The sequence below is a fragment of the Burkholderia sp. RF2-non_BP3 genome, assembly GCF_001522185.1.
Lineage (GTDB): Bacteria > Pseudomonadota > Gammaproteobacteria > Burkholderiales > Burkholderiaceae > Burkholderia > Burkholderia diffusa.
This window is the reverse complement of record NZ_LOSU01000017.1, coordinates 113,874-225,728: the sequence shown is the minus strand read 5'-3', so window position 1 is coordinate 225,728 and position 111,855 is coordinate 113,874. Positions and strand designations below refer to the sequence as shown.

Annotated in this window: 107 protein-coding genes and 1 pseudogene (2 of these 108 running past the window's edge); 47 read left to right on the top strand and 61 right to left on the bottom strand. The window is 67.7% G+C overall.

Annotated elements, in window-relative coordinates:
• The 6 genes from WS45_RS07820 to WS45_RS07795 form a co-directional block, all read right to left on the bottom strand.
• Positions 1-226, bottom strand: partial view of a copper chaperone PCu(A)C gene (locus WS45_RS07820; protein WP_059699199.1) — the 5' portion only. It extends 221 nt beyond the left edge of the window; the window shows 226 of its 447 coding nt (coding positions 1-226); it begins with the start codon at positions 224-226; its stop codon lies beyond the left edge, outside the window.
• A 52-nt stretch (positions 227-278) separates the two neighbouring features.
• Positions 279-644 (bottom strand): copper homeostasis periplasmic binding protein CopC, encoded by a 366-nt coding sequence (copC, locus tag WS45_RS07815; RefSeq protein WP_059699197.1) that lies wholly within the window; start codon positions 642-644, stop codon positions 279-281.
• A gap of 226 nt (positions 645-870) precedes the next feature.
• Positions 871-1,248 carry a DUF2946 domain-containing protein gene (locus WS45_RS07810; RefSeq protein ID WP_059692073.1) on the bottom strand — a complete coding sequence of 126 codons (378 nt, stop codon included), beginning with the start codon at positions 1,246-1,248 and terminating at the stop codon, positions 871-873.
• Between the two features lie 104 nt (positions 1,249-1,352).
• On the bottom strand, positions 1,353-1,847 hold the full coding sequence (locus WS45_RS07805; protein ID WP_059699195.1) for an SRPBCC family protein: 495 nt from the start codon (positions 1,845-1,847) through the stop codon (positions 1,353-1,355).
• Positions 1,848-1,903: 56 nt separating this feature from the next.
• Positions 1,904-2,206 (bottom strand): 2Fe-2S iron-sulfur cluster-binding protein, encoded by a 303-nt coding sequence (locus WS45_RS07800; RefSeq protein ID WP_059527056.1) that lies wholly within the window; start codon positions 2,204-2,206, stop codon positions 1,904-1,906.
• 99 nt (positions 2,207-2,305) lie between these two features.
• Positions 2,306-4,195 carry a sigma-54-dependent Fis family transcriptional regulator gene (locus WS45_RS07795; RefSeq protein ID WP_059699193.1) on the bottom strand — a complete coding sequence of 630 codons (1,890 nt, stop codon included), beginning with the start codon at positions 4,193-4,195 and terminating at the stop codon, positions 2,306-2,308.
• Positions 4,196-4,525: 330 nt separating this feature from the next.
• Between WS45_RS07795 and WS45_RS07790 the strand changes: the two genes are divergently transcribed.
• Positions 4,526-4,717 (top strand): DUF2964 family protein, encoded by a 192-nt coding sequence (locus WS45_RS07790; RefSeq protein WP_059527249.1) that lies wholly within the window; start codon positions 4,526-4,528, stop codon positions 4,715-4,717.
• Positions 4,718-4,960: 243 nt separating this feature from the next.
• Positions 4,961-5,248 carry a DUF1488 domain-containing protein gene (locus tag WS45_RS07785; protein ID WP_014898618.1) on the top strand — a complete coding sequence of 96 codons (288 nt, stop codon included), beginning with the start codon at positions 4,961-4,963 and terminating at the stop codon, positions 5,246-5,248.
• A gap of 161 nt (positions 5,249-5,409) precedes the next feature.
• Here WS45_RS07785 and WS45_RS07780 read toward each other — a convergent pair whose 3' ends face one another.
• From WS45_RS07780 to WS45_RS07770, 3 genes are read right to left on the bottom strand one after another with little or no spacing between them, the layout of a single operon-like run.
• Positions 5,410-6,276 carry an MBL fold metallo-hydrolase gene (locus WS45_RS07780; RefSeq protein WP_059699191.1) on the bottom strand — a complete coding sequence of 289 codons (867 nt, stop codon included), beginning with the start codon at positions 6,274-6,276 and terminating at the stop codon, positions 5,410-5,412.
• A 3-nt stretch (positions 6,277-6,279) separates the two neighbouring features.
• Complete coding sequence (locus WS45_RS07775; protein WP_059699189.1) at positions 6,280-6,606, bottom strand: hypothetical protein; 327 nt, start codon at positions 6,604-6,606, stop codon at positions 6,280-6,282.
• A gap of 13 nt (positions 6,607-6,619) precedes the next feature.
• Entirely contained in the window at positions 6,620-7,150 is a 531-nt protein-coding gene (locus tag WS45_RS07770; RefSeq protein ID WP_059699187.1) for a hypothetical protein, read from the bottom strand.
• Between the two features lie 202 nt (positions 7,151-7,352).
• On the opposite strand from WS45_RS07770, the gene WS45_RS07765 reads away from it, so the two are divergent.
• On the top strand, positions 7,353-8,204 hold the full coding sequence (locus WS45_RS07765; protein ID WP_059699185.1) for a LysR substrate-binding domain-containing protein: 852 nt from the start codon (positions 7,353-7,355) through the stop codon (positions 8,202-8,204).
• Between the two features lie 109 nt (positions 8,205-8,313).
• Here WS45_RS07765 and WS45_RS07760 read toward each other — a convergent pair whose 3' ends face one another.
• Positions 8,314-9,615, bottom strand: coding sequence for an NCS2 family permease (locus tag WS45_RS07760; protein WP_059527038.1), 1,302 nt, complete (start codon positions 9,613-9,615; stop codon positions 8,314-8,316).
• Between the two features lie 765 nt (positions 9,616-10,380).
• Here WS45_RS07760 and WS45_RS07755 point away from each other — a divergent pair.
• Positions 10,381-10,659, top strand: a complete 279-nt coding sequence (locus WS45_RS07755) for a hypothetical protein (protein ID WP_006480752.1) — start codon at positions 10,381-10,383, stop codon at positions 10,657-10,659.
• A gap of 172 nt (positions 10,660-10,831) precedes the next feature.
• On the opposite strand, the gene WS45_RS07750 is transcribed toward WS45_RS07755, so the two are convergent.
• The 5 genes from WS45_RS07750 to WS45_RS07730 all read right to left on the bottom strand — a co-directional run bounded on the left by WS45_RS07750 (position 10,832) and on the right by WS45_RS07730 (position 15,503).
• Positions 10,832-11,206 carry a DUF2917 domain-containing protein gene (locus WS45_RS07750; protein ID WP_059527245.1) on the bottom strand — a complete coding sequence of 125 codons (375 nt, stop codon included), beginning with the start codon at positions 11,204-11,206 and terminating at the stop codon, positions 10,832-10,834.
• Between the two features lie 251 nt (positions 11,207-11,457).
• Positions 11,458-11,745, bottom strand: a complete 288-nt coding sequence (locus WS45_RS07745; RefSeq protein ID WP_059692078.1) for a hypothetical protein — start codon at positions 11,743-11,745, stop codon at positions 11,458-11,460.
• A gap of 89 nt (positions 11,746-11,834) precedes the next feature.
• A complete protein-coding gene (locus WS45_RS07740) occupies positions 11,835-12,740 on the bottom strand; it encodes a metal-dependent hydrolase (protein WP_059692079.1) in 906 nt (301 codons plus the stop codon).
• Positions 12,741-12,774: 34 nt separating this feature from the next.
• Entirely contained in the window at positions 12,775-14,562 is a 1,788-nt protein-coding gene (locus WS45_RS07735; protein WP_059527031.1) for an SDR family oxidoreductase, read from the bottom strand.
• Positions 14,563-14,606: 44 nt separating this feature from the next.
• Positions 14,607-15,503 carry a M24 family metallopeptidase gene (locus WS45_RS07730; RefSeq protein WP_059699182.1) on the bottom strand — a complete coding sequence of 299 codons (897 nt, stop codon included), beginning with the start codon at positions 15,501-15,503 and terminating at the stop codon, positions 14,607-14,609.
• Positions 15,504-15,936: 433 nt separating this feature from the next.
• On the opposite strand from WS45_RS07730, the gene WS45_RS07725 reads away from it, so the two are divergent.
• Positions 15,937-17,214, top strand: a complete 1,278-nt coding sequence (locus tag WS45_RS07725; RefSeq protein ID WP_059527026.1) for a haloacid dehalogenase-like hydrolase — start codon at positions 15,937-15,939, stop codon at positions 17,212-17,214.
• 44 nt (positions 17,215-17,258) lie between these two features.
• Here WS45_RS07725 and WS45_RS07720 read toward each other — a convergent pair whose 3' ends face one another.
• The 3 genes from WS45_RS07720 to WS45_RS07710 form a co-directional block, all read right to left on the bottom strand.
• The gene (locus WS45_RS07720) at positions 17,259-18,032 is read right to left on the bottom strand and encodes a slipin family protein (protein WP_059527023.1); all 774 of its coding nucleotides are present in this window, start codon (positions 18,030-18,032) and stop codon (positions 17,259-17,261) included.
• On the bottom strand, positions 18,029-19,603 hold the full coding sequence (locus tag WS45_RS07715) for an NfeD family protein (RefSeq protein WP_059699180.1): 1,575 nt from the start codon (positions 19,601-19,603) through the stop codon (positions 18,029-18,031). Before WS45_RS07715 ends, WS45_RS07720 begins: the two co-directional genes overlap by 4 nt.
• Positions 19,604-19,724: 121 nt before the next feature.
• Positions 19,725-20,759, bottom strand: a complete 1,035-nt coding sequence (locus WS45_RS07710) for an AraC family transcriptional regulator (protein ID WP_059699178.1) — start codon at positions 20,757-20,759, stop codon at positions 19,725-19,727.
• A 137-nt stretch (positions 20,760-20,896) separates the two neighbouring features.
• Here WS45_RS07710 and WS45_RS07705 point away from each other — a divergent pair, with 137 nt between their 5' ends.
• The 6 genes from WS45_RS07705 (at position 20,897) to WS45_RS07680 (ending at position 28,418) form a co-directional block, all read left to right on the top strand.
• The gene (locus tag WS45_RS07705; protein WP_059699284.1) at positions 20,897-22,030 is read left to right on the top strand and encodes an acyl-CoA dehydrogenase family protein; all 1,134 of its coding nucleotides are present in this window, start codon (positions 20,897-20,899) and stop codon (positions 22,028-22,030) included.
• 197 nt (positions 22,031-22,227) lie between these two features.
• On the top strand, positions 22,228-23,934 hold the full coding sequence (locus tag WS45_RS07700) for an AMP-binding protein (RefSeq protein ID WP_059699176.1): 1,707 nt from the start codon (positions 22,228-22,230) through the stop codon (positions 23,932-23,934).
• Positions 23,935-24,043: 109 nt separating this feature from the next.
• Positions 24,044-25,573, top strand: a complete 1,530-nt coding sequence (locus WS45_RS07695; protein ID WP_059699282.1) for a CoA-acylating methylmalonate-semialdehyde dehydrogenase — start codon at positions 24,044-24,046, stop codon at positions 25,571-25,573.
• 18 nt (positions 25,574-25,591) lie between these two features.
• Positions 25,592-26,494: a 3-hydroxyisobutyrate dehydrogenase gene (gene mmsB / locus WS45_RS07690; protein WP_059527008.1), complete on the top strand. Its 903-nt coding sequence runs from the start codon at positions 25,592-25,594 to the stop codon at positions 26,492-26,494.
• A complete protein-coding gene (locus WS45_RS07685; RefSeq protein ID WP_059699174.1) occupies positions 26,491-27,282 on the top strand; it encodes an enoyl-CoA hydratase in 792 nt (263 codons plus the stop codon). The genes mmsB and WS45_RS07685 overlap by 4 nt, the downstream gene beginning before the upstream one ends.
• Positions 27,279-28,418, top strand: a complete 1,140-nt coding sequence (locus WS45_RS07680) for an enoyl-CoA hydratase/isomerase family protein (RefSeq protein ID WP_059699172.1) — start codon at positions 27,279-27,281, stop codon at positions 28,416-28,418. Before WS45_RS07685 ends, WS45_RS07680 begins: the two co-directional genes overlap by 4 nt.
• A gap of 72 nt (positions 28,419-28,490) precedes the next feature.
• Here WS45_RS07680 and WS45_RS07675 read toward each other — a convergent pair whose 3' ends face one another.
• Positions 28,491-29,396, bottom strand: a complete 906-nt coding sequence (locus tag WS45_RS07675; protein ID WP_059699170.1) for a LysR family transcriptional regulator — start codon at positions 29,394-29,396, stop codon at positions 28,491-28,493.
• 177 nt (positions 29,397-29,573) lie between these two features.
• Between WS45_RS07675 and WS45_RS07670 the strand changes: the two genes are divergently transcribed.
• Positions 29,574-31,112: an MFS transporter gene (locus tag WS45_RS07670; protein WP_059699168.1), complete on the top strand. Its 1,539-nt coding sequence runs from the start codon at positions 29,574-29,576 to the stop codon at positions 31,110-31,112.
• 35 nt (positions 31,113-31,147) lie between these two features.
• Here WS45_RS07670 and WS45_RS07665 read toward each other — a convergent pair whose 3' ends face one another.
• Together WS45_RS07665 and WS45_RS07660 are read right to left on the bottom strand one after the other, a co-directional pair.
• Positions 31,148-31,729 carry an HD domain-containing protein gene (locus WS45_RS07665; protein WP_059699161.1) on the bottom strand — a complete coding sequence of 194 codons (582 nt, stop codon included), beginning with the start codon at positions 31,727-31,729 and terminating at the stop codon, positions 31,148-31,150.
• Between the two features lie 85 nt (positions 31,730-31,814).
• Positions 31,815-32,372: a helix-turn-helix domain-containing protein gene (locus WS45_RS07660; RefSeq protein WP_059699159.1), complete on the bottom strand. Its 558-nt coding sequence runs from the start codon at positions 32,370-32,372 to the stop codon at positions 31,815-31,817.
• 282 nt (positions 32,373-32,654) lie between these two features.
• On the opposite strand from WS45_RS07660, the gene WS45_RS07655 reads away from it, so the two are divergent.
• Together WS45_RS07655 and WS45_RS07650 are read left to right on the top strand one after the other, a co-directional pair.
• Positions 32,655-34,058, top strand: a complete 1,404-nt coding sequence (locus tag WS45_RS07655) for an HdeD family acid-resistance protein (protein ID WP_059699157.1) — start codon at positions 32,655-32,657, stop codon at positions 34,056-34,058.
• A 302-nt stretch (positions 34,059-34,360) separates the two neighbouring features.
• Positions 34,361-35,092, top strand: coding sequence for a ribonuclease T2 (locus tag WS45_RS07650; RefSeq protein WP_059699156.1), 732 nt, complete (start codon positions 34,361-34,363; stop codon positions 35,090-35,092).
• A gap of 58 nt (positions 35,093-35,150) precedes the next feature.
• Here the strand turns inward: WS45_RS07650 and WS45_RS07645 are convergent, their stop codons facing one another.
• The 4 genes from WS45_RS07645 to WS45_RS07635 form a co-directional block, all read right to left on the bottom strand.
• Complete coding sequence (locus tag WS45_RS07645; RefSeq protein ID WP_059699155.1) at positions 35,151-35,786, bottom strand: isochorismatase family cysteine hydrolase; 636 nt, start codon at positions 35,784-35,786, stop codon at positions 35,151-35,153.
• Between the two features lie 320 nt (positions 35,787-36,106).
• Entirely contained in the window at positions 36,107-36,250 is a 144-nt protein-coding gene (locus tag WS45_RS34805; protein WP_156437068.1) for a hypothetical protein, read from the bottom strand.
• 256 nt (positions 36,251-36,506) lie between these two features.
• A complete protein-coding gene (locus WS45_RS07640; RefSeq protein WP_218921633.1) occupies positions 36,507-38,177 on the bottom strand; it encodes an AAA family ATPase in 1,671 nt (556 codons plus the stop codon).
• 605 nt (positions 38,178-38,782) lie between these two features.
• Positions 38,783-39,697: a glutaminase gene (locus tag WS45_RS07635; protein ID WP_059692100.1), complete on the bottom strand. Its 915-nt coding sequence runs from the start codon at positions 39,695-39,697 to the stop codon at positions 38,783-38,785.
• 224 nt (positions 39,698-39,921) lie between these two features.
• On the opposite strand from WS45_RS07635, the gene WS45_RS07630 reads away from it, so the two are divergent.
• Positions 39,922-40,632: a response regulator gene (locus tag WS45_RS07630; RefSeq protein ID WP_059526956.1), complete on the top strand. Its 711-nt coding sequence runs from the start codon at positions 39,922-39,924 to the stop codon at positions 40,630-40,632.
• Positions 40,633-40,696: 64 nt separating this feature from the next.
• Positions 40,697-41,827 (top strand): ATP-binding protein, encoded by a 1,131-nt coding sequence (locus tag WS45_RS07625; protein WP_059526953.1) that lies wholly within the window; start codon positions 40,697-40,699, stop codon positions 41,825-41,827.
• Between the two features lie 6 nt (positions 41,828-41,833).
• On the opposite strand, the gene WS45_RS07620 is transcribed toward WS45_RS07625, so the two are convergent.
• Positions 41,834-44,254: a patatin-like phospholipase family protein gene (locus WS45_RS07620; RefSeq protein ID WP_059692102.1), complete on the bottom strand. Its 2,421-nt coding sequence runs from the start codon at positions 44,252-44,254 to the stop codon at positions 41,834-41,836.
• Positions 44,255-44,526: 272 nt separating this feature from the next.
• Here WS45_RS07620 and WS45_RS07615 point away from each other — a divergent pair, with 272 nt between their 5' ends.
• From WS45_RS07615 to WS45_RS07600, 4 genes are all read left to right on the top strand, one after another.
• Entirely contained in the window at positions 44,527-45,561 is a 1,035-nt protein-coding gene (locus WS45_RS07615) for a rod shape-determining protein (protein ID WP_059526935.1), read from the top strand.
• Between the two features lie 701 nt (positions 45,562-46,262).
• Entirely contained in the window at positions 46,263-51,866 is a 5,604-nt protein-coding gene (locus tag WS45_RS07610) for an autotransporter domain-containing protein (protein ID WP_059699153.1), read from the top strand.
• A gap of 155 nt (positions 51,867-52,021) precedes the next feature.
• Complete coding sequence (locus WS45_RS07605; protein WP_059699152.1) at positions 52,022-54,247, top strand: amylo-alpha-1,6-glucosidase; 2,226 nt, start codon at positions 52,022-52,024, stop codon at positions 54,245-54,247.
• Positions 54,248-54,350: 103 nt separating this feature from the next.
• Positions 54,351-54,602, top strand: coding sequence for a hypothetical protein (locus WS45_RS07600; protein ID WP_059527240.1), 252 nt, complete (start codon positions 54,351-54,353; stop codon positions 54,600-54,602).
• Positions 54,603-55,100: 498 nt separating this feature from the next.
• Here WS45_RS07600 and penR read toward each other — a convergent pair whose 3' ends face one another.
• Complete coding sequence (gene penR / locus WS45_RS07595; protein ID WP_059699151.1) at positions 55,101-55,991, bottom strand: beta-lactamase transcriptional regulator PenR; 891 nt, start codon at positions 55,989-55,991, stop codon at positions 55,101-55,103.
• Positions 55,992-56,107: 116 nt separating this feature from the next.
• Between penR and blaPEN-bcc the strand changes: the two genes are divergently transcribed.
• Positions 56,108-57,001 (top strand): PEN family class A beta-lactamase, Bcc-type, encoded by an 894-nt coding sequence (gene blaPEN-bcc, locus WS45_RS07590; RefSeq protein WP_059699149.1) that lies wholly within the window; start codon positions 56,108-56,110, stop codon positions 56,999-57,001.
• A gap of 331 nt (positions 57,002-57,332) precedes the next feature.
• Here blaPEN-bcc and WS45_RS07585 read toward each other — a convergent pair whose 3' ends face one another.
• From WS45_RS07585 to WS45_RS07575, 3 genes are all read right to left on the bottom strand, one after another.
• Positions 57,333-57,533: a DUF805 domain-containing protein gene (locus WS45_RS07585; protein ID WP_059526917.1), complete on the bottom strand. Its 201-nt coding sequence runs from the start codon at positions 57,531-57,533 to the stop codon at positions 57,333-57,335.
• An 804-nt stretch (positions 57,534-58,337) separates the two neighbouring features.
• Positions 58,338-59,714: a sensor histidine kinase gene (locus tag WS45_RS07580; RefSeq protein WP_059692106.1), complete on the bottom strand. Its 1,377-nt coding sequence runs from the start codon at positions 59,712-59,714 to the stop codon at positions 58,338-58,340.
• Positions 59,711-60,373 carry a response regulator gene (locus WS45_RS07575; RefSeq protein ID WP_059699147.1) on the bottom strand — a complete coding sequence of 221 codons (663 nt, stop codon included), beginning with the start codon at positions 60,371-60,373 and terminating at the stop codon, positions 59,711-59,713. The genes WS45_RS07580 and WS45_RS07575 overlap by 4 nt, the downstream gene beginning before the upstream one ends.
• A gap of 227 nt (positions 60,374-60,600) precedes the next feature.
• On the opposite strand from WS45_RS07575, the gene WS45_RS07570 reads away from it, so the two are divergent.
• The 5 genes from WS45_RS07570 (at position 60,601) to WS45_RS07550 (ending at position 64,787) form a co-directional block, all read left to right on the top strand.
• Complete coding sequence (locus tag WS45_RS07570) at positions 60,601-60,954, top strand: YgiW/YdeI family stress tolerance OB fold protein (RefSeq protein ID WP_059526909.1); 354 nt, start codon at positions 60,601-60,603, stop codon at positions 60,952-60,954.
• Positions 60,955-61,017: 63 nt separating this feature from the next.
• Positions 61,018-61,878 carry a MurR/RpiR family transcriptional regulator gene (locus WS45_RS07565; RefSeq protein ID WP_059526906.1) on the top strand — a complete coding sequence of 287 codons (861 nt, stop codon included), beginning with the start codon at positions 61,018-61,020 and terminating at the stop codon, positions 61,876-61,878.
• A gap of 135 nt (positions 61,879-62,013) precedes the next feature.
• Positions 62,014-62,874, top strand: a complete 861-nt coding sequence (locus tag WS45_RS07560; RefSeq protein ID WP_059699145.1) for an isocitrate lyase/PEP mutase family protein — start codon at positions 62,014-62,016, stop codon at positions 62,872-62,874.
• A gap of 333 nt (positions 62,875-63,207) precedes the next feature.
• Positions 63,208-63,474 (top strand): YodC family protein, encoded by a 267-nt coding sequence (locus tag WS45_RS07555; protein WP_059526900.1) that lies wholly within the window; start codon positions 63,208-63,210, stop codon positions 63,472-63,474.
• A gap of 146 nt (positions 63,475-63,620) precedes the next feature.
• Positions 63,621-64,787: a cytochrome P450 gene (locus tag WS45_RS07550; protein WP_059699280.1), complete on the top strand. Its 1,167-nt coding sequence runs from the start codon at positions 63,621-63,623 to the stop codon at positions 64,785-64,787.
• Positions 64,788-64,805: 18 nt separating this feature from the next.
• On the opposite strand, the gene WS45_RS07545 is transcribed toward WS45_RS07550, so the two are convergent.
• Complete coding sequence (locus WS45_RS07545; RefSeq protein WP_059526895.1) at positions 64,806-65,132, bottom strand: superinfection immunity protein; 327 nt, start codon at positions 65,130-65,132, stop codon at positions 64,806-64,808.
• A 90-nt stretch (positions 65,133-65,222) separates the two neighbouring features.
• The gene (locus WS45_RS07540; RefSeq protein WP_059699143.1) at positions 65,223-65,642 is read right to left on the bottom strand and encodes a rhodanese-like domain-containing protein; all 420 of its coding nucleotides are present in this window, start codon (positions 65,640-65,642) and stop codon (positions 65,223-65,225) included.
• A gap of 111 nt (positions 65,643-65,753) precedes the next feature.
• On the opposite strand from WS45_RS07540, the gene ftrA reads away from it, so the two are divergent.
• Together ftrA and WS45_RS07530 are read left to right on the top strand one after the other, a co-directional pair.
• Positions 65,754-66,728: a transcriptional regulator FtrA gene (gene ftrA / locus WS45_RS07535; RefSeq protein ID WP_059526889.1), complete on the top strand. Its 975-nt coding sequence runs from the start codon at positions 65,754-65,756 to the stop codon at positions 66,726-66,728.
• Between the two features lie 172 nt (positions 66,729-66,900).
• Positions 66,901-67,626, top strand: coding sequence for a hypothetical protein (locus WS45_RS07530; RefSeq protein WP_059699141.1), 726 nt, complete (start codon positions 66,901-66,903; stop codon positions 67,624-67,626).
• Positions 67,627-67,692: 66 nt separating this feature from the next.
• Here WS45_RS07530 and WS45_RS07525 read toward each other — a convergent pair whose 3' ends face one another.
• Complete coding sequence (locus WS45_RS07525; protein ID WP_059699139.1) at positions 67,693-70,032, bottom strand: Orn/Lys/Arg decarboxylase N-terminal domain-containing protein; 2,340 nt, start codon at positions 70,030-70,032, stop codon at positions 67,693-67,695.
• Between the two features lie 3 nt (positions 70,033-70,035).
• Positions 70,036-71,562 carry an arginine/agmatine antiporter gene (adiC, locus tag WS45_RS07520; RefSeq protein WP_059699137.1) on the bottom strand — a complete coding sequence of 509 codons (1,527 nt, stop codon included), beginning with the start codon at positions 71,560-71,562 and terminating at the stop codon, positions 70,036-70,038.
• Between adiC and WS45_RS35605 the strand changes: the two genes are divergently transcribed.
• The 5 genes from WS45_RS35605 to WS45_RS07500 all read left to right on the top strand — a co-directional run bounded on the left by WS45_RS35605 (position 71,456) and on the right by WS45_RS07500 (position 76,039).
• The gene (locus tag WS45_RS35605) at positions 71,456-71,677 is read left to right on the top strand and encodes a hypothetical protein (RefSeq protein ID WP_179950359.1); all 222 of its coding nucleotides are present in this window, start codon (positions 71,456-71,458) and stop codon (positions 71,675-71,677) included. The genes adiC and WS45_RS35605 overlap by 107 nt on opposite strands.
• 493 nt (positions 71,678-72,170) lie before the next feature.
• Entirely contained in the window at positions 72,171-73,625 is a 1,455-nt protein-coding gene (locus WS45_RS07515) for a M20 family metallopeptidase (RefSeq protein ID WP_059699136.1), read from the top strand.
• 65 nt (positions 73,626-73,690) lie between these two features.
• Positions 73,691-74,800 carry a malate/lactate/ureidoglycolate dehydrogenase gene (locus WS45_RS07510; protein WP_059526873.1) on the top strand — a complete coding sequence of 370 codons (1,110 nt, stop codon included), beginning with the start codon at positions 73,691-73,693 and terminating at the stop codon, positions 74,798-74,800.
• Positions 74,797-75,204 (top strand): TfoX/Sxy family protein, encoded by a 408-nt coding sequence (locus tag WS45_RS07505; RefSeq protein WP_059527237.1) that lies wholly within the window; start codon positions 74,797-74,799, stop codon positions 75,202-75,204. The genes WS45_RS07510 and WS45_RS07505 overlap by 4 nt, the downstream gene beginning before the upstream one ends.
• Positions 75,205-75,460: 256 nt before the next feature.
• Positions 75,461-76,039 (top strand): NnrU family protein, encoded by a 579-nt coding sequence (locus WS45_RS07500; protein ID WP_059526870.1) that lies wholly within the window; start codon positions 75,461-75,463, stop codon positions 76,037-76,039.
• A gap of 157 nt (positions 76,040-76,196) precedes the next feature.
• Here WS45_RS07500 and WS45_RS07495 read toward each other — a convergent pair whose 3' ends face one another.
• Positions 76,197-76,934, bottom strand: coding sequence for a sulfite exporter TauE/SafE family protein (locus WS45_RS07495; RefSeq protein ID WP_059526866.1), 738 nt, complete (start codon positions 76,932-76,934; stop codon positions 76,197-76,199).
• A 211-nt stretch (positions 76,935-77,145) separates the two neighbouring features.
• Positions 77,146-77,412 (bottom strand): annotated as a pseudogene (locus WS45_RS07490) (DUF488 family protein); the annotation flags it as partial.
• Positions 77,413-77,596: 184 nt separating this feature from the next.
• Here WS45_RS07490 and WS45_RS07485 point away from each other — a divergent pair.
• From WS45_RS07485 to WS45_RS07475, 3 genes are all read left to right on the top strand, one after another.
• Positions 77,597-78,886, top strand: coding sequence for an NAD(P)/FAD-dependent oxidoreductase (locus tag WS45_RS07485; protein WP_059699133.1), 1,290 nt, complete (start codon positions 77,597-77,599; stop codon positions 78,884-78,886).
• Positions 78,887-78,902: 16 nt separating this feature from the next.
• A complete protein-coding gene (locus WS45_RS07480) occupies positions 78,903-79,460 on the top strand; it encodes a helix-turn-helix domain-containing protein (protein ID WP_059526860.1) in 558 nt (185 codons plus the stop codon).
• A 147-nt stretch (positions 79,461-79,607) separates the two neighbouring features.
• Positions 79,608-80,954 carry a glutamine synthetase family protein gene (locus WS45_RS07475; RefSeq protein ID WP_059699131.1) on the top strand — a complete coding sequence of 449 codons (1,347 nt, stop codon included), beginning with the start codon at positions 79,608-79,610 and terminating at the stop codon, positions 80,952-80,954.
• A gap of 66 nt (positions 80,955-81,020) precedes the next feature.
• Here WS45_RS07475 and WS45_RS07470 read toward each other — a convergent pair whose 3' ends face one another.
• The 3 genes from WS45_RS07470 to WS45_RS07460 form a co-directional block, all read right to left on the bottom strand.
• Entirely contained in the window at positions 81,021-81,536 is a 516-nt protein-coding gene (locus WS45_RS07470) for a GNAT family N-acetyltransferase (protein WP_082721866.1), read from the bottom strand.
• 103 nt (positions 81,537-81,639) lie between these two features.
• Positions 81,640-82,029: a lysozyme inhibitor LprI family protein gene (locus WS45_RS07465; RefSeq protein ID WP_059699127.1), complete on the bottom strand. Its 390-nt coding sequence runs from the start codon at positions 82,027-82,029 to the stop codon at positions 81,640-81,642.
• Positions 82,030-82,080: 51 nt separating this feature from the next.
• Positions 82,081-82,842 carry an N-acetylmuramoyl-L-alanine amidase family protein gene (locus WS45_RS07460; RefSeq protein WP_059699125.1) on the bottom strand — a complete coding sequence of 254 codons (762 nt, stop codon included), beginning with the start codon at positions 82,840-82,842 and terminating at the stop codon, positions 82,081-82,083.
• 245 nt (positions 82,843-83,087) lie between these two features.
• On the opposite strand from WS45_RS07460, the gene WS45_RS07455 reads away from it, so the two are divergent.
• Positions 83,088-83,684, top strand: coding sequence for a DJ-1/PfpI family protein (locus tag WS45_RS07455; RefSeq protein WP_059526849.1), 597 nt, complete (start codon positions 83,088-83,090; stop codon positions 83,682-83,684).
• An 18-nt stretch (positions 83,685-83,702) separates the two neighbouring features.
• Here WS45_RS07455 and WS45_RS07450 read toward each other — a convergent pair whose 3' ends face one another.
• Positions 83,703-84,155 carry a type II toxin-antitoxin system RatA family toxin gene (locus WS45_RS07450; protein ID WP_059526845.1) on the bottom strand — a complete coding sequence of 151 codons (453 nt, stop codon included), beginning with the start codon at positions 84,153-84,155 and terminating at the stop codon, positions 83,703-83,705.
• A gap of 185 nt (positions 84,156-84,340) precedes the next feature.
• Here WS45_RS07450 and WS45_RS07445 point away from each other — a divergent pair, with 185 nt between their 5' ends.
• Together WS45_RS07445 and WS45_RS07440 are read left to right on the top strand one after the other, a co-directional pair.
• Complete coding sequence (locus WS45_RS07445) at positions 84,341-85,381, top strand: bifunctional nicotinamide-nucleotide adenylyltransferase/Nudix hydroxylase (RefSeq protein ID WP_059526842.1); 1,041 nt, start codon at positions 84,341-84,343, stop codon at positions 85,379-85,381.
• Positions 85,382-85,455: 74 nt separating this feature from the next.
• Positions 85,456-86,889 carry a nicotinate phosphoribosyltransferase gene (locus tag WS45_RS07440; RefSeq protein ID WP_059526840.1) on the top strand — a complete coding sequence of 478 codons (1,434 nt, stop codon included), beginning with the start codon at positions 85,456-85,458 and terminating at the stop codon, positions 86,887-86,889.
• A gap of 42 nt (positions 86,890-86,931) precedes the next feature.
• Here the strand turns inward: WS45_RS07440 and WS45_RS07435 are convergent, their stop codons facing one another.
• The gene (locus tag WS45_RS07435) at positions 86,932-88,389 is read right to left on the bottom strand and encodes an aminotransferase-like domain-containing protein (RefSeq protein ID WP_059699115.1); all 1,458 of its coding nucleotides are present in this window, start codon (positions 88,387-88,389) and stop codon (positions 86,932-86,934) included.
• A 126-nt stretch (positions 88,390-88,515) separates the two neighbouring features.
• On the opposite strand from WS45_RS07435, the gene WS45_RS07430 reads away from it, so the two are divergent.
• Entirely contained in the window at positions 88,516-89,403 is an 888-nt protein-coding gene (locus WS45_RS07430) for a DMT family transporter (protein ID WP_059526834.1), read from the top strand.
• Between the two features lie 72 nt (positions 89,404-89,475).
• On the opposite strand, the gene WS45_RS07425 is transcribed toward WS45_RS07430, so the two are convergent.
• From WS45_RS07425 to WS45_RS07390, 8 genes are all read right to left on the bottom strand, one after another.
• A complete protein-coding gene (locus tag WS45_RS07425) occupies positions 89,476-90,093 on the bottom strand; it encodes a hypothetical protein (protein WP_059526832.1) in 618 nt (205 codons plus the stop codon).
• A 70-nt stretch (positions 90,094-90,163) separates the two neighbouring features.
• Positions 90,164-90,781, bottom strand: a complete 618-nt coding sequence (locus tag WS45_RS07420; protein WP_059526829.1) for a hypothetical protein — start codon at positions 90,779-90,781, stop codon at positions 90,164-90,166.
• Positions 90,782-90,892: 111 nt separating this feature from the next.
• Complete coding sequence (locus WS45_RS07415; RefSeq protein WP_059699112.1) at positions 90,893-91,513, bottom strand: hypothetical protein; 621 nt, start codon at positions 91,511-91,513, stop codon at positions 90,893-90,895.
• Positions 91,510-92,052 carry a hypothetical protein gene (locus WS45_RS07410; RefSeq protein WP_059699110.1) on the bottom strand — a complete coding sequence of 181 codons (543 nt, stop codon included), beginning with the start codon at positions 92,050-92,052 and terminating at the stop codon, positions 91,510-91,512. Before WS45_RS07410 ends, WS45_RS07415 begins: the two co-directional genes overlap by 4 nt.
• Positions 92,053-92,107: 55 nt before the next feature.
• On the bottom strand, positions 92,108-93,223 hold the full coding sequence (locus WS45_RS07405; RefSeq protein WP_059699108.1) for an extracellular catalytic domain type 2 short-chain-length polyhydroxyalkanoate depolymerase: 1,116 nt from the start codon (positions 93,221-93,223) through the stop codon (positions 92,108-92,110).
• A 175-nt stretch (positions 93,224-93,398) separates the two neighbouring features.
• Positions 93,399-93,845, bottom strand: coding sequence for a lysozyme (locus WS45_RS07400; RefSeq protein ID WP_059506658.1), 447 nt, complete (start codon positions 93,843-93,845; stop codon positions 93,399-93,401).
• A complete protein-coding gene (locus WS45_RS07395) occupies positions 93,829-94,590 on the bottom strand; it encodes a DUF2589 domain-containing protein (RefSeq protein ID WP_257140310.1) in 762 nt (253 codons plus the stop codon). The genes WS45_RS07400 and WS45_RS07395 overlap by 17 nt, the downstream gene beginning before the upstream one ends.
• Before the next feature lie 135 nt (positions 94,591-94,725).
• The gene (locus tag WS45_RS07390; protein ID WP_059526817.1) at positions 94,726-95,418 is read right to left on the bottom strand and encodes a DUF2589 domain-containing protein; all 693 of its coding nucleotides are present in this window, start codon (positions 95,416-95,418) and stop codon (positions 94,726-94,728) included.
• A gap of 283 nt (positions 95,419-95,701) precedes the next feature.
• Between WS45_RS07390 and WS45_RS07385 the strand changes: the two genes are divergently transcribed.
• Positions 95,702-96,385: a helix-turn-helix transcriptional regulator gene (locus tag WS45_RS07385; protein WP_059699106.1), complete on the top strand. Its 684-nt coding sequence runs from the start codon at positions 95,702-95,704 to the stop codon at positions 96,383-96,385.
• A 101-nt stretch (positions 96,386-96,486) separates the two neighbouring features.
• Here the strand turns inward: WS45_RS07385 and WS45_RS07380 are convergent, their stop codons facing one another.
• The 5 genes from WS45_RS07380 to lysA form a co-directional block, all read right to left on the bottom strand.
• Positions 96,487-97,539: a hypothetical protein gene (locus WS45_RS07380; RefSeq protein WP_156437066.1), complete on the bottom strand. Its 1,053-nt coding sequence runs from the start codon at positions 97,537-97,539 to the stop codon at positions 96,487-96,489.
• Position 97,540: 1 nt separating this feature from the next.
• On the bottom strand, positions 97,541-98,653 hold the full coding sequence (locus tag WS45_RS07375; RefSeq protein WP_059699104.1) for a hypothetical protein: 1,113 nt from the start codon (positions 98,651-98,653) through the stop codon (positions 97,541-97,543).
• A 59-nt stretch (positions 98,654-98,712) separates the two neighbouring features.
• Positions 98,713-99,354 carry a hypothetical protein gene (locus tag WS45_RS07370; protein ID WP_059699274.1) on the bottom strand — a complete coding sequence of 214 codons (642 nt, stop codon included), beginning with the start codon at positions 99,352-99,354 and terminating at the stop codon, positions 98,713-98,715.
• A 20-nt stretch (positions 99,355-99,374) separates the two neighbouring features.
• A complete protein-coding gene (locus WS45_RS07365; RefSeq protein WP_059699102.1) occupies positions 99,375-99,986 on the bottom strand; it encodes a ribosome-inactivating family protein in 612 nt (203 codons plus the stop codon).
• Positions 99,987-100,334: 348 nt separating this feature from the next.
• Entirely contained in the window at positions 100,335-101,630 is a 1,296-nt protein-coding gene (lysA, locus tag WS45_RS07360) for a diaminopimelate decarboxylase (RefSeq protein WP_257140317.1), read from the bottom strand.
• 52 nt (positions 101,631-101,682) lie between these two features.
• On the opposite strand from lysA, the gene WS45_RS07355 reads away from it, so the two are divergent.
• Positions 101,683-102,597, top strand: a complete 915-nt coding sequence (locus tag WS45_RS07355; RefSeq protein WP_059699098.1) for a LysR family transcriptional regulator — start codon at positions 101,683-101,685, stop codon at positions 102,595-102,597.
• A 61-nt stretch (positions 102,598-102,658) separates the two neighbouring features.
• Complete coding sequence (locus WS45_RS07350) at positions 102,659-103,264, top strand: GNAT family N-acetyltransferase (protein ID WP_059699272.1); 606 nt, start codon at positions 102,659-102,661, stop codon at positions 103,262-103,264.
• A gap of 98 nt (positions 103,265-103,362) precedes the next feature.
• Here the strand turns inward: WS45_RS07350 and WS45_RS07345 are convergent, their stop codons facing one another.
• Both WS45_RS07345 and WS45_RS07340 read right to left on the bottom strand, forming a co-directional pair.
• The gene (locus tag WS45_RS07345; protein ID WP_059526798.1) at positions 103,363-103,935 is read right to left on the bottom strand and encodes a DUF4142 domain-containing protein; all 573 of its coding nucleotides are present in this window, start codon (positions 103,933-103,935) and stop codon (positions 103,363-103,365) included.
• Between the two features lie 370 nt (positions 103,936-104,305).
• Positions 104,306-104,929, bottom strand: a complete 624-nt coding sequence (locus WS45_RS07340) for an HAD hydrolase-like protein (RefSeq protein ID WP_059692199.1) — start codon at positions 104,927-104,929, stop codon at positions 104,306-104,308.
• Positions 104,930-105,004: 75 nt separating this feature from the next.
• Here WS45_RS07340 and WS45_RS07335 point away from each other — a divergent pair, with 75 nt between their 5' ends.
• Positions 105,005-105,190 (top strand): DUF4087 domain-containing protein, encoded by a 186-nt coding sequence (locus tag WS45_RS07335; protein WP_059526795.1) that lies wholly within the window; start codon positions 105,005-105,007, stop codon positions 105,188-105,190.
• A gap of 30 nt (positions 105,191-105,220) precedes the next feature.
• Here the strand turns inward: WS45_RS07335 and WS45_RS07330 are convergent, their stop codons facing one another.
• Both WS45_RS07330 and WS45_RS07325 read right to left on the bottom strand, forming a co-directional pair.
• Positions 105,221-105,487: a Txe/YoeB family addiction module toxin gene (locus tag WS45_RS07330; protein WP_012366508.1), complete on the bottom strand. Its 267-nt coding sequence runs from the start codon at positions 105,485-105,487 to the stop codon at positions 105,221-105,223.
• On the bottom strand, positions 105,484-105,744 hold the full coding sequence (locus tag WS45_RS07325) for a type II toxin-antitoxin system Phd/YefM family antitoxin (RefSeq protein ID WP_059526792.1): 261 nt from the start codon (positions 105,742-105,744) through the stop codon (positions 105,484-105,486). The genes WS45_RS07330 and WS45_RS07325 overlap by 4 nt, the downstream gene beginning before the upstream one ends.
• A gap of 151 nt (positions 105,745-105,895) precedes the next feature.
• On the opposite strand from WS45_RS07325, the gene WS45_RS07320 reads away from it, so the two are divergent.
• Both WS45_RS07320 and WS45_RS07315 read left to right on the top strand, forming a co-directional pair.
• Positions 105,896-106,339 carry a GNAT family N-acetyltransferase gene (locus WS45_RS07320; RefSeq protein ID WP_059699096.1) on the top strand — a complete coding sequence of 148 codons (444 nt, stop codon included), beginning with the start codon at positions 105,896-105,898 and terminating at the stop codon, positions 106,337-106,339.
• Between the two features lie 55 nt (positions 106,340-106,394).
• On the top strand, positions 106,395-106,613 hold the full coding sequence (locus WS45_RS07315; RefSeq protein WP_006751720.1) for a DUF1653 domain-containing protein: 219 nt from the start codon (positions 106,395-106,397) through the stop codon (positions 106,611-106,613).
• 75 nt (positions 106,614-106,688) lie between these two features.
• On the opposite strand, the gene WS45_RS07310 is transcribed toward WS45_RS07315, so the two are convergent.
• Positions 106,689-107,900, bottom strand: coding sequence for a winged helix-turn-helix domain-containing protein (locus tag WS45_RS07310; RefSeq protein WP_059699094.1), 1,212 nt, complete (start codon positions 107,898-107,900; stop codon positions 106,689-106,691).
• A 348-nt stretch (positions 107,901-108,248) separates the two neighbouring features.
• Positions 108,249-109,637, bottom strand: coding sequence for an MFS transporter (locus tag WS45_RS07305; protein ID WP_059526783.1), 1,389 nt, complete (start codon positions 109,635-109,637; stop codon positions 108,249-108,251).
• Between the two features lie 331 nt (positions 109,638-109,968).
• On the opposite strand from WS45_RS07305, the gene treA reads away from it, so the two are divergent.
• Positions 109,969-111,684, top strand: a complete 1,716-nt coding sequence (treA, locus tag WS45_RS07300; protein WP_059699093.1) for an alpha,alpha-trehalase TreA — start codon at positions 109,969-109,971, stop codon at positions 111,682-111,684.
• 91 nt (positions 111,685-111,775) lie between these two features.
• On the opposite strand, the gene WS45_RS07295 is transcribed toward treA, so the two are convergent.
• A protein-coding gene (locus tag WS45_RS07295; protein ID WP_059699091.1) for a carbohydrate porin crosses the window boundary here: on the bottom strand, positions 111,776-111,855 show its end. The gene runs 1,405 nt beyond the window's last position; 80 of the gene's 1,485 nt are visible here — the last part of the coding sequence; its start codon lies off the right edge, out of view; its stop codon occupies positions 111,776-111,778.

Sequence of the window (111,855 nt, the reverse complement as noted above, 5' to 3'; positions counted from 1 at the left end):
GGGTTTCATGCATCATCGCCATCCCGAACGCGGGCGTATCGACGCCCGTGAGCGTGACGGGCTTGTCGCCGTCGTTCTTCAGCGTGAAATAACCGGACGACGGCACCGTCGCCGGCATCGTGCGGATCCAGCATGCATCGGCCTGGACGGCCGATGCGGCGAACGTGACGGGCGCCTGCAGCGCCAGCAGTGCAAACAGCAGGCTGGTCGGAATCGAGCGTTTCATCGAGTGTGTTCCTGGTCGGGTAGGGAAAGTCGCCGCGCGGGCATCTTGCGCGTTATTTCACCGTGAACGTGTAGCGGCCCTGCGTGCGGTGCCCGTCGCTCGCCACCGCAACCCATGCGACCGTGTACGTACCAGGCGTCAGGTTCGCCAGCGCCACATGCATCCGCTTCCGGTTGCCGGCGTCGATGGCGGATTTTCCGTCGGCGACCGATTGTCCGTGGCTGTCGGTGACGGCGATCGAACTGAATGCGGGTTCGAGCGTTTCGCTGAAGTCGATCGTGACCGCGTGCGGCGCGCTCGACAGCGCGGCGTCGGCGGCCGGTTCCAGGTTTTTCGGGTGTGCGTGCGCGTGAGCGGCCTGGGCGACGACGAAGCCGAGTGCGACGAGTGCGCCGCGGACGAAAGCAGTGGTTTTCATGACGGGATGATCCGGTTGGAAATGACAAGGAGAACGATGCATTCGACGAACGGCCGCGCGTTCGTGCACACGCAACCGCCGGAGGCGGGCGAGCGCACGCACGGCGCGACGCCGCGAGCGATACGGTCGAACATGAGATCGTCCTTCGAAACGTGACACGGCATGCACGCGCAGCGCGCGTGCGGACGGCGTGATGCGCGACGGCATCACGCGCGGTGACGACGAATCAGGACGCGAGCGGCGGGGCGCGCGGTTGCGCGGCCGTAAGCGGCTGCGAGCGGCGCAGGCTTTCGAAGCGGGTTGCTTCGCGATGCCGGAGCGGTTGGAAGTTGGCCGCGAACGTCAGTTCGGGCGCGGGCAGGGCGGGTGTATGGGCGAGCAGGCTGCAATAGCCGCAAGCCTGCAGATGGGCCTGCAGGCTTTTCGACGACGCATCGCCGGCATGGTTGCCGCCCGCCGGCCCGGCCGTGCAGTAGCCGGCAAGCAGCGAATCGACGCGGTCTTGCGTCGTCAGCGCTTGCGAGATCGTCGGCGCGAGCGCCGTCATCAGGATGGCGAGCATCCCGATCAGACTGACGATCTTCCGGAAACGACGACTCAGCATGCGATGCGCGGGGCGGCGTATGAACGACGATGGAGCGGATTATGCCACGCGCCCGCCGCGAGGGCATGCAGGCACGCGGATGCCGGAAATGATGCGCGGCACGCTTACGCGTGCTTCGCGAGATATTTTGTGATCAGCATCATCTGCGCGGCCCAGCCCTGATCGTTCATCTCGCGCGCCTTCGCGCGACGCCTTGCGATCAACTGGTCGAAACCCGTTTCGGTGATCGTCAGCAGCGTGCCGCCGTTCGCTTCGGCGAGTGCGAACGTGACGAGCGTCATCGGCTCGGACGCGTAATCGACGTTCGGATCGATCGCGAACGGGTGCCAGCGAAAGGAAAACCGTTGCTTCGGCTCGACGCGATCGACGACGATTTCGAACACGGTGCCGGCATACGGCTCCTGTGCCCTGGCGACGTCGTCGTCGACGCGCGTCGGCGTGATGCGGCCGAACAGCGGCCGGTCGGCAACGAACGGTCCGTCGAACGTCACGCCGAACCAGGTGCCGAATTCCCCGGCATTGCTGACGGCTTCCCAGACGCGCGCCAGCGGCGCGGCGAGCAAGGCTTGCTTCTCGATGCGATCGGTGGACTGGGTCATCGCGTTCTCCTGACGGGCATGCTTGAGGCGGGACGGCGCACGGCCGCGAGCCGCGTTCAGTCGATCATCACCGCGTCGGGCACGTCGAGCACGACATCCGAGGTCGCGACGGCCACGCACGGCAGCGTATAGCCGTCGGCCTTTTCCTCGCGGCTCAGGCCCGGCCATTCGATCGTATAGCGTACGCTGCCGCTGACGATCCTGCACAGGCAGCTTCGGCACGTGCCGTTGCGGCACGAGCGCGGCAGCCTGACGTGCGCGAACGCGGCAGCCTCGAGCAGCGTCAGCGAATCGGGGGCGTCGAACGTCGCGCCGAGCGGCTCGATGCGTACGAGAGGCGGGTGGTCGGGATCGGTCATGGGGCGAAGCGGGCGGCGGCGCGGCGGCAAGACAAGGCAAGCGCCAAGCATACCCGAAGGCGGTGCGGCCGGCGCCCGTCGGGCAGCCGGCCCGGGACGTCAGTGTCGGCGCAGGTAGCGGTACACGGTATTGCGCGCGAGCCCGAGTTCCCGCGCGGCGGCCGATACGTTGCCGCCGTGCCGCGCGAGCACCGCGTCGATCACCGCGGCCTGGTGGCTCTGCAGGGTCGTCGCTTCGCGCGTGTCGGACGGCGCGGCCTGCGCCACGGGCGCGTCGTCGCAGTCGAGCCAGAAATCGTCGGGCAGGTGCGCGAGCGTGATTTCGGCTTCGTCTTCGGCGAGCATGCCGGCCGTGCGCAGCACGTTGGTCATTTGCCGCAGGTTGCCGGGCCAGCGGTGCCGCATGAACGCGTCGAGCACGTCGGTCGCGAGGCGGTTCGGCATCGGTTCGCTGCGACCGAGCCGCGCGAGGATCCGCTCGACCAGTGCCGGCAGGTCGGTGCGCGCGGCGAGCGGCGGCAGCGTGACGGCAAGGCCGTTGATCCGGTAGAACAGATCTTCGCGGAACGTGCCTTCGGCGATCATCGCACGCAGGTCGCGGTGGGTTGCGCAGACCACGCGCACGTCGACCGGCACCGCGCGTGCGCCGCCAAGCGGCATCACCGCGCGCTCCTGCAGCACGCGCATCAGCCTGACCTGCTGCGCGAGCGGCATGTCGCCGATTTCGTCGAGAAACAGCGTGCCGCCGTCGGCCTGCGCGATCTTGCCGGGGCTGCCGCGCTTGCGCGCACCGGTGAAGGCGCCGTCCTCGTAGCCGAACAGTTCGGCTTCGATCAGCGAATCCGGCAGCGCCGCGCAATTGACCGCGACGAACGGGCCGTCCGCGCGCGGCGAGGCCTGGTGCAGCGCACGCGCGAGCCATTCCTTGCCGGTGCCGGTCTGGCCGAGGATCAGCAACGGCAGGTCGCGCCCACGAATCTTCGCGACGCGTTCGAGCACGGCGGCCATCCGCGCATCGCCGGTGTCGAGCGTCGCGAACGTGATCGCGTCGGGGTCCGGTGCACGCGTGCGCATAGCGGGCGCGGGTGGCGTGACGGCGACGGCCGTCTTGTGCGCTTCCGCGAATTCGCAGCGCGCGAGCACACGCACGCCGGTCGATAGCGTGAGGCGGAACGGTGCGCCGGGTGCGCGGGCCGCCTGCTGCGCGAGCTGTCTGAAGTGCATGCCGAACAGCGCATCGCAGCCTTGATGCTGCAACGCATCGAAGGTCGCGCCGAGCTGGAATTGCGCGCTGCGGTTCGCGGCGATCAGCCCGCCGTCGGGGCCGAACGCGACGAGCCCGGCGAACAGCGAGTCGACGCAATCCTCGTGGGCGTGGAAGCGCAGCCGCAGTGCTTCCGCGCACTGGTTCGCGAACAGATGGTTCTCGATCAACTGCGCGGACATCCGCACGAGCGCGAGCGTATGGGGGCTGAAGCCGCGCGGGTCGCCGCTCACGTCGAGCGTGCCGAGCGTGCGGCCGAACGGGTCGATGATCGGCGCGCACGAGCAGGTGAGGATATGGTTCGCGCGCAGGAAGTGTTCGGACCCGTGCACGGCGACCGCCTGGCCTGATGCGAGCGCGGTGCCGATCGCGTTGGTGCCGCGTGCGCCTTCGGCCCACGACACGCCGGTGCACAGCGCGACGCGGTTTGCTTTTTCGATGAAGTCCGCGTCGCCGATGCTGTGCAGGATCACGCCGTCGGCGTCGGTGAGCAGCACGAGGCTTTGCGTGTCGGCGATCTGCGCGTGGAGGTTCTCCATCACCGGGCGCGCGTGCGCGAATAATGCGTGGTTCGTGTCGAGCAGTTCGCGCAGCGCGAGCCGCGACAGCGGCGAGAAATCGGGGCGCTCGTTTGCGCGCAGGCCGACCGCAGTCGAACGGGCATGCGCCTGCGCGAGCAGGTCGTTGCGGCCCGCGGTGGCGGGCAGCACGAAAGGTTGAGGCATGTCTTGTCTCCTGTCGGTCCCAGTTAGCGCTTTAGCGCTTACTGGGGCCCCATGCTTCGCGGTCGACCAGAGTTAGCATTTCAGCGCTTGCCAGGGCCCCATGCTCCGCGGTCGCCCACAGCTCACGCTCTGCACCGCACCATCCGCCACCCGGGCCGCCGCCATCGATATCGCCTCATCATACAAGCGCCGCGCGCGTTGTGCGACTGCGTACAAAACCCCCTTGCTTTTAAGCGTCCGCCTGCAATGATGAAAGTGGAGCACGCACGCGCCGTGTTCCGCATCGCAACATGCATGCGACGTGACATGCATCCGTTCGGGAGACCCATCATGGTTCGGACGGAACTGAGAGTCGTGTTGGCGGCCATCGCCACTTTCATCATGCTGGGCGGCATCGCCGTCGCGATCCACGGTCTGCTGTTCGACCTGAGCGATGCGGTGCAATACGGGGCCGCCGCGATCGCGGTAGGTGCCACGACCGCCGCGATCGCACTGAACATCTGGCCCACCGATCCCCACTGACGCCGCTCGGCAAAACGGTGCCGGATGTCGCGCTGGTCTGATGAAAAAGCGCGTCGGAACGACGCACATCGTAAATTTTGCCTCCTGCGCGAAACCGTCTACAGTGGAATGCAACCGGCACGCATTGTCCGCGCCATACCCCCGTGGATGCTGCCTCTGCCGGCGAGCCCGCGTAAATTTTCGTCCGGCCGGTAGCGGACGACGGACGCGGTCATTTGCTTTCTACCGGACAAGGCGGCTCCCATGCAGATCCATTTCACGAATGAGAAGCCCGAATATTCGGGGCGCGACCTGATGCTTGGTTTCACGGCGCTGGTCAATGGCGAGCGCGTCCAATGTCAGATCACCGCCGAGGCGCTGGAGGATCATTTCGGTGCGGCATCGCCGCGCTTCGAGGACATGGTCGGTGCGTACGATCAGCACCGCGAGCGTATCGAGGCGGCCGCACGGCGGTTGCTGTCCGAGACGCGCGCGCAATGCGTGACGCTGCGCAGCGGCTACGTGCGCTTCTACGAGGCGAACTGGCGCTGAACCGGACGACCGGGCAGCGACGGAGCGGGCGTCGGATACCGGCGCCCGTGTCATATCGGCGCATGCTCGTCCGATAGCGCGCCCGCGCGGGGCGGTGCCCGGCACGATTCGAACGTCGTGCCAGCGCGCTGGCGTGCGTGCGTTCCCGCGTTCCGTTTCGCTCAATCCGCGCCGCTCAGCACGTACGCGTCGCCGGTTGCGCCGTTCGCGCGCGCGATGCGTGCGAAGCCCGTGTCGGCCAGGTGCATGCCCGCAATCAGCAAGTTATCCGAAGCGACTTCGGCAAGCGTGGCCGCGCGCGTCGACGATGCCTGCGACGGATCGTGATCGAACGCAATCGACACGTCGGGGCGAGCAACCTGAATCGGCGCGAAATGCACGAGATCGCCCCAGATCAGCAGGCGCTCTCCGCGCGATTCGACGCGATAGCCGGTGTGGCCGGGCGTGTGCCCCGGCAGCGGCACGGCGACGATGCCGGGCAGCACGTCGCCTGCCGCCTCGATGGTGCGTAGCTGCGCGCGATACGCGTCGAACGTGCGCCGCGCGATCCGGAAATTGCCGCGTGCGCGCTCACTTGCCCGCTCATACATGCCGTCGTCCAGCCAGAACGCACGTTCCCGTTCGTGAATGAACACCTCGGCTTGCGGAAAGGCCGGCCGTCCGTCCGTGTCGAGCAGGCCGCCGATGTGGTCCGGATGGGCGTGCGTCAGCAGGACCGTGTCGATGTCGCGTGCATCGATGCCGGCTCGCGACAGCGACGGACGCAGCAGGCCGCCCCAGTTCCGGATGCCGCCGGCGCCGGTATCGACGAGCACGGTGCGCCCGTGCCCGCGTATGACATAGCAGTTGATGTTGACGTCGGACGGCGCGTGTATGCCGGCCCGGTGCATGATGCCGGCCGCGTCGTCGACGTCGATGTTCGACAGCAGGTCGAGGCCGGCCGTCAGCGTGCCGTCGCTGATCGCGGTCACCGTGAAATCGCCGACCTGGCGAAGCGGGAAAGATGGGCGGGGAACCGAGGCGCTCATGGGTCAATGTCGGGCGTGAAGGTGGGGGGGGGCATAGCCGAAGCAGCGGATCCGTGCGACGAATCCGGTGTGGCGAAGAATCTCGCGATCCAGTTCCGTCATGAACCGGTCCATCAGTTCAGTGGTGCGAAATGATGTGATGCGGAAGCGGATATCCGCGCTGACCGGATGTCCGCAGCCGTGCCGGACCGGCACGTATACGACGTGGATCGTGCCGGGTGCGGCGCTCAACACGTCGGTGCAAAGCCTCTCGCAAGCCGACGACAACGCGTCGAGCGCCGCGCTGGTCGGCATGCTCGCTTCGGGGATCGAAATCATGACGCTCGGCATGGTCGGGCTCCGGTCAGCGTGCGGTTGCCGACGTCGTCGTGCTGACGAGTGGGTCACCCATCGGCGCATAGAGCCGGATCGCGGCATCGGACGCGAGCCGAGCCTGATCGTGCGCGAGGACGGCCAGCCAGCGCGCCGCCGGCCGGCGATCCAGCGCGACCGCATGCATGGCCGTGGCGGCGATACCTGCTCGCGCGAACGGGGCGAGGTCGTCGCAAACGGCCAGCCATTGATGGCCGGAGACGGCTGGCGCGGGTGCCGCGCAGTCATACACGTTGCGGCGCCACTCGACGATATGCGGCTGCCAGCGCGCGAAATTGCCGCCGCCCTTGTCGCGATACTCGGCCGACGTCAGCACGTCCGGGCCGTCGATCGTATGCAACGCGAGGTAGACGGGGCCGTCGCCGCCGAGCGCGCGAAAGCGTTGCGACGTGCGAAAGCCGGATACGGAGATCAGCGCCGGCAGTTTGATCCGGCTGTAGAAGTCGTTCCACTCGGCTTCGACGGCGGGCTCGGCGATGCTGCATTCAACGGCATAGATCATGACTTCTCCACGGGGCGCGAGCGGCCGTCGGAATCGAACGGCTGGCTCGACTGGTTGAGTTTTTGTCATGATAATGAGCGGCGCGACGGGCGAAAAACGAAGATTCGTCACCGTTCAATGACATTTGATCAAGCCATGACCGACGGCGGTCGGACCGGGAGCAATCGTGACGCGACGCAGGATTCCGAGCAATTCGGCATTGATGGCATTCGAGGCCGCGGCGCGGCATGGAAGCTTCGCGCGCGCCGCCGACGAACTGGCGTTGACGGAAGGCGCGATCAGCCGGCAGATCGGCCGGCTGGAAACGTTCCTGGGCGTCCCGTTGTTCGAGCGGGTCGGCAACCGCGTGCGGTTGGCGCCGAACGGCGTGCGCTACGCGGCGCAGGTTCGCGAAGTGCTGGACCGGCTCGAGCGCGACAGCCAGTACATGATGGGGCAGCCCGGCGACGGCGGCAGCGTCGATATCGCCGTGACGCCGACATTCGCGACGCGTTGGCTGATTCCGCGGCTCAAGGGATTCCAGACGCAGCATCCGAACATCACGGTGCACTTCGCCGATCGCGCGGAGCCGTTCGTGCTGGCTGGCAGCGGTTTCGATGCGGCGATTCACTTCGAGCACCCGGCCTGGGTCGGCATGCACACGTACCGGTTGTGCGAGGAGGTGCTGGTGCCGGTCTGCCATCCGTCGCTGCTCGCGGGCGGGCAGCCGGACATATTGCTGGGCACGCTGCCGCGCCTGCACAAGCGCCAGACGCCCGATGCGTGGCCGGCGTACGTGCAGGAGACGGGGTTGCCGGTGAGCAATCCGGCCGCCGGCGCACGCTACGACCTTTACTCGATGCTGATCGCGGCGGCGCTGGCCGGGCTCGGCGTCGCGCTGGTGCCGCGTCTCTATGTCGACGCCGAGATCGCGCAAGGGTTGCTCGCCGCGCCGTGGCCCGACGGGCGGGGCGTGGTCAAGCGCTTCTGTCTCGTGTTGCCCGATGCGCTGGAACTGGGCGATGGGCCGCTGCAGAGCTTCGCGCGCTGGGTGCTTCGGCAGGCGGAAGCTTGACCGGCGTTCACTCGCACCACGCGCGTAGCCGAATCGAGAACACAACAAAAAACGCCACCCGAAGGTGGCGTTTTCGTTTCATCGTGCAGCGCAAGGGGGCGCGCGTGCGTCACTCGCTGCCGAGATAGAAGAAGCGGAACAGGAACACGGCCGCGATGATCCACACGATCGGCTTGACCGTGCGGGCCTGGCCCGTCAGCAGCTTCAGGCCGCCGTACGCGATGAAGCCGAACGCGACGCCGTTCGCGATCGAGTAAGTGAACGGCATCAGCAGCGCGGTCAGCGCGGCCGGCACGGCTTCGGTCGCGTCGTCCCACGGCACGTCGACCATCTCGCGCAGCATCAGGCACGACACGTACAGCAGCGCCGGTGCCGTGGCGTAGGCCGGCACGACGCCGGCGAGCGGCGCGATGAACAGGCACGCGAGGAACAGCACGGCGACGGTGATCGCCGTCACGCCCGTGCGGCCGCCGGCCTGCACGCCCGACGCGCTTTCGATATACGCGGTGGTCGACGACGTGCCGAGCACCGAGCCCGCGACGATCGCGGTGCTGTCGGCGAGCAGCGCCTTGTTCAGGCGGTTCATCTTGCCTTCGACGAGCAGGCCCGCGCGGTTCGCGACGCCCATCAGCGTGCCGGTCGCGTCGAACAGTTCGACGAGGAAGAACACGAGGATCACGTTGATGATGCCGGTCGACAGCGCGGCGCCGATGTCGAGCTTGAACAGCGTCGCGTCGATCGACGGCGGCGCGGAGAACACGCCGTGGAACTGGTTGTCGCCGAAGAAGAACGACAGGATCGTGACGCCGATGATGCCGATCAGGATCGCGCCGCGCACGCGCAGGTGGTCGAGCGTGACGATGGTGAAGAAGCCGATGATCGCGAGGATCGTGTCGTGCTTGTGCAGGTCGCCGAGCGTGACGAGCGTCGCCGGGCTGCCGACGATCACGCCCGAGGTTTTCAGCGAGATGATGCCGAGGAACAGGCCGATGCCGGCGGTGATCGAGATGCGCAGCGATTTCGGAATGCCGTTGACGATCGCCTCGCGCACGCGGAACAGCGTGACGAGCAGGAACAGGCAGCCGGAGATGAACACGGCGCCGAGCGCGGCCTGCCACGTGAAGCCCATCCCCTTGACGACCGTGTACGCGAAATACGCGTTCAGGCCCATGCCGGGCGCGCAGGCGATCGGGTAGTTCGCGTACAGCCCCATGATGATCGACGCCAGCGCCGCGACGAGGCAGGTCGCGACGAACACGGATTCCTTGGGCATGCCGGCATCGCCGAGGATCGCGGGGTTGACGAAGATGATGTAGGCCATCGTCAGGAACGTGGTGACGCCCGCGAGTATTTCGGTGCGGAAGTCGGTGCCGGCTTCGTCGAAGCCGAAATACCGCTTGATGGATTCCATGAAGGCGTTTCTCCGGTCGGGTTGTCGTGTTGCTTGTTGTTTATGCCGAATTGTTGTAAGGCAGCGGCGAGGCCGGCCTACTGTAACCAGCCACTATTGCGACGCTATCGGCGGATTGTAATAGCGCGGATAGCTCGGACGATATAGTTGCGGGGCACGATCGGCAGCGTTCGCGCGAACGGTCGGACAGGCCGGCCGCGCGACGAAGGCGCGCATTTTACCGGTTCGGACCAGGCGGGCAGGTAGAAACGATGGAAACGATTCGATGGCGGGCGGGCCGTGTCGGCCGATGCGGGCGCAACGGCATGATCGACATGCGGTGCATGGCCGCCACGCGACGGTATGCGATGGTACGCGACTGCAACGGCACGCCCGCACGAGGGGCGAACACAGGACGGACGCAATGCGCGCGCGCATGACCGACGCGGGTGCGCGGCGGCGCGCAGCGGCCATTCGTCAGTCCAGGCGGTTGCAGATATCGGGCTATCCTGCGCCGAAGCCGTCGCGTCCGCAACTGTCATTTCGCGGCGCGGGCCGGACTGTGGTTTCTGTGTAAAAGATTGCAAGACGTCATCGCGTTAACCGGCAAGTCTTTCTAGGATAGATACACCGCGCACACACGTCGCGCCAGTTGTTGCCGACGCGGGGGAGTCGCAGTCCGTCCAGGCCAGGCGGTGAAGCGCGGTGACGGTCGTTGCGCATTCGGGCAGGCGCGACCGGTTGCGATTGCCCGATGCGGGTTCGTCCGTCATCACGGAGGTCAGCATGTTGAACTGGATCAGCCGTTGGGCGATGCGGCACGCCCCCACGCCGGAAAAAACCGCTGCGTCGATGCTCGTGACGGCGCGCATGGAACTGTTCGCAGCCGAACAGCGCGTCATCGATGCGAAATTACAGGCGGATTACTGGCGTACGCGGGTGTCATTTCTCGAGGAGGTGCAAAAGCAAGGCATCGACCCGTGGGTGACCTCGCAGGCGGCGCAACGCCCCGACCTCGATTCCACGCCTCGCAGCACGGGCCCGCGTCTCGCCGCCAGCACCTGATGCACGTGATGCATGTCAGGGTTGCGCACGGCGCGCGATCGCTCGCGGCACGCACGTGCGTGCCGCGTCATTCGATGCGCACCTGCGACGCGTCGCGTCGCGGGTGCGTCCGTTTCCGGATGCGCTGATTCAGTGCGTTCCGGCATCCCGTCGCGCGCGTGAGCGCGCATCGTCAATCCCGTATTCGCCATCGTCCGACGAGCAAACGTTGCATGCGCGCGAGCGTGCGTCTCAGCCGTTCGCCGCGCTTCACGTACGCCGTCGTGATCGATGCCTCGGCCGGCCGGTCGTCATCGGTGCCGAGCCAGATGCGATCGCCGCGCGCGATGCGCAGCACGTCGCCGGGTTGTACCCAGTAGTCGTCGACGCTCGGCGGCCGCGTGATCCACAGCGGCGCGCCGTGCGCGCGGATTTCCGCATCGCTCGGCGCGCGCCAGGTCAGCGTCGTGCGCGGCGCGACCGCGAAACGGATCACGACGGTCGGTAACGCGATCGCGCCGACGCGGCGCGAATCGGGACGGTCGAACAACGGGCTTGCCTGGTCCATCGTCTTCTCCATTCGTTGAGCCGGACGGATGACGCGCACCAGAACAAAAAGGCCTCATCCGTTTCCGGTGAGGCCTTGTGTGACATGCGGTACTGCTCGGATGCTAACGCACAAGCGCCTCCCGTGATCCATTCTTTCGAATGTTCAGCGGGCAATGATTCGCGATGGCGATGAGCTTGAACGTAGGCATGCGAACGAGTTTGTCGATGTCGTACGGCGTTGTCAACGACTATTTTCGAGATATGTGACGATCACGCGTCGCGCTGGGCGAGGCCGTTGACGAGCAGTTCGGACAGCAGGCCCGTCATCCCGTTCGGATGCGTGGCGGCGCGTGCCTTCAGCTGTTCGACGAGGTCGGCGTTGAGCTTGCACGCGAACGGCACGAGGCCTTGTTCCTGGTCGAGCTTGCGCTGCGCGCGGCGGTCGAGCTTCGCCGCGTCCTCGGCGCCCTTGCCGAAGCGGGCGGAGCTGGACTGCTTCATCGCCTGCGTCAGCTTGAGCGCCTTGTTCTTTTCTAGATCGGTTTTCTTCATGGCCATCGCGGCACCTCCGGGAAATGAAGCCGCGATTGTACGCATTTCGGCGGGCGCCCCTGCCGAAACCGTCGCGAACCCGCGTGCGGGCCCGGTCACGCGCCCTTCGTCGTGCCCCAGTTGCCGCCGTGCGCGGCCGCCTGCGCGGCCGGCGAGCGCGCCAGATACGCGAGCGCCTGCTCGGTCGAGCCTTCGTGGTGCGGCGTATAGCCCGGCCTGAAATAGCGCAGCGCCGCGCCGATCACCTTCCAGAACGACGGCAGGTGCCCGCGCCGCGAACCCTTCCACCACGACAGCACGAAACCCGGATAACGGCCGGCGGCGGGATCTCGCCGGTACATGAATTTCGCGCCGCTCGTGATGAAGTAGAGCAGCAGCACGATCACGAACGCCATGTGCACGCAGCGTTCCGGATAGTTGCCGCCCATGTGGTTGTAGATGTCGAACGCGACGGTCCGGTGTTCGACTTCCTCCGCGCCGTGCCAGCGCAGCAGGTCGACCATCGTCGGGTCGGCGCGACCTTCGTCGAGCCCGTGCGCGTTGAGCACCCAGTTGCCGAGATAGCCGAAGAAATGTTCGAGCGACGCGATCACCGCGAGCTGCTGACGCAGCCAGAAACGCGTGTGGCCGATCTTCAGCCCGAACGGCGCTTCGCCGAGCACGCGCGTGAACAGCCAGTTCAGTTTCTGCGTGAACGGCTTCGTGTCGATCCCGTGCCGGTCGTAGTAATGCTTGAGCACGCCGCCGTGCGAGCGCGAATGCACGGCTTCCTGGCGCAGGAAGCCTTCGGCTTCGTCGCGCAGGCGCGCATCGGTGATGTTCGGCAGCGCCTTGTTGTATACGCGGCAGAACCACAGTTCGCCTTCCGGGAACAGCAGGTTCAGCGTGTTGATGATGTGCGTGCTGCCCGGGTCGTTCGGCACCCACGTGATCGGCGTGTCGCTGAAGTCGAACTTCACGTGCCGGGCCTTGATCTTGTGATAGTCGGCGGTAGCGGTCATCTGTGTCTCCGTTCCTGTGCGGCGCGCCGCGCCGTCAATGCGATGCCATGCTGACGCGGGCGAGCATCCGGCCGAGCCACGGCATGAAGCGGCCGACGAAGCGCAGCGCGTGCGCCTCGGTGCCCACGGCCACGACCGGCCGGTTACGCAGCACGCCGTCGACCATCGCCTGCGCGACGGTTTCCGGCTTCAGGCCGCGCATCTGGTACAGCTTCGTCGCGCGTTTGCGCAGCCGCGCCTCGTCCTGTGCGTTGGCGCCCGCGTATTGCGTCGACGCCATGATTCCGGTTTCCGCGAAGCCGGGGCAGACGGCCGTCACGCCGATGCCTTTTTCCGCGAGTTCCGCGCGCATGCATTCGCTGAGCATCAGCACGGCGGCCTTCGTCGTCGCGTACGCGGGCAGGTCGCGCGACGGCCCGAACGCGGCGGCCGACGCGGTGTTGACGATGTGGCCGCCCGTGCCGCGTGCGGCCATCTGCTGCGCGAACAGCCGCGAGCCGTGGATCACGCCCCACAGGTTCACGTGCAGGATGCGCTCCCAGTGCCGTTCGCTCGTGTCGAGAATGCCGCCGGCCATGCCGATGCCCGCGTTGTTGATCACGACGTCGGCGCCGCCGAGTTCGCTGCCGACCCATGCCGCGAGCGCTTCCATCTCGTCGGCGGAGCCGACGTCCACGCGTTTCGCATGCGCCTGCGCGCCGGTCAGCCCGAGCAGCAGCGCGGTGCGCTCGGCGCTCGCGAGATCGATGTCGCACGCGACGACGGTCGCGCCTTCGCGGGCGAACGCGAGCGCCGCGCAGCGGCCGATGCCGCTGCCCGCGCCGGTGACGACCGCGACCTTGCCGCTGAAGCGGCCGCTGGTCGCGCGGCGGCGTGCGTTCGCGAGCGCGGGCGGCTCGTCGCCCGATTCGACGGCGTCGATCAACTGTTCGGCGAGGCCCGCGAAGCGCGCGGGATCGGCGAGCGGCAGCCAGTGGCCGGCCGCGACTTCGCGGCGGTAATACTGCGGCACCCAGCGCGACAGGTTCTCTGACAGCGCCGGGCTCACGTATTTGTCGCCGAGCGGCACGATCGTCTGCACCGGCGCATGCGCGTAGCGCTCGCGCGGCGCGAACAGGCAGCGGATGAAGTTCGCGCGATAGAGGCGCACGCCGCGCGCGCCGTCGTCGGCCTGCGTCGCGCGCGGCGTGGCTGGAGTCTTCTCGACCCGGCGCAGCAGGCCCGGCCATGCGCGGCCGAGCCACAGCCGCCAGCCGAGCTCGGGGATGAACGGCAGATGGAACAGATACACGTACCACGAGCGCACGAGCTGCCCGCCGAGCCTGGCCAACGACGCGGGCGTCGGATGCAGCACGCGTTCGCGCAGCCAGAAGCCGACGTGGTCGAGGCACGGCCCCGAGCACGACGTATACGACGCGATGCGGCCGGCGAGCCGCGGATCCGTGACGAACTCCCAGCCCTGGATCGAGCCCCAGTCGTGCGCGATCAGGTGCACCGCGCGGCCGGGGCAGAGCGCGTCGATCACTGCGATGAAGTCGTCGGTCAGCTTCGCGAGGTGGTAATCGGCCGTGCGCTTCGGCGCGCCGGACAGGCCCGCGCCGCGCACGTCGTAGGCGATCACGTAGTGCTTGCGCGCGAGCAGCGGCGCGACGTGCTGCCAGACGCTGCTGTCGTCGGGGTAGCCGTGCACGAGCACGACCGGCGAGCGGGCCGGGTCGCCCCAGGTCCTGACCGCGAGCGTCAGGTCGCCGGAGGCGACGGCCGTCTCGCTGTGAACCGATTCGAACAGGGCCAGCGGCGCTTCATCGGAAAGAGGCTGCATCGTGAGTCCGTCGTTCAGGGATTCGGTGGAAGGCCGCGTTCGTGTCAGGCGGCCGCCGGCACGCTCGCGACGGCCTGCGCGCGTTCGGCCTGGCGGCGCTGCCAGCGGCGCACGTGCGGCAGGTCGTCGTCGAGCCAGTACGCGTCGTCGTCGGTGATCACCAGCAGTTCCTCGAATTTCGCGCCGACGCCGGCGAAGCCGAGATGCGGCTCCACGGCCCACAGGCCGGGCACCGGCGCGTGTTCGGAGCGGCGGTCGATCGACCACAGCGGCGACCAGCCCTGCTGCTTCGCCGCGCGGCCCTGGTCGAGCAGCAGGTTGCGCGTCGCGTTCAGCCCGAAGCGCGCGACGAAGCGCGGTGTCGACAGCTTGTGGATCTTCGCGACGCGATGCGCGAGCACCTTGAACGGATAGGCCTTGTGGCGCGGCTCGACGCCCTGGCGGCGACACAGCGCGTCGACCGCCTGCGCGACCTCGGCCATCGGGCGGCGCTCTTTGACCAGCCGCACGATCATGTCGCGATGGTCCATCAGGTCGTCCTGCAACTGTTCGAGGATCGGGTTCTGGCCGAGACAGTGCGCGTAGCCGACGTCCGCGACGATTCCGTCGAGTACGGGCGCGACGTCGAGGATCACGGGCATGTCGGTCTCGAGCTGGCGGTTGCTCGGGAAGAACGCGAGGTTGAAGCCGCCCATGTGCTTCAGGCCGGAGAAGCCTTGGAACGCCGTGCGGTCGCCGAACCACGCGAACGGCTTGTGCAGCCAGTCGTGCACGCCGTTGTCCTGCAGCCATTCGGTCAGCAGGCGCGCGGCTTCCTTCTCGGTGATGCCGGGGTAGAGCGTCGCGCCGACGGTCTCGACGCAGCGATAGGCAAGCTGCTGGACCGCGCGGAATTGCGGCAGCTCGTCGAGATGGACTTCCGGCAGCGGATGATCGGGCATGTTGCGTCTCCATGTGTCGGCCTGCGTTCGGCGACGCGGGCGAATTATTCAGTCAGCATTTAATGTGTCATTGACTGATGTAAAGATCATAGCCGGTTCGACGTGGCGCGGAGGTGAGGGCTTCTCCTAATGAAGGCCGAAATGGAGGGGACGCTCTAGGTTTTCGGCGGTCGGGGCCGGATGGCCGTCGCCGTGCACGTGGCCGGTGCGGGAGAGCCGGCCGGAGCGCGTGTGCGGTGGCGGCGCCGGCCCGGTATGTCGCGCCGGATCAATTCCCCGTCGTGTCGTGGCGAGACGCTGTCAAATTGCCGAAATAATTTCGTCACATCATTCGCCCCCGATTCGAAGCCTTTCCGGCTTCGCGGAGCGGGTGTGCCGCGCGTTGCGCGGGGCAGCGATCCAAGCCGATTCGACCATTCCACGGAGAGAGACCATGCAACGCCGCAAGTTCATGAACACCCTTGCCGCTGCGACCGCTGCGACGCCGCTGATGCTCAAGGCCGGCATGGCCGGCGCGAAGAGCGCGACCGCGCCGGACGCGCTGGACCCGGGCCGCTGGTCGCCGTTCAACGCCGCGCGCCTGCAGGCGGTGCTCGACCGGCACGGCGTCGCGAGCGCGCGCTACGACGGAAAGCGCCGCCCGTATGCGGTGTTCGACTGGGACAACACGTGCATCATGAACGACTGCGAAGAGGCGTTGCTGATGTACCAGATCAACCATCTGCAGTACAAGCTGACGCCGGACGAATTCGTCGGCGTGATGTGGAAGGACGTGCCGAAGGGCGCGTTCATGAAGGACTACACGACCGTCGACGGCAAGCCGGTGACGATGGAGGATCTCGCCGCCGACGTCGAGTCCGACTACCGCTGGCTTCATGCGAACTACAAGGGCCTCGGCGGCGACAAGAGCCTCGACGAGATTCGCGAGACCGACCAGTTCAAGGATTTTCGCGCGAAGCTGTACTTCATGTACGACGCGATCTGCGACACGCATCCGCTCGAAGTCGGCTACAAGTGGATCATCTACTTCTACAAGAACATGACGACCGCCGAGCTGCAGGCGATGGCGGAAGCGTCGAACAACTACGGTATCGGCGACGCGCTGCGCAAGGTCCGCTACGAAAGCCCGAAGACGCTGCCGGGCAAGGCCGGCGTGGTGGCCGACACGCATTTCCACGGCATCCGCATTCACGAGGAAATCCGCGCGGTGATGCACACGCTGCGTGCGAACGGCATCGACGTGTACGTGAGCACCGCGTCGCTCGACGATGTCGTGCGCGTATTCGCCGGCAATCCGAACTATGGCTACGGCGTGCCGCCCGAGAACGTGATCGGCCTGCGGCTCGACATGCAGGACGGCAAGTACACGAGCACTTATCCGGCCGGCTGGCATTTCAACTGGGGGCCCGGCAAGACGGTGGGCATCCGCAACGTGCTCGCGTCGAAGAAGGGCTACGGCCCGCTGCTGGTGTTCGGCGACAGCGACGGCGACGCGTGGATGCTGCGCGACTTCAAGGACACCGCGGCCGGCGTGATCGTCAACCGGATGAAGAAGGGCGAGATCGGCGCGGACAGCAAGCTCGCGGCCGAACAGATCGGCAATCCGGATGCGCGTTTCCTGCTGCAGGGCCGCGACGAGCACACGGGCCTGATGATCCCGGACGAGAAGTCGATCAAGTACGGCAAGACGGATCGCAAGCTGCTGGCTTGACGCGTGGCGGGTGCCGGGCCGCCACGGCCCGGCGCCCGCACATCTCACCGCTCGCGCGGCGGCCCCAACCGATCCAGCAACGCGCTCAGCAGATCCACCGGCAGCGGAAACACGATCGTCGAATTCTTGTCCGCCGCGATCGTCGTCAGCGTCTGCAGGTAGCGCAGCTGCATCGCCTGCGGCTGCTGCGCAAGCCGCTGCGCCGCCTGCAGCAGCTTCTCCGACGCCTGCAATTCGCCTTCCGCGTGAATCACCTTCGCGCGCCGTTCGCGTTCGGCCTCGGCCTGCCGCGCGATCGCCCGGATCATCGTTTCGTTCAGGTCCACGTGCTTGATCTCGACCGTCGACACCTTGATTCCCCACGCATCGGTCTGCGCATCGAGCGTCTTCTGGATGTCGGCATTCAACTGCTCGCGCTCGGCGAGCAACGCGTCGAGTTCGTGCTTGCCGAGCACCGCGCGCAGCGTCGTCTGCGCGAGCTGGCTCGTCGCCTCGAAGAAGCGCGCGACCTGGATCACGGCCTTCTCCGGATCGACGACGCGGAAATACACGACTGCATTGACCTTCACCGACACGTTGTCGCGCGTGATCACGTCCTGCGCGGGCACGTCGAACACGACGGTGCGCAGGTCGATCCGCACGACCTGCTGGACGATCGGGATGATCAGCACGAGCCCCGGCCCCTTCACCTTCCAGAACCGGCCGAGCATGAACACGACGCCGCGTTCGTACTCGCGGAAGATGCGGATCGACGATGCGACCAGCACCACGACGAAGACGATCAGGACGCCGCTGAAGCCGAACGTGTAGCCCATCATGACGGTGCTCCCTGGTGTTGTTGTTCGTGTGCCGGCACGTCGTAGAGCGGCGCGACGGTGAGCGTCAGCCCGTGACGGCCGGTGACGCGCACGCGGCAGCCGGCGGCCAGCGGCGTGCTGCTCGCGACGCGCCAGCGCTCGCCGTGCACGCGCGCCCAGCCCGCCGCCGACGGGGCGGGGCCGGCCGCGTCCTGCGGCTGGTCGGCGCGCAGGCCGTCGTCGAGCACTTCGCCGATGCTGCCGACCATCGCCTCGGCGCCCGTCACGACCGGCCGCCGCCGCGCGCGCAGCGCGACGCTCGACACGCCGGCGACGAGCAGCCCGCCACCGACCGCGAGTCCCGCGATCACCTGCCACGGAATGCCGTAGCCGGGCACGTCGGTATCGATCAGCATCAATGCGCCGATCGTGAACGACACGATTCCGCCGAACCCGAGCACGCCGAAGGTCGGCAGGAACGCCTCGGCGACGAGGCAGCCGAGGCCGAGCAGCACGAGCCCGAGGCCCGCATAGCTGATCGGCAGCAATTGCATCGCGAACAGCCCGATCAGCAGGCAGATGGTGCCGGCGACGCCCGGCAGCACGAAGCCGGGATTCGCGAATTCGAAGAACAGACCGTAGATGCCGATCGTCAGCAGGATCAGCGCGACGTTCGGATCGGCGATGATCGACAGGAAGCGGCTGCGCCAGTCGGGCGCGAGCACGACGAGCGGCGCATGCGCGGTCGCGACGCGCACCGTGCCGGCGGTCGTCGTCACGGAGCGGCCGTCGAGCTGGCGCGCGAGGTCGGCCGGGTCCTGCGCGATCAGGTCGACGACATGCTGCGCGCGCGCCTCGGTCGCCGACAGGCTCAAGGCCTCGCGCACCGCGCGCTCGGCCCATCCGGCATTGCGTCCGCGCAACTGCGCGAGGCCGCGGATGTACGCGGCGGCGTCCTGGGTCGCCTTGCGGATCTCGGTCGACTGCGTATCGTTCGGCAACTCGGCCGGCGTCGCGGATGCGCCCGATGCCCCGGCCGCACCCGATGCCCCGGCCGGCGACGGTCGGGGCGCGCCCGGCGTCCCTGGCGCACCCGGCGCGCCACCGCCGATGCCGAACTGCACCGGCGACGCCGCGCCGAGATTGGTGCCGGGCGCCATCGCGGCGATGTGGCTCGCGTAGACGATATAGGTGCCCGCGCTCGCGGCCCGTGCGCCGCCCGGCGCGACGAACGCGGCGACCGGCACCGGCGAGCCGAGGATCGCCTTGATGATCTGCCGCATCGACGTGTCGAGGCCGCCCGGCGTATCGAGTTGCAGGATCGCGAGCGGCGCGTGCTCGCGCGCCGCGCGGTCGAGCGAGCGGACGATGAAGTCGGCGCTGGCCGGCCCGATCGCGCCGTTGACAGGAATCACGAACACCGGCGGCGCGGCCGCGGGTGCGGCGGCGGGAGGCGGGGCGGCAACGGCCGCGCACACGACGAGCAGCGCCGCGAACAGCGCGGCGCGCGCGACCCGCGCGGACAGCGGGTGACGGGGGCGGGCGCCGGGCGATGCAGGTGCCGGCGACGGCCCATGACGGTGAATGCGCATCGGGGCGTCCGGGCGGCGCGCGGCCGCACGCCGTCCGGCTCGCGGAAAGGGCGTTGGCCCGATATTTGAAGATTAGGCGGTTTCGGCGGAAAGCGCGAAGGCGACGCGGCAGGCCGCGGAATCAGCCGGCGCCGCCGCCGCGCGCGAGCGCTTCTTCCCGATATTCGGCCGGGCTGCGCCCGCTCCATTTGCGAAACGCACGGTAGAACGCGCTCGGTTCCGCGAAACCGGTGGCCGCCGCGACGTCGGCGATGGTCCGCGACGGATCGGCCAGCGCCTCGAACGCGAGGTCGCGCCGCAGCGTGTCCTTGATCGCCTGGTACGCATGGCCTTCCTGGTGCAGCTTGCGGCGCAGCGTCGCCTCGGCGACGTGCAGCCGCGCGGCCATCCCGTCGGCGCCGGGCCACGCGGCGGGCGGCATGCCGCGCAGCACGGTGCGCACGCGTTGCGCGAGCGCGTTCGGGTTGCGGTACTTGACGATGAAGCTGGCCGGCGCGTTGCGCAGAAACGTTTTCAGCGTCCTGGTGTTCTGCACGACGGGCAGCGTCGCGAATTCGGGATCGAAATCGACATACGAATCGGGCTGGTTGAACCGCATGTCGTCGCACAGCATCGACGGATATTCGTGGTCGGCCGGCGGCGTGTCGCAGCGGAAGCTCGCGTGCAGCAGCGGGATGCGCCGCCCGATCAGCCAGCAGGTCAGCCCGTACACGATGATGAAATAGGTCGCGTACGTGAACATCGCGGGCGTCGCGGTGCTGTTGCGGTGCACGAAACGCAGCCGCACGCGCTGCGGGTTGGCGTCGAGTTCCGCGTGCAGGTCGTCGAGCACGCAGTGCATGAAATTCACCGCGCGCGCCATCGCGTGCAGCCCATCCTGCGCGGACAGCGCCGCCTGGCTCATCGCGATGAAGCTGCCGCTGCGCATCGGATGGCGATCCTGCCCGAAAAACTCGTCGTCGAGCGCGCGCGCAATGGCGTTCCACAGCGCGCCGTATTGCTGCGCGGACACCCGCGCACGCGGCTGCGCGAGCAGCGCCGGCGCGATGCCGGCCTGCGCGAGCAGCGGCTCGGCCGCGACGCCGCGCCGGGTGGCGAGCGCCACGCTGTAGGCGACGAGGCTGATCGCGACGGTTCCCTTGTCTTCCTGCTTCATCGAAGCCGCCGGTATGGCAAAAACGCTCAGTGTAAATGAGCGGCGCGAGCATCGAACAGTCGCGCGCGCTTGCCTACACTTGTTGCATCGAAACGAAAGGTCGGTCGCGCCACGCGGCCGCGGGAGACAGCAGCGCCATGGACGAGCTTTACACCGAAGACCAGCGGATGATCCGCGACGCCGCGCGCGCTTTTGCCACCGAGGTGCTGGCACCGAACGCCACGCAGTGGGACCACGACGCGCACCTGCCCGACGCCGTCGTCGCGCAGCTCGGCGAACTCGGCCTGCTCGGGATGATCGTGCCGCAGGAGCTGGGCGGCGCGTATACGGATTACGTCGCCTACGCGCTGGCGATGGAGGAAATCGCCGCCGGCGACGCCGCATGCGCGACGATGATGAGCGTGCACAACTCCGTCGGCTGCGGGCCGATCCTCGGCTTCGGCACGCCCGCGCAGAAGGATCGCTGGCTGGCCGAGATGGCGGCGGGCCGCATCATCGGCGCGTTCTGCCTGACGGAGCCGCAGGCCGGCTCCGAGGCGCACAACCTGCGCACGCGGGCGGAACTGCGCGACGGCAAGTGGGTGCTGAACGGCGCGAAGCAGTTCGTCACCAACGGCCAGCGTGCCGGGGTCGCGATCGTTTTTGCCATGACCGACCCGGAAGCCGGCAAGCGCGGCATTTCCGCGTTTCTGGTGCCGACCGACACGCCGGGCTTCATCGTCGGCAAGCCGGAAAAGAAGATGGGCATCCGCGCGTCCGACACCTGCCCGATCACGTTCGAGAACTGCGCGATTCCGGAAGAAAACCTGCTCGGCAATCGCGGCGAAGGATTGAAGATCGCGCTGTCGAACCTGGAAGGCGGGCGCATCGGTATTGCCGCGCAGGCGCTCGGCATCGCGCGCGCCGCGTTCGACAAGGCGCGCCGCTATGCGGGCGAGCGCGTGCAGTTCGGCAAGCCGATCGCCGAGCATCAGGCGATCCAGCAAAAGCTCGCCGACATGGCCACGCAGATCAACGCGGCGCGCCTGCTCGTGCATCACGCGGCGAAGCTGCGCACGGCCGGGCTGCCGTGCCTGTCCGAAGCATCGCAGGCGAAGCTGTTCGCGTCCGAGATGGCCGAGCGCGTGTGTTCGGATGCGATCCAGATTCACGGCGGTTACGGCTATCTCGCCGATTACGAAGTCGAGCGTCACTATCGCGACGCGCGCATCACGCAGATCTACGAGGGCACCAGCGAAGTGCAGCGGATGGTGATCGCGCGACAGCTTTGAGTCCTGAATCGCGACGCGCGCGCCATCGGCAATCACACAAACCAATAAGGCAGGCAAACAGGCAGGGCACGAGGGCAGCGCGGCAAACGCGGCACGCAACGACGTGACCGTGCGCCGCGCGACACGGAACCGTGCATGCGCCGCGGCGCGTGCCCGGTTGACCGCTGGGCATGGAGACTCGAGACGGAGACGACACGATGACGGTACAGGCATTCCTGGACGCACGCGACTTTCTGCTGCGCCATCGCACCGACTACGAAACCGCGTACCGCGATTTCGAATGGCCGGTGCTCGATGCGTTCAACTGGGCGCTCGACTACTTCGACCCGATGGCGCGCGGCAACGACAAGCCCGCGCTGTGGATCGTCGACGCGGCAACCGGCACGGGCGACCCGTATTCGTTCGCGCAGATGTCCGAGCGCTCGTCGCGGATCGCGAACTGGCTGCGCGGCATCGGCGTCGTGCGCGGCGACCGGATCCTGCTGATGCTGCCGAACCGTGTCGAGCTGTGGGACGCGATGCTCGCCGCGATGAAGCTCGGCGCGATCGTGCTGCCCGCGACCACGCAGCTGTCGGCCGACGACGTGCGCGATCGCGTGCAGATCGGCGGCGCGAAATACGCGATCGTCGACGAGAGCGAAACCGCGAAATTCGAACAGGCCGATCTCGGCCTCAAGCAGAAGATCGTCGCCGGCGCGCCGCGCGCGGGCTGGCTCGCGATGAATGACGGCTACGCGGCGGGCGCCGCATTCGAGCCGGACGCCGTCACGCACGCGAACGATCCGATGCTGCTGTACTTCACGTCGGGCACGACGTCGAAACCGAAGCTCGTCGAGCATACGCACCGCACCTATCCCGTCGGGCACCTGTCGACGATGTACTGGGTCGGCCTGCAGCCGGGCGACATTCACTGGAACATCAGCTCGCCGGGCTGGGCGAAGCATGCGTGGAGCTGCTTCTTCGCGCCGTGGAACGCGCAGGCGTGCGTGTTCGCGTTCAACTACGCGCGCTTCGAGCCGAAGGTCGTGCTCGACGCGCTCGTCAAATACCAGGTGACCACGCTATGCGCACCGCCGACCGTATGGCGCATGCTCGTGCAGCAGCCGCTCGCGTCGTTCGACGTGAAGCTGCGCGAGATCGTCGGCGCGGGCGAGCCGCTGAATCCCGAGATCATCGAGCGCGTGAAGAAGGCGTGGGGCATCACGATTCGCGACGGCTACGGCCAGACCGAGACGACCTGCCTGATCGGCAACACGCCGGGCCAGCCGGTCGTCGCCGGTTCGATGGGCCGGCCGCTGCCCGGCTACCGGATCGCGCTGCTCGACCCGGACGGCGCGCCCGTCGGCGAAGGCGAGGTCGCGCTGCCGATCGGTGCGGGCGTGATGCGTCCGGTCGGGCTGATGACGGGCTATGCGAACAATCCCGACGCGACGGCCCACGCGATGCGCGACGGCCATTACCGCACGTCGGACATCGCGATGCGCGGCGACGACGGCTACTACGTCTACATCGGCCGCGCGGACGACGTGTTCAAGTCGTCCGACTACCGGCTGAGCCCGTTCGAACTGGAAAGCGTGCTGATCGAGCATCCGGCGATCGCGGAAGCGGCCGTCGTGCCGAGCCCCGACCCGGTACGGCTGTCGGTGCCGAAAACCTTCATCACGCTGCGCCAGGGCTACGAGGAAAGCCCCGCGCTCGCGCTGGAGATTTTCCGCTTCTCGCGCGAGAAGCTCGCGCCGTACAAGCGCATCCGCCGCCTGCAGTTCGCGGAGCTGCCGAAGACCATCTCCGGGAAGATCCGCCGCGTCGAGCTGCGCCGCCGCGAAATCGAGCGCGGCGACGATGCGGCCACGCGGATGCCCGGCGAATACTGGGAAGAAGATTTCGCCGCGGAACTGAAATGACCTGTCGCGGGCCATGCGCGCCGCATGTCGCGGCCGTCGCCCGCAACACCGATTGAACCGGCCGCGCGTGGCATGGCGCTACACGGCCCACTGCAAGGAGAGTGCATCGATGAACGCGAATCCGACGCCCCGCACGGGGCAAGACGTGCCGACGGTCAAGCTGCTGATCGACGGCGCCTTCGTCGAGTCCACCACGAGCGAGTGGCGCGACATCGTCAATCCGGCGACGCAGCAGGTCCTCGCGCGCGTGCCGTTCGCGACCGTCGCGGAAGTCGACGCGGCCGTGCAGGCCGCGCACGCCGCGTATGCGACGTGGAAGAACACGCCGATTTCCGCGCGCATGCGCATCATGCTGAAGTTCCAGGATCTCGTGCGCGCGAACCTGCAGCGCATCGCGAAGACGCTGACGGCCGAGCAGGGCAAGACGCTGCCCGACGCCGAAGGCGACATCTTCCGCGGCCTCGAAGTGGTCGAGCACGCGTGCTCGGTCGGCACGCTGCAGCTCGGCGAATTCGCGGAGAACGTCGCGGGCGGTGTGGACACCTACACGCTGCGCCAGCCGCTCGGCGTGTGCGCGGGCATCACGCCGTTCAACTTCCCCGCGATGATTCCGCTGTGGATGTTCCCGATGGCGATCGTGTGCGGCAACACGTTCGTGCTGAAGCCGTCGGAGCAGGATCCGATGTCGACGATGGAACTCGTCGAACTCGCGATCGAGGCCGGCGTGCCGAAGGGCGTGCTGAACGTCGTGCACGGCGGCAAGGAAGTGGTCGACGCGATCTGCACGCATCCGCTCGTGAAGGCGATCTCGTTCGTCGGCTCGACGGCCGTCGGCACGCACGTGTACAACCTCGGCAGCCAGCACGGCAAGCGCGTGCAGTCGATGATGGGCGCGAAGAACCACGCGATCCTGCTGCCCGACGCGAACCGCGAGCAGGCGATCAACGCACTGGTCGGCGCCGGCTTTGGCGCGGCCGGCCAGCGCTGCATGGCGACCTCCGTCGCCGTGCTCGTCGGCAACGCGCGCGACTGGCTGCCGGACATCGTCGCGAAGGCGAAGCTGCTGAAGGTCAATGCGGGCTCGGAAGCGGGCACCGACGTCGGGCCGGTGGTGTCGCGCGGCGCGAAGGCGCGCATTCTGTCGCTGATCGACACGGGCATCAAGGAAGGCGCGAAGCTCGAACTCGACGGCCGCGACGTGAAGGTCGCCGGCTTCGAGGAAGGCAACTTCATCGGGCCGACGATCTTCTCCGGCGTGAAGACCGACATGACGGTCTACACGCATGAAATCTTCGGGCCGGTGCTGGTCGTGATGGAAGTCGACACGCTCGACGACGCGATCGCGCTCGTCAACGCGAATCCGATGGGCAACGGCGTGGGCATCTTCACGCAGAGCGGCGCGGCCGCGCGCAAGTTCCAGAGCGAGATCGACGTGGGCCAGGTCGGCATCAACATTCCGATTCCGGTGCCCGTGCCGTTCTTCAGCTTCACCGGTTCGCGCGGCTCGAAGCTCGGCGATCTCGGCCCGTACGGCAAGCAGGTCGTGCAGTTCTACACGCAGACGAAGACGGTCACCGCGCGCTGGTTCGACGACGACACGACGGCCGGCCCCGTGAACACGACGATCCGGCTGCATTGAGCCGGGGAGGACACGAACATGAAGATCGGATTTATCGGACTGGGCCACATGGGTGCGCCGATGGCGCTGAACCTCCTGAAGGCCGGCCATGAAGTGCACGCGTTCGACCTGAGCGCCGACGCGTTGCGCGCGCTGCAGGACGCCGGCGCGCAGGTGGCCGCGTCGCCGCGCGATGCGGCATCGGGCGCGGCGTTCGTGATCACGATGCTGCCGGCCGCGCCGCACGTGCGCTCGGTGCTCGCCGGCGAGAACGGCGTGCTGGCCGGCCTCGGCGCCGGCGCGACCGTGATCGATTCGAGCACGATCGACCCGGCGAGCGCGCAGGCGTTCGGCGCGCTCGTGCGCGAGCACGGCGGCGCGTTCGTCGATGCGCCCGTGTCGGGCGGCACCGGCGGCGCGGCGGCCGGCACCCTGACCTTCATGGTCGGCGGCAGCGACGCCGATTTCGAGCGCGTGAAGCCCGTGCTCGCCGGCATGGGCAAGAACATCGTCCATTGCGGCGCGACGGGCATGGGGCAGGTCGCGAAGGTCTGCAACAACCTCGTGCTCGGCATCTCGATGGCGGCGGTGTCGGAGGCGATGTCGCTCGGCGTCGCGCTCGGCATCGATCCGAAGGTGCTGGCCGGCATCGTCAACACGTCGACGGGCCGCTGCTGGAGCTCGGACACCTACAACCCGTATCCGGGCGTGATCGACACCGCGCCGTCGTCGCGCGGCTACAGCGGCGGCTTCGGCACCGACCTGATGCTGAAGGATCTCGGCCTCGCGAACGACGCCGCGAAGCAGGCGCGCCAGCCCGTCTATCTCGGCGCGCTCGCGCAGCAGCTTTACCAGACGATGAGCAGCCGCGGCGACGGGCAACTCGATTTCTCGGCGGTGATCCGCCTGTACCAACCGGCCACGAAGAAGGACGCCTCATGATCGAACTGGACTACGTCGACGACGGCGTGATCGCGTGCGCGACGCTCAAGCGTCCGCCCGCGAACGCCTTTACCGCCGACGGGCTGCGGCAGTTGCAGGACACCGTCGCCGAATTGAACGCGAACCCGCGCGTGCGCGCGCTGGTGATCACCGGCGACGGCCCGAAGTTCTTCAGCGCGGGCGCCGATCTCAACACGTTCGCCGACGGCGACCGCGCGGTCGCGCGCGCGATGGCCGCGCGCTTCGGCGCGGCGTTCGAGGCGCTGCATGACGCGCGCGTCGTGACGATCGCGGCGATCAACGGCTACGCGATGGGCGGCGGCCTCGAATGCGCGCTCGCGTGCGACCTGCGGATCGCCGAGACGCACGCGCAGATGGCGCTGCCCGAACCGTCGGTCGGCCTGCTGCCGTGCGGGCTCGGCACGCAGACGCTGCCCTGGCTCGTCGGCGAAGGCTGGGCGAAGAAGATCATCCTGGCCGGCACGCGCGTCGACGCGGCGACGGCGCTCAGGATCGGCCTCGTCGAGGACGTGGTCGAAAGCGGCGCGGCGCGCGATGCGGCGCTGGCGCTCGCGCGCAACGTCGCGCGGCAGAGCCCGCACGCGGTTGCATACAGCAAGGAACTGATCGGCCTCGCGCGCCGCGGCGTGCCGCGCGGCGCGGCGCTCGCGGTCGAGCGCGAACGCTTCGTCGACCTGTTCGACACGAACGATCCGCGCGAAGGCGTGGCCGCGTTTCTCGGCAAGCGCGCGCCGCAATGGCATACCGATGGAGAGCCGCAACGATGAGCACGCCGGTCACGACTCATGGCAGTTTCGTGGAGCCCGCACCAGAGGTGCTGTTCCGTGTGGTGAACCGCGTGGCGCTCATCACGCTGAACCGGCCGGCCGCGCTCAATGCGTTGTCCTATCCGATGATCGGCGAGCTGGCAGCGCGTCTCGAACGCTGCCGCACCGACGACCAGATCGTCGCGGTCGTGCTGCGCGGCGCGGGCGAGAAGGGCTTCTGCGCGGGCGGCGACGTGCGCGCGCTGCACCGGATGGTCGCGCAGCGCGAGACCTGGCTGCCGTTCTTCGTCGACGAATACCGGCTCGACTACGCGATCCATACGTTCCCGAAGCCGATCGTCGCGCTGATGGACGGCGTGACGATGGGCGGCGGAATGGGCCTTGCGCAAGGCGCGGCGCTGCGCGTCGCGACCGAGCGCAGCAAGATCGCGATGCCGGAGACGCGCATCGGCCTCGTGCCCGACGTCGGCGCGACGCATTTCCTGTCGCGCATGCCGGTCGAACTCGAACTGTACGTGGGGTTGACGGGCGCGATGCTGTCGGGCGCCGATGCGCTGACCGCGAAGCTCGCGGACCTGTGCGTGCCGTCGTCGTGGCTCGATACGTTCGAGACGCGCATCGAGAGCGTCAAGTGGGACGGCGACGTGCTGCCGGCGCTGCGCAAGGTGTTCGAGCCGCCGTGCAACGTCGTGCCGCATTCGGCGCTCGACAGCCAGATGGCGTGGATCGTCCGTCATTTCGACAAGCGCTCGACCGTCGAACGGATCGTCGCGACGCTGAAGCAGGATCTTGAACGTGACGAGCTGGCGCGCGAGCACCGTCAATGGCTGCAGGCGACGCTCGACGCGCTCACCGGCCATTCGCCGACGATGCTGTGCGTGACGCGCGAAGCGCTGCTGCGCGGCCGTCAGATGACGCTGGCCGAGTCGTTCCGGATGGAACTCGGCATCGTGGCGCGCGCGATCGAGGAGGGCGACTTCTGCGAAGGCGTGCGTGCGCATCTCGTCGACAAGGATCGCAAGCCGCGCTGGGCGCCGGCGTCGCTCGTCGAGCTGCGCGCCGAGCGCGTGCGGCATTTCCTGACGTCGCCGTGGAAACTGTTCGCGCATCCGCTCGCCGATCTCGGCGCGGCGTGAGGTGACGCGATGCGCCGACGCGCCCGTGCGGCGCGTCGGCTTCAATTCATTTTTCTTTCCGTGCTTTCGCGCTCAGCGCTCGATCATCGGCGGCACCGCCTGCACGAGCGCGTCGATCACGCAGCGCGTCTTGCGCGGCAGGTAGCGCGTTTTCGGCCAGATCGCGTGGATGTCGCCTTCGCACACGAAGCAGCGATCGAGCACGACGACCATCTCGCCGCGCTTCACGTAATGATCGAGCAGCCAGCTCGGCAGCCACGCGATTCCGAACCCCGAGGCGCCTGCCGCCGCGATCGCCTGCACGTCGTCGAAACTGAGCTGGTGCGGCATGTCGATGCGCACCGTCGAGCCGTCCGGCGCGCGCAAGTCCCATGGCTGCACGACGCCCGAACGTGAATACGCGATCGTCCGGTGGTGCCTGAGGTCGTCGAGCGATTGCGGTATCCCGTAGCGCGCGAGATACGACGGCGCCGCGCCGAGACTGCCGTATTGCGTGCCGAGTCGCCGCACCGCGAGGCTCGTGCTGTCCGCGAGCGTGCCGATCCGCACCGCGAGGTCGATCCCTTCCTCGATCAGATCGACGAAACGGTCCGTGATCGACACGTCGATCCGCAGATGCGGATAGGTGCGCGCGAGGTCGAGCACGATCGGCGTCACGCAGTGATGCCCGAATGCGAGCGGCACGCTCAGCCGCAGCTTGCCGCGCGCTTCGTTGCGGCCGCAATCGAGATCGGCTTCGGCCGCTTCCAGCTCCGCCAGCGCGCGCACGCAGCGGTCGTAGTACGCCTGGCCGTCGTCCGTCAGGCTCTGGCTGCGGGTCGTGCGCTGCAGCAGCCGCGCGCCGAGCCGCTTCTCGAGCCGCGCGATCGCCTTGCCGACCGCCGAGCGCGTCATGTCGAGCCGTTCCGCGGCGAGCGCGAAGCTGCCGGATTCCACGACCTGGACGAAGGTCGTGACGCCGTCGAGTCTGTCCGTCATGGCAGGATGGGTTGATTGCGTCCTGTGATTCCCCAGTCTGGAGAAATTGTCGCGTCAATGGGGAGGGAAATTCTCACTATAGTACCGATTCCCGTTCAGCGTGCGTTGCCGGCCGCACGCGGCGCATCTTTCTTATCTGGAGGCGCGCGGCCTGTCGCGGGCCGTCGCGCAATACGCATGACGCTATCCGAATCCCGCAGGAATGCGGTCGCGCTCGCGGCCGTCTGTCTCACGTCGCTGATGTTCGGCCTCGAGATCTCGAGCGTGCCGGTGATCCTGCCGACGCTCGAACACGTGCTGCATGGCGACTTCAACGGCATGCAGTGGATCATGAACGCGTACACGATCGCGTGCACGACGGTGCTGATGGCGGCCGGCACGCTCGCCGACCGGTTCGGCCGCAAGCGCGTGTACGTGATCGGCACCGTGCTGTTCGGCGCGACGTCGTTGCTGTGCGGGCTCGCGCCGAACGTGCCGGTGCTCGTCGCGGGCCGGCTGCTGCAGGGCGCGAGCGGTGGCGCGATGCTGATCTGCCAGATCGCGGTGCTGTCGCACCAGTTCCGCGAAGGGCGCGAGCGCGGTCGCGCGTTCGGAATCTGGGGGATCGTGTTCGGGATCGGTCTCGGCTTCGGGCCGATCGTCGGCGGCGCGATCGTCGCGCTGGCGAGCTGGCCGTGGGTGTTCCTCGTGCATGCGCCGCTCGCGGCCGTCGCGCTCGTGCTGATCGGCGGCGCGGTGCAGGAGTCGCGCGATCCGCATGCGGGCACGCTCGACGTCGCGGGCATCGTCACGCTGTCGCTGGCCGTGCTCGGTCTCGCGTTCTATATCACGCAGAGCGCGGAGCTGGGGCTCACGAGTGCGGCCGGGCTTGGCGTGCTCGGCGCGACCGTGCTCGCGCTGGCCGGCTTCTTCATCGCGGAGCGCACGAGCGCGCGGCCGATGTTCGACTTTTCCGTGTTCCGGATTCGCGCGTTCACCGGCGCGATCTTCGGCTCGATGGGAATGAACTTCAGCTTCTGGCCGTTCATGATCTACCTGCCGATCTGGTTCCAGGTCGCGCTCGGCTACGACAGCGTGACGGCCGGCCTCGCGCTGCTCGCATACACGCTGCCGACGCTCGTCGCGCCGCCGGTCGGCGAGCGGCTCGCGCTGCGCTACGGGCCCGGTGTCGTGATTCCGGGCGGCCTGTTCACGATCGCGGCCGGATTCGCGCTGATGCGGATCGGCAGCGGCGTCGAGCCTGCCAGCTGGCTCACGATGCTGCCAGGCTGCGTGATCGCCGGCATCGGGCTCGGGCTCACCAATACGCCCGTCACGAACACGACGACGGGCGCGGTGCCGAGTTCGCGGGCCGGGATGGCGTCGGGCATCGACATGAGCGCGCGGATGATCTCGCTCGCGCTGAACATCGCGGCGATGGGCTTCGTGCTGGTCGCGGGGATCGTCGCGAGCCTGAAGGCCGGCGTCGCGGGGGCGGTCGATGCGGGGACGCTGCGCATGCTGGCGCAGCAGATCGCGTCGGGCCGCACCGACGGGCTGCAGGCGATCGCGCCGACGCTCGCAAAGGCCGACCCGACCGGCATGGTGTTGCACGCGGCGCTCGTGCACGGGTTCGGCTGGGTGATGGTGTACGGCGCGGCCGGCGTGGCCGTGCTCGCGACGGCGAGCGCGGTGGCGTTCGCGCCGGCAAGGCGCAGGGCGGCGGTGTGCGAATGATGCGCGCAGTGTCGCGCGCGGCCGGCTCCGCGCGCTTACGTGCGGTCGCCGCGAGCGTCGATCCGGCGTTGCGTGTCCGCGTCGACGATCGCGCGGATCGTGCCGAACAGCGGCGCCGCGTCGGTGTAGCGCCGGCCGTAGCCGAGATTGAACGCGTAGTCGAAATTCGGCGGATTACTGCCCTGGTTGTGCTGGAGGATCGTCTCGAGCTTGTCGAGTGCCTTCGCGGCGCGCGCTTCCGGTGATGCCGCCGCCTCGTATTCGTCCCACAACGCGACGATCTCGTCGCGCAGCGCGCGATCGAGCGCGGCCGTCAGCGTCAGCAGGTCGTCGCGTTCATGCGTGCTCTTGTCCGGATGCGCGGCCTGCTCGATCGCGGGGATGTCGCCGTGCAGCGCTTCGCCGAGATCGTGGACGACGCACAGCTTCAGCAGCTTCGTCGTGTCGACGTCGGGCAGCGCATCGGCGAACACGAGCGCCATCAGGCTCAGCCGCCAGCTGTGTTCGGCCGTGCTTTCGGCGCGCCCGGTCGACGTATGGCCGCTGCGCAGCACGTTTTTCAGGCGTTCGGCTTCGCGCAGGAAATCGAGCCGCGCGTGGATCGTGTCGAGGTTCATGGCAGTGAAGTGCTTGAATCGAGCCCTCAAGCGTACGTCGCGCGGACGCGATGCGTCCACGCATGAAATATGCGTGCTGCGCTTGCTACAGCGTTTCGACGAGCCGCGCGGCGGAGCCGTCCGACAGCGTCATCCGCGTCCATCGGCAGGTGCTGCCGCGGATCGGCACGATGCGCGACGCATTGGCGCCGGTCGCGAACTCGACGCTCGGCGGCCCCGCGCGATCGTGCCAGCCGAGCGGGTCGAGCGCGGCTTCCATGCGGACGATTTCCGGCGTCGCGTAGCGCCACAGCGATGTGCCGAGCAGTGTCGGCAGCGGCCGCGAAAACTCGGCCGCGCGTGACGGCGAACACGCGAGCAGACGATGCGTGAGATCGCACACGAGATGCATGCGAGCCGTGCTGCTCGCGATCAGCCGGGCGAGTGCGTGGTCGCCGGCCGAATCGAGACGCGCGGCAAGCAGCCGCTCGGCCACCGCGCGCTCGTCGGGCGACATCTGCTGGATGCCGGCTTCCCAACGCGAAATCGTCGATTGCGCGACGCCGAACAACTCGGCCGCGTGGCTCTGCTTCATGCGATGCAGCGTGCGCCAACGCTTGAGTTGCGGGCCGAGCGGCGGCGTGTGAAGCGGTGAGGCGGGCATGTTCGTGTTCCGTTCGGGATGCGGGCCGTGCTGGCGCCGCGTTGCGAAATGGATGAATCGGCCGTTATTCCGGGGGTGCCTGGATCACGAAGAGCGTGACGTCGGGCGTTCTGACTCGCCGGAATTGTTTTCGCCGGGCTTTCAACCGGCTCCTCCATATCTTATTATTCGGCGAAAGCGGAGCGCGCGGGCTGCCGTTGTGCATGTCGAGGCATGATGCGGCGGTCGGCATGACAGGAGATGCGTGCCAGCGCGTATCCCGAAAATACATACGAGGGCGCCATGGTACGACTGGTCTTGCTGCTGCTGGGCATCGAATATCTGCGAACGCGCTGGCGCGGGCTGACCGTGCTGGGCTGGCTGTGGGTCGTCGCGGGCGTCGGCATCTTCGTCGACGCGCTCGACGGTGCGCTGCATTTTCCGATCGAACTGTTCGCATGGCTGTTCCTGATCGAGGGGCTCGCGACGCTCGCGGTGGCAGGCAGCGGCGTCGGCGGGCAGCGCATCCTGCGCTACGTGAAGGGCATCGCGGTCGTGGTGGCCGCCGGGCTCGTGTTCGCGGGCCATCATCACGGCCACTTCCTGTTGTCGATGATCTTCGGCACGCTGTTCCTCGTCGACGGGCTGCTGCAGTGCACGTCCGCGTGGATGGTGCGTTATCGGCGCTGGAACGTCGCATTCGCGTGGGGCGTCGTCGAAATCCTGCTCGCGGTCTTCTTCTATCAGCCGTATCCGACCCATTATGTGGGCACCGTGCCGTACTGCCTCGGCCTGCTGCTGATGTTCGGCGGGATGCACATGCTGAGCCTTGCCGCGCGCGTGCGGCGGCTGACGCGCAACCCCGCGTTCGTCACGTCGCCGGCGCCGTCGATCGTGCCGGACATCGATGCGGCGCCCGACATCCCGCGCTTCACGCAATCCGAATGGGACGGCCCGCCGGCCGACCACGAGCACGCGCTGACCGTGCACGTGTGGACGCCGACCGGCACGTCGAAGGCCGAAGCCCAGCGCTATCCAGTGATCGACCGCTACATCGCGGCGGTGGACGTCAACGGCGTGATCTCCACCGGTCACGCGGCGCTGGAGTCGCCCGAGGGCATCTACATCAGCCTCTATCCGGCGGTCGAGATCGATCGTTCTCCGGATGAATTCACGCGGATCCTGCGTGCGACGCGCGAGAACGACGTGCCGGGCCTGTTTCAGCCCGACTATGCGACCGAGTCGAAAGCGTGGTGTCCGTCCACCGTGCGCGTGCGGATCCGCAATTACGATCCGGCTAAGCTGGCAGCATTCTGGTCGTCGTATCGGCAGACCGTCACATACAACCTCACGCACCGCAACTGCTCGAGCACCGTGTCGAATGCGCTCGAAGCGGCGCTCGACGGCGCGGTGTGGCGGCTCAGGGGCACGCGGGCCGGGTGGGGCGCATTCATCCGGCTGCTGCTCACGCCCGAGCTGTGGGTCGCCGCGCAGATCCGCAAGCGTGCGGTGACGATGGCCTGGACGCCAGGCCTCACGCTCGACTATGCGCGCGCGCTCAGCATGCTCGCCGATCCGCGGCCGTTCGCGTGGTGGAAGGTCGCGCGCTCGGCCGTGAAGGCGATCATGGCGTCGCGCCGCGCGTGGCGCGAGCAGGACAGTGCGGCGCTGTCGCCGGGTGGCTCGGAAGCCGCGTCGGTGAAATAATCGCGTGGCGCCGGTCTCGCGCGTGCGTGCACGCAGCTCGGCAGCGGGTCGTGAGCGCGGGGGTGTCGTCGGTGAGCACATGGCTTCGCCCGTTTCCGATCTCGACGCGGTATGGCTTGCCTGGCCGGGTGCCGTCATCGTGGGGAGGATCCGTTGAAGGAAACAAGAGGTTCGGCGTTGCACTACGAATTCCTTCGTCCACCTTCATATTGATGCAACGTTGCGCAGGCAACAATCGCGGGCAGACATTCGACAATCTTGCGGCGCATCCCGCGACTGCAAGCCTTTTCCGAGGAAACGCCATGCTCAAGACGCTCGCCCGCGCCGCGGCCGCACTCGCCGTCGCATCCGCCTCGCTGCACGCCGTCGCGCAGACCAGCTACGACTACCTGTTGCTCGCGGCTTCGTGGGAGCCCGGCTTCTGCGCGTCGCACGACACGCCGGAATGTACGAACCTTGCCGGCACGTACGCGGCGACGAGCCTGTCGCTGCATGGCCTGTGGCCGAACAGATATGACGGCAACCAGCCGTTCTACTGCGGCGTGCCGCAGAGCGACGTCGATCTCGACAACGCGCACCAGTGGTGCAGCATGGATGCGTATCCGGTCAGCATCGCGACCCGCAACACGCTGTCGACCTACATGCCGGGCGTGGCGTCGTGCCTCGACAAGCACGAATGGTTCAAGCACGGCACCTGCTCGAATTCGGCGTCGCCGGATGCGTACTGGAACGAGGCCGCCGGCATGATCAGCCGGCTCGGCAACACGTCGTTCAACGCGTTCCTGCAGGCGAACGCGGGTAAGACCGTGACGCGCAATCAGCTGTTGTCCGCGTTCGAAGGCGCGTTCGGCAGCAATACGCGCAGCGCGGTGTCGCTGAAGTGTACGAAGACGAACGGCGTCAGCTATTTCACGGAGGCGTGGATCGCGGTCAAGACGAATGCGACTACCCAGTTTCCGAGCGCGGCGTCGCTCGTGACGGACGGGAATACGCAGGGCACGTGCCCGACGTCCGGCGTGTATATCGCGAAGTAACGCGCGAAGTTGCGTGGGGAGCGCCGGTCGGGTGCGTTCCGGCCGGCGTGGTGCGCGTCTATGCGAGCAGTCGCAGTGCATCCGCGAGCGACAACACCGTCGTGCGCGTCTCGAACGCCGTCGCGAACAGGTGGTCGTGCACGACCTCATCCGGGTCGTAGCAGCAGTCCTTCACCGTATACAGCCGGAAATCCGCATCGCTTGCGTGCGCAACCGACGACAGCACGACGCCGGTCGACGCGATCCCGACGAGGATCAGCGTGTCGATACCCTGCGCGACGAGCCGTGCCTGCAAGTCGGTGCGAAAGAACACGCTCGCGCGATGTGCGATGGTCAGCGGCTCGTTGTCCAGCCGTCCGAGTTCCGGGCACGGGCCGTCGTCGACGAACAGGCCGAGTTGCTTGATTCCTTGGCCGTTCTTGTTGCGTGGACTGACCTCCGGATAGCCGGGGCTGAAGTGGAGATTCGCGAAACAGACGTGGACGCCGCCCGCCCGGGCTGCATCGCACAGCTTGCGCGTGTTGGCGAGCAGGGTGGGGGCGACCGATGGAAAGAGACCGAGGATGTCGGTCTGGTAGTGCATGACGATCAGTGCGGTTTGCGCGGGCACGATCGGGGGAATCGGTGTGTGCGTGCAGCCTTCCGCGTTTGCGTGATGAGTCGTTGCGAGATCTGAAGCGTGTTCCGGTTGCATGACTGATGCTCTCCCATGAGTCATTTCGGTGTCTCAGAAAATCGATCGCTCGTTATACGTCGTCAACCATTTCAGTGCAAGGGGGGCGGAACTCGGTCAATGTGGCCCGGCATGCAATCTCTGCGGGCGAGTGGAGAGGTTGTTGATGGCTGGTTTGGGCTGCAGCCAGAAGCGGCCGTTCGCACCCGTTCACAAGTGGTTGACAATTGGTGCTCGGAGACCGAACGATGCGGGAGAAATCGCCCATGCGCGATCAAAACTGTCCGGGCGCTTGTGAAAAAGCGCCCGCACCTCTGAGGTGATTCGCAGTCCGATTCCGATTAAGCAGACGGCCTCTCAGGTCCCAGCGCTTTTCTGACTTTCTCGATAAGATCGTCCGTCTTCTCGATGACGATTGGGAAGCCCGTCACATCGAGCACGTTACTCTTAACATCGATACCGAGCTTCCCATCGATGAGCTTCATGTCGAATACAGTGCAAGGGGGGCGGAACTCGGTCAATGTGGCCCGGCATGCAATCTCTGCGGGCGAGTGGAGAGGTTGTTGATGGCTGGTTTGGGCTGCAGCCAGAAGCGGCCGTTCGCACCCGTTCACAAGTGGTTGACAATTGGTGCTCGGAGACCGAACGATGCGGGAGAAATCGCCCATGCGCGATCAAAACTGTCCGGGCGCTTGTGAAAAAGCGCCCGCACCTCTGAGGTGATTCGCAGTCCGATTCCGATTAAGCAGACGGCCTCTCAGGTCCCAGCGCTTTTCTGACTTTCTCGATAAGATCGTCCGTCTTCTCGATGACGATTGGGAAGCCCGTCACATCGAGCACGTTACTCTTAACATCGATACCGAGCTTCCCATCGATGAGCTTCATGTCGAATAGCTTCGCCCGCTCCCCTAATATCTGGCGGGCAGTACTGGTGACATCCTGCTCTGAGCCTCCTTCTTGAAATTTGACGAATGCGGGCGCGACTGCCCCCAAAAGCATATCTCGCAACGCCTCAGCCTCCCGGATCGGGGCTGTATTCGCTGCGTACGTGATGCAACGCAAGATGTCATCGTAAGTATTGGCAGCATCCGACCATTGAGCCTGATCGATATGCTCAGCTTCATCGGCAGCTGCCGTGGGCTTTTCCTGACTTGTGAATTGGTCCGCCGTTACGTAGTAGGACTCGATCGAACCCTTGCGCAAAATGAAGCAGCCCGCGCACTCTAGCAACTCCATAAGTTTGGAGAGCCGGTTTTTAATTTTGACAATCGCTCCATCGCTGTCGAAGGAGGAGATCGTCGTGTCGTCGAGGGCAAATAGAGTCGCGAAGAAGGCGCGGCGTTTGGCGACAGTGACATCCTCGCCATCCTCCCGATTGACCCAGTATGGATGTTTTTCGGCGTGCGCAGCCGCAGCATCCCATTGCGTAGTCACAACTGCGCAAAAGTCGTTGTATATCGACTTAGCCAACGCCAGCGCAGAATCGGCGCCCATGTCAACTGCCTTTGAATTGGCGATGGTGTTGTTCATCAAAAAACTCGACGCGAGTTCAAGGCTATCCGCAAGCGCATCAGCATCAGCAAGCACCACTGGTTCTTTGCCCATCATGCGAAGCAGCTTGGCCACTACCGGTATCTGCCCCTTCCCGATGACCGGCAACAATTGCGAACCTGCGGCCTCTAGGTTAGCGTCCATTTTCCGCGCGAGCGCGCTGCAGACGATCACGTCGGATGGGCCCTCGACAAGAAGAGGACGTCGGGAAAACAACGATAGCTTATGCTCTTGCCCCAGACGAGAAACGAGACCTTGGATCTTTTTGCCTTTCAGCTCCCCGGCGTCTGCTGGAATCTGTACCGGTGCGAGTTCGCGGTCGTGGCAAAAGACGAGAGACAGCAGATCTTCTGCCTTTGCGATCTGCACCATCTCAGTCGAATGGGTTGCAATCACAATCAGTTTCTTGTTGTTCCCCTGCGTGGGGATGCCCGCGACTCGCAGGATTTCGGCCAGCAGAAATGCCTGCAATTGCGGATGCAGAGAGACTTCAGGCTCATCGATGCAAAGCGCGCCCACCTCATCGTCATATAGAGCGGCCAACATACCGACGAGGTGCAGAAGCCCCGACGCCTCACGGCTCGAGATATACGGTTCAGAATTGACGTCAAGTCGGGAAAAATGAGGCTTCAGCATTCCGCCGTCCCATTCCACTAGGATATTGCGCCGAAACAGCTTGCGAAGTCGTTCCTGTACCTTCACTAGAATGTCCACACGTTCGGCAAGCGCATAGAAGTCTCCGCTGAGGCCTTCCATTGCATGGCGCCTGTTCGATTCGCTCTTCGCCCCAAAATTCGCGTTGTCGTACTGGAAATTCGAATAGCCCGCAATGTCGGACCGGAACTGCTCGAATACACCCATTCGGCCGGCCGAGAGGTAACGTACTCGCTTGCCCCCAGCGAATGACTGTAGCGCTGTCTTCATATTTCGCAGCAATTGCGTCTTCCCGGCCCCGTTCGGCCCGAGAAGCACTGTCAATCCTCGATGCAGTACGATTTTTCTTTGTGCAGGACCTGAGAGGGTCTCAGCTGCAAACGACAACTCGATTGGAAATTCCATGTGCAATTAGCGGCAATAGCCGCCCCCCCGTGTATACATTCCCACGTTGCGATGATCAAATGCAGACGGGGAAAGGTTAAACTGCTGACATTGGTCATCAGGGGGCATTTCGCTCACCCGTGACTGCCGCATTTTAATGCGTAATTTGGTAGAACGAGTTTCGGGGGAAACAGGGTTAACGCATATAGGCGTTCGAGAAGCGACGAGGACCAACCATCCCTTATACTTCGTGAGTTCGCAACAGGCTAGTGTTGCTGGGTGGACGATCACTATGGAGTCAGGGCAATGGCCGTTTCGGGTCGATTCCTGCCGAAAACCGACTTCCCCGTCCAACGCACCAGCGCCCGCCGCTATGAACCCACCGACATTGCGCAAATTAAGGTCCGCCTAAACCCAACCCCGCCCCCTCAAAAAATCGACCTCCCCGTATAAGTCGTCAACCACTCCAGCGCCAACGTCCCCGCCAACGAGTTCCCGTTCGCATCGAGCCCCGGCGCCCACACGCACACGGCCATGTCGCCCGGCAGCACCGCGACGATCCCGCCGCCGACACCGCTCTTGGCAGGCAAGCCGACGCGATAAACGAAGTCGCCCGCCGCGTCATAGGTGCCACAGGTCAACATCAGCGCCGACAACCGCTTCGCCGAACTCGCATCGACCACCCGCTCGCCGGTGACGGGCGCGATGCCGCCGTTCGCGAGAAACAGTGCCGCTTGCGCAAGCTCGATGCAGTTCATCGTGATCGCACACTGGCGGCAATACGCGTCCACCACCGTGTCGGGCGGCATCTGCATGTTCCCGAAGCTCGCCATGAAATGCGCCATTGCGCGGTTGCGTTCCGCATGTTCCAGCTCCGACAGCGCGACGCGCGAATCGTAGTCGACGTCGCCAACACCGATCAGCCGCCGCACGAACTCGACGAGCGCCGTCTCGGCCTTGACGAAGCGGCGGCACAGCACGTCGGTGACGACCAGCGCGCCGGCGTTGATGAACGGGTTGCGCGGCTTGCCGCGCTCGCTTTCGAGCTGAACGAGCGAGTTGAACGCGGTGCCGGACGGCTCGCGGCCGACCCGTTCCCACAGCGCATCGCCCAGCAACTGGAACGCGAGCGTGCACGCGAACAGCTTCGAGATGCTCTGGATCGAGAAGCGCTCCTGCGCGTCGCCGACGGTGTAAACGTTTCCGTCCAGCGTCACGACGGCCATCCCGAACTTGTCGGCGGGCACTTTCGCGAGCTCGGGAATGTAGTCGGCAACGCGTCCCTGGCCGATCCAGGGGGCGAGTTCGGCGTGGATGCGTTCGAGGATCGGCTGATAGTTCATCGCGTACGAGGCAGGGCGGGCGCGGAGCCCGGTTTTCAAAGAGCCCGTATGGAACCGTTTCGGCGCCGATTCGTCAAGCGTGGCAGCCATCGCGCCCTTATTCTCCAGATCTTCAAACGGGCAATCGGCGGGCGCAGTATCATGCGGTACGTTTCGGCCGATGGCCGGCGGCCGGCGCAAGCCCGCCGCCGCCACGGTCTCCCCGTATGATCCGACCGTTGCCCATGTCTTTTCGCATCCTGCTCGTCGAAGACGACACCCGCCTGTCCACGCTGATCGCCGGCTACCTGCGCAAGAACGACTACGAAGTCGACACTGTGCTGCACGGTGACGCCGCCGTGCCGGCGATCCTGTCCACGCGCCCGGATCTCGTCATTCTCGACGTGAACCTGCCGGGCAAGGACGGCTTCGAGATCTGCCGCGAGGCGCGCAAGCAGTACGACGGCGTGATCATCATGGTGACGGCGCGCGACGAGCCGTTCGACGAGCTGCTCGGCCTCGAATTCGGCGCCGACGACTACGTGCACAAGCCGGTCGAGCCGCGCATCCTGCTCGCGCGGATCAAGGCGCAGCTGCGCCGCGTCCCCGCGCGCGCGGCCGAGGGTGCCGCGCCGCAGCCGGAGCGCTACACGTTCGGCCAGTTCTCGATCGACCGCACCGACCGTTCGGTCGTGCTGCCGGGCGGCAGTTCACCCGACCTCACGTCGGCCGAGTTCGACCTGCTGTGGGTGCTGGTGTGCCACGCGGGAGAAGTCGTCAGCCGCGACGACCTGATGCTGCAGCTGCGCGGCGTCGAGTTCGACGGTCTCGACCGCACGATCGACGGGCGCATCTCGAAGCTGCGCCGCAAGCTGCACGACGACGCGGGCAACCCGCAGCGGATCAAGACGATCCGCAGCAAGGGTTACCAGTTCAGCAAGCATGCGTGGGAATGACGCCGGCCCGGCACGACGCCGTCGGCCGCCGCATCCCCGTATCGCACGATAGCCGGAAGCCGCGATGATCCGACGCACCCCTTCGCATCCCGACGCAGCGCCGCTTTCGGCGCCGCGCTATGTCAAATGGCGCTGGCTGCATTTCCGCCGCGCGTGGACCGACACGCGCGCCGACCGCATTCCGAGCTGGTCGCGCCTGTACGTGCGGACTTACCTGCATCTGCTCGGCCTCGTGCTGCTGACCGCGCTCGTGCCGGCGCTCGCGTTGTGCGTGGTGCTGTCGCCGGAAGTCGTGTGGCACGCGTTCGACGCGCTGCCGGGCGATATCTGGATCGTGCTCGCGTTCGTGTTCGCCGCGCCCGCGCTCGCCGCGTATCGGTGGATGCGGCCGGTCTGGTCGGATCTGGTGATGGTGCGCGAGCGCGCGATCGACTTCACCGGCGGGCGCTTCAACACGCGCGCGCGGGAGTCGCACAGCGTGATCATCGGCCCGCTCGCGCGCACGCTGAACGCGCTCGCGATGCGCATGGAGCGGCTGATCGCCGCGCAGCGCGACCTGACGAACGGGATCTCGCACGAGTTGCGCACGCCGCTCGCGCGCGTGCGTTTCGCGCTCGAGATGCTGCGCGAACCGGGCTCCGCCGCCGAATACAACGGTGCGCTGGAGAGCATCGCGCAGGACGTGACCGAGCTCGAGGAGTTGATCGACATGAGCCTCACGTATGCGCGGCTCGAATACAGCTCGCTGCAGTCGAACCTCGAACTGACCGCGCCCGTCGCGTGGTTCGAGCACCAGATCAGCGACGCGCAGCTGCTGTATCCGGAGCGCGCGATCGAGTCGCGCATCGCGATCGCGTCGGACCTGCGCGTGAAGATGGACCGGCGGCTGATGTCGTATGCGATGCGCAACCTGCTGCGCAACGCGAGCAAATATGCGGCGTCGCGGATCGTCGTCGGGATCGCGATCGAGCACGGCAACATCGCGATCTTCGTCGAGGACGACGGCCCGGGCGTGCCGGAGAGCGAGCGCGAGCGGATCTTCGACGCGTTCGTGCGCCTCGACCGCCGCACGGGCGGCTACGGGCTCGGCCTCGCGATCACGCGGCAGGTGCTCCACGCGCACAACGGCCGGATCGCGGTCGTCGATCCGGTCGAGCTCGGCGGCGCGCGCTTCGAGATCAGCTGGCCGATCTGAGCGCCGTCAGTACGTGCGGCCGAGCTGCAGGTAGATGTTGCGCCGGCCGCCCGGCGCGAGCGCGACACCCATGTACAGCGGACCGAATGCGGTCGACAGGCTCGTGAAGAACGTGTAGCTCTGCTTGAGCGTGCCGCCGCCGACGTTCACGCCGCTCGACCACACGTTGCCGACTTCCGCGCTGGCGCCAACCGACAGCGCCTTGATCGGGGATGCGTTGAACGTCATCAGCTGGTTCATGTAGGTCACGTTGCCGTACGCGAGTTCGTTGCCGGTCAACTGGTCGGCCGCATACGCGGCCAGATGCTGGAACCCGCCGAGCGTGAAGTTGAACGCGTTGATCAGGTTGGTGCCGCCGATGCTCTTGCCGCCCTCGATCGTTGCACTGACGCTGTGCCGGCCGAACTGCTGCGCGATCATCGCCTTGCCGTAGAGCTCGGTATAGGGCGTGTTGGACGCATCGGCGAGGTCCTGGGCGGACTGGGTGTTGTGCGACCACAGCGACCGTTCGACACGGAATTCGCCGTAGTAGCCGCGCCGCGGGAACATCGGATCGTCGAGCTGATCGATGACGAGCCGCGCACGCGCAGTCAGCGCCTGTGACGTGAAGCTCGGCCAGATCAGCGTCGAGCTGCCGTCGTCGAACGGGAATGGCAGGTTGTAGTTCGGCGAGCCATGCCCCGTCGCGTAGCCGATACCCATCCGGAAGTCGCCGAGCCGTGCGATCGGCAGGCCGAAGTCGAGCCCGGTGCGCGCCGTCTGCATCAAGTATTGATTCAGCTTCACCTCGCCGCTGTTGTCGTACAGGTTCACATAGCGGCGCTGGTATTCCGCATAAGGCGAAATGTAGAAACCGTACGCGGCCGGCAGCGGCTGGCGCAATTCGACGCGCGCCGACTGCAGATCGCTGCCGATCGTCGTGTCCGCGCGGAACTCCAGGCCCGATTCGGTGAGCCACGGCCGCCGGTAGCCGACGTGCAGGCGGAAGCCGCCCTCGTCGGTCGAGCTGCTCGACATCCCGACGCCGAACAGCAGGAAATTCGGCCCCCAGTATTTCTCCCGCGCATCGATCTCGAGCACGTTCTCGTCGCCGTGGCTCACGATCTGCTGCGTCACGCTCTCGAAATTGCCGCCGGTCGTCAGCCCGAGCAGGTCCTGGCTGACGGTCGCGGGATCGTAGGTGTCGCCCGGTTTCACATGCAGCGCGTCGCTGACGACACGCTTCGGCACGCCGCCGGTCGTCTTGATCTCGATCCGCGTGATGCGGATCGGCGGCGGCAGCGGCTGCGCATGCGCGGACCGGTAGGCCGCGTACTGTTCGGGCGTGAGCGCGAAGTGCCTGAGGCGCGGCAGCGCCGCGGTCGCGGCGGCCGCGCCGGCGGCGATCGCCTGCTTCGCGTTCTGGAAATCGGTGAACGCGAGCGCGCCGAGGTCGGGCGTGAGCAGCACGTCCTGTGCGGCGAGCTGCTTGCGCTGCGACGTCACGTTCTGGCGGATCAGGATGCCGACCATCTGCTGCATCACGTCGGCCGGCGACGCGAGCGCGTCGAGCGGGCGCAGCGGCGAGCCGATGTCGACGGCGATCACGACCTTCGCCCCCATCTGGCGCGCGGTGTCGACCGGCAGGTTGCTGACGAGCCCGCCGTCGACGAGTGCGCGGCCGTTGATCTCGGCCGGCGCGAACAGGCCGGGCATCGCCATGCTCGCGCGGATCGCGAGCGGCAGCGAGCCGTGGTCGAGCACGACCATCTGGCCCGTCTGCAGGTCGGTCGCGACCGCGCGATACGGGATCGGCAGTTGGTCGAACGGCTGGTTGGTCGGCACGGCGGCGGTCCAGTTCGCGAGCAGCGCCTGCAGCCGGTTGCCCTGCACGAGGCCGACCGGCGCCTTCACGCCTTTCTTGCCGAAGCCGAGCGTCAGGCTGTTGATGTACAGTCGCTCGTCCTCGCGGCTGCTTTGCGGCAGGTCCGCGCGGTCGGTCACGTCGAACGCGATGTCGGCCAGGTTCACCTCCGACAGCTGCTTCTGCATCTCGTCGGCGGCCATTCCGCTCGCATACAGGCCGCCGACCACGGCGCCCATGCTGGTGCCGGCGATGCAGTCGATCGGAATGCGGTTCTCCTCGAGCACCTTCAGCACGCCCAGGTGCGCGTATCCGCGGGCGCCGCCGCCGGACAGCACGAGGCCGATCGCCGGCCGGCCGGCCGGGCCGCCGTCGGCGTTGCAGGTCGGTGCGGGCTTGGCGGCGGGGGCGGCGGCCGTCGCGGCGAGCGCGCCCGGTGCGGCGGCAGTGGCCGCCGTCACGGGGCCGGCGGGGGTGTCGGCGGCCGGCAAGGGCTGGGCGGCAACGGTGCAGCACCAGAGCGCAACGAGCGTTGCGCCGAGTGGGCGCACCCCGAGCCAGCGGGGAAAAGCGGTCGCTGTCATGGAGGAATACCTGGCGTGATCGGTCGTCGGACGCCTGCCGGGAGCAGGCAAGACCGAGAGATTACCGTGTTTTACAAGCGCGACGCGAGAGGCCGATGCGTAGCCGCGGGCCTGCCGAAACGCACATTCGGCAATCTCGTCGCGAAAAAATCATGGGAATTGTCTAAAGTACCGGAACGATTTGCCGCTAAGTCCATGATGGGGCGGTAAAAGCGCGCCGCGGGGACGCGGCCTGGCCATTTCGGCCGGTTTGTTCAAAAAAAAGGCTTGATATGTCGACACCGCTGTTCGGAAAGTTGTTTGCGCAACCCGTTGCGATCGACCCTGGAACGGCGAGTACGCGGATTTATACGCACGAGCGCGGCGTGGTGCTGAACCAGCCGTCGGTCGTCTGCTTTCGCAAGGGCGGCGCGACCGACGCGCGACCGACGCTCGAAGCGGTCGGCGAGCTCGCGAAGGCGCTGCTCGGCCGTGAGCCGGGGCATCTGGAGGCCGTGCGGCCCATGCGGCATGGCGTGATCGCCGATGCGCACGCCGCCGAGCAGATGATCCGCCGCTTCATCGACATGTCGCGCACGCGTTCGCGTTTCGGCCGCCGCGTCGAGGTCACGTTGTGCGTGCCGTCGGATGCGACGGCGGTCGAGCGCCGCGCGATCCGCGAGGCCGCGTTCGCGGCCGGTGTATCGGACGTCGAACTGATCGAGGAAGCGCTCGCCGCCGGGCTCGGCGCGGGCCTGCCGGTCACCGAGCCGGTCGGCTCGATGGTGATCGATATCGGCGGCGGGACGACCGAAGTCGCGGTGATCGCGCTCGGCGGCATCGTCTACCGCGAGGCGATCCGCGTGGGCGGCAACCAGTTCGATGCGGCGATCGTCAACCACGTGCGCAACCTGTACGGCGTGCTGCTCGGCGAGCAGACCGCCGAGCGCGTGAAGAATTCGATCGGCTCGGCCACCAGCGCGGTGCCGCGCACGTCGACGCGCGCGATCGGGCGCGGCGTCGCGGACGGCCTGCCGCGCTCGATCGAGCTGTCCAACCACGACGTGGCGGACGCGCTGGCCGCACCGCTCAAGCAGGTGATCGGCGCGGTGAAGTCGGTGCTGGAGAATGCGCCGGCCGAACTCCTGACCGACATCGCGCATCGCGGCGTGGTGCTCACGGGCGGCGGCGCGCTGCTCGCGGGCCTCGAACGCCTGCTGCGCGACGAGACCGGGCTGACCGCGCGGATCGCCGACGAGCCGGCCACCTGCGCGGTGCGCGGCGCGGGGGAGGCGATGGGGCGGCTCGCGACGTGTCCGGTGGATTGACGCCGGCCGGGCCGGTGCATCGGCGTTCCTCGCCGGTCTTTCGAACCCCGAATCGCCAGCATGCCGTAACACGGCATGCCGGCCGGGAATCGATCGATTTCACGGCTTTCATTTTCATTTCAAAGCGGCGATTTCACGTGCGCCTGATTCGAACGTACCTAGCGGGACGTTGAAAATCCGTGCTTTCAATTAGCAAATGAAATGGATCCGGATAATGTGTGCCGGCTGCCGCTGTCGTCATTCATATCGCACCGCGAAAATCCAGCCGGCGATTCAGTGCGAAATATCGGTGTTTTCACGGATTCCGCGGCGTCGGTAGCTTGGCCCCGGATTTTGCCGGAATGACCGGGAAGCCTGCGTAAGCTGGTCGCTCCACGCATTTTCCCAAGTAAAAAATACGTATTCGATTGACCTCGATCAGATAACCAAACATCGACTGGAAAACCGTGTTTTTTTGATATAGCCTAGTCTGACAAAAGCAGGCGGAAATCAAATCAACCAGAAAGTCGCTGCATAAAAAAACGAGGGGTCACGATCATGGCATCCGGTTAGTTTTGCGTTCGCAAACGAGAATCGATTAACCAGCAGTTCATCCACGAATAAACCGACGTCGTTCCGCGACCGCCGGAGGGCACGCTTGCGTCCCGGATTTTCCGCTGTCGCCGGTCCGATCAGCATCCATGCCGATGATGAGGGGAAGCATGAACATTGCGCATTCGAAGAAGAGCGGGGAGCCGTTTCCGAGATTCCTGTTGCCGACGGGGGTTTTCCTGGCATTGTCCGGCGCGGGCATCGTTCCAGCGTACGCGACCTGCAGCACGGCGGGCACCACGGTAACCTGCTCGGGCGTCGCGAATCCGCTGGCGCCGAGCTATGCGAACAGCGCGAACAACCTGAACGTCACCGTCAATCCCGGCGCGAGCGTCGGCGTGCTGCTGGGCGTCGGCGGCACCGCGATGTCGCTGACCGGGAACAACAACACGCTGACCAACAACGGCTTGATCGACCCGTCCGCGCTCGGCTCGGGGCTCGGCGTGCTGTCGAGCGGGGCGGTGGTCGGCAATGCGTCGGCGAGCAACACCACCGTCACCAACAACGGCACGATGAACGGCTCGACCGGGGTGGCGATCAGCGGCGTGACCGGCATGGCGCTGTCGGTCCAGAACGGCACCGGCGGCACGTCGACCATCAACAACACCGGCACGATCGGCTCGAATCCGCTGGTCGGCGCGACGCTGTCCGGCGCGGATGCACCCGTGGTCGCCGCGTACGGCGGCGGCAGGGTCAACATGACGAACAGCGGGACGATCAACGGCCGCGTGTCGCTCGGCACCAACGGCACGCCCGGGCAGGGCAACACGTTCACGAACTCGGGCACGATCAACGGCGGCGTGTCGATGGGCGCGAACAGCAACAACACGTTCAACGCGGTGACGGGCTCGTCGGTCAACGCGGCGGGCGGCACTGGCGGCGCGTTCAACATCACGATCGGCCCGAACACGATCAACGTGGCGGCGACGGGCATCGTCGACGGCGGCGCGGGCGGCAACAACACGCTGAACCTGCAGCAGGGCACCTCCGCGAACGGCACGATCGCGGTCAACAATTACATCAACTTCAATCATCTCGACGTCACGAGCGGCAACTGGACGATCAACGGCCCGTCGACCGCGCAGGACGCGACGCTCGCGGGCGGCGTCGCGATCATCAACGACAACGCGTCGCTTGGCACGGGCACGATCACGGCCAACGGCGGTGCGTTGCAGGCGGGCACGGCGGGGCTCAACGTGTCGAACAACGTGGCGCTCGGCACCGCGCTGACGGTGCAGGGTGCGACGGGGCTCACGCTGTCGGGCACGGTGTCGGGCAGCGGCGCGCTGACGAAGAACGACGGCGGCACGCTGACGCTGTCGGGCGCCAACACCTATGCGGGCGGCACGAACCTGAACGGCGGCGGCCTCGTGGCCGGCAACAACCTGGCGCTCGGCACGGGCGCGCTGAACGTCAATGCGGCGGCGTCGCTCGACACGAGCGCGAGCGTCACGCTCAACAATGCGGTCAATCTCAACAACAGCGCGACGCTGACGCTCGGCGGCAGCAACGACCTCGGGCTGTCCGGCACGATCAGCGGAAACGGCGGCCTGGTGAAGAACGGCGCGGCGACGCTGTCACTGAGCGGCGTGAACACCTACACGGGCGACACGACGATCGTCAGCGGCACGCTTGCGCTGAGCGGTGCGGGCAGTCTCGCGGCGACCGGCACGGTGAACCTCACCGGCGCGGGCGCGACATTCGACCTGGGCGGCGCGTCGGGCGCGCGGACGATCGGCGCGCTGTCCGGCGCGGCCGGCACGAACGTGACCCTCGGCGCCAACACGCTGACGCTCAACGGCACCGTCAACGCAACCTACGCGGGCACGATCGGCGGTGCGGGCAGCGTGACGCTATCCGGCCCCGGCACGCAATCGCTGACCGGCACGAACACGTATACGGGCGGCACGAACCTGAACGGCGGCAACCTCGTCGTCGGCAGCAACGCGGCGCTGGGTTTGGGCGCGGTGAACGTCAACGGCTCGTCGACGCTCGATGCGACCACCAACGTGTCGCTCGCGAACGGCATCAACGTCGCCACCGGCACGACGCTGACCGTGGTCGGCAGCACCGATCTCGGGCTCGGCGGCACGATCTCCGGCGGTGGCGGGCTCGTGAAGAACGGCGCGGCGACGCTGACGCTGAACGGTGCGAACAACTACACGGGCGGCACGACGCTGAACGCGGGCGTCCTCGCGCTCGGCAATGCCGCGGCCCTCGGTACCGGCACGTTGACCGTCGGCGGCGCGGCGACGCTCGATGCGACCACGAACCTGGCGATCGGCAACGCGATCGATCTCGGCGCGAGCACGGCGCTCACGCTGGGCGGCAGCAATGCACTCGGGCTGGGCGGCGGGATTTCCGGCACGGGCGCGCTGGTGAAGAACGGCGCGGCGACCGTGACGCTGACGGGCGCGAACACGTATACGGGCGGCACGACGATCAACGCAGGCACGCTGGCGATCGGCGCGGGCGGCAGCCTGGCGGGGACCGGCGCGATGAATCTGGCGAACGCGGGCGCGACGCTCGACCTGAGCGGTGCGACCGCGGGCACGCAGTCGATCGGCGCGCTGGACGGCGTGGCCGGCAGCAACGTGAATCTCGGCGCCAACACGCTGACGCTGGGCGGGACGACCGGCGGCACCTTCAACGGGGCGATCGGCGGGACCGGCAGCCTGACGCTGGCCGGCACCGGCACGCAGACGCTGAACGGCGCGAGCACCTATTCGGGCGGCACGAACCTCAATAGCGGCGGCCTGGTGCTCGGCAACGCCGCGGCACTCGGCACCGGCGCGCTGAACGTTGGCGGCGCGGCGACGCTCGATACGAACGCGAGCCTGTCGATCACCAACGCAGTCGATCTCGGCACGGGCGCGACGCTGACGCTCGGCGGCAGCAACGCGCTCGGATTGAGCGGCGCGATCTCCGGCGCGGGCGCGCTCGTGAAGGACGGCGCGGCGACCACGACGCTGACGGGCGCGAACACCTACACGGGCGGCACGACGATCAACGCGGGCACGCTGGCGATCGGCGCGGGCGGCAGCCTGGCCGCGACCGGCGCGATGAATCTCGCGAACGCGGGCGCGACGCTTGACCTGAGCGGTGCGACGGGCGCGCAAACGCTCGGCGCGCTGTCGGGCGTGGCCGGCAGCAACGTGAATATCGGCGCCAACGCGCTGACGCTGGGCGGGACGGGCAGCGGCACGTTCAACGGGGCGATCGGCGGCACCGGCAGCCTGACGCTGGCCGGCACCGGCACGCAGATGCTGAACGGCGCGAGCACCTATTCGGGCGGCACGAACCTCAATAGCGGCGGCCTGGTGCTCGGCAACGCCGCGGCACTCGGCACCGGCGCGCTGAACGTCGGCGGCGCGGCGACGCTCGATACGAACGCGAGCCTGTCGATCACCAACGCAGTCGATCTCGGCACGGGGGCGACGCTGACGCTCGGCGGCAGCAACGCACTCGGATTGAGCGGCGCGATCTCCGGCGCGGGCGCGCTCGTGAAGGACGGCGCGGCGACCACGACGCTGACGGGCGCGAACACGTACACCGGCGGCACGACGATCAACGCGGGCACGCTGGCGATCGGCGCGGGCGGCAGCCTGGCCGCGACCGGCGCGATGAATCTCGCGAACGCGGGCGCGACGCTCGACCTGAGCGGTGCGACGGGTGCGCAAACGCTCGGCGCGCTGTCGGGCGTGGCCGGCAGCAACGTGAGCCTCGGCGGCAACGCGCTGACGCTGGGCGGAACCGCCAGCGGCGTGTTCGGCGGGGTGATCGGCGGGACCGGCGGGCTGACGGTCGCGGGCACCGGCATCCAGACGCTGACGGGCGCGAACACGTACACGGGCGGCACGACGATCGCGGCGGGCGGCACGCTGCAGCTCGGCAACGGCGGCACGTCGGGCAGCGTGGTCGGCAATGTCGTCGACAACGGCGCGCTGATCTTCAACCAGTCCGCCCACGTGACGCTCGCGAGCGTGCTGTCCGGCACCGGCTCGCTGACCCAGGCCGGCAGCGGACAACTGACGCTGACGGGCCTCAGTACGCTGAGCGGTCCCACCACCGTCGCCGCGGGCACGCTCGCCGTCGACGGTTCGCTCGGCCAGTCGACCGTGACCGTGCAGAGCGGCGCGACGCTGACGGGCACCGGCACGGTCGGCGGCATCGTCGTGCAGAGCGGCGCGTTCGCGGCCGTGTTGCAGCCGGGCGCGGCGCTGAACGTCGCCGGCAACGTCACGTTCCAGCCGGGCTCGACGCTGCAGGTCGCGGTCACGCCGCAGCAGGGCGGCAGCATCGCGGCGAGCGGCGCGGCCACGCTGAACGGCGGCACCGTGCAGGTGCTCGCGAACCAGGCCAGCTACCAGCCGACCACGAAGTACACGATCCTCACCGCATCGTCGGGCGTGCAGGGCACGTTCAGCCAGGTGAATTCGAACTACGCGTTCCTGATGCCGACGCTCAGCTACGATCCGGACCACGTGTACCTGCAGCTCGTCACGAACGGCACGTCGCTGCCCGATGTCGCGACGACGCCGAACCAGCGCGCGGTCGCGACCGCGATCGGTGCGCTCGGTACGGGCAACCCGCTGTACGACACGATACTGACGACCGACGCGGCCACCGCGCGCCGGGCCTACGGGATGCTCGACGGCGAACTGCAGGCGAGCCTGAAGAGCATGCTGCTGCTCGACAGCCGCTACGTGCGCGATGCCGTCACCGATCGCGTGCGCCAGGGCCTCGCACCCGGATCGGGGCCGCTTGCCGCGCTGTCGTCGGGCGGCGCTGCGCTGTGCGGCGACAACACGGCCGGTGTCGCCGACCCGACGTTGCCGCCGGAACGCCGGATCGGTTCGCGCGAAGGATGCTATGGCGGCACGCCGTATCAGCCGGTGGTCTGGGGGCAGGCGTTCGGCGGCCGCAGCAGGCTCGCGGGCGACGGCAACACGTCGGCGATCAACCGCAGCATGACGGGCTTCATCGCCGGTGCCGACATGGCGCTCAACGACAAGTGGCGTGCCGGCCTGGCCGCCGGCGTCACGCACAGCTCGCTCGACAACGACCAGAGTTCGTCGGCGTCGGTCAACAGCTATTACCTGTCGCTGTACGGCGGCGCGCAGTACGGTGCGCTCGGCGTGCGCGGCGGCGCGTCGTACACGTGGTACCGGATCAACAGCGACCGCAATCCGGGCTTCGCGGGCTTCTCCGATCACGATTCGGCCGGCTACAACGCGCATTCCGCGCAAGTGTTCGGCGAAGTCGGCTATGCGCTGCCGGTCGGGCCGGTCGCGCTCGAACCGTTCGCGGGTCTTGCCTACGTGAACCTGCATACCGACGGCTATACGGAAAGCGGCGGCGCGGCCGCGCTGCGCGCCGGCGGCGAGACGACCCACGTCGGTTTTTCGACGCTCGGCGTGCGTGCCGCGTCGCAGCTCGGCACGATCGCGAGCGGCACGTTCACCGCGCGCGGGACGGTCGGCTGGCGGCACGCGTTCGGCAACGTGCAGCCGTCGTCGGCGTTCACGTTCGCGAACGGCGGTACGTCGTTCCAGGTGTCGGGCGTGCCGATTGCTCGCGACAGCGCGGTGCTCGAAGCGGGTATCGACGCGACCATCACGAAGCGCCTGACGCTCGGCCTCACGTTCAGCGGCCAGTACGGCAGCGGCGTGCGTGACAACGCGGTGCTCGGCAACATCCTGTGGAAATTCTGAGCGCCGCCTGATGTGCCTGTGCGCGACCCCGCGCGGCGACGGCAACGCCGTGGGGGTCGCGTCTTTTTCGTCGCTGCGCGCGGCCCCCGTTCTGGCCTATCCTGTGCGAAACACGCGACGCGCACCGCGCGTTGCGCCTCGACACAGGAGCATCGATGCCGAATCACGCCGAAGCCACCACGACGCAGGCGCCGCAAGTCGCGCCGGTTCCCCCGACCCAGGCGACGGGCGCCGCGTTCATCGCCCCCGAAGCCGATCCGCAGGCACTCGCACGCAACAACCAGTACGTATTGAAATCCGGTGACGCGTTCGTCGTCAGCGACGCGCTCGGCGACATCGGCGGCCATGACGACGGCCTGTTCGTCGACGACATGCGCGTGCTGTCGACATGGCGCCTGACCTTCGGCGGCCGCGCGCCGTCGCTGCTGTCGGGCGCGACGAGCGCGGACAACGCGTCGTTCACCGCGCACCTGACGAACCGCCCGCTGCCGCCGCTCGGCGGCCGCGAGACGCCCGAGGGCGTGATCCACATCGAACGGATGCGCGTGCTCGCGGGCGACGTGCTGTACGAGGCGCTGACGCTGACGAACTACGGCGCGAGCGAGGCCGAGGTGCCGCTGTCGCTGTCGTTCGCGGCCGATTTCAAGGACATGTTCGAAGTGCGCGGCACGCCGCGCCCGAAACGCGGCACGGTGGTCGCGCCGTGCGTCGACGCCGGGGCGGTGCGGCTGCGCTACGACGGCCTCGACAAGGTCGAGCGCAACGTGACCGTGCATTTCTCGCCGGCGCCCGACGCGCTGTCGGTCGATCGCGCCGATTACACGCTGACGATCGCCGCGCAGGCGTGCGTGTCGATCTACCTGACCGTCGACGCGACGCTCGGCCCCGCGCACGACGGGGAAGGCCCGGGATGCGGCCGCGTCGCGCTGCGCACCGCGCTCGTCGGCGTGCATCGCGAGATGCGTTCGCGGCGCGAGTCGATGGCGCGCGTGAACACCGGCAATCCGCTGTTCGACGCATGGCTCGACCGGTCGCTCGCGGATCTCGGGCTGCTCACGACGCAGCTCGACACCGGGCCGTATCCGTATGCGGGCATTCCGTGGTTCTCGACGCCGTTCGGCCGCGACGCGGTGATCACGTCGCTGCAGATGCTGTGGCTGCAGCCGTCGCTCGCGCGCGGCGTGCTGCGCTTTCTCGCGGAGCACCAGGCGCGCGAGACGTCCGCGTTCCGCGACGCGGAGCCCGGCAAGATCATGCACGAGTTCCGCCGCAGCGAGATGGCCGCGACGGGCGAGGTGCCGTTCGCGCTGTATTACGGCGGCGTCGACACGACCCCGCTGTTCATCGTGCTCGCGGGCGCGTACGTCGAACACACCGGCGACGACGCGCTGATCGACGAGCTGTGGCCCGCGCTCGAGCGCGCCGCGCAGTGGGTGATCGACAAGTGCGACCGCAATCCGTACGGGCTGCTCGATTACCAGCGCACGTCGGAGCGCGGCCTCGCGAACCAGGGCTGGAAGGACAGCCACGATTCGGTGTTCCACGCGGACGGGCGCTTCCCCGACGGCCCGATCGCGCTGGTCGAAGTGCAGGCGTATGCGTGCGCGGCGCTCGATGCGATGTCGATGTGCTCGCACCGGCGTGGCCACGCGGCCGACGCGACGCGCTATGCGTTGCGCGCGAAGGCGCTGCGCGACCAGGTCGACGCGCTGTTCTGGATGCCGGAGGGCGAGTTCTACGGGATCGCGCTCGACGGTCACGGCGACCTGTGCCGCGTGCTGGCGTCGAACGCGGGCCATCTGCTCGCGTTCGGGCTGCCCGACGCCGAGCGCGGCGCGGCGGTCGCCGGCGTGCTCGGCTCGACGCTGTTCCAGACGGGTTGGGGCATTCGCACGCTCGCGGCCGGCCAGCCGCGCTTCAATCCGATGGCCTATCACAACGGTTCGGTGTGGCCGCACGACAATGCACTGATCGCGCGCGGGCTTGCGCGCTACGGCGACAAGACGGCCGCGGTGAACCTGCTGCGCGCGCTGTTCGAAGCCGCGGTCAGCTTCGAGATGCGGCTGCCGGAGCTGTTCTGCGGGTTCCCGCGCCGGCGCGGCGAGCCGCCGACGGCTTATCCGGTCGCGTGCCTGCCGCAGGCGTGGGCGGCCGGTGCGCCGTTCATGATGCTGCAGGCCTGTCTCGGCGTGAGCGTGGACGCGGCGCGCCACGAAGTGCGCGTCGAGCGCCCGGCGCTGCCCGAAGGCGTCGACTGGCTGCGCATCGACGAACTGCGGGTCGGCGACGAAACCGTATCGCTGACGTTCCGGCGCGTCGATGGTCAGGTGGTCGCGGCGGCGGCGCAGCCGGGGCGGGTGAAGGTGGTCGCGGTGCTGTAGTCGTGCAGCGGCCTGCACGGACGTTGCGCGATGTCGCGCCACGTCCGCGCGCAGCGGCATAGAATCGTGACATGACCCTTGAACGATGGCGGAGGCACCTACGATGACGACCGACAATCGGCCCGACGACGGCGAGCACAAGCTCGAGAATCTGGAAGCGGCGGTCGACCACCTGCACAAGTCGATCGAGTCGCAGAGCATCGCGGCTGGCGCGGCGAAGGGCATCCTGTTCAGCCTGATCGAGACGCTCGGCGCGCTGATCGGCGATCCCGACCTGCCCGAACATGCGCGTTCCGGATACGAGGCGCTGCGCGACAAGGCGCGTGATTTGCGCGGCGGGCTCGACCGGCATTGACGAACCGGCAGCGCGGGCGTCGGCCACACGGCCCGCGCCGGTGCTGCCCAATTCTGCGCGGCGCGCACAAAACCCCGTGCGCTCAACGAGTTAGCCCGCCGGTGCGCAGGATATCCACAAGCTTGCCAACACAATCTGTGGAGAACCGTCCGGCCCCCAAAACCGGCTGCGTGGTGCAGGCCTCGAGGCCGCAAACGATGCCGCGTCATTGACCTGTCTGACCCGATCTACTGAATCCCCTTTTGTATCAGGATGTTACGCGTCACATTGGTGGAATATCCACAGGCTTGCCAACAAAATCTGTGGATAAGTCCGACGTGATTGCTTCCTGATGGTTGAGGATCGGGCGAGCGGCGGCCGGCAGGCTCGCGCCTTTGCGCACGGGCTGCCCGATGCGTGCATCGGCGCGGTAATTCGTGCACGATCAACGGGTTAGGCCCCGGATACCCAGGATATCCACATCCTTGCCAACACAATCTGTGGACAAGCACGGCGCCATCATGCGACCGGCGCCGCGTCGGCCGCTTCTGCAACGATCCAGTCGCGAAACAGCGTCATCGCCGGCGTGAGCGGTTTCGACTTCAGCGACGTGAGCCAGTAGCCGCCCGCGCGCACGTCGATGTCGAGCGGCCGCGCGAGCTGGCCGAGCTGAAGTTCGCGCGCGAACATGCAGGCCGGCGCGAGCGCGATGCCCGCGCCCTGCATCGCGGCCTCGACCATCAGCCGCGACGAATCGAACACGGGCCCGTTCACCGACCACGGTTCGAGCTGCGCGGCGTCGAACCAGCCGAGCCATTCGTCGGTGCGGTACGAGCGCAGCAACGTTTCGTTCGCGAGATCGGCCGGCCGTGCGAGGCGCCGCGCGATCTCCGGCGCGCACAGCGCGGTGAGCGGTGCGTCGAGCAGCCGCTCGTTGCGCGTCGCCGGCCAGTTGCCTTCCCCGAAGCGGATCGCGAAATCGAGGCCCTCGGCCGCGAGGTCGACGACGTTGTTGTTGGTCCGCAGCCGCAGCTCGACGAACGGGTGCGTGTCGCCGAAGCGCTTCAGCCGTGGCATTAGCCAGCCTAGGGCAAAGGTGCCGACCGCGCCGAGCGTCAGCACCTCGTGGAAGCGCCCGCCCTCGAACTGCTTGAGCACGGTCTCGATCCGGCTGAATGCGTCGCTGAGCACCGGCAGCAGCGCGCGCCCTTCGTCGGTGAGCCCGAGGCCGCGCGGCAGCCGGGTGAACAGCGCGCAGCCGAGCCGCTCCTCGAGCGAGCGCACCTGCTGGCTGACGGCGGCCTGGGTCACGCTCAGCTCGAGGCCGGCGCGCGTGAAGTTCAGGTGGCGCGCCGACGATTCGAACGCGCGCAAGGCATTCAGCGGAAGATGAGGGCGGAGCTTGGTCATAAGAATTTCTTGTGGCAGCGCTCAATTATCGTTGCTTGTCAGGCAACCGTAAAGTCACGATAGTGCTGTCTCGGCGGCCGGCCGTTCCGCATTCATTCCACCACGAGAGACACGACATGACCTACTCATCGCAACGTCGAACCCTGTTGCTGGCCGCCGCGACGGCGCCGCTCGTCCTGACCGTCGCCGCGTGCGCGTCGCCGCCGGCCGCGGGGCGGGACGTTTCGTCCGCGACGTCGTTTGCCGCGCTCGAGCGCGCGGCGGGCGGCCGTCTCGGCGTGTGCGCGATCGACACCGCGAGCGGCCTGCACGCGCTGCATCGCGCGGACGAGCGCTTCCCGTTCTGCAGCACGTTCAAGGCGATGCTGAGCGCGGCGGTGCTCGCGCAGAGCGTCGAGCACCCGGGGCTGCTGCAGCAGCGCGTGACGATCGCGCAGTCCGATCTCGTGAACTACTCGCCGGTGTCGGGCAAGCACGTCGGCACGGGGATGACCGTCGCCGAGTTGTGCGAGGCGGCGATCCAGTACAGCGACAACTCGGCCGCGAACCTGGCGATGAAGCTGATCGGCGGGCCGGAGGCGGTGACCGCATATGCACGCTCGATCGGCGACGACGCGTTCCGGCTCGATCGCTGGGAGACCGAACTGAACACCGCGTTGCCGGGCGACCCGCGCGACACGACGACGCCCGCCGCGATGGCCGCGAGCATGCGCGTGCTCACGCTCGGCGACGCGCTGCCGCCCGTGCAGCGTGCGCGGCTCATCGCGTGGCTGCGCGGCAACAAGGTCGGCGACAAGCGGATTCGCGCGGGCGTGCCGGCCGGGTGGCAGGTGGCCGACAAGACCGGCACCGGCGACTACGGGACGACGAACGATGCAGGAGTGATCTGGCCGCCGTCGCGCGCGCCGATCGTGCTCGTCGTGTACTACACGCAGGCGCGTGCCGATGCGAAGGCGAAGGACGACGTGATCGCCGCCGCCGCGCGCATCGCGGTCGCGACGTTCGCCTGAGCGCGTGGCGCGGCGTGCGTTCATCGACGGATGGGCGAAGCGATGGAGGCACGCCGTGCCGCGGTCGTGACCGGCAGGTCGAAACGTTGTGCGATCAACGACTTAGGTCACGCATGCTCAGGATATCCACATCCTTGCCAACAAAAATTGTGGACAAGCCCGCGAGCGGTCGCGTTCGGCGCGCGGCGGGCGCGTCGTCGGTATGCCGCGGGCCTGCCTGCACGATTCGAAGCGGCGTGGACAAAACCTTTCGGATCAAGCGCTTGATCGCGGTATGCGCAGGCTATCCACAAGCTTGCCAACACAATCTGTGGACAAGCCCGCTCGATGTTCAGCCATGCCGATCGTCGACCGACGGCCAGCGCGCGAACGCGAACACCCACAACATGATGAAGTTCAGGACCGGGATGAACATCGTCAGGATCCACCAGCCTGAATGTCCGGTACGCCGAACGATTCGGACATACGGATAGACGACGATCGCGACGAGCACGAGCGAGACGATCAACTGCCCTGCGGTGAAGTGTTCCATGGTCTTCCTCGGATGATGTGTCGTTGTCCGATGCGGGCCGAAGGGCCCGCACGTGGCGCCGCGCGTGCAGTCGCGCGATGCGCGGCCGCGTGCGGCTCGTGTGATCCTGACGCGTCGCGTGCATGAACGTCAAGCTGCGTTCGGGGTGCCGCGGTTGCGCCGGATCGTCCGATCGCGCGCGTGAGCGGACCGCGCGTTGCCGCAACGGTGGCGCGGCGCATGAATCGTTGGCCGATCAACGGGTTAGGCGATGCGTGCGCAGGATATCCACAAGCTTGCCAACAAAATCTGTGGGTAAGTGGCGCGACGATCGCGTCGCATATCGAACGCATATTGGAATGCACATCGGAACGCACATCGACGTGGCATCGTGATGCGAAGTGCGGCGAACCGGCGCGTATGACGGCGCGGCGCGCGCCGCGTCTGCATCACGCGTGCCAAAGTCCGTCGGATCAAGGGCTTAGCGTCGCGGTGCGCAGGATATCCACAAGCTTGCCAACATTTTCTGTGGAGAAGTCCGCGTGGCGATCGCGCGATGAAGCCGGGTCGAAATGAATCCGGGTCGCCGTTTGATGAACTCGGCGTCGTCGTTCGACACGGCCAGGAAATCCGCGTTTGGCAGGAGAGGGGGATCGGTACGCGATGTCGCGTCGAGACGTGCGCGTGTCCGGCGCGGTTTGGCGCATTCGCTGCGCACGACCGCCAAACCCTTTCGGATCAATCGCTTGCCGTCGTTAGCGGCCGGTTGTCCACAAGCTTGCCAACACAATCTGTGGAAAAGAAAAGCCGGCCATCGGGCGAGCGTCAGGCCGGCGCGGGAAAACGCACCGTCACGGTCAGCCCGCGCCCGCCTTGCGTCGTGCCGAGCGCGACCGTCGCGCGATGCTGTTCGGCGATCCGCTTGACGATCGACAGGCCGAGCCCGCTGCCCGACGACGTGGCCGCCTGCGCGCCTTCGCCGCGATAGAAGCGCTCCCATACGTCCGTGCGTTCGGCTTCCGGAATACCGGGGCCGTCGTCGGCGACTTCGAGCACGGGCGTCGCGCCGTCGAGGCGCGCGGACACGTCGACGCGCGCACCGTTGCCCGCGTAGCGGATCGCGTTGTCGACGAGGTTGTTCAGCAGCACGCGCAACGTGTCCATGTTGCCCGCGGCCATCACCGGCGACGACACGATCGCGCCGAGGTCGATATGGTGCGCATCCGCGACGCGCGTGCGGTCGGCGACCACCGAGCGGCACAGCGCGGCGAGATCGACGGGCGCGGAGGCCGCGGCGGACGCCTGCGCGTCGGGTTCGAGGCGCGCGAGCGTCAGCAGCTGTTCGGCGAGGTGGCCGAGGCGCGTCGTGCCGGCCTGGATCTGCGCGAGGATCTGCTCGCGTTCGTCGGCCGTCGACGCGCGCCGCAGCAACTGCGACTGGATCGACAGCCCCATGATCGGCGTGCGCAACTCGTGCGCGGCATCGGCGATGAAGTGCCGCTGCAGCGTGAACGAGCGGTCGAGCCGCGCGAGCAGATCATTGATCGCTTCGGCGAGCGGGCGGACTTCGTTCGGCATCGACGCGATGTCGACCGGTTCGAGATTGTTCGCATTCCTGCGCTTCAGGCCGGATGCGATCGTGCGCAGCGGCCGAAGCCCCGCGCCGATACCGAACCACAGCCCGATCGCGAGCACCGGCAGCATCGAGAACACCGGCCACAGCAGGTGCACCGCGATGCCCGCGATCGCTTCCCAGCGCGCGTGGCGCGCCTGTGCGAGGCGGATCGTCGTGCCGCCGCGTTCGGTCACGTAGGTGCGCCACGGCTGGCCGCCGACGTCGACGCTGCCGATGCCCGTCTGCGCGGGCGGCGGCAGCGCGGACTTGCGATCGGTCGAGTAAACCAGCGTGCCGTTGCGCCAGACCTGCAGCAGCACGGCGTCGGGATCGCTGGCCTCGAAGTCGTGCTTGCCTTCGCCGTGATCGCGGAACGACAGTTCGCCGTTCGGACCGACGACGATTTGCTTCGACATGCTGCGCATTTGATCGTCGAGGAGATCGTCGAGCTCGCGCAGCGCGCCCCAGTAGGTGCCCGCGCTCGCGACCAGCCCGATTACGCACGCAGCCGGCAGCAGCCACATCAACAGGCGCCGCCGCAGCGATGCGCTGCGCCAGCGCGCGATCGCGTGTTGCAGATGCGTCATGCGCCGTCACCGATCCGGTAGCCGACGCCGCGCACCGTGCGGATCATGTCGTGGCCGAGTTTCTTGCGCAGGTTGTGGATGTGCACCTGCACCGCGTTGCTTTCGATTTCCTCGCCCCAGCTGTACAGCCGTTCCTCGAACTGCTCGCGCGAAATCACCGCGCCGGGGTCGCGCATCAGTTCGTGCAGCAGCACGAATTCCTTCGGCGACAGCGTGACTTCGTCGTCGTTGAGCCAGACCAGATGCTTGACGGGATCGAGACGCAGCGGGCCGATCGCGAGCGTCGTCTGCGCGCGCCCCGCGTGGCGGCGGTTGACCGCGCGAATGCGCGCGAGCAGTTCCTCGAGCACGAACGGCTTGACGAGGTAGTCGTCGGCGCCGCTGTCGAGGCCGGCGATGCGATCCGGCACGCCGTCGCGCGCGGTGATGATGATCGCCGGCAGGGTTTCGTCGCGGCGGCGCAGCGACGCGAGCACCGACAGGCCGTCGCGGTTCGGCAGCCCGAGGTCGAGCAGCAGCAGGCCGTAGCTGGTGGAGCGCAGCGCGAGCGTCGCGGCGTCGCCGTCCTTGACCCAGTCGACTGCGAAGCCTTCCTGTTTGAGGCCCTGTTCGAGCCCGCTGCCGATCAGCGGATCGTCCTCGACGAGCAATACGCGCATGGATTCGTGTCCGTTGGCGGGCGTGGCGCCCGGGGTTCCCATGATAAGCGCAGGTGTCTTAGGCCGAGCTTAAACACGGGCGCCTCCGTGCGTTCGCGCACCGAAAGGCCGCGACGGCATGCCGCGGCGGACGGCCTTCAGGTTTGCTTAATCTTACGCTCCGTAATCTCGGGGCCGTCGCGTTCAACGGGAGCGCGACGCACTCGAAAAAATGGAGGAACGAGATCATGAAACACCTGACGAGAATCCTGGCGATCGCGCTCGCCGTGCTGCCCGCCGCCGTCTACGCGGAATACACGGGGCCGTCCACGCTGACCACGACGACCGTGAAGGAACTGCTCGCGAACGGCAAGGACGACCAGCACGTGCAACTGCAGGGGCGCATCGTCAAGCACACCGGCGGCGAGGACTACGAGTTCGCCGATGCAACCGGCACGATCCGCGTCGAGATCGACAAGAAGCTGTGGGCGGCCGGCCAGCCCGTCAGCGACAAGAGCGAAGTGAAGCTGACCGGCGAGTTCGAGCGCAAGTGGTCGGGCAAGGTGAAGGTCGACGCCGATCACGTCGAAGTGCTGCGCTGACCGGTGCACCGGTGCGGACGGGGCCGGTGATACCATGGACGACCGGTTCCCGTTCTCACCAAGATGGCTGCCAATTTCGATGAACTCGCGTCCCGGATCCGGGCGCAATTTTCCGAACTGAGCCCGCAATTCCAGGCGGGCGCTGCATTTCTGCTCGATCATCCCGACGAGGTTGCCACCTCGTCGATGCGCAAGGTCGCGCAGCGCGCGCAGGTTCAGCCCGCGTCGCTCGTGCGGCTCGCGCAGCAATTCGGTTTCCCCGGCTGGAACGAGCTGCGCGACCTGTGCGTCGCGCGCGTGCGCGCGCGTCCCGAGCCGCTCACGCAGCGTGCGCGTTCGCTCGTGCGGCCCGACGCGAAGGCGTCGCTCGCGCACGATCTGCTTGCCGCCCAGCAGCACAACCTCGTCGCCACCGCCGCACAGAACGAGCACGCGCTCGCCGACGCCGCGAAACTGATCCGCAAGGCGTCGCACGTGCACGTCGCGGGGTTTCGGTCCTGCTATCCGGTCGCGTTCGGATTCGTATACGGCTATCGGCTGTTCCGGCCGACCGTGTCGTTGCTCAACGGCGTCGCCGGCTCGCTCGAGATGGAGCTGCGCACGATCGCGAAGCAGAGCGTGACGGTGATCATCAGTTTCGCGCCGTATTCCGCGGAAGCGACGCGTGTCGCGCAGGCGGCGAAGGCGCAGGGCAGCAAGATCGTCGCGATCACGGACAGCGCGGTGTCGCCGATCGCGCTGCATGCGGACGCGCAGCTGATCTTCACGCACGACAGCCCGTCGTTCTTTCCGTCGCTGGTCGCCGCGCATGCGATGGCCGAGGCGCTGGTCGCGCAGTTGCTGGCGATGGAAGGCAGCGATGCGATCGCGGCGCTCGAGCGTACGGAAGCGGAACTGCATGCGAAGGGCGCGTACGTCGTGTAGCCGCACGGCGGCGTGACTGGCGGCACGCCGCGCCGCGCGCGAGGCCCCGGCATCCACGTCGATATTTCACCGCGCGCTGAACCGTCGCGGTATCGCGCGCGCGTATGCTGACGTCTCCATTCCGAGGAGACCGCAATGTCCGATTCCAACGTGCAGTTCCGCCAGGCCGAAACCTTCCGCGCGCTGCACACGCGCCCCGGGGCCTTCATCATCCCGAACCCGTGGGATGCCGGTTCCGCCCGGCTGCTCGCGATGGCCGGCTTCGAATCGCTTGCCACCACGAGCGCCGGCTTCGCCTTTTCGAGGGGGCGGCCCGACAACGCGATCGACCGCGACGAGATGCTCGGCCACATCGCCGAGATCGTCGCCGCGGGCGGCCTGCCGGTCAGCGCCGATCTCGAGAACGGCTTCGGCGACGCGCCCGACGCGGTCGCCGAGACGATTCGCCTGGCGGCCGACGCCGGTGCGGTGGGCGGCTCGATCGAGGATGCGACCGGCCGTGCCGACGCGCCGATCTACCCGCACGACCTGGCGGTCGAGCGCATCGCGGCGGCGGTCGACGCGGCGCGCTCGCTGCGGTTTCCGTTCACGCTGACCGCGCGCTGCGAAAACTACCTGCATGGCCGTCCCGACCTTGCCGACACGATCGCGCGGCTGGTCGCGTACCGCGACGCCGGCGCCGACGTGCTCTACGCACCGGGCGTGACCGATCCCGACGAGATCGCGGCGATCACGCGCGCGGTCGGCGCGCCGGTCAACGTCGTGATGGGGCTGCAGGGCGGGTTGCTGAGCCTCGAGGCGCTCGCGGCGCTCGGCGTGAAGCGCGTCAGCGTCGGCGGCGCGCTGGCGCGGGTCGCATTCGGCGCGTTCCTGCGCGCCGCGACGGAAATGGCGCGCGACGGCACGTTCACGTTCACGCAGGCGGCGGTGCCCGGGCGCGACCTCAATCGCTGGTTTTCGGCGCCGGACAATTCGCCCGTCCGGTTCGAACAATGAGCGCCGATAAAACGTGGGAACGTTTCCAGCCGAAAACCGATTGACAGTAATCAATCGAAACCGCCGCCGATTTGAAGTTCGATGACGGCGCGAAATTCATCGTTTATTCTCCGCATTCCGGCTGTTTGACCATATTCGGCGCGCAAGCCGCGCCGAATATGGTGTCAGAAGCCCGCCGCGCGAACCGCTGCCGCGTATCGTTGCGATTTTCAGGTCGATGTTTTGGCGTATTCGGGAGTTGCCGGTTATTTATTGGATTGGTAATCTGCCGCGTATCCGAAAGACCTGTCAGCGGGCCGCCGGAAAATGAATATATAAAAAATCGAGAGAGCGATGAAAATCCGAGAAAATCACAGCAACGGCTTTCGCGTCGGCGATGTCGTGACGCTGAAAACCGGCGGGCCGCGCATGACGGTCACGTATGCCGGGCCGGTCGTGTTCGACGATGCCGACTGGCTCATCTGCCAGTGGTTCGACGATGGCGGCCACTTCCGGCAGGAAATGTTTCATCACGAAACGGTGGTGCCCGAACCGCGTGCGATTTCCGCCGGGCGCGTCCGCCTGCGCATGCAGGCGCACCGCTACCGTTCGGCAGCCTGAGGCCACGTCCGTCACGACGCCGCTTGCCGGCGGCCGACTGCTGCGTCGCATCAGCCCGCAGTGCAGGCGTGGGCGTGACCGCGACATCCGCGACATTTCACGTCAACCCGAAACATGCGGCGGCCCGACGCGCCGATACTGCACGCATGAACCCGACCAATCCGATTGCCGCGGTCACGCACCGCGATCCCTACCCGTACTACTCGACGCTCGTCGACGGGCCACCGCTCGCGTTCGACGCCTCGCTCGGCCTGTGGGTCGCGAGCCGGGCGGCGAGCGTGACGGCCGTGCTCGGTCACCCGGCGTGCCGCGTCAGGCCGCTCGATGCGCCGGTGCCGCCCGCGTTGCGCGGGACGACGGCGGGCGCGCTGTTCGGCGACCTGGTGCGCATGAACGACGGCGCATTGCGGCACGACGTGCCGAAGCAGGCGCTGCGCGCGGCGTTCGCGCCGATCGACGTCGACGCGTTGCGCGAGCGAGCCGCGCAACTTGCCGGCCGCCGGCTGCGCGCACCGCATGACGCCGATGCACTGAACGCGTGGTGCCTGACGGTGCCCGTTTGCGCGGTCGCCGATCTGCTCGGCTTCGACGACGCGCAACTCGACGATATCGCTGCGCTGGTCGTCGACTTCGTCGCCGCGCTGTCGCCGCTGTCGGACGACGCGGCGCTGGCCCGCGCGAGCGAGGCCGCGCGGCAGCTGCTCGACCGGATGACGGAGCGCGTCGCGCGCACACGCGCGCAGGACGGCTCATGGGTCGCGGCGATTCAGCAGGCGGCCGGTGCCGCGGGCTGGCACGCAAGCGGCGCGCTCGTCGCGAATCTCGTCGGGTTGCTGTCGCAGACGTGCGAGGCGACGGCCGCGTGGCTCGGCAATGTGCTGGTCGCGTGGGACGCAACCGGCGCCGAACGCACGCTGCCGGATGCCGCGACGCTCGACGCGTTCGTCGCCGAGATCGGTCGCTTCGATGCGCCGGTGCAGAACACGCGCCGCTTCGTCGCGTCGCGCACGACGATCGAAGGCGTGACCGTCGATGCCGGTGCGGCCATCCTGGTCGTGCTCGCGGCGGCGAACCGCGATCCGGCCGTGCATCGCGAGCCGAACCGATTGTTGCCGGGCCGCGCGCCGGGGCCGAACTTCGGGTTCGGCACGGGGCCGCACGGCTGCCCGGGCGAGCGGATCGCGCGGGCGGTGACGGCGGGGGCGTTCGGGGCGTGGTTGCGCGCGGGCGGTGAGACGCCGCGCGACAGGCTGGTGTGGGACTACCGGGCCTCGACCAACGTCAGGATGCCGAAGTTCGAAGCGGCGAGGTAAGGAGAACAGCGGGACGGCCTAGCGGCAACCTTGCTTCTCGGCCCATTGCTCCTGGGCGGCGACGCGGCGCTGCACGCGTTCGACGAGGCCGGCCGAGAAGGTCCGCATGCTGATGCCGCGGCGCTTCGCGAGGATGGTTTGCGCGACGTCGGTTTGCGGGTTCGGCTGGCATGCCCAGTAGAGCGTCATCAGCCAGCCGATGCCCGTCCACGCGAACAGGGCGTTGAACATTGCGATCGTCAGCTTGTCGTGCCTGGCGCGCCGGTCGGCGACGATGGCCGGAAGAAAATAGAGCGCGATCGCCGCGACCGAGCCGGCCATCTGAATCGGGACTGCGTGTTCCATGTTGCTGCTCCATCCGAACTGCAATGTGGCCGATTGTCGCGCTTTTTCCGTTTGCGTGCCGGCAATTGATTGTTGCGTTTTTAATGACGATCAGCGCGTCGCGACTTCCTCCGGCTGCGCTTCGTTGCACAACGCGAAACCTTCGTCGAGCCAGCCCGTGACGCCGCCGATCATCAGCTTCACCGGGCGGCCGAGGCGCGCGAGCCGGATCGCCGCGCGCGCGGCGCCGTTGCAGTGCGGGCCGGCGCAGTAGACGACGAACAGCGTGTCGGCCGGATGGTCGGCGAGCTTGCCGGCGACGATCTTGCGGTGCGGCAGGTTGCGCGCGCCGGGCACGTGGCCGGCGGCAAACTGCTCCGGACCCCGGACGTCGAGCAGCACGAAATCGGGCGCGCCGGACGCGAGCGCGTCGTGCACGTCCCAGCAATCGGTCTCGAAGCGCAGCGACGCTTCGAAGTGCGCGAGGGCGGCGGCGCTGTCGGCGGCGGGGACGTCGGTGACGTAAGACATGAAAGGCGCTCCTGAAGGGCGGCGCGGAATGCGCCGGGATGAAGGGCAGTATCGCGGTTCGGCGGCCATCGCGGCAGTGGCGCGATCGACAAGTTCCGGTAACATCGCGCCATGCACAATCATCTCGTCGTCGCGCTCGCCTACGATCGCCTCTGCACCTTCGAATTCGGCTGCGTGGTCGAACTGTTCGCGCTCGAACGCCCGGAACTCGGCGTCGACTGGTATCGCTTCGCGGTCTGCGCGAGCGAGCCGGGCCCCGTGCGCGCGGCGGGCGGCATCACGGTTGCCGCGCCGTACCGGCTCGCGATGCTCGATCGCGCGGACACCATCGTGATTCCCGGCTGGCGCGATCCGGACGAGCCGCCGCCGGAACCGCTGCTGAAGAAGCTGCGCGCCGCGCATCGCCGTGGCGCGCGGCTCTGTTCGATCTGCTCGGGCGTGTTCGTGCTCGCGGCGGCCGGCGTGCTCGACGGGCTCACCGTCACGACGCACTGGCGCTACGCCGAGCGCCTGCAGGCGCGCTATCCGGCGCTGCGCGTGAATCCCGACGCGCTGTACGTCGACGAAGGGCAGATCGTCACGTCGGCCGGCTCGGCGGCGGGGCTCGACATGCTGCTGCATCTCGTGCGCCGCGACCACGGCGGCGCGATCGCGAACCGCGTCGCGCAGCGCCTCGTGCTGCCGCCGCATCGCGACGGCGGCCAGGCGCAGTTCGTGCCGCGACCGGTCGCACCGGGCGGCAGCGACCGGCTCGCGAAGCTGATCGACTGGATGCGCGCGCATGCGGCCGAGCCGCACACGCTCGCGTCGCTGGCCGCGCAGGCGGCGATGAGCACGCGCACGCTGCAGCGTCAGTTCGCGGACGCGACGGGGATGTCGCCGCTCGCGTGGCTGATCCGCGAGCGCGTGAACGTCGCGAAGGACATGCTCGAAGCGCATCCCGGGCTGTCGCTCGCGCAGATTGCCGCGCGCGCGGGGTTCGGTTCCGAGGAGTCGTTGCGCCGGCATTTCCGGCGCGTCGCGGCGACGAGTCCTGCCGCGTACCGGCGCGGGATGGATCGCGGCGTGAGGCCCACGGACGCGTGAGCGTCGCGTCTTCCTTCGCCACGGCGGCGCCCGGTCGTCGTTCGCTTCCTGCCGACTTCGAGCGCGCGTAAGATGGCGGTCGCCGTGCGGCGATCCGGTTCACGCGCGCCGCGCTTCCTGCGCCGCTGCGACCAGCCGCCATTCATCCATCACAACGACAAGGACAATCGCCATGGGCCTGCTGGGAAAGCTGTTCGGAAAGAAACCGCGTGATGAAGCGGCGACGCCCGCGCCGTCCGCGAATGACGCACCGGACGCATCCGAAGGCGCGAACGATCGGAACGGCCCCGACATCGCGCCGGAGCTCGCGTCCGCGTTGAAGGCATTCCAGGCCGGCCGGCACGAAGCCGCGATCGCGTCCGCCGCGCCGCATGCGGAGCGGCTGGCCGATGCGGCGCGCCTGTGCGCGCTGTCGTATTCGGCGATGAAGCGTTACCGTGAAGCGTTTCCGTACTGGCTCGCGCTGTTCGACCGCGAGCCGAGCGCGCACAACGCGGTGCAGCTCGCGACGACCTCGGTGATGTGCGACGAAGTGGAGCGCGGCGAAGCGTGGATGCAGAAGGCCGCCGAGGTCAATCACGACACGCGCGAGCAATCCGACGTCGCCGCGCGCGTGAACTTCATTTCCGCGCTGATGCAAAGCGGCCACCTGCGCGAGGCGCTGCCGCATCTCGCGTGGGTGCGCGACGTATACGGCCACGTGCGCATCACCGATTCGACCTTCCTCTACATGCGCGGCATTCCGTTCTTTGCGTCGTTCCTCGAGAACAGTTTCGAGATCCTGAAGGCCACGCAGCCGGCCGACGCGATCGCACCTTGGTACGGAGAACTGAAGGGCAAGCTCGACGAAGAAGGCGAAGCGCAGCTTGCCGCGTGGGTCGGCCGGTTGCCGGCATGACCGGCGGGTCGTCACGCATCGCGACGCCGGCCGCATTCTGCCGGCGCGGCGTCGCGGCGCGCATGCTCAGCGCGTGTTCGTGTCGCGCGCGGTTTCCTTGATGCACGCGATCCGGTACACGCCGTCCTCGACTTCGACGCCATGCGTGTCGTGCGTGAAGCCGGGGAAGCGCAGGTCGTACTGCTCGAGCGCCTTCAGGTAGCCGAGCAGCGGGCCGTCGGCCGGCCCCGCGTTCTCGCCAGGCATCAGCAGCGGAATGCCGGGCGGATAGGGCACGACGCCCGTCGCGACGGTGCGGCCTTCCATCTCCGACAGCTCCAGCATCTCGATGTCGTTGTGCACGAGATGTTCGAACGCCTCGGCCGGGCTGAAGTCGGGCTGCGGCAGCGTCGAGAAGCCGCGCGACATCATCTCGGTCGTCTTCAGGTCGCTCATCGCGCTGAACATCAGGTCGCACAGTTCGCGCAGGCCGAGCTTGCCGTAGCGGTCCGGATAGCGCGCGACGAGGTCCGGCAGCGCCTGTTCGAGCGGCGCGTTCGCGTCGTAGTCGCGCTTGAAGTCGAGCAGCGTGTTGACGAGCGTGCCCCACTTGCCCTTCGTCACGCCGAGCGAGAACAGGAACAGGATCGTGAAGTCGGTCGTCTTCTCGACGACGATCCCGTGCCGGTCCAGATACGCGGTGACGACCGACGCCGGAATGCCGACCGGCATCAGCCCGCCGTGCGGCGCGACGCCAGGCGTGACGATCGACACCTTGATCGGATCGAGCATGCAGTAGTCGTCCTCGATCTCGCCGAAGCCGTGCCACGTCTCGCCCGGATGCAGCACCCAGCACGACGGATCGGTGGCGAGCAGCGTTTCGTCCGCTTCATGGAACGGCACGCGCCGGCCCGTCTTGCGGTCGACCACGGTGTCCGGCTGCCAGCCGTTGAAGAACCAGTCGTCGTTCTCCTCGCATTCCGCATGCAGCCGCGCGAGCATCCGGCGGAACGACACGGCCTCGCGGATCGCGTCGGTCGTCAGCGCCTCGCCGCCGGGGCCGTCCATCATCGCGGCGCTCACGTCGTTCGACGCGATGATCGCGTAGTTCGGCGACGTCGACGCATGCATCATGTATGCCTCGTTGAAGCGTGCATGCTCGATCGGATTGCGGCCGTCGCGGACGTGGATGAACGACGCCTGCGACAGCGCGGCGAGCAGCTTGTGCGTCGACTGCGTCGCGAACACGGTCGGCTTGCTGGCGTCGTGCTGCGCCGGATCGCCGTGCATCGCGTGACGATCGCGGTAGATCGGGTTGAAGCGCGCATAGCCGTACCATGCTTCGTCGAAATGCAATCGGTCGACGCTCTGGCCGAGCAGTTCCTCGACGCGCGCGACGTTGTAGCAGAGGCCGTCGTACGTCGAGTTCGTGATCAGCGCATGCACGGGCGTCGGATCGATGCCGTCGCGCCCGCGCACCAGCGGGTTCGCGTCGATCGCGAGGCGCACGGCGGCGGCCGTGAGCCGTTCCGGCATGATCGGCCCGATGATCCCGTAATGGTTGCGTGACGGGATCAGGTAAGTCGGAATCGCGCCGGACATCGTCATCGCGTGCTCGGCCGACTTGTGGCAGTTGCGGTCGCACAGCGCGACCTGGTTGCGCGTGACGCTCGCCATCAGGATCACGCGGTTCGACATCGACGAGCCGTTGGTCACGTGATACGTGCGGTGCGCGCCGAACACGCGCGCCGCGTAGCGTTCGCTTTCGCCGATCGGACCGGAGTGGTCGAGCAGCGAGCCGAGTTCGCCGACCGAGATCGACAGGTCGGAGCGGAACAGCGCCTCGCCGAAGAATTCGAAGTACGCGCGGCCGACCGGCGATTTCAGGAATGCGGTGCCGCCCGTGTGGCCCGGCGTGTGCCACGAGTATTCGTACACGCGCGAGAACTGCGCGAGCGCGCGGAACATCGGCGGCAGCACGGTTTCGCGGTAGCGTTCGATCGCGGCGACGATCCGCCCGCCGATGAACGCGGTGGTGTCTTCCAGCATCCAGATGAAGTCGTCGGCCTTGCGCATCGCGTCGACGGGAATCGCGGCCGCGCTCGCGCGGCTCGCGAGCAGGAACACCGGCACCGTCGCATTGCGCGCGCGCATCGCGTCGAGCACGGCCTGCGCGGGCACATGGGCGGGATCGTTGCCGAGCTCCCAGTTGAGCAGCAGGCACTGGATCGCGGGATCGGCGTCGACCACCGCGCGCGCGTCTTCGGCGGAGGTCGCGATGACGACGTCGACGAGCCGCATGCGCAATTCTTCGACGAGCGCGGTGGCCGCGCGTCCGGTCGCCGTGCGTTCGTCGATGTCGTGCTGCACGAGCAGCGCCTTCATGCCGAGGCGGCGGAACGCCGGTTGGGTCAAGGAAGCGGTCATGGGTTATTCCCCCGTTTGCTGGGTTGCCTGGACGCCCGCGGCCGGCGAGCGTGCGTGAAGGATGTCGGCCGTGTGTCGGCCCACGGAGATCCAGAAGGTCGCGACGAGCGCGACGATGGTGACGCCGAGCGCGAGGTAGCGCACCCAGCGCGGCGAGCGGCCGCCCGGATGGATATGGGTTTCCTCGATTTCGCGCTGACGGTTGATCGACAGCTCGTAGAACACGATCGTCGCGATCACGAAGATCAGCGACCAGCGCGTCTGCTGGCCGTCGGAGCCGACCATCGCCCACAGCGCGTAGACGGCGCCGATCAGGCCGACGATCGTGTAGAAGGTGAACTGGTGCGACGGCATCTTGCCGTAGCCGAGCACCTTGATCGCAATGCACGAGTAGATGTACGGCAGGAGCGTCATGATCACGGCGATCGACGCGATCTTGCCGAACTGCTCGCTCGCGCTCGGCGACATCGTCGCGAGCACCTGCACCGACATGATGACCGCGACGATCGCGAGGCCGGCCGACGGCACGTTCTTCGAGTTGACGCGGGCGAACACGCCGGCGAACAGGCCGTCGTCGGCCGCGGCCTTCGCGGTCTGGCCGACCAGCAGCGTCCAGCCCGCGAGCGAGCCGAGGCAGCCGAGCGCCGCGCAGATCGCGACCGCGTTCGCGGCGGTGTCGCCGAGCGCGAGGCGCGCGGCATCCGCGAACGGCGCGCTCGATGCGAGCAGCGCCTTGTTCGGGATCATCCCCATGATCACGGTCGAGCTGAGCACGTAGCAGACGGCCGCGAGCACGACGCCGCCGACGGTTGCGATCGGCACGTTGCGCGACGGGTTTTCGACGACACCGGCCGACACCGACGCGCTCTCGACGCCGATGAACGCCCACAGCGTGAAGTTCAGCGTCGCGCCGATCGCGCCGACGCTGCTCGCGCCCGACACGTTCCAGCCGGCGAAGTACACGTCCTTGCTGAACCAGAACCAGCCGAACACGGCCATCCCGAGGATCGGCACGAGCGCGAAGATCGTCGTGACCGACTGCACGCGGCCGACCACGTTCGGCCCGAGGATGTTCGCGTAGGTGAACAGCCAGATCACGAAGATCTGCGCGAGCGCGAATACCAGCGGGTCGCGCAGCATCGGGAAGAAGTGCGTGAGATAGCCGAGGCCGGCGACCGCGAGGCCGACGTTGCCGAGCACGTTCGCGAGCCAGTAGATCAGGTTGGTCTGGTAGCCGATGTACGGGCCGAACGACTTGCGCGCGTATGCATACGGGCCGCCGGCGGCCGGGTCGATCGCCGCGAGCTTCGCGAACACCAGCGCGAGCGACACGGCGCCGACGACGGTGATCAGCCAGCCGAAGATCGCGATGCCGCCGGTGGCGGCGAGGTTCGCGGGCAGCATGAAGACGCCGGAGCCCATCATGTTGCCCGCGACCATCAGCGTGGCGGGGATGACGCCGATTTTCGGCGCGGTGGTCGCGGCTGGCGCGGCGGTGGAACGGGAGGAAGACGAGCTGGCATCGGACATGCGAGGCTCCTTGAATGATCGTGATGCAGTTGAGGTGGCGCGGCCCGGCGCCGTGTCGACGAATCCGGAATGGTCCGTCGCTTTATTGAACGACAGCATCTTATCTCTTAATTGAGTTTCAATAAGAGTAAACGATGCAATTTAATATCTTGAATATTGATCATCATCATTGAAGAAGATGAAATGTCATGGTGCGAACGGATGGGGGCGTATGAGGCCGGGCGGCGGGCCTGGGCCGGTTCGGGTCGTGTTCGCGGGTGACGGTGCAGTATCTCGAAAATGGAACGGATAATCGATTTTTTGCCGAACTGGTTAATTCAATTGACGGGCTGAATGACTCGGGAAACCCTGATTGAATTAGTCGGTTATTATCGAGCGCTTGAAATGCGCTTGCCGGCGCCAGTGATTGTTTCTACCGAACGGTGATGCCGATGACGATGCATCGGTGCGATTGCCGACGGCCGCGGCATCACGGTCGAAGTCGCGTTCGGCGTGCGTGTGAAACGCTGCGGGAACGGGCCCTGAATACGGCCACGGAAAGCGCCCCCGGGAGCGGGGGCGTCGGCGTATCATCCGGTGTTTCGTCAGCCCTATCCAGGCACCCCACCATGACCTCCGTCGACACTACCCCCGTCCTCGACCATGACAAGCTCGTTACCTTCGTCGAGCGCAAGTGGAACGATGAAATTCTTCACGCACTGACCGACTACATCGCGATCCCCGCCAAGAGTCCCGCGTTCGACCCCGACTGGGCGAAGCGCGGCTATCTCGAGCGGGTCGTCACCGATGCCGCGCAATGGGCCGAACGCCAGCCGGTGAAAGGCCTGAAGCTCGAGATCGTGCGTTTGCCCGGCCGCACGCCGGTGATCTTCTTCGAAACGCCCGCGACACGCTCGGGCAGCACCGACACGATCCTGCTGTACGGCCACCTCGACAAGCAGCCCGAATTCGACGGCTGGCGCGCGGACCTCGGCCCGTGGACGCCGAAGTTCGAGAACGGCAAGCTGTACGGCCGCGGCGGCGCGGACGACGGCTACGCGATCTACGCGAGCCTCGCGGCGCTCGGCGCGCTCGACGAGCAGGGCGTCGAACGGCCGCGCTGCGTCGGCCTGATCGAGACCTGCGAGGAGTCGGGCAGCTACGACCTGCTGCCGTACGTCGACGCGCTGCGCGACCGGCTCGGCCAGGTGTCGCTCGTCGTGTGCCTCGATTCGGGCGCCGGCAACTACGACCAGATGTGGCTCACGACGTCGCTGCGCGGGCTGGTGTCCGGCGACCTGCAGGTCGAGGTGCTCGAGGAAGGCGTTCACTCCGGCGTCTTCGGCGGCATCGCGCCGTCGAGCTTCCGCGTGATGCGCCAGCTGTTCGAGCGCCTGGAAGATGCGAAGAACGGCAACCTGCTGCCCGGCGTGTTTCATTGCGAGATTCCAGACAGCCGCGTGCGCGAAGCCGACGCGGCCGCCGCGATCCTCGGCGACGCCGTGTGGAAGGGGCTGCCGTGGGCATGCGGTGCGGACGGCAAGCCGGTGCTGCCGACCACGACCGATCCGCGCGAGGCGCTGCTGAATTCGACGTGGCGTCCGTCGCTGTCGGTGACGGGCGCGGCCGGCCTGCCGGCGCTCGCCGACGCGGGCAACGTGCTGCGTCCGCGCACCGCGTTCAAGCTGTCGCTGCGCCTGCCGCCGCTCGTCGACGCCGCACAGGCCGTGCAGCAGTTGAAGGACCTGCTCGAACTCGATCCGCCGTACAACGCGAAGGTCACGTTCAAGCCGGACGCGGGCGCCGCGACCGGCTGGAGCGCGCCGGATCTCGCGCCGTGGCTCGCGTCGTCGCTCGACGCCGCGTCGCGCCGCCACTTCGGCGCGGACTGCGCGTACATGGGCCTCGGCGGTACGATCCCGCTGATGAACGTGCTGCAGGCCGGCTTCCCGTCCGCGCAGTTCATGGTGTGCGGCGTGCTCGGGCCGAAGTCGAATGCGCACGGCCCGAACGAGTTCCTGCACGTGCCGTACGCAAAGAAGCTGACCGCCGCGGTGGCGGACGTGATCGCGTCCGCGCGCTGAGCGTTCGCGCTGCCCGACCCGAACGGATTCAACCGGATTCACCTCGACCTCACGGAGCCTTGCCGATGACCGCGCTGCCGACCTCCGATACCGACCCGCTGCGCATGCGCGCCGAACCGCTGCATGCATTCGTCGCGGCACTCTGGGAGCGTGCCGGCAGCAGCGAGCGCGAGGCGCGGCTCGTTGCCGATCATCTGGTCGGCGCGAATCTGGCGGGTCACGATTCGCACGGGATCGGGATGATCCCGAACTACGTGGCGTCGTGGCGGGAGGGGCAGTTGCGGTTGAACGGGCACGCGTCGATCGTCCGCGACGGCGGCGCGGTGCTCACGATCGACGGCGGGCGCGGCTTCGGCCAGGTGATCGCGTTCGAGGCGATGGTCGAAGGGATCGAGCGCGCGCGACGCATGGGCATCTGCGCGCTCGGGCTGCGCGACGTCCATCACCTCGGCCGCATCGGGCACTGGGCCGAGCAGTGCGCGCGCTCGGGGCTCGTGTCGTTCCATTTCGTCAACGTGCCGGGCGATCTGCTCGTCGCGCCGCTGCACGGCACCGATCCGCGTTTCGGCACGAATCCGTTCTGCGCCGCGTATCCGCGCGCGGGCCGGCCGCCGCTGCTGCTCGATTTCGCGACGAGCGCGATCGCGTACGGCAAGACGCGGGTGGCATACAACCAGCGCAAGCGCGTGCCGGCCGGGTCGCTGATCGATCATCGCGGCCAGCCGACCGACGATCCGGCCGTCATGCACGAGCAGCCGTTCGGCTCGCTGCTGCCGTTCGGACTGCACAAGGGTTATGCGCTGGCGGCGATGTGCGAAATCTTCGGCGGCGCGCTGGTCGGCGGGCATACGACCTACGGCGGCACGCTGCAGAAGACGAGCGCGATCGTCAACGGGATGCTGTCGGTGCTGATCGATCCGAACGCGTTCGACGCGGCCGACGCGGAGCGCGAAGCCGATGCGTTCGTCGAATGGGCAAAGGCGTCGCCGCAGGCGGGCGATGCGCCGGTGCGGATGCCCGGCGAGCCGGAGGAGGCGAGCCGCGCCGCGCGTGGCGCGGACGGCATTCCGGTCGATCGTGCGACGTGGCGGCAGATCCGCGAAAGCGCGGCGGCCGTCGGTTTCGACGACGCGGAACTCGACGTTTGGACGCAGCGCTGCACGGAGCCCGCATGAGCTGGCAATCGGAGAAGGCGCACGGCGAGGAGATCGCGTATCGGCTCGCGCCGCTCGGCAACGTACAGGTCGTGCGGTTCTTCAGCGGCGCCGCGATGCGGCTCGACGGCGTGATGTTCGGCTTCATGTCGCGCGGGTCGCTGTTTTTGCGCGTCGACGACGTGAACCGTCCCGCGTTCGTCGCGGCGGGGATGGGGCCGTTCTCGTATGAGCGTCCCACGCGCACCGTTGCGCTCGAGGGCTATTACGAAACGCCGGCCGACGTGCTCGAGGACGCGGGCGCGCTGTTCGACTGGTGTCGCGGCGCGTATCGCGCGGCGCTGCTGGCGGGGGCGCCGAAGCGCAAGGCGCGGCCGAAGTCGAAGCCGGCGCCGAAACCGGAAGCGACGCGCAAGCGCACGTAGCACCGGGCGCTGAGCGTACGGCGGCGCATTTCCTTTTCCTTTCTTTCTTTCGATCCACCGCGGGTGCGCGCAAGCGCCGGGTTTGACGCACCGCATGTTCCGCCTGCTTCACAACGGCGGCCCCGGCGTTTATGATCGGCGCGATCGCGTCCGTGCCCGGCGCGACCCCGAGCCGGTCTCGCCGCCGGCCTCGCGAACGGCGCATCGAAAGCCGCGCGAATGATTCCCCACTCATCGTTCCAGACGGAGATAGCCGATGCTCGTCCTGATTCTCGGTTTAGCGATCTTCCTCGGTGTGCATTCGATTCGGATCGTCGCGGACGGCTGGCGATCCGCGACCATCGAGCGGATCGGCGAGAAACGCTGGAAGGGCCCTTATGCGCTCGCGTCGATCGTCGGCTTCGTGCTGATCATCTGGGGTTACGGCGTCGCGCGCCAGGGCGGGACGCTGCTGTGGGTGTCGCCCGTCGGCGTTCGCCATCTCACCGGCATGCTGACCGCGATCGCATTCGTGCTGATCGCCGCGGCCTACGTGCCGCGCAACCGCATCAAGACGCTCGTCGGCCATCCGATGGTGGCCGGCGTGATGGTCTGGGCGGTCGCGCACCTGCTCGCGAACGGCACGCTGCATGCGGTGGTGCTGTTCGGCGCATTCTTCGTGTGGTCGCTGGTCGATTTCGTCGTGTGGCGCGCGCGCGATCGCCGCGACGGCGTCCGCTATCCGGCCGGCAGGCTGTCGGGCGATGCCGTGACGATCGTCGCCGGGCTCGTCGTATGGGCCGTCTTCGCGCTGTTCCTGCATGGCCCGCTGATCGGCGTGCGGCCGTTCGGTTGAAGTTGAACGCACACGCCTGCGGGCATTGAAGCGCGGGGCGCGCAAGCCGCCCCGAAGCGCCCGCGACATCGAGTTTGGCGCGTTACTCCGCCGTCGCTCGCCGCACGGACGCTTGCACGTCGATTGCGCGTTCGTCGCGGCCGACGGCGCGCGTGCGTCAGATCGGCTTGGCGAACAGCCCGACGGTCAGCGCGGCGCCGATGCAGACGATCGCGATCCGCAGCACGCGTTCGTTCACGCGGTGCAGCGCCCACGCACCGAGCAGGCCGCCGACGATCGCGCCGCCGCCGAGCGCGAGGGCCTCGCGCCAGTGCAGATGCGGCGAGGTCAGGAACAGCACGACCGCCGACGCGTTCATCACGCCCGCGAGCGCATTCTTCGTCGACATCGCGTGACGCGGCGACAGGCCCGCCATCGTCAGCGCGGCCATCATCAGGAATCCGATGCCTCCGCCGAAGTAGCCGCCGTAGATCGCGATCAGGAATTGCGAGATCGCGGCGGTGACGGGGCCGATATGCTGCGTGCCGGCGCCGGGCTTGCGGAAGAAACTGCCCCATGCGAACACGACCGTCGCGAACAGCACGAGCCACGGCACGAGGTGCGAGAAGATCGACGACGGGGTTTTCAGCAGCAGCAGGCCGCCGAGCGCGCCGCCGACCACGCTGATCGCGAACAGCGCGCGAAAGGGCAGCTTGCCCGCGCCGCGCACCATGTTCCGGCTCGCCCAGCCCGTCGTGACCTGGCCGGGGAACAGCGCGACCGTCGACGTGATGTTCGCCGCGAGCGGCGACATCCCCGACACGATCAGCGCGGGCAGCGTGACGAATGAGCCGCCGCCCGCGAGGGCGTTCTGCAGGCCGGCCCACAGGCCGGCGATGATGATGAGAGCGAGCATCGGTGCGGGAGCACAGAGGTGGCGGGGCGCGCGGGTACGCGCGGTGGACGCACGATGGTAATGCAGGATCGCAGCGGCGCAAAGCGGAGCGAGCGTGCCGTGTATCGGGCGCGCAGCGGGCGCGGCCGATCGACGTGGGTGTTGCATCGGGCATGACGCACCTTCGCGCTTTCATGCCGTCACGGCATCGCGTGCGCGCGTCGCTGTCGCGTCACGCGTTCGGTTGCGCGCCGGCTTCGTCTGCCGGCGCATCGCCTTCGACGTCCGGGTAGACGATCGTTCCGTCGTCCCGGATCACCGCGCCGGCCGTGATGTGCGCGGGCTCCACGCGATTCGGGCTCATGATGTGCAGCACCGTCTCGCCGCGCGCGATCAGGTAGTCGGACACGATGCGCCGATGACAGCGCCACCCCACGGCTTCCGAACACATGATCACGCCGCGCTGCCGGTGCCCTTGCGCGATCAGCCGGTCGTTGCCTACGCAACGTCGGTGCCGGCCGCGCATGGAAAAAGTATGGACGACAGGCGCAAGCGCCATGCCGGCACCCGGCGATGCTTTCATTTATCCGACGACGCGCGCCCTCATTCTCCCGCTTGCTCTCGTGAAATTGCCGTGCTAATTTTTCATGAAATTATCCGGCGAGAATTTCACGGGAGTCCGCATGTTCGTGCAGTCCGACCGTCACGTCGCAAGCTACTACGCCGGCACTTACCCGGCGCCGATTCCGCGGCGGCCCGAACTGGACGAACGCATCGACGCCGACGTGCTGGTCGTCGGCGCGGGCTTCAGCGGGCTGCACACGGCGTTGCGCCTCGCGCTTGCGGGCAAGCGCGTGGTCGTGCTCGAGGCGAGCCGCGTCGCGTGGGCCGCATCGGGCCGCAACGGCGGGCAGGCGCTGCTCGGCTGGTCGTGCGACATGCAGCCGCTCGAGGATTCGCTCGGCCGCGACGGCGCGCGCGTGCTGTGGGACAGCATGCGCTGGGCCGCGGCCGAAGTGCGCGAACTGCCCGCGCGGCACGGCTTCGACATCGACTACCGGCCCGGCAGCCTATGGGCCGCGGTGCGGCCGCGTCGCGTCGCGATGCTCGCGCAGGCCCGCGACGAGGCCGCGCAGCGCTGGGGCTACGACCGGCTGCGCGTGATCGGGCCGGACGAGATGCCCGAGTGGATCGGCAGCGCGCGCTATCTTGCCGCGCTCCACGATCCCGAGGCCGGCCATCTGAATCCGCTGAAGCTCGCGCTCGGTCTCGCGCAGACGATCGAACGGGCCGGCGGACGCATCTTCGAGCAAAGCCGCGTGCTCGACTGTCGCGAGACCGCGGGCGGTCACGTTGCCCGCACCGCGCACGGCGAGGTGCGCGCGGATGTGCTGGTGCTCGCGTGCAATGCGTATGTCGACCGGCTCGATCGCGAACTGTCGCGCCGGTTGCTGCCCGTCGGCACCTACCAGGTCGCGACCGCGCCGCTCGCGCCGGACGTCGCACGCTCGCTGCTGCCGCGGAACAGTTGCGTGATCGACAACCAGTTCGTGCCCGACTACTTCCGCCTGAGCCCCGACAATCGCCTGCTGTTCGGCGGCGGCTGCACGTATCTCGGCGGGATTCCGGCCGACATCGCGGCCGCGACGCGCCCGCACCTCGAACGCGTGTTCCCGCAACTGGCCGGCGTACCGCTCGACTACGCGTGGGGCGGCCACATCGACATCAGCATGCGACGCACGCCGGACATCGGACGTCGCGGCCAGCGCTTCTGGCTGCAGGGCTTCTCGGGGCATGGCGTGTTGCCGACGCTTGCCGGCGCGCGCGCGGTCGCCGATGCCGTGCTCGGCGACGACCGCCTGCTCGCGCAGTACCAGCGCATCCGCAACCCGCGCTTCCCCGGCGGCGATCGCCTCGCCGCGCCGCTGGAAGCGATGGGCAAGGCCTGGTACCGTTTGCGCGATACCGTCTGACGCACCGGAATCCATCATGAACGAACAGGAAGAGATAGAAAGTCTGGCGATCCTGATCCGCGATCTGCGCAAGCATCGCAAGGTCACGCTCAACGATCTCGCGGAACGGATCGGCCGCTCCGTCGGCTTTCTGTCGCAGGTCGAGCGCGGGCTGTCGCGTCCGACGGTCGCGGATCTCACCGCGATCGGCGAGGCGCTCGGCGTGCCGACCACGTATTTCTACAGCCTCAGCAAACCGCGCAGCGTGCCGTGGGTCACGCGGCCCGACGAGCGGCGCACCGTGTATTACGCGGCCGGCATCACGGACATCCTCGTGTCGCCGAACATGCGTTCGCGCTTCTCGATCCTGGAGAGCCATCTCGCGCCCGGCGCGAGCAGCGGCGAGCGCTCCGTCGACGACAGCGACGAGCAGGGCGGCTTCGTGCTCGAAGGCGAGCTGACGATCTGGATCGACGGCGACGACACGCCCGTCACGCTCGGCCCGAACGACGCATTTCAGCTTCCCGCGCACAAGCGGTTTCGTTACGCGAACCTGAGCGATGTGCCGGCACGCGTGATCTGGGTGTTCACCTGAGTTTGTCGGACAGCGGCGCGACGGGTCGTCGCGCCGTGCTGCCGGTTTGCAGTACTGAGCGATAGCGGGCATGTGACGTGCCGCATGCCGATGAGTCCGGTTCGCCGCGCCGCGGCACCGCCATACAAGACATGGAAAGGATGAGACATGGCTGACGTCGTTCCCGTGCTGGTCGATGAAATCCGCGCATTCCGGCAGGCGCATCCCGAGATCCGTTATGTCGACCTGATCTGTCTCGACCTGCCGGGCCATTTCTACGGCAAGCGCTATCCGATCGATGCGCTCGAGAAGGTCGCGTCGGGTTCGCTGCTGAAGCTGCCGCAGAACTGCGTGCTGCTCGGCACGCAGGGCGGCCTCTACAAGATCGGCGACTACTGTTTCAACGACGGCGACCCGGATGCGCCGCGTCGCCTGATTCCCGGCACGCTGAAGCCGGTGCGCTGGGAGCGGCAGCCGCTCGCGCAGATGCTGATCAGCTCCGACGGCACGGATGCGCCGATCGAGTTCGAGCCGCGCGAGGTGCTGGCACGCGTGCTGCGGCGGTTCGCGGCACGCGGCATCCGGCCGGTCGTCGCGTTCGAGCTCGAGTTCTATCTGTTCGCCGCGCAGCTCGCGGACGGGATGCCGCAGTATCCGCGCGATCGCTTGAGCGACGACCGCGACGACCAGCCGAACATGCACATCGAACGCCTGTCGCGGTTTTCCGACGTGCTGCACGAGATGGTCGAGGCCGCGTGCGAGCAGGGCGTCGACGCGACCGTGATCACGGCCGAGCTCGGGCCCGGCCAGTTCGAGATCAACTTCGGACACACCGACGATGCGTTGCGCGCGGCCGACTGGTCGGCGCTGTTCTGCCGCAGCACGCGCGGCGTCGCGTTGCGGCACGGCTATCGCGCGAGCTTCATGGGCAAGCCGTATCTGCATGCGCCGGGCAGCGGGATGCACGTGCACGTGAGCCTGTACGACGACGCGGGCCGCAACCTGCTCGCCGCGGACGGGCAGCGGCCGCTGCGGCATGCGGTGGCCGGGTGCCTCGAGCTGCTGCCGCACTGCATGCCGGTGTTCGCGCCGAATCACAATGCGTTCCGGCGCTATGGGTCGATGGTGAACGCGGCGAGCCGTGCAAGTTGGGGCTTCGAGGATCGCGATGCGTGCATCCGGATTCCGGAATCGGATGCGCGCAATCTGCGGATCGAGCATCGGCTCGCGAGCGCGGATGCGAATCCGTACCTCGTGCTCGCGGCGATCCTCAGCGGGATGGAGCACGGGCTCGACGCGCGGATCGAGCCGATCGCGCCGCTCAATGATGATCGCGGCAGCGGGATCGATTTTCCGAAGGAGATGCTGTCGGCCGTCGCGGCGATGCAGGATCACGCGGCCGTGCGGGAAGGGCTCGGCAGTGAATTCGTGATGGTGTATTGCGAGAACAAGCGTCAGGAGGAGCTGGATTTTCGCAACGAGATCGGGGCGCGGGAGTATCGGTGGTTTCTGTGACGGCGCGACGCGTGACTTCGCCGCGGGGCGGCGGCAAACCCGACGGGAAATGAACCGAGGGCGTGGCTAGGGAAGCGCACGCCAATAGCGGATCTCTTCGATCGGCACACCGTCGATCTCGAACGTCTTGGCGTCGCGCTCGGCGACGAAACCTTCGCGTTCGTAGAATGCCTTCGCCCGACGATTTTCGACGAGGACCCACAGCGATACCCACCGATGCCCCGCGTCGTGCAGTGATCGGCGCGCATGGGCGACCAGCGCGGCCCCGATTCCCCGGCCGCAATGCGACGGATGCAGATAGATCGCGCCGATTTCGCCCCAGGTGGAATCCTTGTCGGTGTCGCGCGTCGGACCATAGTTGATCCAGCCCCGGAGCTCGCCTTCCGTGAACGCGAGTGCGACGCGTGACTGTTCGGCGTCGAGCACCTCGCGCCAGACGGTGGTGCGCTGTTCGACCGACAGACCGGCGAGGTACGAGGCAGGCACGATGCCAGGGTAGGTGGCGCGCCACGATGCGACGTGGATGTCGGCGATGGCCGGTGCATCGAGGGGCGTTGCGGCGCGGATGTCGATCGTCGTCATGTTCGATGTGATCGATGTGCCATCGGATTGCCGAATGACGAATGGTGCACGAAAGAAGGTACCGCGCCGCGAATCGACTCACGGCACGGCACCCGGTCAGCCCTTACTCCCCGAGCTTCGCCGTCACGCACCCGGTGCTCGCGCACTCGCGCTCGCGTTCGCGCAGGAACGACAGGCGGGATTGCGTCGCATCGATCGCGCATTGCAGGTTCACGAGGTAGCCGTCGTCGCGCGTTTCGCTGCAGCGGTCGTCGCGCTGCTTCATCCACGCGAGCTGGCCCGTCTTCAGCTTCGCCTGCTGGTCGCCGCTCAACTGCTTGCGCACGCGGGCGTACTCGTCGTTCAACTCGCGGTCGAGCTGCGAGAACTCGTTGCTGCTGCAGTACACCTGATCGAACGCGCTGCGCGGTTTACCGCAGCCTGCCGCATGCGCGGCGAACGGAACGGCGAGCGCAAGCAACGCGCAGGATACGAGCAGATTCTTCTTTTTCATGGCACTCCTCCTCACTGGGTGAAATCCGTTGAAAACCAACGGGCGTTACCTTTACCTGGCCGCCGTACACGTGTCGATCCCGCCCGCGATCGCGGTGGCGAGGCGCTGGATCGTCTCGCGCTGCGCGAGACGTTTTTCCTCGTCGGGATTGACGATCACGCCGGCCTCGACCAGCACGGCCGGAATCGGCGCGGTGCGCAGCACGACGAGATCGTCGAAGCGGTGGATGCCGAGTTGCGGATCGATCAGCGGACGATTCTCGCCCTTGATCGGCTGCGCGTGATACAGCGACGGCCGTTCACCGGCCGCGATCAGCCGCTCGGCGATCACCTTCGCGCAACGCAGGCTTTCCGCGTAGTGCGGATTGCGCTCCGACACGAACACGGCGAAACCGCGGAATTCGCGTTGCCGACCCGCATCGATGAACTGCTGCTGCATCGAATCGTGATGGATCGACACGAACAGGTTCGCGTCGGGGGCCTGTGTCGCGCGCTGGTCGAGCGCGATCTCGCGGCCGTCGGCCGACGTGCGCAGTACGCGATCGCCGTGCGCGGCGAGTTTCTCCGCGACGGCGGTGGACAGGTCGAGGTTGTATCGGTATTCGACGCGGCCGCTGGCGCCGGTGGCGCCCGGGTGGGCCGGCGTATGGCCGGTGTCGACGACGACGTAGCGGCCGGAGGCCGGCTGCGCATCCGGGCTTGCGGCATCGGCCGCATGCAGCGCCGGCGGCACGCCCAGCAGCGGCGCGCACGCGAGCAGGCGCGCGGCGGCGCGCACGAACGGGCGAAGGCGTCGAACGGTTCGGTTTGTCATTGTTGTTGTCGAGGAGGACATGCGGCGCGTCGTATGGCGCGCACCGTCGGCCTGCTCAATGCAGTCGGAATGTCGCGCGATTATAGCGGTTGCCGGCGGCGCCGCAATGACGAAATGGCCGCTGCCGCACGGCGTCGCGTGAGCGACCGGGCCGACAGCGACGGTCGCGCATTCGACGACGCGCTGCACCGATTTCGCGAACGGCTTATGATCGGGCGGTACTACGTCCCCGCGCAGAGACCCCCATGCACATCGCCATCCTGACCTTCGACGGTTTCAACGAACTCGATTCGCTGATCGCGCTCGGTATTCTCAACCGGGTCAAGCAGCCGGACTGGCGGGTTTCGATCGCGAGCCCGACCGCCCGCGTGCGCTCGATGAACGGCGTGATGATCGACGCGCAAGCGTCGCTGCAGGACGCCCGCGACGCCGACGCCGTGCTGGTGGGCAGCGGCGTGCGGACCCGCGACGTCGTCGCCGATGCCGCGTTGATGGCGCAATTGCAGTTCGACCCCGCGCGGCAGTTGCTCGGCGCGCAGTGCTCGGGCACGCTCGTGCTGGCGAAACTGGGATGGCTCGGCGATGTCCCCGCGTGTACCGACCTGACCACGAAGCCGTGGGTGCAGGAAGCCGGCGTGGCCGTGCTCGACCAGCCGTTCGTGGCCAGCGGGAACGTCGCGACCGCCGGCGGGTGTCTGTCGTCGCAGTATCTCGCCGCGTGGTTCATCGCGCGTCTGGCCGGCATCGAGGCCGCGCGCAGTGCGATTCACTATGTCGCGCCGGTGGGCGAGAAGGACGATTACGTCTCGCGCGCGATCGCGAACATTTCGCCGTTCCTCTGATGCGCGCGGCGTCGCGCGTCAGTGCGGCAACGCTTCGGCTTCGGCCCAGCGCTTGAACGAATCGAGACGCCGGCGCGTGTGCACGAGATAGAACGCGCCGATCAGCGGTTCGAGCAGCCAGCGCAGCCAGGACGGCTGCGCGCGGAACTGGTACGTGAACTTCACTTCGGTCGTGCCCGGCGTGCGCTCCGTGAAATTCCAGCTGCCGCTGAAGCGTTCGAGCACTTTCGGCCCGTCGACCATTTCGATGGCCGCGACCTGCGGCGGACGGTACGAGATGTAGCGCGACACCATCGTCGCGCCGGACTGGCTGCGGCAGAACGCGTCGACGCCGACGTCGGCCGTCATCCCGTCGAGCAGATACGCGTCGGCGAGGAAGTTGTCCCACACGAGCCGCCGCGCGTAGTCCTGCGACCACGTGAAGAGGCGTCTGCGATCGACGCCGACGATCCGGCTGACTGAGATCCTCATGATGGATGGCGGGCGCCACGGCGCGGATTGGGATGAAATCGAGTGTACCGCGCCGGCGCCGCGCGTTTCGTCAGACTTCGTCAAGTCGAGCGCGTGCTCGATTGACCTTCTCCGGGAATTCCCCTACGATCGATTCCATGCCTTCGGGAAAGACCCGAAGCGTTTCAATCTCTTGAGGGAGCCTCATGAGTACGCAACAGAACCGGCGCTTCGACGCGCTCGTTTTCATTGGTCGTTTCCAGCCCCCGCATCGTGGTCACCTGAACGTGCTGAAGTCGGCACTGAGCCGGGCCGAGCGCGTGTGCGTGCTGATCGGGTCGACCGACAAGCCCCGTACCATCAAGGATCCGTTTTCGTTCGATGAGCGCTGCCAGATGCTGGCTTCGCTGCTCGAGCCGTCCGAGCGCGATCGCGTGACGGTCGCGCCCGTGCAGGATTCGACGTACAACGACGGCGACTGGGTGCGCTGGGTGCAGGATGCCGTGGCCGCCGCGCTCGGCGACGTCGCGCAGCGCAAGGTCGGGCTGATCGGCCACGAAAAGGACGCCACGTCGTATTACTTGCGGATGTTCCCGCAATGGGAGCTCGTCGACGTCGATGCGACCGAAGACATTTCCGCCACCGAAATCCGCGACCAGTATTTCGCCGAACGCACCAACAGCTTCGTGCAATGGGCCGTGCCGGAACCCGTGTTCGGCTGGCTCGAACATTTCCGCACGCAGCCGCAATTCGCGCAGTTGAAGGCCGAAGCCGAATTCATCGCCGCGTATCGCAAGGCTTGGTCGGCCGCACCGTATCCGGTCACGTTCGTGACGGTCGATGCGGTGGTCGTGCACTCCGGCCATATCCTGCTCGTGCGCCGGCGCAGCGAACCGGGTCGCGGCCTGTGGGCGTTGCCGGGCGGCTTCGTGAACCAGGACGAACGGCTCGACGCGGCGTGCATCCGCGAATTGCGCGAGGAAACCGGCCTGAAGCTGCCGGAGCCCGTGCTGCGCGGCTCGATCAAGGATCGCCAGGTGTTCGATCATCCGGCCCGCTCGCTGCGCGGCCGCACGATCACGCACGCGTGCCTGTTCAACTTCCCGACCGGCGAGTTGCCGCGCGTGAAGGGCAGCGACGACGCCGACAAGGCGCGCTGGGTGCCGCTCAACGAATTCGCGCAGATGCGCAACGTGATGTTCGAGGATCACTTCGAGATCGCGTATCACTTCCTGGGGAAGCTGTGACGCGCTGATTCCCCGGATTCCGGTCCGCCGCGACAGACGCGGCGGCACTTCAACGGCCTAGAGGAGCTCTAGCCATGCAAAACGATCCCGGCGGCCTTGCCGCGGTTCTCGCCAATCCGATCCTCAACACGGATTCGTACAAGGCTTCCCACTTCCTGCAATATCCGCCCGACGCGCAGGCGATGTTCTCGTACGTCGAGTCGCGCGGCGGCCGCTACGACCGCACGCTGTTCTTCGGCTTGCAGATGCTGCTGAAGGAATATCTGTGCCGGCCCGTCACGCACGCGATGATCGACGACGCCCGCGATTTCTTCGCGGTGCATGGCGAGCCGTTCAACGAGGACGGCTGGCGCCATATCGTCGAGCACTACGACGGTTACCTGCCCGTGAAGATTCGCGCGGTGCCCGAAGGTTCGATCGTGCCGGTGCACAACGTGCTGATGACCGTCGAATGCGACGACCCGAAGGTGTTCTGGCTCGCGTCGTATCTGGAGACGATGCTGCTGCGCGTGTGGTACCCGGTGACGGTCGCGACGCGCAGCTGGCACCTGCGGCAGACGATCCGCCGCTTTCTCGAGAAGACCGACGACGATCTCGCGCAGTTGCCGTTCAAGCTGCACGACTTCGGCGCGCGCGGCGTATCGAGCGCGGAATCGGCCGCGATCGGCGGCGCGGCGCATCTCGTGAGCTTCATGGGTTCGGACACGGTGCTCGGCGTGCTGGCCGCGAACCGCTTCTATCGCGAGCCGATGGCCGCGTATTCGGTGCCGGCGGCCGAGCACAGCACGATCACGTCGTGGGGGCGTGAGCACGAAGCCGATGCGTATCGCAACATGATCGCTCGCTTCGGTCTGCCCGGCGCGATCGTATCGGTCGTGTCGGACTCCTACGATCTGTTCGCCGCGCTCGAGATATGGGGCGGCGCGCTTCGGCAAGCCGTGATCGATTCGGGCGCGACGCTGGTCGTGCGTCCCGATTCGGGCGACCCCGTGGCGATCGTGCTGCAGACCGTGCGCGCGCTCGACGCATCGTTCGGTTCGTCCTTGAACGGCAAGGGACGGCGCGTGCTGAACCACGTGCGCGTGATCCAGGGCGACGGCATCGACGAGCTGTCGATCGACGCGATTCTCGCCGCGCTCGACGACGCGGGCTACGCGGCCGGCAACGTCGTGTTCGGGATGGGCGGTGCGCTGCTGCAGCAAGTCAATCGCGATACGCAGCGCTTCGCGATGAAGTGCTCGGCGATCCGGCGCGACGGCGTGTGGTGCGACGTGAGCAAGGATCCGGTCACCGATCCGGGCAAGCGCTCGAAGAGGGGGCGCCTCACGTTGCTGCGCAATCGGCGCACGGGAGAATACCGGACGGTGACGCTGCCGGTCGCGTGGGACGATCGCGCGCTCGAAGGCGAGTGGGACGATGCGCTCGAAACGGTGTTCGATACGGGGAGAATGCTGGCCGATACGACGTTCGCGGAGGTGCGGGCGAGGGCGCACGCGGCGGAAGTGTGACGGTGGCGGCGGGGCGTTCGTGCGTCCCGCCGCCTTCGATGGTCATCGGTCGCCGGCCAGTGTGCGGTCGCTGCGTTCCGCCGCACGCGTCGCGTCCATCGCCCGCGCCAGCGCATCGAACACCGCCGGCCCCTTGCAGCGCGACACGTTGAAGCGCATGAACGACGTCGCGCCGTGCGACGCGCTGAACACGTTGCCGGGCGCGAGCACCACATCGTGGTCGAGTGCATGACGCGCCACGCGCGCGGCATCGAGCCCGTCGGGCAGTTCCGCCCAGACGAACAGGCCGCCGCGCGGTTCGGTCCAGATCCCGAGCCCGGCGCGCGCGAGCCGCCGGATCGTTTCGCCCATCGCATCGGCCAGCTGCGCACGCAGGCCGTCGAGATGGCGCCGGTAGGTGCCGTCGACCAGCAGCCGGTGCACGACGTTCGCGCCGATCTGCGCGTTGCCGAACGACGTCGCGAGCTTCAGGTCGACGAGCGCGTCGATCCATTCGGGGCGCGCGGCGACATAGCCGCAGCGGATCGCGGCCGACAGCGTCTTCGAGAAGCTGCCGATCGACACGACGCGCGACAGCCCGTCGAACGCCGCAAGGCGCGGCGCGGGCGTGCTCTCGAAATCCGCAAAGATGTCGTCCTCGACGATCAGCAGGCCGTGCTCGGCCGCCAGCGTCAGCAGCCGGTGCGCGACCGGCGGCGCGAGCGTCGCGCCGGTCGGGTTGTGCAGCGCCGCGTTGGTGATGTACAGACGCGGCCGATGCTCGGCGAGCACCTGCTCGAAGCGTGCGAGATCGGGGCCGTTGGGCGTGAACGGCACGCTGACGATCCGCGCGCGATGCGCGCGCAGCAGCGCCTGGAAGTTGAAGTAGCACGGATCGTCGAGCACGACGGTGTCGCCCGGCTCCAGCAGCAGCCGGCACACGAGATCGAGCGCGTGCGTGCCGCCGTCGGTCAGCATGATCTGCGTGGGCTCCGCATGGACGCCGTGCTGCGCGAGCCGCCACGCCAGCTGCTGGCGCAACGCGGGCAGCCCGAGCGGCGTCGCGTAGTCGGTCAGCGCGTCGGGTTCGTCGCGCGACGCCGCGCGTAGCGCCCGTCGCAGGCTCTCGTCCGGCAGCCACGACGACGGCAGCCAGCCGCAGCCCGGTTTCACCGAGTTCGGCGCCGCCTCGAGCGCCTGGCGCGACAGCCACAGCGGATCGAGTTCGCGATCGAGGCGCGGGCCGAGTTCGGCGAGCGCGAGCGGCGGCGCGTGGCCCGACACGTAGAAGCCGGAGCCGCGCCGCGCGACGAGCACGCCTTCGCTTGCGAGCCGCTCGTATGCGTCGACGACGGTCGACTTCGACACGTGCAGGGCGTCGGCCATCATCCGGATCGACGGCACGCGCGCGCCGGGCATCAGCGCGCGGCTCGCGATCCTTGCACGCAGCGTGTCCATCACGGTTTCCACGCGCGTGCGCGACGGCGCGGGCGGAGCAGGGGCTTGCACGGAACGGCTCATGGCGAGAGGGAACTGTACGGTCGGTTGTCCAGTACAGTTTGTCCGGATTGTATTGGGCTGTAGCTTACGCGCTTTTCACGGGCGGCGGATCATCGGTCATCCATCTTGTTCCGATCAGGATTTCCCGTGCAAAAGACGACCGACGGATGGCTCAGCGGCCTGCTGGGCGTGATCATCTTCAGTGGCTCGCTGCCCGCGACGCGCGTCGCGGTGCAGGGGCTCGACCCGCTGTTCCTCACGTTCGCGCGCGCGACGATCGCCGGCGTGCTCGGCCTGATTCTGCTCGCCGCGCTGAGGCAGAAGCGGCCGACGCGTGCCGAGACCGCGTCGCTCGTCGTCGTCGCGCTCGGAGTCGTGGTCGGTTTTCCGTTGCTGACGGCGCTGGCGCTCAAGCACGTGACGTCCGCGCATGCGATCGTGTTCGTCGGGCTGCTGCCACTCGCGACCGCGCTGTTCGGCGTCTGGCGGGGCGGCGAACGGCCGCGGCTGCCGTTCTGGATCTTCTCGCTGGTCGGCAGCGGTGCGGTGGCCGCGTTCGCGCTGCGCAACGGCGGAAGCGCGTCGGTGGTGGGCGATGCGCTGATGCTGGCCGCGATCGTTGCGTGCGGGCTCGGCTATGCGGAGGGCGCGCGCCTGTCGCGTCAGCTCGGGGGCTGGCAGGTGATCTCGTGGGCGCTCGTGCTGTCGCTGCCGGTGATGCTGCCGCTCGCGTGGTTCACGTGGCCCGCGACGTTCGACGGCGTCGACGCCGCCGCGCTGTGGGGGCTCGCGTACGTATCGCTGTTCAGCATGCTGATCGGCTTCGTGTTCTGGTATCGCGGCTTGGCGCTCGGCGGGATCGCGGGCGTCGGCCAGCTTCAGTTGCTGCAGCCGTTCTTCGGTTTCCTGCTCGCGGCCGGGCTGCTGCACGAGACGGTGCCGCCGTCGATGCTCGCGGTGACGGTCGTCGTCGTGGGCTGCGTCGCGGGTGCGAAGTACTTCTCGAAGATGGCGCCCGTGCGGCGCGCGAGCTGATTCATGCACCGCGGTCGCGCGACGACGTGACGGGTGCGGCCCGTTCGCCGTCGCGCACGCGTGGCTTGCGGCTTATCCCATCACGACGTTCGCGAGCCGGAACTGATACGCGGTCGCGGTGGTGCCGCCGCCGCCGCCCGTCATCACGATGTCGGCGCTCTTGATCCCCAGCAGCGACAGTTCGGTGTTGATGTCGGACAGCACGGCCGAGTTCATCACCGCGCCCTGTTCGATCTGCGATGCCGTGCCGATCCACAGCGTCGGCTTGAACTCGAACACCGCTTTCTGCCCCGGCACGATGCCCGTCTTGTGCGCGAGCAGCCGGTTGTCCTTGAAGACCGACGCGGTGATCGCCCCCCGGCTCAGGTCGTTGCGCAGCTGGATCTCGCGCGACGTCGGCGCCGGGCCGGCCAGCGCCAGCACGTTGCCCGACGTCGCGCGCGACACGGTGAAAACCTGTCCGTTGTCCGCGCGCTTCTGCGGCATGTAGTTGCCGTCGGCATCGCTCGCGGAGACGGTCGTCAGCATCGGGAACACGAACGGGTGGTTGTCGCCGCGCCCGCAGTTGGTGATCACCTTCCACGCGATCGCGAGCTCGTCGAAGTCCGTCGACACGTTCTTCTGGAAGATCACGATCTGGCTGTTGTTGACGTCGTTCGACAGGTTGACGAAGTTGAGATTGATGTCCATGAGTCACCTTGATTCGATTTGGAGAACTGATTGAAGGGGCGCCGGCCGTGCGTCGCCGGCGCACGGACCGTTACGCCATCACCACGTTTTCCAGCCGGAACGTGAACGGCATCGAGCGCGGGCCGGGGCCGCCGCCGGTCATCACGATGTCGGCGCTCGCGATGCCGAGCAGCGACAGTTCCGTGTTGATGTCGGAGATCACCGCGGAATTCATCAGCGCGCCCTGTTCGATCTGCGACGCGACGCCGATCCAGATCGTCGGCTTGAACTGGAACACGGCCTTTTGGCCCGGCGCGACGGACGTCTTGCGCGCGAGCGCGCTGCCGTCCTTGTAGATCGTCGCGTTGATCGCGCCGGCCGGCAGGTCGTTGCGCACCTGCACCTCGGAGCTCGCGCCCGGGTCGCCGCCGAGCTGCAGCACGTCGCCCGAGCTGGAGCGCACGACCTGGAACACCTGGCCGTTCGCGGCGACCTGCTGCGGCATGTAGTTGCCCCAGCTGTCGCTCGCGCTCACGCTCATCGTCATCGGGAACTTGAACGGATGGTTGTCGCCCTGGCCGCAATTGCGGATCACCTTCCACGCGATCGCGAGTTCGTCGAAGTCGGTCGCCACGTTCTTCTGGAAGATCACGACGCTCGAGTTGTTCGCGTCGTTCGAGCGGTTGATCAGGTTCAGTTGGATATCCACGTCGTTGCTCCTTGAGTTTGAAAAAACGGCAGTCGGTCTGCCGCACACCTTTCCCGCCGGCCCGGCCGCGAAGCCGTGCCGTCAAGCCGGTTCAAGCCGTGTCGGGCGGCGCTACGCGCGCACGATGTGTTCGAGCGCGAACGCAAACGGCTGCGCGTCGGTGCCGGTGCCGCCGCCCGTCATCACGATGTCCGCCGCCGCGACGCCCGCCAGCGGCAGAAGCGTATTCGCACTCGACATCACCGCCGCGTGCAGCGCGCGGCTTTCCTGTATCTGCGACGCCACGCCGATCCACAGCGTCGGCGTGAAGCGGAACACGGCCTTCTGCCCGGGCGCGACCGCTTCCTTCACCGCGATCAGCCGGCCGGCGCTGAACGCGTTGACGTTCACGGCGCCGCGCGGCAACCGGTTGACGACCTCGATGTCGCCGCCCGGCGCGTCGGCCGGGTCGGGCACGAGCCGGCCGCGTCCGGTCGGTTGCGCGTCGACCACGAAGCGCACGCCGGCGGGCGCCGCGACGCGCGGCGAGAAGTTGCCGTGCTCGTCGCCGAGCGCGACGTCGATGTCGGTCGAGTAGTCGAACGGATGGAAGCAGTCGCGCCCGCAATAGCGGATCACCTTCCACGCGATCGCAAATGCGTCGAGATCGGGGATCACGTCGCGCTGGAACAGCACGACCTCGCTGTTGCCGCAGTCGTTCGAGCGGTTGACGAAGCGGAGCTTGATGTTCATGACGTTTGCTCCTGATCGGACGCGCCGCGATCGTCGCGCAGCGTGCGGTCGGCCCACTGCGCAAGCGCGGGCGCGACGCCGTTCGCGAGCGACGCGACGTGCAGCGCATGGGCGCGCGCCTGGGCCTGCAGGTCGCCCGCGAAGCGGCCGAGCGCCATCGCGGCATCCGCGGGGCCGCGCGTGCGGCCGAGATCGTCGAGGTATTGCGCGGCCGCGTCGGCCATCGCGCCCGCATGCTGCAGGTGGCTCTGCGTGAAGCGCGTCGCGAGATCGGCGTTCAGTGCCGCCAGCTCCTTGACCGCGGCGGCCGAACTGCCGGGCGCGAACCGTTCGAGCTGGCCGCGCCACGACGCGTCGATCGCGGCCTGGCAGGCGTCGGAGTAACGGTGGCCGGCGAGCAGCGCGGTGTGCGCGAACGCGCGCCACGCGGGGCCGCCGGACGTGCCGCCGGCGCCGGTCGTCTGCGCGGCGACCTTGCCGAACAGCTGGAGCGCGTCGGCGTGCGCGCGTTCCCATTGGGCGATGAACGTGGAGAACATGGCGATTCCTCGTGATGAAGGGGTGGTGACGACGTGACGGCGGCCGGTACGCGGATTACTGACGCGCGGCGCCGAGGCGCTGCACCATCCGCATCACGGCGGCCATCTGCGGCGCGTCGCGGCGGTAGAAGCCGGGGTTGAGCGGATCGGTGCTCGTATAGCCCCAGAAATCCCAGCAGCCGAGCGGATTGACGGCCGATTTCTCGACCTGCGGATAGAGCACGATCAGCCGGTTCGTGTCGGCGATCTCGTTGTAGCCGACGCCGCGAATCATCTTCTCGCCGACGGCCGCGACGTTCTGCACGCAGCCGTGGAACACCACGTGCACCGCGCAGGCCGTGCGCTCGCAGTCGGCCGGCACGTATGCATAACCCGTGTCGCCGAGCGACGCGCCGCGCCGCGGATCGAACGCGCGCTGATCGAACTTCAGCAGCTTGCCGCCTGCCTGGGCGGCCGGCGGATTGAGCGGCTTGTCGGGGGTGCCGTAGATCCAGCGCACGATGTCGTGTGCCTGCTCGAAGCCGCAGTTGTCGATATACGGGCTCGCGTTCGCACTGCATGCGTTGTCTTCGGGGCGGTTCGTGATGAACGCATGGCCGGCGTCCGGCGATTCGCGGTACTGAAGGTTCGCGGCCGGGACCTGTGCGAGCGTATAGAAGCGCGCGGTCTGGTCGACGACGCGCGTCGACACCACCGTATCCTTCGCACCGCTGAACACGTAGATGCGCTGAGCGCGCAGCGCGGCCGGATCATCGATCTCGCCGCGCTGCGCGAACATGCGCGCGGCGCGCCAGGCATCGGCCGCGGAAGGCGCGGGGCCGATCGGCTGCATGCACAGCGTGGTCGCGGCCACCGCCGGCGGGATCAGCGCGTTCACGCCCGCGCAGTAGAACGGGCCGCCCGCGACGATGCCCGCGCCGATCAGCCGGCTCGAGAACGCGACGTCGAACTGCGCGGCCATGAAGCCGCCGGACGACAGCCCCGACACCGACGTGCGCTGGAGGTCGGCGCCGTATGCGGGCAGCGGATCGGCGGGGGCGGCGACGGCGTGCGGCGCGACCGTCGCCACGGCGGCGACGGCGACGCATGCGGCGCCGAGCACGCGGCGCAGCGTGCGCGAAACGGTGAAATGCGGCGACGTCGTGCGGCCGGGCGAGCGAGTGATCTTCATGCGGGGCTCCTGTCGTGACGAGTAACGAACGTGAATGACGAATGACGAACGGCTGGAACGGATGCGGCAAGATTTCAGCGACGGTTTCAGCTTACGGGCAGCCGACGACAGGCGAAATGGCGCGAACGACATGCGCGGCGACCCGTGACGTTCGGCCGGTGCGGTGTCCCGTCGCTCACGACAGAAACAGCGCGCGCTCGGCCTGGCGGCGCTTCGTGAGCCCCGCGAGCGGCTTGCCGCCGGCCTTGTTCCAGACGAGGAACTGGTCGGCCGCCCGCGCGCTCGCGCCGGCGTTCAGGTAGCGCAGCAGCGTCGACGAGCGCAGCCGTCCCGCGCCGAGATTGAAGACGAACGACATCAGCGCATCGAACTGCTGCTGCGTGACCGGCACGCGCAGCAGCTTGCGCAGGTTCAGCTCGGCGCCGCGCAGGTCGCGCCGCAACAGCGCCTCGGCTTCGGCCGGCGTGAGCGGTCGCGTGAAGCGCTCGTTCGGCAGGATCAGGTGCCCGTAGCCGATCGTCGGCTTGCCGACCGCGTCGAGATAGCGCGCGAGCCGCAGCCCCTCGAACTGCTTGATCAGCGCGATGCCTTGCTCACCGGTGTGTTCAGGCTGGTTCGCCATCGTCGTTCTCCTTGCTGCCCGGCCGTGCGCGCGGCACCAGGCGATGCGTGTATTCGTCGATCACGCGCATGATCGCTTCGGGCGGCGGCAGCGCCGCGAACTGCATTTCGATGTCGATGTGCTCGGTGTCGCGCTGCCGCGCGTTGCCCTGTGCGTCCTTCTTCCCGGAGGGCGGCGCGAACGTCACGTAGAAGCGGCTGCGCTGGTCATCGCCGCCCGCGACGCCGCCGGCCGGCAACGCCTCGGTGAAGTCGCCGCGCACGGTCAGGTGCACGATCATCCGGTCGAGCGCGAGCCCGCGCGGCGTGGCGAGCGCGACGAGCGGCACCGGCATCGTGTGCTCCGCGTCGAGCGCGACCGTGACCTCACGTGGCGCGAGCAGGCCGTCGTCGCGCAGGTCGAAGAACTGGTCGAGCACGGCCGTGTACTGGTGCGCGAGCAGTTGATTCGCGGCGGCCGCCGCGTGCTGCATCCCGCGCGCGATTTCGTCGAGCGCGATGCCGCGTGGCGGCGGGCGCTCGTCGTCGGCAGGCGTGCCGGGCGGCGCCGGTGGGGCCGGCGGAGCGGGGGGCTCGCCGCCGGCGGACGCGCCGGGCGCGCCGGGCGCGGCGCCCGGTGCGTCGTGCGTGCCCGGCGCGGCCCCGGCCGGCGCACCGGAGACGTCGGGCGGCACGTGGCGCGCCGGATCGGCGGTTGCCGCCGCCGGCGCGGCGGTGCCCGCGACCGTCCCGGCAGTGCCGGCCACCGCATCGGCCGGCGGGACCGGCCCGTCCGGTTCCGCTCGGGCGGTGCGGCTGCCCGGACGCGTATCCCCGTCGTCCTGCCCGCCGCCCGCGCGGCGAGACCGTCTGAAGAGCCTGAACATGGCCGGCCCGCGCGCTTACGCGTGCGCCGGCTGCTGGGCATCCGCACCGGCGCCGGCAGGCGCGGCCGCGCTGCCGCCCGCGCCCGACGCATCGCCGACCAGCTTGCCGTCGGTCGGCGTCGCCGGCAGCGGCTTCACGGCCTTCGCGTTGCCTTCCGTGACGACCGGCTTGGTCGCGGCTTCGGTCAGGAAGTCGATCACGCGCATCAGCGCTTCGGGCGGCGACTGGCGCTTCACCTGCGTATGGATCGAATATTTCGCGCGCGTGTCGGTGCTGCGCGTCTGCTCCGCCTTGTGCGACACGCGCCCGGACACGCTGACGCTGATCGGCCCCCAGCCGAACTTCGCCTGGAATTCGCCGCCGGCCTCGGTCGACGACGACGACTTCTCCGATTGCGTGATCTCCATCTCGAAGTCGATCGTGCCTTCCTCGATCGCGATGATCGGATGGACGATCGCCGCGAGCAGCGGGATGCGCATCGTCTTCTGCACGACGCCCTTCGATACGCCGCTTTCGTCCACCAGCGTTTCGTCGTAGTCGAACTGGACGGCCACGGCCTTGCCGCCCTGGATGCAGACCTGCATCAGGAAATCCGCGTAGCTCTTCGCGGCCTGCGTCTGCGCGCTGATCATCGCCTTTAACGGGCCGGCGATCATTTGGTCCATGGGTAAAGCGTTAATCACTGAGCCGATGAAATTCGCGTCCATGAATAAACTCCTCTTCGTGTTGAAGACAACGGAAATTCGTTGTCTTTATTCACGTTAGGAAATTGAAGACGTTTACCAAATATGACGTCCGTCATGTCCGGCGGCCCTGGCCGGCCCGCGGCGGGCATCGGTATGCGCGGCGGGGCGGGGCGTGGATGAATTAGGCCATTCGTCACGGAGCGACGGGCCTAGTGCGCGGCGGGTAAAACAGCGGTAAAAAAAACGCCGGGTAGGGAAGCAAAAAAACCTAAACCGAGCATCCCGATTTCGAGGAAACCGCGCAATGAACGTTCTGATGATCGATAGCCCGCCGTTATTCGTCGCGGGCGTGGCGGACGTACTGTGTAAACGCGATGTCGACTGGCACGTATGGTCGGCCCGCCGTCCCGAGGACGTCTTGCGCTTGCGCGACGCGTTGCTGCCCGGGACGGTCGAGGCGATCACGATCGAATGCGGCGAGCAGGCCGCGCGACCGAGCTGGCCGAGCGTGCTGAACGAGACGTTCGCCGGCGCGCCGTGGCTGTGCGTGGTGGCCGCCGTGTGCCGCCGCACGATTGCCGATGCGCTGCTGGCGGGGGCGGCCGGCATCATCGACCGGCACGCGAGCGCCGACGAGTTCGCGGACGCGCTCGGCCGGGTCGCCGCCGGCGCGATCTACGTGCCGCCGAACGACGGCGGCGCGACGCAGGCGCGCCCGGGCGGCGCGCCGGCCGGGGACGATCGCGCATTCGAGCGTCTGACGCCGCGCCAGCGCGAGGTGCTGCGGCTGCTGGCCGAAGGCAAGTCGAACAAGCAGATCTGCCGTGTACTGAATGTCGCGGAGGGCACGATCAAGAACCATCTGTATGCGCTGTTCCGCCAGATCGGCGTGAGCAACCGGACCGAGGCCGCATTGTGGCTCGCGCGCCACGTGCCGTCCGAGCCGGCGGCGTTCGCGTTCGCGCCCGTTTGCAGTTCGCCGGGGTGATGCGTGCGACGGACGCATCGGCCGGGCCGGCGTGCGAGCGCGCGGCGGGCGAAGGCCGGCTGCGCGCGGCGCCGCGAACGGCGCGCCAGCGCCGCGTCGCGCTACTGCCGGGGCGTGTCGGGCGGAAGCGGATCGTCCGCGGCCGACGGCGCGGGGTGGGCCGCGAGCATCGCGCGCGTGAATTCGGCGAGGCGCGCGCGCACGACGTCGGCGGACGCCGCGCCGTCGAGCGATTGCTGCAGATCGAGCAGGTTGGCCGCCAGTTCGCCCTGCCACTGCGCGCGTTCGCTGGCGGCGCGCGCGCGATTCGCGGCGAGCGCCGCGCCGACGTCGGTCGAGCGGTCGCCCTGCACCAGCGTCTCGAGCGTTTCGACGAGCCTTTGCAGCACGCGATGCACGGCCGTCGCCGAGAAGCCGCCGAGCATCGCGAGCGCCGGCCGTCCGAAGTTGTGCATGCTGCCCTGTGCGAACAACTGCGCCGGCAGCATCTGGACGATGATCAGGCCGGCGATCACGCCGAGAATCAGCCGCGCGCCATACGATGCGTCATATTTCGGATCGTAGGTCGACGCGGCGACGTAGTGGTGTGCCTGGAACAGCGTGGCGAACGATGCGCCGAGCCCCGCGCAGCACAGCAGGAACGTCGTGTTCCACAGCAGCTGCATGCCGTTGGATTGCAGGAAGCCACGCTCGATGTTCTCGCCCGACACGTGCGGCGACAGGCTCGTCAGCACGACCGCGAGCAGGAAGCCGAGCGCGGAGCCGGTCAGCAGCCGGATCAGCGGCACCGGGCCCAGCCACGCGAACGGATGCGCCTGGCGCCGGTGCATGTCGAGCAACGTGACGGCCTGCGGCGTCGCGGGCGCGACGAGCGTCGCGAGCTTGCGGTGGATCGCCGTGAGCGCCTGCTGCTGCGCGGGCGTCAGCGGCGTGGCGGGCGATGCGCCGGCCGACGGGGCGGCCGAGCCGGCGGCCGCGATCAGCGCCGCCAGCCGCGCGACGAGTTCGGGCTCGATCGGCAGCCCGTGATGGAGCGCATAGCGCGCCATCGCCTCGCATTCGTCGCACAGCTGCGCGGCAAGATCGTCCGGTGCGCGTGTCGGCTCCGGCATCGCCGGCCGCGCGCGCCAGCGTCCGAAGCGCGGGGCGCCCATGTCACGGTGCGCCGTCCGCGTCCGGCACGTCCACGTCGAACGCGTGGATCGCGACGCGTTCGCGGTCCGCGCTCGACAGGTGGCGCACGCACGGCGCTTCGGCGACGCGCTGCCAGTGTGTCCGCGCGCGGTCGACCGCGAACACGACGACCTCCTTGCGGAGGCGCCCGTCGTTGTGAGCGATGTATTGCAGCGAGTCGGGCACGTCGAACGCGCGATCGGTCGGATTCACGCCGTACGACAGCACGAAGTCGAGCACGAGCGCGCCGTCGTCGAGATGCGGCGGCTTGATGTCGTTGCCCGGATGCTGGCGCCATTTCAGGAAGTCGAGGCAGATGTCGATGCCGAACGGCGGCGCGTCGCCGAGCCGGTTGTCGAAGCTGTCCGACAGGCGCGGCCCCTGGTACGGCGACGACGGCGGCGCTTCGGCCGTTGCGCTTTGCGGCGAAACGTCGCTCGTCTTCAGCACCTCCACCAGCGTGCCGTCGCCGAGCCGAAACGTGTGGGTGAACGGCGTGTCGAGCGCGTCGACCGATTCGCCGTAGTCGATCCACGACGTGTGCCGCTTCGGCCAGATCGCCGCGCGGCGCGATGCGTCGTCATCGCCGTCGCCGTCTTCGTCGCGCGCGAGCGGCGGCAGGAAATTGGTCGTCGCGAACGTGAAATTCAGCGACACGTACGGCCCGACGAGCGGGCCGTCATCGGGCACGTCGGCCGCCGTCTCGTGTTTGACGAGCATCGCGACGGTGCCGGGCAGGAACACGATCGGCCCGTACCGATGCACCGGAAAGCGTTCGGCGACCGCGCCGATCGCGCGCCGTACGGGGTCGAGCTGCAGGTCGACCAGCGCATGGAGTTCGTCGACGTCGTGCAGCGCGCCCCACGGCACGTTCCAGTAGAACTCGGGCGCGGTGACGAACGTGACGCAGCGCGCATCGTCATCTTTCGCGTCGCGGCGGACGGCTTCGAACGCGCTCGACAGCGCACCGCTCAGGTGATTGAGCGCGACCCGCTGCACGCGTGCAGCATACGCGTCGAGTGCTTCGTCGGGCGCGCGCAAGGGCTTGCAGTCGCACGCGTGGCGCACGGAAACGATTCGGACTGCTTGTTTCATGATGGCTTCCTCTTCCTCGATGACGGCGGTGCAGCGCTTCCGGCCGCGTCGCCTTGGCTTCACACGGACGTGATGTCGGTGATCCAGAACCACGGGTTCGCGTACGGCCCGTCGACGACCTTGGCGACGGTTTGTCCGGGGCCCGGATCGAGCGTGCCGGGCACCCAGGTTTCGTAATGGATCGGCGAGAAGTACAGGCGGCCGAACACGTAGTCGAACGCGATGCGCGCGCGATTGCCGCCGCGAAACAGTGCGTTCGTGCCCGCCGTGTATTCGACGTAGCCGGTCGTTTGCGTGCCGCCGCCGCGACCGTTCGAATTCGCCTTGAACGTGCGTGCATAGCGTTCGTACAGCTTCGCGCGTTCGGCGAGGCCGTCGAACGGGTCCGTCTGCGTGCCGTACGTGAAGGTCGGCAGATAGCGGGGCACGTTCTGGTGGATCTGCCGCATCGCGCCGAGCACGTCGCCGCCGATATGGCGCCCGGGCGGACCGCGATCGACGACGCGCGCGGACGTCGCGATCTCGGACATCAGCGCCCGCAACTCGGGCGGCGCGTCGAGCCGGCCGAACGGAATCACGTACATCGGCAGGGCGCAGCCGGTCTGCTGCTTGCCCGCGCGTGGCGTATCGCCGGCATTCGCGATCAGGCCCAGTACGAACGTTTCCCAGCGCAGCGACGTGTTGAAGTCGAGTCCAGACATGAATGGCTCCTTCGTCTGCATCAGGACGGGTCGCCGAGCGGGAAACCCTTCGCCGCCCAATTGTTGAAGCAGGCCGTGCGATCGTCGTTCGGCGCATAGGTCGCGAGCGTGCCGTCGAGCAGGCCGGCGATCGCATGCTCGGTGCGCGCGAAGCGCAGCGCCTCGGACAACGCGATCACGAGCCGTGTGAGATCGGGCTTGAACGGTGCGGGTTTCGACGCGTCCGCCGGCTTGAGCTTCGACAGCGTCCACACGGCCTGATGGAGGTTGCTCGGATTGATCGTCGGCAACGGATCGGTCGCGTAGCCGAGCCAGCCGTACGAACCGTCGCCGCCGAGCGTTGCCGCACCGGCCGGCGTGCCGCCCGGAAACGGCCGGATGTCGAACACGAAGGGGGTGCCGCCCTGGCTGACGAAGCCGAGCGTGTACAGCGACGCGTCGACGGCGGGCCCATTCTTCGCGGCTTGCCACGCGAGGTTCAGCAGCAGCGACACGCGCGGCGCGCCGGTGTCGTCGCCGATCACGACGTCGACGGCTTGCCGCGTCGCGCGCGTGCCGTTCCGGCGGATCGCGTCGCGCAGCGCCGTGAGGTCGTCCTGATAGTCACTGCCGGTGGTGAGTCGAAGTCGCACGATGTTCGCTCCTGTCGATGACCCGGCGTCGCTCGGCCGTCGAGACGGCGCGCGGGTCGAAGCGAATGCGCTGCCGTGCGGCCACTGTGCGCGGCGCGCGGCGGGCGAACAATGCGGCGGAAGTCATGGTCCGGCGCGTGACCGAACACCCGGGAAGCGGGTGTCGGATCCGGTCGACGCAGGGGCGAGGCGACTGCGTGTGGAAGATCGGCAACGTCGGCGGCGCGCTTCGTGCGTTGCCGGACAGCATGAGCGCAGCGCGCCGAAAAACAAAACGGCCAGGCATGCCGATCGCGGCAAGCCTGGCCGTTGGCGTCCGGTTCGTCGAACGCGGCGCGAATGCGCGTGTTACTCGAACGTTTCGAGCGCAAGCAGTTCGTCGATCGTCTGCCGGCGGCGGATCAGCCGCGGCGTGCCGCGATCGACGAGCACTTCCGGCGCGAGCGGCCGGCTGTTGTAGTTCGAGGACATCGATGCGCCGTATGCGCCCGCGTCGTGCAGGAACAGCAGGTCGCCGATCTGCGGCTGCGGGAGCTTGCGGTGCGTGACCACACCGCCCGCGTCCTGCGTGAACACGTCGCCGGACTCGCACAGCGGCCCTGCGATCGCGATGTCGACGAGCGGCCGGCCGGCGGGCAGCGCGCCGTCGTGCGCGTGCACGGACACCGCGTGATAGCTGCCGTACATCGACGGACGCATCAGGTCGTTGAAACCCGCGTCGATCAGCACGAAGTCGTGCTTCGGCCGGCGGTTCACGGCCTGCACTTCGGTGACGAGCGTGCCGGCTTCCGCGACGAGAAAGCGGCCCGGTTCGATCTCGATGCGCACCGCGTGGCCGAGATGCCGTTCGATCCGCTTGCGCGCGGCGTCCCACTGGCTGAAGTAGTGACCGACGTCGACGCGCGGCTCGCCGTCGCGATACGGAATCGACAGCCCGCCGCCGGCGGAAATCGCTTCGATGTCGTGGCCGAGCGACGTGACGAGGTCGACCATCGCGTCGCACACCTGCGACAGATGGCCGTAGTCGACGCCCGAGCCGATATGCATGTGGATGCCGACCAGCTTCAGCCCGTACTGGCGCACGATCTCGATCGCGCGCGGCACGTCGTCGATCCAGATGCCGTGCTTGCTTTGCGGGCCGCCGGTGTTGGTCTTGTTGCTGTGGCCGTGGCCGAAGCCGGGATTCACGCGCAGCCATACGCGATGGCCGGGCGCATGCTCGCCGACGCGCGCGAGCATGTCGAGCGAGCCGGCGTTCACGGTCACGCCGTGCTTCAGCACGGCCGCGAGCGTCGGGCGGTCGATCAGGTCGGCCGTGAACACGACGCCTTCCGGTTCGCCTGTCGGACTGAATCCGGCCGCGAGGCTGCGCTCGATCTCGCCGAGCGACACGGCGTCGACGCACGCGCCTTCGTCGCGCATCAGCTTCAGGATATGCAGGTTCGAGTTCGCCTTCTGCGCATAGCGGATCACGTCGAACTGGCGCAGTTGGGCGATGCGATCGCGGATGACGTCGGCGTCGTACACCCACAGCGGGGTGCCGTATTGCTGCGCGAGCGCCGCGAGCTGGCGGGAATCGAGGGACATGGCGGAAGAATCGGATCGATTGAACGGATAGCGTGAATGATGCGCCTGAACGGCTATACAGTAAAATGCCTGTTCATCAAGATTCGATTCATTTCTGATATAGGCGATCATGCTTACACACCGGCACATCGAGGTCTTCCGCGCGCTGATGGTCACCGGAAGCACGACGCGCGCGGCCGAGATGCTCTATACGTCGCAGCCGACGATCAGCCGCGAGCTCGCGCGCATGGAGCAGGTGATCGGTTTCGCGCTGTTCGAGCGCTCGCACGGGCGGCTGCGACCGACGATGGCCGCGCTCACGCTGTTCGACGACGTGCGGCTCGCGTATGTGGGGCTCGAGCGCGTCGCGGCGACGGCCGCGCGGCTGCGCGAGTTTCGCGACGGGCAGTTGTCGGTGATCGCGCTGCCGGCGTTTTCGCACGCGATCCTGCCCGGCGCCTGCCGGCGTTTCCATGACGCGCATGCGGGCGTCAGCGTGTCGGTCGCGACGCAGGAGTCGCCGGTGCTCGAGGAGTGGCTGACCGCGCAGCGCTACGATCTCGGGCTGACCGAACACGACATCGCGCCGGCCGGCACGGTCCTCACGCCGTTGCTCGAAGTCGACGAGGTATGCGTGCTGCCCGACGGCCATCCGCTGCTCGCGCAACCGGCGATCGATCTCGCGGATCTCGCCGATCGCCCGTTCGTGAGCCTGTCGCTGAACGACCCGTACCGGATCCTGATCGACGAGGCGTTCGCGCAGCTCGGCGTCGCGCCGCGTTCCGTCGTCGAGACGCCGTCGGCCGTGTCGGTGTGTGCGTTCGTGCGGCAGGGGCTCGGCGCCGCGATCGTCAACCCGCTGACCGCGCTCGATTTCGTCGGGCGCGACCTGCACGTGCGGCCGCTCACGCGCTCGTTTCCGTATCGCGTCAGCGTGATCGTGCCCGAGCACCGGCCGAAGAGCCTGCTCGTCGACGCATTCGCCGATGCGCTGCGCGGCGAAGCGCACGCGATTCGCCAGCGGCTCGCCGCGCTGCCCGTATGATGGTCGTTTCGCTGCGCGCTGGGTCAGCCTCCTCGTCATTTTCATGGAAACGCAACCCGTCATGACCGACGCTTCCTCTTCCCTCGAACTCGAACAACCGACGCTCGCCGGCGAGCGCATCATACTGCGGCCGCTCGAGGCATCCGACCGGCAGGCGTTGCTCGATGCGGCGGCGGACGGCCGGTTGTGGAATCTGAAGGTCACGGTCGTGCCGGGCGAGGACACGGTCGACGCCTACATCGACACGGCGCTGCAAGGTCGCGCGGCCGGCACCGTGATGCCGTTCGTGATCGTCGATCGCGCGTCGGGCCGCGCGATCGGCAGCACGCGCTTCTGGAAGATCGACCGCAAGAATCGCAAGCTCGAGATCGGTCACACGTGGCTGAGCGAATCGGCGCAGCGCACGCGCGCGAATACCGAGGCGAAATGGCTGCTGCTCTCGTACGCGTTCGACACGCTGCACTGCGTGCGCGTGCAGTTCACGACCGACGAACTGAACGAGAAGTCACGCGCGGCGATTCTGCGGCTCGGCGCGAAGCAGGAAGGGATCGTGCGACACGAGCGGATCATGCCCGACGGCCGCAAGCGCAATTCGGTGCGCTTCAGCATCATCGACGACGAATGGCCGGACGTGCGCGAGCGGTTGCGGGCGAAGCTCGCGACTTGACGCGAACCGGGTGCCGCTGGCGTCGCGCCGCCGGAAGGGGCGGCGACGCGACGAGGGGGAAGCGGGGCGCCGCGCGCGATGCGCGGCGGGGCATCGCGTTACTGTGCCGATGCGAGGTGGTGACGCTGCGCAAGCTTCTGCGCGTCCGCGTAGTGCGCCTGCAGGATCGGCAGCGCCTGACGTGCAACTTCCTTCAGCTTCGTGTCGCGGCCCGAAGCGATTTCAGCCTGGAATGCCGAGATCGTCTTTTGCTGGCCGGCGAGCGCGACCTGCTCGATGTATGCCTTGTCGAATTCCGCGCCGCGCAGGTTCTTGATGCTGTCCAGCACGGCCGTGTCGGGATCGTTGGCCGGCACGTCGACGCCGCGCGGGCTGGCCGCGCGCATCGCCTGGATGATCTTCTCGTCGTCGGTCGACACGCGCTGCGCGAACGCCTTCACCTGGCTGTCCGACGTGCGCGAATTGGCGATGCGTGCGGCGTCGTGCTGTGTCGACACGGTCTTCGTGCCGTCGGTGATGAAAGCCTGGTCGGCTTCGTGGATGCGCGTTTGCGTGGCGGCGGCCGGTGCGGACGGCGCCGGTTGCGCGGTTTGCGCGGTCGCCGTCACGGCGACGAGAAGCAGGCCAGCGGCAGACAATGCAAGGCGCGAGATGTGGGGAAAGCGGTTCATGGGACCTCCTTTCTATCGGGGCTCTGATTAACGGGCGGATCGGGTGATCCGCAGCTGTGCGAGAGACCGGGCGCGCCCGGGCCGGATTCGATGGCCGCTCTGCCGCGGCGGCGTTCGAAGTGTTTCCCGGCCCGACTGATTCTAGGAGAGCGCTCAGGTAGCAGGTGCAACCGCGCTGTGGTTTGTGTAACGGATGGTAAGACGAATCGATGTGGGCGCGAGCGGGCAGGTAGGGCGTACCTGTCGCGCGCATCGTGGCGGCAATTTTTGCGCGCGCGTGTCATCGGCGTTTCATCGTCTTGCGCAGGAAACGCGTCGATTATTTCGCGACGAGATACGTCGAATCGAATGCGCGATGCGCGCTGCGTCCTCACACGCGATCGAGCAATGCGTCGAGACGCGGCAGCAACGGCGTCGCGCAATGCGCCTGCAACGCATCGGCGGCCGTGTAACCCCATGCGACGCCCTGGAAGGCGATCCGCGCGCGGCGCGCCGCGTCGGCGTCGCGGATTTCGTCGCCGACATACAGCACGTCGTCGGGCTGCATGCCCGTTTCGCGCACGAGCGCGCGCAGCCGGCGTGCCTTGCCGAACAGCGGAATGCCGCACGCGAACGTATCGACGCATCGGCTCGCATGCGGGCCGAGCCGGTCGCGCACGATGTCCTCGCTGTTCGACGTTGCGATCGCGATGCGGATGCCGCGCGCGGCGAGCGCGTCGAAGGTCGTGTCGACGCCGGGAAACAGCTTCACGTGCGCGATGCGCGGCCGCATCAGCCGGCGCATGTCGAGCGTCACGCGCGGCACTTTCCACATCGGCACCTCGAGCGCGCGGATGATCTCGCGCGCCGACATGCCGCGCAGCGCCGGACGCAGTTCGGGCGTCGCGTCGCGAAAGCCGTGCATGCGCGACGCTTCCGTCAGCGCCGCGAGAAAGCAGTCGAGCGAATCGGCGAGCGTGCCGTCGAAGTCGAACGCGATGAGTCGATAGGGCATGAAGCGATGCGGCGAGTTCATTGAGCCGGTGACGATATCACCGAATCGAGCCGGATGTGCCCGGGGCGAGGCGGGATGGTCGAGCAGACGCCGGGGGTGTCGCGCGGCTGGGTCGTCACCAACGAGGGGATGCACGGTTACGGCTGCGCATGCCTTGACCTGGAAATCGACCCGCGCACCCGCGAGGTGACGCGGATCGTGGTGGCCCGGCCGCTCCCGTTGAAGCGCTGCAAGACCGATCGGGCGTTGCCGGCTTCATAAGCGGCGGCGGGGACGGAGGCGGGATTGGCACTACGCGTAATGGTAGCGGCAGGACACGATGCTGATCTGAAGATCGTCCGCTTCATAGACCAGACGGTTCGTATCGTCGATGCGGCGCGACCAGAACCCGGACAGATTGGCCTTCAGCGGCTCAGGTTTGCCGATGCCTTCGAACGGCGTCCGTTGGGCTTCGCGAATGAGCTGGTTGATGCGCTTGAGTGTCTTGCGGTCCTGCCCTTGCCAATAAACGTAGTCGTCCCACGCGTCGGAAGTAAAGAGCACGCGGCGTACGCTCATTCATCGTCCCCCGCCAGCTTGTGCTCTTTCGTCTTGCCCTTGCGCAGTTGCGCGATCGAGCGTTCGAGATGAGCGACGTTGGCCGGGGAGCGGAGCAGATGAACTGTCTCCATCAGGCTGTCGTAGTATTCCTGCGACATGATGACTGCGTTCGGCGCGTCGCGACGAGTGATGAGCGTCACGTCAGCGTCGTCGACAACTTGGTCGATGACCGTCTTCAGATTGCCGCGGGCATCCGAAAAGTGAATGGTACGCATGATTTGCTCAACTTGTACTTGAAATTGTACAAGTATAACATGGGCGCATTTTCTGTACGGATTGTTGTACATGTCGGCTCGGCGTCGCTTGTCGCCCACCCCGCGCCGCGCTATCGTTGCTGCTCCGCCCCCGACCGACCGGAGAGCCGACGTGCCCGCAGCCACTCCCGCCACGCTGAGATTTTCCACCGACAAGCGCGAACTCGACATCGACGCGATCTTCGATTTCCTGCATCGCGATGCGTACTGGTCGCAGGGGATTCCGCGCGATGTCGTCGAGCGCGCGATCGACGGCTCGCTGTGTTTCGGCGCGTATGTGGACGACAGGCTCGTCGGGTTCGCGCGGCTCGTGACCGATCACGCGACGTTCGCGTACCTGTGCGACGTCTTCGTCTTGCCGGCCGACCGCGGCAACGGCTATGGCCGCGCGCTGATCGACCACGTATTCGCGCAGCCGATGGTGCGGAGCCTGCGCCGCATCATGCTCGTGACGACCGACGCGCACGAACTGTACCGGCCGGTCGGCTTCGGGCCGTCCGCGAATCCCGAGCGGCTGATGGAGATTCGCCGCCCCGACATCTACTCGAAACGCTGACGCGCGGCGAGCGCATACAATACGCGCTTTCGTTTTTGCCGAAGGGAAGCAGATCATGACCGAACAGGAAGCCGAACAGCTCGCCACGCATCGTCACTACAAGGGCGGGCTGTATCGCTACATCGGCGTCGCCCGTCATTCCGAAACCGAGGAATCGGTGGTGGTGTACGAGCATCTGTGGCCGCATGCGCGCGGCCTGTGGGTGCGGCCGGAAGCGATGTTCAACGAGAACCTACCGGACGGCACCCCGCGCTTTCGCAAGCTGCGCGACTGAGTCGTGACAGGTGGCGGGAGACGGGCGCGCCGTCGCGCAATCGCAGGCGGCACGCACGTCGCCGTTCCGCCGGCGTTACGCGCCGGCCAGCGCCTTCGACAATTCGGGCGGCGCGTGCGCGACCGTCACCTCCGGCGTGCCATGCCACACCGCCAGCCGTTTCACGGCCTTCGCGACGTCGGCCGCGAGCCCCGTGCCGAACCGCACGCCCGGCTCGACATGCACCGCCTTCAATTCGAACGTGCCGAGCGCGCGATGCGCTTTCGCGTCGACGCGCCCGATCAGCCGGCCGCGATGCAGCACCGGCAGGCAGAAATAGCCGTAGCGGCGCTTGTGCGCGGGCGTATAGCACTCGATCGTGTAGTCGAACCCGAATAGCGTCGACGCGCGCCGCCGGTCCCACACCACCGGATCGAACGGCGACAGCAGCGTCGTGACGGTCGAGCGCAGCGTATCGTCCGCGGCGGCCGGCAGCAGCGCCTCGAGCGAGCGATGCACGTAGGCGGGCTCCTTCCAGTCCGCGATCTCCACCGGAATCAGCTCGCCCGCCTCCGCGAGCCGCTCGAGCTCCGCGCGGTACGAACGGCGCGGCAGCCGGTAGTAATCGGCCACCCAGTCCGCGCGCACGACGCCGAGCGCGCGGCACGTGTAGTCGAGCAGCGCGGGCAGCACCGCGTCGCGCGGCGGCAGGTCGCGCGCATCGTCCCAGTCGGGCAGCACGCGCTCGCGCACGTCGTAGATCCGCTGAAAGTTGCGGCGTTCCGACACCATCAGGTCGCCGGTCGTGAACAGCACTTCCAGGTGTTTTTTCTCGGGCTTGCGGTCCCACCATCCGTTGCCCTTCGCGCCGTCTTCGCGAATGAAATCCGCCGACCGCACCGGCCCTTCGTCGCGAATCCGCGCGAGCATGCGGTCGATGTCCGCGCGATTCTGCTCGTGCCATTCGGCCGCGTATTTCCAGCCCATTCCCGACGGATCGAGCATCTTGTAGCGCATCAGCCCGAATTGCTCAATCGGCAGGAAGCACGCCTCGTGCGACCAGTATTCGAACAGGCGCGCCTCGGCGAGATGTTCGTCGAGCCACTGCGGGGCGAAGTCGCCGAGGCGGCTGAACAGCACGAGATACGGGCTGCGCGCGACGACGTGAATGGTATCGATCTGCAACTGCGCCATCCGGCGGATCGTGTCGAGCACGTCGGCCTTGGTGGCCTTGCGGCGGGGCGGGGTCAGCAGGCCCTGCGCGGCGAGATGCAGCGCGCGGGCGGCGGCGGGCGAGAGCGTAAGCATCGGAACGGCGGCTGAGGGTGGCGGTCGGGCACCACTTTAGCGCGAAAGCGGCACACGTGTGCGATGCATGCATGCAACGCGTCTGACAATGGTTGACAGATGCGCGGCGCGACTTTCCCTATAGTGCAGTCATGGCGCGACGAAATGTGCGCGCAACGATTCGGCTTCCGACGCACATATGTCCATGGCACGCAGGAAGCAGATCCGGGATTCTCAACCCCCAACGAGAGACCCGGAGCCCTGAGCGGACATCCATGCGGCTGTGCACCGGCCCCGTGTGGATGTCCGCTGATTTTTTTTGTTTTCCGGCTCTTCCGCCGCCTGCCTTTCCCTCTCCAGCCAGCACGTTCATTGCCGCTTGCCGCGCGCGACTTCGTCGCCGGCGCCGGGCGGCAGCCGTCGCGTGATCGGAATCGACGCGAACGAACACAGCCCGACCACGACGAACGCGGGCCAGAAATCCGACCACACCATCGTCTGATGCCCCTGCAGCCAGTGCGACACGTGCAGCACCAGGCCGGCGACCGTCACGCCGAGCCCGAGCGACATCTGCTGCACGACACTGCCGAGGCTCGTCGCGCGGCCTGCATCGGCCTGCGAAATATCCGCGTAGATCATCGAATTCAGGCTCGTGAACTGGAGCGCGGGGAAGATGCCGCCGACCAGCACGATCGTCCAGATCGCCCAGGTCGCCATGCCCGGATGGAACACGCCGTAGGCGGCGATCGCGAGCCCGGCGAACGCGGCGTTATAGATCAGCACCGTGCGAAAGCCGAAGCGGCGCAGCGTATGGGTGGCCGTCGAGCGGCTCACCGCGCCGCCGAGCGCGGATGCGCAGGTGATCAGCCCGGAGTGGAACGCGCTCATCCCGAGGCCTTCCTGGAGCGCGAGCGGCAGCAGGAACGGCACCGCGCCGAGGCCGATGCGGAACAGCGACCCGCCGACCACGCTCGCATGGTAGGTCGGGATCTTCAGGAAACTGAGGTCGAGCACCGGACGCGTCTTGCGGCGCGCGTACGGCACGTAGAGCGCGAGCATTGCCGCGCCGGCCGCGCACATCAGGAGCGCGTTGCCGCGCGACGTGAGCGAGCCGTCGATCAGCGTGAGGCCCATCAGCAGCAGCGCGGCGCCGCTCGCCGACAGCAGGAATCCGAACCAGTCGAGCGGGCCGGGATCGGCCTCGTGCGTGTTCGCGATGTGCTTGCTCGCGAGGTAGATCCCGTAGATGCCGATCGGCACGTTGATGAAGAAGATCATCCGCCAGTGCAGGTAGGTCGTGATGAAGCCGCCGACGAGCGGCCCGAGCGTCGGCCCGAACAGCGCGGGAATCGCGAGGTAGTTCATCGCGCGCACGAGATCGGAGCGCGGCACCGCGCGGAAGATGATGATCCGGCCGACCGGCACCATCATCGCGCCGCCGACGCCCTGCACGAAGCGCGCGAACGTCAGCACGCCGAGCGAGTTGGAGGCCGCGCACATCAGCGAGCCGGCGACGAAGATGCCGATCGCGGTGCGGAAGACGGAGCGCGCGCTGAAGCGGTCGGCAAGCCATCCGCAGATCGGGATGAATACGCCGAGGCCGACCACGTAGGACGTGATCGCAATGTTCAGTGTGACGGGATTGTGCCCGAAGTCCCTCGCCATCGCGGGCAGTGCGGTGACGATGATGTTCGCGTCGACGCTTTCCATGAACAACGCACAGGCAACGATGAGCGGTGCTAGAAAGACGGGCGACATGGGCAGGGCGCGCGGTAAAGACGCCATTATGCCCACAATGTGGTCGTTGCGTCACGCGAGACAACGGTTGTTCCGCATGTTGCAACAGTCGTTCCTGTTACCGCGTGTGAAAGAAGGGACGACTGCGATGCCGGATGCGATTCGTGACATGACACATGACGCGCGCCCGTGGTGGCCGCCGCGAAACTTGCGTGCGATGCGCGTTTCGTGCGACAGTCGGAACTCATCTGCGTAATACAACGACGCGCATCGATCGACGGCCATCGAGACGAGCGCACGCGCGAACGAGACCCCTGCCGAACCATTCATCATCGAAAGGAGGGGACACGTCATGACGCCACGTCGTGCCGCATCGAACGCATCGCATCCTGCCTCGCATCCGCCCGTTCCCGCGCCGCGTCTGCGCTGGGCCGCCGTCCTCGCCGTCGCTTACCTCGCCGTCGCCGGTTGCGCGGCGCAGGCCGACAGCGCAAATCAGGCCGCGATGCAGGCGGGCAGCCAGTCCGCCGCGCCCGCCACGGCGACGCTCGCGAGCCCGGCTTCGGGCACGCTGCTGCCGCCACCGAGCCAGCTCTACGGCGACCTGTTCGTCGCGGTGCAGACGGCGCAAATCTATCCTGACCAGAAGACCTTCGTCGACGCGACGCCCAACACCGATCCGGCGACGATCGTACAGTTGTATCAGCAACAGAAGTCGCAGCCGGGCTTCTCGCTGAAGGCGTTCGTCGACCAGCACTTCACGCCGCCGCCGGAAGGCGGGGTCACGCCGCCCGCGAACCAGACGCTGCGCCAGCACATCGACTGGCTGTGGCCGCAGCTCACGCGCACCAGCACGACGGTGCCGCCGTACGGCTCGCTGATCGCGATGCCGAAGCCGTACGTGGTGCCGGGCGGCCGCTTCCGCGAAGGCTACTACTGGGATACCTATTTCACGATGCTCGGGCTGCAGGTGTCGGGGCGCGAGGATCTCGTCGACGACATGCTCGACAACTTCGCGTATCTGATCGACACGATCGGCCACATCCCGAACGGCAACCGCACGTACTACGCGAGCCGCTCGCAGCCGCCGTTCTTCGCCTACATGGTCACGCTCGCCGCGCAGGTCGAAGGCGACAAGGTCTACCAGAAATACCTGCCGGCGCTGCGCAAGGAGCATGCGTACTGGATGCAGGGCGAGACCACGACGCCGCGCGGGCAGGCGGCGCGCAACGTGGTCGCGATGCCGGACGGCGCGGTGCTGAACCGCTACTGGGACGCGAGCGACACGCCGCGCGACGAGTCGTATCTCGAGGACGTGACGACCGCGAAGGCGGTGCCGAATCGTCCCGCGAACGAGGTGTACCGCGACCTGCGCGCGGGCGCCGAAAGCGGCTGGGACTACAGCTCGCGCTGGTTCGGCGACGGCAAGACGCTCGCGACGATCCGCACGACGTCGATCGTGCCGGTCGACCTGAACAGCCTGATGTTCCATCTCGAGACGACGATCGTGAAGGGCTGCGCGGTCACGCGCGACATCGCGTGCGTGGCGGATTTTTCCGGACGGGCGGCGCGGCGCGCGGCGGCGATCAACCACTATCTGTGGAATCGCCGCGGCTATTACGGCGACTACGACTGGCAGTTGCGCAAGCCGCGCGACGGCGTGACGGCCGCCGCGCTGTATCCGCTGTTCGCGGGCGTCGCGTGGCCCGAACGCGCGAAGGCGACCGCGCGCGAGGTGCGCAAGACGCTGCTGCAACCGGGCGGCCTCGCGACGACGACCGAGAACACCGGCCAGCAATGGGACGCACCGAACGGCTGGGCGCCGCTGCAGTGGATCGCGATCGACGGGCTGCGCCGCTACGGCGAACCGGCGCTCGCGAAGGACATCGGCACGCGCTTCCTGGCCGACGTGAAGCATGTGTATGCGACCGAAGGCAAGCTCGTCGAGAAGTACGTGGTCGAAGGGGCCGGTGCGGGCGGTGGCGGTGGCGGCGAATATCCGCTGCAGGACGGCTTCGGCTGGACCAACGGCGTCACGCTGAAACTGCTCGGGCTGTATGGCGAGTGACGGGCCGCATGCGTTGCATGCAGGCGCGTAAACGGACACGGGCCGGATCGCCGCGCGCGCGGCAGTCCGGCCCGTGTCGCATGGGCGGGTGTCAGAACGTGATCGTCGTGCGCACGCCGACCACCGTTTCGTCGCCGATGCGCGCGCCGGCCGCGTTCGGGTTCGGGATGC

What these genes read in the sequence shown, in the direction of transcription:
- copC (WP_059699197.1), bottom strand. Translation starts at nt 644, where the DNA reads ATGAAAACCACTGCTTTCGTCCGCGGCGCACTCGTCGCACTCGGCTTC.
- WS45_RS07810 (WP_059692073.1), bottom strand. Translation starts at nt 1,248, where the DNA reads ATGCTGAGTCGTCGTTTCCGGAAGATCGTCAGTCTGATCGGGATGCTC.
- WS45_RS07805 (WP_059699195.1), bottom strand. Translation starts at nt 1,847, where the DNA reads ATGACCCAGTCCACCGATCGCATCGAGAAGCAAGCCTTGCTCGCCGCG.
- WS45_RS07800 (WP_059527056.1), bottom strand. Translation starts at nt 2,206, where the DNA reads ATGACCGATCCCGACCACCCGCCTCTCGTACGCATCGAGCCGCTCGGC.
- WS45_RS07795 (WP_059699193.1), bottom strand. Translation starts at nt 4,195, where the DNA reads ATGCCTCAACCTTTCGTGCTGCCCGCCACCGCGGGCCGCAACGACCTG.
- WS45_RS07790 (WP_059527249.1), top strand. Translation starts at nt 4,526, where the DNA reads ATGGTTCGGACGGAACTGAGAGTCGTGTTGGCGGCCATCGCCACTTTC.
- WS45_RS07785 (WP_014898618.1), top strand. Translation starts at nt 4,961, where the DNA reads ATGCAGATCCATTTCACGAATGAGAAGCCCGAATATTCGGGGCGCGAC.
- WS45_RS07780 (WP_059699191.1), bottom strand. Translation starts at nt 6,276, where the DNA reads ATGAGCGCCTCGGTTCCCCGCCCATCTTTCCCGCTTCGCCAGGTCGGC.
- WS45_RS07775 (WP_059699189.1), bottom strand. Translation starts at nt 6,606, where the DNA reads ATGCCGAGCGTCATGATTTCGATCCCCGAAGCGAGCATGCCGACCAGC.
- WS45_RS07770 (WP_059699187.1), bottom strand. Translation starts at nt 7,150, where the DNA reads ATGATCTATGCCGTTGAATGCAGCATCGCCGAGCCCGCCGTCGAAGCC.
- WS45_RS07765 (WP_059699185.1), top strand. Translation starts at nt 7,353, where the DNA reads ATGGCATTCGAGGCCGCGGCGCGGCATGGAAGCTTCGCGCGCGCCGCC.
- WS45_RS07760 (WP_059527038.1), bottom strand. Translation starts at nt 9,615, where the DNA reads ATGGAATCCATCAAGCGGTATTTCGGCTTCGACGAAGCCGGCACCGAC.
- WS45_RS07755 (WP_006480752.1), top strand. Translation starts at nt 10,381, where the DNA reads ATGTTGAACTGGATCAGCCGTTGGGCGATGCGGCACGCCCCCACGCCG.
- WS45_RS07750 (WP_059527245.1), bottom strand. Translation starts at nt 11,206, where the DNA reads ATGGACCAGGCAAGCCCGTTGTTCGACCGTCCCGATTCGCGCCGCGTC.
- WS45_RS07745 (WP_059692078.1), bottom strand. Translation starts at nt 11,745, where the DNA reads ATGGCCATGAAGAAAACCGATCTAGAAAAGAACAAGGCGCTCAAGCTG.
- WS45_RS07740 (WP_059692079.1), bottom strand. Translation starts at nt 12,740, where the DNA reads ATGACCGCTACCGCCGACTATCACAAGATCAAGGCCCGGCACGTGAAG.
- WS45_RS07735 (WP_059527031.1), bottom strand. Translation starts at nt 14,562, where the DNA reads ATGCAGCCTCTTTCCGATGAAGCGCCGCTGGCCCTGTTCGAATCGGTT.
- WS45_RS07730 (WP_059699182.1), bottom strand. Translation starts at nt 15,503, where the DNA reads ATGCCCGATCATCCGCTGCCGGAAGTCCATCTCGACGAGCTGCCGCAA.
- WS45_RS07725 (WP_059527026.1), top strand. Translation starts at nt 15,937, where the DNA reads ATGCAACGCCGCAAGTTCATGAACACCCTTGCCGCTGCGACCGCTGCG.
- WS45_RS07720 (WP_059527023.1), bottom strand. Translation starts at nt 18,032, where the DNA reads ATGATGGGCTACACGTTCGGCTTCAGCGGCGTCCTGATCGTCTTCGTC.
- WS45_RS07715 (WP_059699180.1), bottom strand. Translation starts at nt 19,603, where the DNA reads ATGCGCATTCACCGTCATGGGCCGTCGCCGGCACCTGCATCGCCCGGC.
- WS45_RS07710 (WP_059699178.1), bottom strand. Translation starts at nt 20,759, where the DNA reads ATGAAGCAGGAAGACAAGGGAACCGTCGCGATCAGCCTCGTCGCCTAC.
- WS45_RS07705 (WP_059699284.1), top strand. Translation starts at nt 20,897, where the DNA reads ATGGACGAGCTTTACACCGAAGACCAGCGGATGATCCGCGACGCCGCG.
- WS45_RS07700 (WP_059699176.1), top strand. Translation starts at nt 22,228, where the DNA reads ATGACGGTACAGGCATTCCTGGACGCACGCGACTTTCTGCTGCGCCAT.
- WS45_RS07695 (WP_059699282.1), top strand. Translation starts at nt 24,044, where the DNA reads ATGAACGCGAATCCGACGCCCCGCACGGGGCAAGACGTGCCGACGGTC.
- mmsB (WP_059527008.1), top strand. Translation starts at nt 25,592, where the DNA reads ATGAAGATCGGATTTATCGGACTGGGCCACATGGGTGCGCCGATGGCG.
- WS45_RS07685 (WP_059699174.1), top strand. Translation starts at nt 26,491, where the DNA reads ATGATCGAACTGGACTACGTCGACGACGGCGTGATCGCGTGCGCGACG.
- WS45_RS07680 (WP_059699172.1), top strand. Translation starts at nt 27,279, where the DNA reads ATGAGCACGCCGGTCACGACTCATGGCAGTTTCGTGGAGCCCGCACCA.
- WS45_RS07675 (WP_059699170.1), bottom strand. Translation starts at nt 29,396, where the DNA reads ATGACGGACAGACTCGACGGCGTCACGACCTTCGTCCAGGTCGTGGAA.
- WS45_RS07670 (WP_059699168.1), top strand. Translation starts at nt 29,574, where the DNA reads ATGACGCTATCCGAATCCCGCAGGAATGCGGTCGCGCTCGCGGCCGTC.
- WS45_RS07665 (WP_059699161.1), bottom strand. Translation starts at nt 31,729, where the DNA reads ATGAACCTCGACACGATCCACGCGCGGCTCGATTTCCTGCGCGAAGCC.
- WS45_RS07660 (WP_059699159.1), bottom strand. Translation starts at nt 32,372, where the DNA reads ATGCCCGCCTCACCGCTTCACACGCCGCCGCTCGGCCCGCAACTCAAG.
- WS45_RS07655 (WP_059699157.1), top strand. Translation starts at nt 32,655, where the DNA reads ATGGTACGACTGGTCTTGCTGCTGCTGGGCATCGAATATCTGCGAACG.
- WS45_RS07650 (WP_059699156.1), top strand. Translation starts at nt 34,361, where the DNA reads ATGCTCAAGACGCTCGCCCGCGCCGCGGCCGCACTCGCCGTCGCATCC.
- WS45_RS07645 (WP_059699155.1), bottom strand. Translation starts at nt 35,786, where the DNA reads ATGCAACCGGAACACGCTTCAGATCTCGCAACGACTCATCACGCAAAC.
- WS45_RS34805 (WP_156437068.1), bottom strand. Translation starts at nt 36,250, where the DNA reads ATGAAGCTCATCGATGGGAAGCTCGGTATCGATGTTAAGAGTAACGTG.
- WS45_RS07640 (WP_218921633.1), bottom strand. Translation starts at nt 38,177, where the DNA reads ATGGGTGTATTCGAGCAGTTCCGGTCCGACATTGCGGGCTATTCGAAT.
- WS45_RS07635 (WP_059692100.1), bottom strand. Translation starts at nt 39,697, where the DNA reads ATGAACTATCAGCCGATCCTCGAACGCATCCACGCCGAACTCGCCCCC.
- WS45_RS07630 (WP_059526956.1), top strand. Translation starts at nt 39,922, where the DNA reads ATGTCTTTTCGCATCCTGCTCGTCGAAGACGACACCCGCCTGTCCACG.
- WS45_RS07625 (WP_059526953.1), top strand. Translation starts at nt 40,697, where the DNA reads ATGATCCGACGCACCCCTTCGCATCCCGACGCAGCGCCGCTTTCGGCG.
- WS45_RS07620 (WP_059692102.1), bottom strand. Translation starts at nt 44,254, where the DNA reads ATGACAGCGACCGCTTTTCCCCGCTGGCTCGGGGTGCGCCCACTCGGC.
- WS45_RS07615 (WP_059526935.1), top strand. Translation starts at nt 44,527, where the DNA reads ATGTCGACACCGCTGTTCGGAAAGTTGTTTGCGCAACCCGTTGCGATC.
- WS45_RS07610 (WP_059699153.1), top strand. Translation starts at nt 46,263, where the DNA reads ATGAACATTGCGCATTCGAAGAAGAGCGGGGAGCCGTTTCCGAGATTC.
- WS45_RS07605 (WP_059699152.1), top strand. Translation starts at nt 52,022, where the DNA reads ATGCCGAATCACGCCGAAGCCACCACGACGCAGGCGCCGCAAGTCGCG.
- WS45_RS07600 (WP_059527240.1), top strand. Translation starts at nt 54,351, where the DNA reads ATGACGACCGACAATCGGCCCGACGACGGCGAGCACAAGCTCGAGAAT.
- penR (WP_059699151.1), bottom strand. Translation starts at nt 55,991, where the DNA reads ATGACCAAGCTCCGCCCTCATCTTCCGCTGAATGCCTTGCGCGCGTTC.
- blaPEN-bcc (WP_059699149.1), top strand. Translation starts at nt 56,108, where the DNA reads ATGACCTACTCATCGCAACGTCGAACCCTGTTGCTGGCCGCCGCGACG.
- WS45_RS07585 (WP_059526917.1), bottom strand. Translation starts at nt 57,533, where the DNA reads ATGGAACACTTCACCGCAGGGCAGTTGATCGTCTCGCTCGTGCTCGTC.
- WS45_RS07580 (WP_059692106.1), bottom strand. Translation starts at nt 59,714, where the DNA reads ATGACGCATCTGCAACACGCGATCGCGCGCTGGCGCAGCGCATCGCTG.
- WS45_RS07575 (WP_059699147.1), bottom strand. Translation starts at nt 60,373, where the DNA reads ATGCGCGTATTGCTCGTCGAGGACGATCCGCTGATCGGCAGCGGGCTC.
- WS45_RS07570 (WP_059526909.1), top strand. Translation starts at nt 60,601, where the DNA reads ATGAAACACCTGACGAGAATCCTGGCGATCGCGCTCGCCGTGCTGCCC.
- WS45_RS07565 (WP_059526906.1), top strand. Translation starts at nt 61,018, where the DNA reads ATGGCTGCCAATTTCGATGAACTCGCGTCCCGGATCCGGGCGCAATTT.
- WS45_RS07560 (WP_059699145.1), top strand. Translation starts at nt 62,014, where the DNA reads ATGTCCGATTCCAACGTGCAGTTCCGCCAGGCCGAAACCTTCCGCGCG.
- WS45_RS07555 (WP_059526900.1), top strand. Translation starts at nt 63,208, where the DNA reads ATGAAAATCCGAGAAAATCACAGCAACGGCTTTCGCGTCGGCGATGTC.
- WS45_RS07550 (WP_059699280.1), top strand. Translation starts at nt 63,621, where the DNA reads ATGAACCCGACCAATCCGATTGCCGCGGTCACGCACCGCGATCCCTAC.
- WS45_RS07545 (WP_059526895.1), bottom strand. Translation starts at nt 65,132, where the DNA reads ATGGAACACGCAGTCCCGATTCAGATGGCCGGCTCGGTCGCGGCGATC.
- WS45_RS07540 (WP_059699143.1), bottom strand. Translation starts at nt 65,642, where the DNA reads ATGTCTTACGTCACCGACGTCCCCGCCGCCGACAGCGCCGCCGCCCTC.
- ftrA (WP_059526889.1), top strand. Translation starts at nt 65,754, where the DNA reads ATGCACAATCATCTCGTCGTCGCGCTCGCCTACGATCGCCTCTGCACC.
- WS45_RS07530 (WP_059699141.1), top strand. Translation starts at nt 66,901, where the DNA reads ATGGGCCTGCTGGGAAAGCTGTTCGGAAAGAAACCGCGTGATGAAGCG.
- WS45_RS07525 (WP_059699139.1), bottom strand. Translation starts at nt 70,032, where the DNA reads ATGACCGCTTCCTTGACCCAACCGGCGTTCCGCCGCCTCGGCATGAAG.
- WS45_RS35605 (WP_179950359.1), top strand. Translation starts at nt 71,456, where the DNA reads ATGTTGCCCGCGACCATCAGCGTGGCGGGGATGACGCCGATTTTCGGC.
- adiC (WP_059699137.1), bottom strand. Translation starts at nt 71,562, where the DNA reads ATGTCCGATGCCAGCTCGTCTTCCTCCCGTTCCACCGCCGCGCCAGCC.
- WS45_RS07515 (WP_059699136.1), top strand. Translation starts at nt 72,171, where the DNA reads ATGACCTCCGTCGACACTACCCCCGTCCTCGACCATGACAAGCTCGTT.
- WS45_RS07510 (WP_059526873.1), top strand. Translation starts at nt 73,691, where the DNA reads ATGACCGCGCTGCCGACCTCCGATACCGACCCGCTGCGCATGCGCGCC.
- WS45_RS07505 (WP_059527237.1), top strand. Translation starts at nt 74,797, where the DNA reads ATGAGCTGGCAATCGGAGAAGGCGCACGGCGAGGAGATCGCGTATCGG.
- WS45_RS07500 (WP_059526870.1), top strand. Translation starts at nt 75,461, where the DNA reads ATGCTCGTCCTGATTCTCGGTTTAGCGATCTTCCTCGGTGTGCATTCG.
- WS45_RS07495 (WP_059526866.1), bottom strand. Translation starts at nt 76,934, where the DNA reads ATGCTCGCTCTCATCATCATCGCCGGCCTGTGGGCCGGCCTGCAGAAC.
- WS45_RS07485 (WP_059699133.1), top strand. Translation starts at nt 77,597, where the DNA reads ATGTTCGTGCAGTCCGACCGTCACGTCGCAAGCTACTACGCCGGCACT.
- WS45_RS07480 (WP_059526860.1), top strand. Translation starts at nt 78,903, where the DNA reads ATGAACGAACAGGAAGAGATAGAAAGTCTGGCGATCCTGATCCGCGAT.
- WS45_RS07475 (WP_059699131.1), top strand. Translation starts at nt 79,608, where the DNA reads ATGGCTGACGTCGTTCCCGTGCTGGTCGATGAAATCCGCGCATTCCGG.
- WS45_RS07470 (WP_082721866.1), bottom strand. Translation starts at nt 81,536, where the DNA reads ATGACGACGATCGACATCCGCGCCGCAACGCCCCTCGATGCACCGGCC.
- WS45_RS07465 (WP_059699127.1), bottom strand. Translation starts at nt 82,029, where the DNA reads ATGAAAAAGAAGAATCTGCTCGTATCCTGCGCGTTGCTTGCGCTCGCC.
- WS45_RS07460 (WP_059699125.1), bottom strand. Translation starts at nt 82,842, where the DNA reads ATGACAAACCGAACCGTTCGACGCCTTCGCCCGTTCGTGCGCGCCGCC.
- WS45_RS07455 (WP_059526849.1), top strand. Translation starts at nt 83,088, where the DNA reads ATGCACATCGCCATCCTGACCTTCGACGGTTTCAACGAACTCGATTCG.
- WS45_RS07450 (WP_059526845.1), bottom strand. Translation starts at nt 84,155, where the DNA reads ATGAGGATCTCAGTCAGCCGGATCGTCGGCGTCGATCGCAGACGCCTC.
- WS45_RS07445 (WP_059526842.1), top strand. Translation starts at nt 84,341, where the DNA reads ATGAGTACGCAACAGAACCGGCGCTTCGACGCGCTCGTTTTCATTGGT.
- WS45_RS07440 (WP_059526840.1), top strand. Translation starts at nt 85,456, where the DNA reads ATGCAAAACGATCCCGGCGGCCTTGCCGCGGTTCTCGCCAATCCGATC.
- WS45_RS07435 (WP_059699115.1), bottom strand. Translation starts at nt 88,389, where the DNA reads ATGAGCCGTTCCGTGCAAGCCCCTGCTCCGCCCGCGCCGTCGCGCACG.
- WS45_RS07425 (WP_059526832.1), bottom strand. Translation starts at nt 90,093, where the DNA reads ATGGACATCAATCTCAACTTCGTCAACCTGTCGAACGACGTCAACAAC.
- WS45_RS07415 (WP_059699112.1), bottom strand. Translation starts at nt 91,513, where the DNA reads ATGAACATCAAGCTCCGCTTCGTCAACCGCTCGAACGACTGCGGCAAC.
- WS45_RS07410 (WP_059699110.1), bottom strand. Translation starts at nt 92,052, where the DNA reads ATGTTCTCCACGTTCATCGCCCAATGGGAACGCGCGCACGCCGACGCG.
- WS45_RS07405 (WP_059699108.1), bottom strand. Translation starts at nt 93,223, where the DNA reads ATGAAGATCACTCGCTCGCCCGGCCGCACGACGTCGCCGCATTTCACC.
- WS45_RS07400 (WP_059506658.1), bottom strand. Translation starts at nt 93,845, where the DNA reads ATGGCGAACCAGCCTGAACACACCGGTGAGCAAGGCATCGCGCTGATC.
- WS45_RS07390 (WP_059526817.1), bottom strand. Translation starts at nt 95,418, where the DNA reads ATGGACGCGAATTTCATCGGCTCAGTGATTAACGCTTTACCCATGGAC.
- WS45_RS07385 (WP_059699106.1), top strand. Translation starts at nt 95,702, where the DNA reads ATGAACGTTCTGATGATCGATAGCCCGCCGTTATTCGTCGCGGGCGTG.
- WS45_RS07380 (WP_156437066.1), bottom strand. Translation starts at nt 97,539, where the DNA reads ATGGGCGCCCCGCGCTTCGGACGCTGGCGCGCGCGGCCGGCGATGCCG.
- WS45_RS07375 (WP_059699104.1), bottom strand. Translation starts at nt 98,653, where the DNA reads ATGAAACAAGCAGTCCGAATCGTTTCCGTGCGCCACGCGTGCGACTGC.
- WS45_RS07370 (WP_059699274.1), bottom strand. Translation starts at nt 99,354, where the DNA reads ATGTCTGGACTCGACTTCAACACGTCGCTGCGCTGGGAAACGTTCGTA.
- WS45_RS07355 (WP_059699098.1), top strand. Translation starts at nt 101,683, where the DNA reads ATGCTTACACACCGGCACATCGAGGTCTTCCGCGCGCTGATGGTCACC.
- WS45_RS07350 (WP_059699272.1), top strand. Translation starts at nt 102,659, where the DNA reads ATGACCGACGCTTCCTCTTCCCTCGAACTCGAACAACCGACGCTCGCC.
- WS45_RS07345 (WP_059526798.1), bottom strand. Translation starts at nt 103,935, where the DNA reads ATGAACCGCTTTCCCCACATCTCGCGCCTTGCATTGTCTGCCGCTGGC.
- WS45_RS07340 (WP_059692199.1), bottom strand. Translation starts at nt 104,929, where the DNA reads ATGCCCTATCGACTCATCGCGTTCGACTTCGACGGCACGCTCGCCGAT.
- WS45_RS07335 (WP_059526795.1), top strand. Translation starts at nt 105,005, where the DNA reads ATGGTCGAGCAGACGCCGGGGGTGTCGCGCGGCTGGGTCGTCACCAAC.
- WS45_RS07330 (WP_012366508.1), bottom strand. Translation starts at nt 105,487, where the DNA reads ATGAGCGTACGCCGCGTGCTCTTTACTTCCGACGCGTGGGACGACTAC.
- WS45_RS07325 (WP_059526792.1), bottom strand. Translation starts at nt 105,744, where the DNA reads ATGCGTACCATTCACTTTTCGGATGCCCGCGGCAATCTGAAGACGGTC.
- WS45_RS07315 (WP_006751720.1), top strand. Translation starts at nt 106,395, where the DNA reads ATGACCGAACAGGAAGCCGAACAGCTCGCCACGCATCGTCACTACAAG.
- WS45_RS07310 (WP_059699094.1), bottom strand. Translation starts at nt 107,900, where the DNA reads ATGCTTACGCTCTCGCCCGCCGCCGCCCGCGCGCTGCATCTCGCCGCG.
- WS45_RS07305 (WP_059526783.1), bottom strand. Translation starts at nt 109,637, where the DNA reads ATGTCGCCCGTCTTTCTAGCACCGCTCATCGTTGCCTGTGCGTTGTTC.
- treA (WP_059699093.1), top strand. Translation starts at nt 109,969, where the DNA reads ATGACGCCACGTCGTGCCGCATCGAACGCATCGCATCCTGCCTCGCAT.